We start from the raw sequence: 113,686 nt of genomic DNA, 5'->3' as shown, positions 1-113,686 counted from the left end.
GGTCGGTGACGACCCACGCATCATCCAGCTCTTCGGCCAGGAGATCGCGCCGGCGGTCCGGGAGATCGTCGCCCGAGAGCGCGGCGATCGCGGCACAGCCTCGGCACCGGTGCGGTCGGCCGCCGCGTTGGGTCGCCGCCGCACCGGCATCGACTACAGCGGGGTACCGGCCGGGGTGCACGCGATCGAGCCCGGCGACTTCGAGTATCCGGACGTGAGCTCGACCTACCTCCGCGGGGGCGCCCCCGGCATCGTGCTGCAGCCGAGCTCGGCGGAACAGGTGGCCGAAGCGGTGGCGTATGCGCGGCAGCACCCTCGTGTCCCGCTGGCCGTCCGCAGCGGCGGGCACGGCATCAGCGGTCGCAGCACCAACGACGGCGGCATCGTGATCGACCTGCGACGGATCAACGACATCGAGGTGATCGACCAGGAGCGCCGCCTGGTGCGAATCGGTCCCGGTGCGCGCTGGGCGGAAGTCGCGGCCGCGCTCGGCCAGCACGGCTGGGCCCTGTCGTCGGGCGACTACGGTGGCGTGGGGGTCGGTGGGCTGGCGACCGCCGGCGGGATCGGGTTCCTCGCGCGCGAACACGGCTTGACGATCGACCACCTTCGCGCAGCCGAGGTGGTGCTGGCCGACGGTTCCATCGTGCGGACGGATGCGGATACCCGCCCCGAGCTGTTCTGGGCGATCCGCGGGGCCGGCGCCAACGTCGGCATCGTCACCAGCTTCGAGTTCGAAGTCGACGAGGTCGGGGACGTGGGCTGGGCGCAACTCGCCTTCGACGCGTCCGAGGCCGAGGAGTTCCTTGTCGGCTACAGCCGCGTGATGCGCGACGCGCCGCGCGATCTGACGGCGTTCCTCATCCTCGGCGCCCGGCGTCCGGGACAGCCCCGCATCGCGCAGGTCATGGCGATGGTCGACTCCGCCGACCCCGACCAGATCATCCAGCGCCTCCAGCCCTTCGCCGAGCTGGCGCCGCTGCTGCAGCAGTCGGTTCAGGTGACGTCGTATCCGCAGGTGATGGCGAACGCCGACCTCGGACCCCAGCACGGGCGCGGGGAGCCGCACGCGCGGTCGCTGCTCCTGGGCGACATCACACCGGAGATCGCGGCGGCGACGACGCGGATGCTGGATGAGGGGGCCGCGTTCTTCCTCCAGTACCGCTCCGTGGGCGGCGCCGTCGCCGACGTGGGGGAGGACGACACCGCCTACTCGAACCGCGCCGCGCAGCTCTCCGTGGTGGCGTTCGGCTCGGACGCCGCCACGCTGGATGCCGCGTGGGAGACGTTCCGCCCGCTCGGGCGGGGGATGTACCTGAGTTTCGACTCGTCGGAACGGCCCGATCGCATCCTCGACGCCTTCCCCGTGCACAAGATCGAGCGTCTCCGCGCGGTCAAGCACGAGGTCGATCCCGATGCCGTGTTCGCCGACAACTTCCCGGTATCGCTCTGCGACGGGTTCGAGGCGCCGGCCGCCGCATCCTGACCCCGCCCGCCACCAGGGGACCGCGGATCGGTCAGGATCGAGGAAGCGGGATGTCCGCGATGTGCGGAACACTGGGGCCAGCACCGATCGAGGAGAAGCATGGCCGCCGCATCCGCCCCGTCCGACCGCGCCCCATCCCCAGCGCCCGGCACCGACCCCACGGCAGACGCCCACGACGTCATCCGCGTCGTCGGAGCGAGGGAGAACAACCTGCAGGATGTCACCGTGGACATCCCCAAGCGCCGCCTGACTGTCTTCACCGGCGTGAGCGGGTCGGGTAAATCCTCCCTCGTGTTCGGCACGATCGCGGCGGAGTCGCAGCGGCTCATCAACGAGACCTACCCCACGTTCGTGCAGGCGTTCATGTCGACGCCGCCGCGCCCCGAGGTCGACGCGCTGGAGAACATCAGCCCGGCGATCCTCGTCGACCAGGAGCGCATGGGCTCCAACGCCCGCTCGACCGTGGGCACCGCTACCGACGTGCACGCGATGCTGCGGATGCTGTTCAGCCGCCTGGGCGTGCCGCACGTCGGATCGCCGCAGGCCTTCTCGTTCAACGTGCCGTCCGTGCGGGGCGGGGGCGCCACGACGTCCGAGCGCGGCGGCAAGACGGTGAGGGAGCGCCGTTCGTTCGAGATCACCGGCGGGATGTGCCCGCAGTGCGAGGGCCTCGGCGAGGTGACCGACGTCGACCTCGACGAACTGTACGACCGCACGAAGTCCCTCGCCGACGGGGCGCTCACCATCCCCGGCTACAACGTCGACGGGTGGATGGTGCGGGCCTTCACCGAGTCGGGGTTCCTCGATCCCGACAAGGCCATCCAGGACTACAGCCAGCAGGAGCGCGAGGACTTCCTCTACAAGGAGCCCACGAAGGTCAAGATGCAGGGCATCAACGTGACCTACGAGGGTCTCGTGCCGAAGATCACCAAGAGCATGCTGCAGAAAGACCGCGATTCGCTGCAGCCCCACATCCGCGCGTTCGTGGAGCGGGCCGTGAAGTTCACCGCCTGCCCCGACTGCGGCGGCACCCGACTGAACGAGGGCGCGCGATCATCCAAGGTCGACGGGATCAGCATCGCGGATGCCGCGGGGATGCAGATCACCGACCTCGCGGCGTGGCTGCGGACCATCGACGACCCGGCCGTCGCACCGCTTATCCGGGGCCTCCGCGACACGGTCGATTCCTTCGTCGAGATCGGTCTCGGCTACCTCTCGCTGGACCGCGCGAGCGGCACACTGTCGGGCGGAGAGGCGCAGCGCACCAAGATGATCCGGCACCTGCGGTCGAGCCTCACCGATGTCACGTACGTCTTCGATGAACCGACCGCGGGGCTCCACCCGCACGACATCCAGCGCATGAACGCGCTGCTGCTGGCTCTTCGCAACAAGGGCAACACGGTGCTCGTGGTCGAGCACAAGCCGGAGGTGATCGCGATCGCGGATCATGTCGTCGACCTCGGTCCCGGCGCGGGGCGCCACGGTGGCCGCATCCAGTTCACCGGGGATGTCGCGGCCCTGCGGGCATCCGACACCCTCACCGGCCGGCACCTCGACCACCGAGCGCGGCTCAAGGACTCCACCCGCACACCGAAGGGCGCGATCGAGATCCGCGGGGCCACACGGCACAACCTGAAGAACGTGGACGTCGACATCCCGCTCGGAATCCTGACGGTCGTCACCGGAGTCGCGGGGTCGGGCAAGTCGTCCCTCATCCACGGGAGCCTTCCCGGCCGCGACGATGTCGTGGTGGTCGACCAGGCGCCGATCCGCGGTTCGCGTCGGAGCAGCCCTGCGACGTACACGGGGCTGCTCGACCCGATCCGCGCGGCGTTCGCGAAGGCGAATGGGGTCAAGCCGGCGCTGTTCAGCGCGAACTCGCAGGGCGCGTGCATCGCGTGCAAGGGGTTGGGCGTCATCATCACCGACCTCGGGTTCCAGTCGACGGTCGAGACGGTGTGCGAGGTCTGCGACGGCACCGGATTCTCCGATGAGGTGCTCGAGTATCGCCTGGACGGGAAGAACATCTCCGAGGTGCTGTCGATGCCGGCCGCCGAGGCGGCGGAGTTCTTCCCGACGGGCCCCGCGCACACGACGTTGGCCCGCATGGTCGACGTGGGCCTGGGATACCTCACGCTCGGGCAGGCGCTGAATACGCTGTCCGGCGGTGAGCGCCAGCGGCTGAAGCTCGCGATCTCGATGGCGAAGTCGGGCGCGGTCTACGTCCTGGACGAGCCGACCACGGGTTTGCACCTCGCCGATGTCGACAACCTCCTCGGTCTCCTCGACCGGCTTGTGGACGGGGGCAACAGTGTGATCGTCATCGAGCACCACCAGGCCGTGATGGCCCACGCCGACTGGATCATCGACATCGGCCCGGGGGCCGGCAACGACGGCGGCACGGTCGTCTTCGAAGGGACTCCCGCCGACCTCGTGGTCGGGGCATCCACTCTTACCGGCACGCACCTGGCGGCCTACGTCGCGTCCTGATCCGCGGCGCCGCGCCGGGCCCCTGACCCTCGGCCGTCGCCAGATCAGGTGATGCGGCGGAGACAGGACGATTCCGGCCAGGGCGTCCTGTGTCCGCGAAAGCTCCTGATGTGGGAACGTGCTCCGCGGACGCGCGGCGGGAGGCGCGGGCGGGTGAGTATCACACCGCGAATCGGCGGGGCAAGAGTGCCGCGCCCGGTCAAGCGAGCCTCTATGCTCCCGTTAAGCTGAGCTTGACATCCGCCCGCTCTGTCGGGATGACGGCTCGTTTCCGCCCCGGGGAGGCAGACGTCGCGTGAAGGCTTCTACGTGGCTGCGACGACGCCGCCGGACACTCGCGTCCGTCGGCGTGGTCACCGTGTCCGCGCTCGCCGTCACGACGATGGCGATCGCCTATCAGGGGTTCCCCACGACCGAGGTCGACCTGCACGACGGCGGGGTGTGGATCACCAAGCGCTCCAGCGTGCTGGTCGGGCACTTCAACCATGAGTCTCGCGTGCTCGACGGGGGCCTTCGCGCCGCGAGCGACGAGTACGACATCCTGCAGGACGGCTCCACGGTGCTCGTCCTCGACCAGACCGAGTCCACCGTCACCGCGGTCGACCCGGCCATGGTCATGCTCACCGACGCCGCCGACGTGCCCGCCGGTGCCGACGTCGCGTTGGGCGGTCCGACGATGGCGGTGCTCGACCCCGCATCCGGGTCGCTGTGGGTCGCACGGGCCGAGGCCGCGGCCGCGTTCACCGTCGAAGGCACCGACCCGGTGGTCGAGCTCGGTGGGGGCGCCGATGTCGCGGTGGGACGCGACGGCACCGTCTACGCCGTGTCACCGGAATCGCGCGAGATCGTCACCGTACCGCTCACCCCCGACGGCGAGACCGGGGATGCTGCGCACCGGGGACTCGACGGCGTCGATGAAGGTGCCGACCTCTCCATCACCGTCGTCGGCAGCACGGCGGCGGTGCTGGATGCCGACACCGGAACGGTGTTCACCTCCGGGGGCATGCGGACCGAAGTGAAGGGCGCCGACGGCGCCGTCCTGCAGCAGCCCTCGGCCGTGGGCGACGCGATCGTCCTCGCGACCGCATCCGCCGTGGTGGCCGTCCCGTTCGACGGTTCGGCCCCCACCGAGACCGCGTCCGGCGCGGGCGAAGGGGCACCGGCCGCACCGGTGGTGCTGGGCGGATGCACGTACGCGGCCTGGGGCGGCTCGGCCGCGTTCGTCCGCGACTGCTCCGGCGAGGCCAACGACCTCACCACCGAGATCGAGGGCCTCGAGCCCGACCCGCAGTTGCGCTTCCGCCAGAACCGCGACGTCGTCGTGCTCAACGACGTCGTCGGAGGCGCCGCGTGGATGGCGACCGACGCGATGCAGCGCGTCGACAACTGGGATGACATCATCCCCCCCGAGGGCGACGCCGAAGAGGACGAGCAGACCACCGAGGAGACCGTCGAGACGACGCTTCCCGAGCGGACCGACGTCAACACCCCGCCGATCGCGACCGATGACGACTTCGGGGTGCGGCCCGGTCGCACGACCGTTCTGCCGGTCCTCGACAACGACACCGATGCCGACGGCGACGTGCTCACCGTCACCCTCCCCGACGGCGAACCCGGCCTGGGCGACGTGCAGCCGATCCATGACGGCTCGGCGCTGCAGATCGCCGTTCCCGAGGAGGCCTCCGGTTCGGCGACCTTCCGGTACGAGATCGACGACGGCCGTGGCGGGACCGACTCCGCGGACGTGAGTCTCTCCGTGCGGGGATGGGACGTGAACGCCCCGCCCGCGCCCAAGCGCGTGACGACCGTCGTCGTCGAAGCCGGTGGTTCGATCACGTACAACGTCCTCCCCGACTGGATCGACCCCGACGGCGACGAGATCTACCTCGCCTCGGTCGTGCCCGCCGAGGGGGATGAGGCCGACTTCACCGCCGACGGCCGGATCACCTACCGCGCGATCGGCGGCACCCAGGGGCGCAAAGAAGTGCCGATCATCGTGTCGGACGGCTCGGACATCACCGAGGGCATCGTGCGGTTCGACGTGCGACCTCCCGGGTCGACGGTGCCCGTCACCAACGCCGACCACCTCGTGGTCCGGGCGGGGCAGAGCGCCACCGTCGCCCCCCTCGCGAACGACACCAGTTCGGGGCGCGAGGCGCTGCGTCTCACCCGCGTGGATCAGGTTCCCGGGGCCGAGATCGTGCCGGACTACCCCAACAAGACCTTCACGTTCCGCTCCTCCGCGCCGGGCACGTACTACGCGCAGTATCTCGTGGCTGCCGGCCCCAACGCCGTGCCGGGGCTCGTGCGCATCGATGTGCTGCCCGACGCCGAGACCGACCTTCCCCCCGTTGCCGTCCGCGACGTCGCGTTGCTCCGCAGCGGCGGCGATGTCCTCGTGAACGTCCTCGCCAACGACTCCGACCCCTCCGGGGGCATCCTCGTCGTCCAGTCGGTGACCGTCGATCCGGCCAGTGGCATTTCGGTGGCCGTCCTCGGCCATGAGACGCTGCGCATCACCGACCAGTCGGCGCTCGGCGAGCAGACCCGCATCGGCTACCGCATCTCCAACGGCCAGCAGACCGCCGAGGGTGAAGTCGTGGTCATCCCGGTGCCCGCCCCCGACCAGCTGCGTCCCCCGGTGGCCAACGACGATCAGGCCGTCGTACGGGCCGGCGACGTCGTCACCATCCCGGTGCTCGACAACGACTACCACCCCAACGACGACACGCTCCATCTCGCGCCCGACCTCGTCGAGCCGCTGCCGGAGCCGGAGGACGGCACGATCTTCGTGTCGCAGGACACCGTCCGCTTCCGCGCCAGCGACGAACCGGGCACGGTGTACGCGACCTACGAGGTCGAGGACTCCAGCGGCCAGAAGGATGCCGGGTACCTCACCATCCAGGTTCTTCCTGTCGCCGCCGACACGAACCAGGCGCCGCGTCCGCAGGACATCACTGCGCGCACGCTCGCCGGAGCCGACGTGCGCATCCCCATCCCGCTCGACGGTCTCGACCCCGACGGAGATTCGGTGGAGCTCCTGGGCATCGACTCCGCGCCCTCGAAGGGCCGCGTCAGCGAGGTGGGGGCGAACTTCCTCACCTACGAGGCGTTCGAGGGCGAGTCCGGACCGGACGCCTTCACCTATCGCGTCCGGGATCGCCAGGGCGCCGAGGCCACCGCGGCGATCCGGGTGGGCATCGCTCCCGCCGAGGCCGCGAACCAGGCCCCCTACGCGGTGAAGGATGCGGTCGTCATGCGTCCGGGGCGCGAAGTGGCCGTACCGGTCCTCGGCAACGACTCCGACCCCGAGGGCGATGCGCTCACCCTCGTCTCCGACGGGCTGATCCTCCCCGACGTCGCCGGACTCGAGGCCCGCGTGGTGGGTGACCGCGTGGTCGTGACCTCTCCGGGCGAACCGGTCGAGACGAGCCTGCAGTACACGATCCGCGATGCCCGGGGTGCCGAGGCGCGCGCCGTCCTGCAGGTCACCGTTGCCGAGGATGTGCCCCTGCAGCGGCCCATCGCGCGGGATGATCGCGTCCGCCCCGCCGACGTCGAGGACGACTCCTTCGCCGAGATCGACCTGCTCGTCAACGACGAAGACCCCGATGGCACGGTCGATGCGCTGGAGATAGCCCTGGATGCCGCGGGTGCGCGCGTGCTCGAGGACGGTGTCGTGCGCCTGCCGATCCTCGACGAGGCCCAGCTGATCACCTACACGATCACCGACCGCGACGACCTCACGGCGTCGGCGTTCATCCACGTCCCCGCCCTCCGCGACCTGCCGCCCGTGCTGCTCACCACCGAGGGCGTCGAGGTGCAAAGCGGTGAGACCATCGAGATCCCGCTGTCCGAGCACGTCCGTGCGGCAGGCGGACTCGATGTCGTGATCACCGAGGTGGGGAAGGTCAGCGCGGCGCACGCGAATGGCGCCTCGCTCGTGCAGGACCAGCGGACGCTCGTCTACACCTCCGCCGACGGATACTTCGGTCAGGACGCCATCACCTTCGAGGTGACCGACGGCTCGGGCCCCGACGACCCCGAAGGTCGCAAGTCGACGCTCACCCTGCCGGTCACGGTGCTCCCGCCCGACAACCAGAAGCCCACGTTCGTCAACGGGCAGATGGATGTCGCACCGGGGGAAGAGGCGACGGGTCTCGACCTCGCCGCCCTCACCACCGATCCCGACGAGGGCGACCTCGACGACATGCGGTACACGATCGTGGGCGGCTCCCCCCGCGGGATGAACGCGACCATCGACGGGCAGACGCTCAAGGTGAGTGCGGACGCCGACGTCCGCAAGGGCACCACCGCCGAAGTCGAGCTCCGCATCGACGACGGCGAGACCGACCCGATCGAGGGCACCGTGACGGTGCGGGTCACCGCATCCACGCGTCCCCTCCCGACGGCGAACGATGATGTGCTTCCCGAGGCCGATCAGGGCAAGACGATCTCGATCCCGGTGCTCGCCAACGACTTCAACCCGTTCCCCGAGACGCCGCTGAAGGTCGTCGCCGCTGCCACCGAAACCGGCGACGGGATCGCCGACGTGCGCGGTGACCAGGTGTCGGTGACGCCGTCGGCGAGCTTCTTCGGCACGATGGTCGTCCGCTACCGCATCCAGGATGCGACCGGGGATGTCGACCGCGAGGTCGAAGGCCGCATCCGCCTCACCGTGCAGGGAAAGCCGGACGCGCCAGGCGTGCCGACGGTGTCGAGCGTGCAGGACCGGACGGTGGTGCTGTCGTGGACGCCGCCGCCGAACAACGGCGCTCCGATCACGGGCTACACGGTGACCTCGACGGCCGGGACTTACACCAAGCAGTGCGGGTCGACGACGTGCACGCTGGACGGACTCACCAACAACGTCGAGTACAACTTCGTGGTCACCGCGACCAACCGCGTCGGCGAGTCCGATCCGTCCTCGCCGTCGGAGACCGCGCGGCCTGATGCCCGCCCCGACACACCGGCCCCACCGACCCTCCGGTTCGGCGACCGGTCGCTGAACGTGGCGTGGACGACGCCGACGACCCCCGGGTCACCTGTCGAGTCGTTCACGCTCGAGATCTCACCGGCACCCCCGTCGGGTGTCACGCAGAAGACGGCGACCGGCAACTCGATGGTGTGGGACGGGCTGGAGAACGGCACGGCCTACCAGGTGCGCGTGCAGGCCCACAACCGCGCGCCCGAGCCGTCGAGCTGGAGCGGCTACTCGGCGAGTGAGATCCCCGCAGGGCCACCGGCGGCCGCCGCCGCGCCGACCACGCAGCGCCTGGACCCCGTGGGGTCGCAAGCGCAGATGCAGGTGACGTGGCAGGCACCCGCGAACAACGGCGACCCGATCGCCGAGTACCGACTCAACGTGCAGGGCGGCGCGCAGTCGCGGACGATCGCCGGCATCAGCCCCGGAACCACGTCGCAGGCGGTGCAGGTTCCGGCCTCGGCCAACGATTACACCTTCACCGTCGAGGCGCGGAACAAGGCCGGCTGGGGTCCCGCGAGCGCCCCGTCGGCGCCGCGACGCGCATTCGTCCCGCCGGGCGCCCCGCAGGGCGTCAGCGCGTCCACCCCGGCACCCGACAACTCCATCCACGTCGCCTACCAGCAGGCGGAGCGCAACGGTGCTGACGCCGGCGCGATCCGCTACGAGTACTCGCTCAACGGCGGGGGGTGGGCGGCGTTGAGCGGCAACAACCGCATCACCAACGTCTCCAACGGCACCGCGTACAGCGTGACCCTTCGAGCCGTGACCACCCAGGACGGAACGACGTATTACGGACCGTCCTCCAACACGACGCCGCAGGTGATCCCGTACGGCCCGATCCAGCCCCCGGGAGCGACGGCGCGCGGGAGCGGGACGCAGATCGAGTTCAGCTGGTCGCCGCCCGCGACCAACGGACGGGCCATCACCAAGCTGGAGATCAACATCGCCGGGGCCGGCTGGGAGTCGGTCAGCGTCAACGGAGGTTCCCGGACGCGGGACTTCGGCTACGACGAGAAGCACACCATCCAGGTGCGCGCCACGGATGCGGCGGGTCAGACCTCGTCCGCGAGCGCGGAGGCCCGCACCGCGGATACGCCGAAGGCGCGGGCGTGGATCACCAAGGGGAGTCGGGTGAACACCGGTGAGTGTTCCTCGGCCTCGTGCGCGTACTTCCAGCTCAACACGGAGCACTTCCCGGCCGGCACCTACAACGTGGTGTGCATCAGCAGCCGCAACGGCGAATTCGCCGGCAACGGAACCCGGCGGGACATCCCCAGGAACGGGTCGATCCAGCTCGGTTGCTTCTACGGCTTCCCCGACACCGAGGTGTGGGTGCGCATCGACGGGTGGGGCCCCTCCGAGAAATTCACATGGCGATAGCGACGAGAACGAGGATGACCGCATGACCATGACCCCTGACCAGGCCGCCTGGTTCCACACCACCTTCACGCGCCTGGTCGACAACGTCGACCGCGCCCTCATCGGCAAGCCCGAGGTGGTGGGACTCGTGCTGTCGGCGATGCTGGCCGAAGGCCACGTGCTCCTGGAGGATGCCCCCGGAACCGGCAAGACGAGCCTTGCCAAGGCGCTCGCGGCTACCGTGCAGGGCACGAGCAGCCGCATCCAGTTCACCCCCGACCTGCTCCCCTCCGACGTCACCGGCGTGACGATCTACGACCAGGCGAGCCATCAGTTCGAGTTCCACCGGGGTCCGGTGTTCACCTCGATCCTCCTCGCCGACGAGATCAACCGCGCGTCCCCCAAGACCCAGTCCGCACTCCTGGAGGTCATGGAGGAGTCGCGCGTCACCGTCGACGGCGTACCTCACGAGGTGGGCCGGCCATTCCTGGTGATCGCGACGCAGAACCCCATCGAGCAGGCCGGGACGTACAAGCTCCCCGAGGCCCAGCTCGACCGCTTCCTCGTGAAGACCTCGATCGGCTACCCCGACCTGGCCGTCGCCGAGCGGATCCTCGCCGGCTCCGCCGATCGCAACCCATCGGCGAGCCTGTCGCCGCTGATCACGACCGCGGCCGTCGCCGACATGGCCGATCTGGGGGCGACTGTGCACGTCGAGCCGGCCGTGCTGCGGTACATCGCCGAACTGGCCGAAGCCACGCGCACCGACGCGGCCACGCGCCTGGGTGTCTCGGTGCGCGGATCCCTCGCCATGGTGCGCATCGCCAAGGTACGCGCGGCATCGCAGGGCCGCCACTACGTCGTCCCCGACGACGTGAAGGCTCTGGTTGCGCCCGTCTGGACGCACCGTCTTGTCATGGACCCCGAGGCCGAGTTCAGCGGCGTCACCGCCGAGACGGTGATCGCGCGCACCCTCGACGCCATCGCTGCGCCGCAGGCGAGGTCCGCGGCCTGATGACCGGCGAGACGCTCGGGACCACCGTTCCCGCCGGCACGACCCGCACGGCGCTGCGCGAGGTCGCAGCCCCGATTGCGGCGCGCGTGCTGCGCGGGGCGCGAGAGGTTCTGGGCGTCGTGCGACCCCTCGGGTGGGTGGTCGTGATCGGCGCGATCGTGCTGTGGATCGCCGGGCGGATGCTGGGCTGGCACGAACTCACCGTGGCAGCCACGGTCCTCGCCGCCCTCGCCGTCCTGTGTGCGCTCTTCCTCATCGGCCGCACCAACTACGACGTCGGCCTCGACCTCACGCGCACGCGGGTGGTCGTCGGCGAGCGCGCGGTCGGTGCCCTCACGCTCGCCAACAGTGGAACTCGCGCGATACTCCCCTCCCGCGTCGTCCTGCCGGTCGGCGCCGGCCGCGGAGAGTTCGCCGTGAAGCGCCTCGCGCCGGGGGAGGAGGCCGAAGAGCTCTTCGCCATCCCCACCCAGCGTCGCGCGATCCTCGCCGTCGGTCCGGTCAGCGTCGTCCGCGGCGACCCTCTAGGCGTCTTCGAACGGGTTCACCGTCGCGACGAACCGGTCGACCTCTACGTGCATCCGCGCACGGTGCTCTTCGACGGGCAGTCGCTCGGATTCCTCCGCGACCTCGAGGGTCTCCCCGCCACCGATCTCTCCCGGGACGACATCTCGTTCCACGCTCTTCGCGAGTACCAGCCGGGTGACGACCGGCGCAACGTCCACTGGCGTTCGACGGCGCGCACCGGAAAGCTCATGGTGCGCCAATACGAGGAGACGCGCCGCTCCCACTTCGTGATCGGCCTGTCGCGCAACGCCGGGGACTACTCCGACCCGGAGGAGTTCGAGCTGGCGATCTCGGCGGCCGGCTCGCTGGGACTTCGTGCTCTGCGCGACTCGCAACGGGTCGAGGTGCGGGTGCAGGGTGCCGAGTTGCCGGCAGGCACAGGGAAGCAGTTCCTCGACGCCCTCTCGGGGCTCGCCTACGCCCGTGGTCGCACGGGAGACATCGTCGACCTCGCCGGGCATGTCGCCGCCACGCTCGCCCTGGCGAGTGTGGTCGTGCTCGTGTGCGGAAGTTCCGTGGATGCCGCACGCCTGCGCATGGCGTGCGCGCGTCTGCCCTATGGCGCCCGCGTGCTCGCCGTGGTGGCCGACACGACTCTCGACTCCCCGAGCCTGCGGCGCATCGCCGATGCCGACGTCCTCTCCATCGGTGCGCTCGATCAGCTGCCCGGCGCCCTACGGCGGGTATTCGCATGACCGCTCCCGCTTTCCCCTTCCGTCTCGCGCGCCGGAACCCGGACGCGCCGCCCGTCACGATCGGCGGTCTGGAGTTGCGGCGGTGGGCGCTGGATCTCGGCGCGTCGGCCCTGCTGCTGTCCGTCGGCATCGCCGGCTTCGGGCCCACCTTCGGCGGACCGGCCTACCTGCTTCCCGCGGTCGGCGGCCTCGTCTTGGGCCTGGCCATCGCCGCCGTCGGCACCTGGCGGCGATGGGGCATCCTGGCGCTGGCCGCGACGACCCTCGGGGCGTACGTGGTCTTCGGAACCGCGCTCGCGATTCCGCACACCGGGTTCCTCGGGGTCATCCCGACGCTGGAGTCCCTGCAGCGCCTCGCGGTCGGAGTGGTCACGTCGTGGAAGGAGCTGCTGACGACGGTCGCCCCGGTCGGCACCGGCGACAGCCACGGCATCGTGCCCTACCTCCTGACCCTCGTGGCGGCGGTGCTCGTCGGCAGTCTCGCGCTTCGCGCCCGCCCCCCGATGTGGGCCCTGCTTCCGGCGGTCGTCTACCTCGCCGTGCAGATCGCACTCGGCACGGCGGAACCCGCCGCGCCTCTCCTCCAGGGCGTCGTCATGGCGATCGTGGCCGGCGGATGGCTCGCCGTCCGCCAGGCGTGGCAGCCCACGCGCGCGGCCGTGTCGGTGGGTGAAGGAGGCGAACCGAAGGGGATGACCGCTCGGCGCATCGTCGCCGGTGCCGCCGTGCTGGCGGTCGCAACGGGCATCGGGGTCTCCACGAGCGCCCTCGCCGCGCCGGACGGTCCTCGTTACATCCTCCGGGATGTCATCATCCCGCCCTTCGACGTGCGGCAGTACCCCAGCCCCCTGCAGGCCTTCCGCGGACTCGTCCGCGACTTCCCGGACGAGCCGCTGTTCACCGCATCCGGACTGCCCGAGGGTGCGCGCATCCGCCTCGCCACGATGGATGCGTACAACGGCACTGTCTTCAACGTGGCCGACGACGGCGCCGGCTCCTCCAGCGCCTTCACGCCGGTGCGGAGCATCATGTCGCCCGACGCCGAGGGCACACCGGCCACCCTCACGATCGAGATCGCCGGGCTCGGCGGGGTGTGGGTGCCGGATGCGGGAGCCGTGCGTTCGATCACCTTCGAGGGGGACCGGGCCGAAGAGCTCCGGCGCGCCACGTACTACAACGACGCCACCGGCACCGCCGTCGTGACCTCGCGGCTGTCGAAGGGCGACACGTACACCCTCGAGACGGTCCTTCCCGGCGACCCCAGCGACGAACGCCTGGCCGACGAGGCGTTCGCGCCGCTGCGCATGCCGAAGCAGAAGGGCGTGCCACCGGAGTTCGCTGAGATCGCCTCCGAGATCGTGGCCGACGCCTCCTCGCCCATCGAGCAGGCCAGGGCGCTGGAACAGACGCTGTCGCAGGACGGCTTCTTCAGCCACGGCCTCGAGGGCCAGGTGCTCTCGCGTGCCGGGCACGGTGCGGAGCGCATCTCCACCCTGCTGCGGGGTGACCAGTGGGTCGGCGACGACGAGCAATACGCCGTGACGATGGCTCTGCTGGCAGGCCAGCTCGGCATTCCGGCGCGGGTCGTGATGGGTTTCTACCCGGAGGAAGACGCCACCGAGCGCACGTTCACCGCCACCGGGGAGACGTTGCACGCGTGGGTGGAGGTGGCATTCGAGAAGTCGGGGTGGGTGCGCTTCGACCCCACCCCGCCCGAGGATCAGGTTCCCACCGACCAGACCACCAAGCCGCGCGCCGACCCGAAGCCGCAGGTGCTCCAGCCCCCGCCGCCCGAGCAGGAACCGGTGGACCTGCCGCCCACCGTGCCCGATGAGCGCGGCACCGAAGACGAGGAGAACCCGCTGCTGGGCATCCTCGGGCTCATCGCGCTCGTCCTCGCCAGCGTGCTGGGCGTGCTGATCGTGCTCCTCGCGCCGTTCGTGATCATCGGCGCCCTCAAGGCCGCCCGTCGCCGCAAGCGCCGCGAGGCCGAACGTCCGGCCGACCGCATCAGCGGCGGGTGGGACGAGCTCGTCGACCGCGCCAGCGATTACGGCACGCCGGTACGCCGCGGCGGCACGCGGACCGAGGATGCGGCGGTGGTGGATGCGGCGTTCGAGGAGCCGCAGGTGCGCACCCTCGCCCGCCGCGCCGACGCAGAGGTCTTCGGGCCTGCCGACCCGACCCCGGAGGACATCGACGAGTTCTGGCGCGAGGTGGATGACATCGTCGGCGGCATGAGCAAGCGGGTGGGGTTCTGGCGGCGGCTGAGAGCGCAGCTCGACGTCCGCGCCCTCCTCGCCGGCACCCGATTCGCCCTCCCCGACCGCCGGGTCGCTCGGCCGATCGCGCGCCGGTCGCCGATCGCGTCCCGGACGCCGGGCGAGCCGCGGGCGCCGCGCGAGCCGGGCGACTGGCGACGTCGGCTGGACCCGATCGTCACCCGCGGCGCGGCGCTGGTGCGCCGCATCCGCCCGCCTCGGAAGGCCGGTGACGAGTCGTGACCCCGGTCGCAGTGCTGACGTGGGACACGGGTGAGCAGGTGGCAGTGTACGGTCGGACCGTGTTCGGTCGTGACCCCTTCGGCGGTCCCTGTGCGACGGTCGTCGTACGCGACGAGACCCTCTCGCTGTCGAAGACCCACTTCGAGGTCGGCGGCGACGACACCGGCGCATGGCTGTCCGACCGATGGTCGCGCAACGGCACGGTGCTCATCCGGGGCGGTGCGCGCACCTCCCTCCAGCCAGGGGAACGGGTTCCCCTCCGTATGGGCGACCGGCTCGAGCTGGGCGATCGCCGCCTGACCGTGAGCGAGGCGCCGTGAACGACAAGACGCACGCGGGATCGCCGGATGCGCCGGTCGAGGTGGCGTGGGGCGCCGCAACCGACGTCGGTCGGCGACGCTCGCTCAACGAAGACGCGTTCCTCGCCGCACCGCCGTTGTTCCTCGTGGCCGACGGCATGGGCGGCCACCAGGCCGGTGAGATCGCCAGCGCGACGGTGATCGACCAGTTCACGACACTCGCCGGCCGCGCAAGTCTGACCGTCGCGGAGGTGCACACGGCGCTCCGGCAGGCGCGCGACCGGGTGGACACGCTCCCGGCAGGTGCCGGTGCCGGTGCGGGAACGACCCTGGCGGGGGTGGCGATCGCCGACATCGACGGTGAGGGGTACTGGCTGGCCGTCAACCTGGGAGACTCGCGTACCTATCGGCTCAGCGAAGGAGTGCTGGAGCAGGTGAGTGTCGACCACTCCGTGGTGCAGGAGCTGATCGACTCCGGGCAGCTCGACGCCGCCTCGGCGGCTCAGGACTCCCGACGGAATGTGATCACCCGCGCGATCGGGGCGGGTAGCGACAGCGAACCCGACTTCTGGCTGCTTCCGGCGGAGGAAGGCGATCGCATCCTGATCTGCTCCGATGGACTGCCCACCGAGATCGACTCCGCGCGGATCGACGACATTCTCCGCTCCGAGCGGTCACCGCAGTCCGCGGCTGAGCGGCTCGTGCGAGAGGCCGTCGCGGCCGGAGGACGTGACAACGTGACAGCCGTCGTCGTTGATGCGCTGTCGGTGCGCATCCGCGGTGTCCGCGATCGCCACGAGACCGTCCCGACCGCGCCGATCGGCGAGATCGAAGGCGACACCCTGCCGCGCGCGGGAGCGCGAGCCCGAGGAGGACTCTGATGACCGTCGTGCGCTACACCCCCGGAACCCTGCGCGCCGTCGTTGCGCCGTCCGCGGTCGCCCTGCTCGGTGAGGGGGCGACGGATGCCGTGGCCGAGGCCGTGTGGCAGGAGCTGACCCGCGGTGCGGGCCTGGCGGGCGTCGTCGACGCGCTGGCCGCGGGCGGACCGCTGTCTTCGGTTCCGCCCTTCGCCGTCGCGCTGGACGAGGACGGCACGTGGCGGGTGGCCGTGCGCGGCGACCTCTCCGTGTCCGTCGACGGGGATTCGGCCGCGGAACGGGTGGACGGCGCGGGAGCATCCACGTGGACCGAGCGCAGCATCCGGTCGGCCGACGCGCTCACCATCGGCCCGGATGACGCGTCCGACGCGACGGCACAGCTCCCGCTCCGGGACGGCGTTGTCGCTGCCGCGCGCGTCGTGATCTCCCGCGACGCCGGCGCCGGGGCGACCGGGTCGGGCTCAGGCGCGCGCGCCGGGGTGGCGGATGCCGCGTCCCGCGCCGCTGCGCCCATCGAGCCCGTTCAGCCGCACAGCGTCGCCGAGGTGCACGGCCCTGCGGCGGCCTCTCCTGCGGCCGAACCCGAGCCGTCTGCGCCGGGGGCGTCTGCGCCGGAGCCGTCTGTGCCGGTGGCGTCCGCCCCGGAGCCGTCTGTGCCGGAGCCGTCTGTGCCGGTGGCCGGTATCCCGGCGCCGGTGCCCGCCGAGCCGGTGCCCGCCCCGCCGGTGACCGGTATCCCCGCGCCGGTGCCCGCCCAGCCGGGTGGCGCTGCCGAGCCGCAGGAGCCCGCGGCGATGCCCGATCTCCCCACCCCCGCCGCAGGGACGCCCGTACCCGAACATCCCGACGACGTCGCGGACAGCGCCGTGCCGGAACTCGCAGACGACGTCGAGTCCACGATCATCCGCGGCGACGGGGACGAAGCATCCGACGACGCGACCATCACGCTCGCCGAAGCTCGCGCGCTGCGCGCCTCCGGGCAGCTGCCGCCGGTCGCCCCGCCGCTCTCCGCTCCGGCACCGCCCTCGGCCGCCGGACTGCTGCGCGCCTCGACGGGTCAGAGCGTGCTGCTCGATCGCACCGTGATCATCGGCCGGCGCCCCCGCTCCACCCGGATCAGCGGCGCCGACCTGCCGCACCTCCTGGCCGTCGACAGCCCGCAACAGGACATCTCGCGAAACCACCTGGAGGTCCGCGTCGAAGGTGACAGCATCCTCGCCACCGACCTCGACACGACCAACGGCACGACGCTGCTGCGCCGGGGGTCGGAGCCGGTGCGGCTGCACCCCGGCGAGCCGACGATCGTCGTGGCGGGCGACGTTCTCGACCTCGGTGACGGCGTGACCGTCGCGGTCGAGGACGCTCCGTGAGCGCGCGTCGCGCCCCACAGGCACCCCCAGAGCTTCCCGGATTCACCTACCTCGAACTGCTCGGCTCGGGCGGGTTCGCCGACGTCTTCCTTTACGAACAGCACCTTCCTCGCCGCCGCGTCGCCGTCAAGGTCCTCCTGACCGAGCGGATGACCAGCGGATCGATCGCGGCGTTCACCGCCGAGGCGAACGTCATGGCGATGCTCTCCACGCACCCCGCGATCGTCACCATCCACCAGGCGGCGATCGCCGACGACGGTCGTCCGTACCTCGTGATGGAGTACTGCCCGCGGCCCAACCTCCAGGCGAGGTACCGGCGTGAGCCGTTCTCCGTGGCGGAGGCGCTGCGCGTCGGCGTGCAGGTCGGCGCTGCTGTGGAGACCGCGCACCGCGCCGGTGTGCTGCACCGCGACATCAAACCGGCCAACATTCTCGTGACGGAATACAACCGGCCGGCCCTCACGGACTTCGGGATCGCGTCCACCACCGGCGGGGGTGACGCGGGCGGACTGTCGATCCCGTGGTCACCGCCGGAGGCGCTCGGTGAGGTGCCCGGCGGGGACGCGCGCGCGGACGTCTGGTCGCTCGGGGCCACGGTGTACAGCCTGCTCGCAGGACGTTCACCGTTCGAGCTCACGGGTCAGCGGAACGGCGGAGCCGACCTCATCTCACGCATCGAGACGCTGCCGCTCCCGCCGCTGAGCAGGCCGGATGCCCCACCATCGCTGTCGCGCGTCCTCGAACGGGCGATGGCCAAGTCCCCCGCCGACCGGTATGACACCGCGCTGGCCTTCGCTCGCGCCCTGCAGAAGGTGCAGATCGAGCTCGCGCACGGGGTGACGCCGATCGACATCCTCGACGACGGCTCGGCCGACGGCGTGGTCGACGACGAAGACGACGGGCTGACGCGCGTGCGCGGGGTCGTGAGCATCGATCCTGAGACGGCGACGGCGGCCGGTCCCACCCGGCCGCCGTCGCCGCGGCCCGACCTCTGGGCACCGGAGTCGGCTACCCGGCGCTCGGCGCGGGAGGACGACGCCACTCGCCTCCGCCCTCCCTCCGTGATCGCGCCCGAAGCCGGCACCGCAGCACGCGTGTCGGCGGCTCCGCGCATGCCGTCCGGGTCTCCCATCCTGCCGTCGGCGTCGACCGCGCTGCCTCCGCCGACTCCGCCCGCCGGGTCCGCCGCCGAGCCCGCGGACGCCGCATCCGGCCCGCCCGAGGCCCTGAGGTCACGGCGGGGCCTGTGGTTCGCCGTGGCCGCGGGGGCGTTCGTGCTGGTCGTCGTCGTGATCCTCGCGCTCGCGCTCCCCGCGGTACTCGGGGGTGGCGGCGATCCGACACCGACCGCGCAACCCACGGACGAGCCGATCGACGTGATCCCCGTCGCGGCGCCTCCTCCTGCCGACCTCGCCGGCACGGTCACCCCCGAGGGTGTGGTGTTCACGTGGGTCAACCCGGAGCCGGAAGAGGGCGACGCGTACCTCTGGGGCGTCGTGACGCGCGGTGGGGGCGACCCGGCGCTCGCGCAGGTGTCCGAGACGACCGTGGTCGTACCACCGGACCCCTCCGGGACCACCTGCATCGAAGTGCTCACCCGCCGCGCCAACGGAAAGGCGTCGGAGCCCGCCTCCGCCTGCGTCCCCTGACCCCCGCGCGGTCGGGTTGCCGGGCACTTCGTCTCGGTCGCTGCGCTCCCTCGCTCAGTGTCCGGGGGCGGGGTCCGGGATGCTCCGCGGCGGTCGCGTTGCCGGGCACTTCGTCTCGGTCGCTGCGCTCCCTCGCTCAGTGTCCGGGGCCAGGAGCGGCTCGCCCCGCGGGGGTCGGGTGCGGGACGCCCTGCGGCGGTCGGGTTTCCGGGCACTGAGCGAGCGCAGCGAGACGAAGTGTCGGTGCCAGGGGGCACTTCGTCTCGGTCGCTGCGCTCCCTCGCTCAGTGTCCGGGTCGGGCGCGGGACGCCCCGCGGCGGTCGCGTTGCCGGGCACTTCCGCCGGATGGGAGGGCGGGGCGTTCGGGATAACCCGAACGAGGGCTCCGGAGAACACGGGGGACACTGCCGAGCCGCGGTCCTACCGTGGGAGCATGACCTCGCAGACCGCTGCCTCCCCGGCAGCCGCACCATCCCCGGCGGCCCCCGTGGTGCCTCCCCCCTCCCGCCGCCGCCGCGAAGTGGCCTCTCCGCTGCCGATCCTCGCCGCGGTCGCGCAGCTGGCGGCCCTCGGCATCGTCGGACCGGTCGTCTTCACCGTGCTGTTCACCCTGCTCGGCACGGGGCTGGGTCTCGTCGTCGTCCTCGGTATCGGCCTGCTCTTCCTCGTCGCCCTCGTCTACCTGCTGTGGGCGGTGGCGTGGCTGGAGAGCGCCCGCATCGAGGGTCTGTACGGCTTCTCGATCCCGCCGCTGACCGTGCAGCGCCCTCCCCGCCCCGGGTTCGCCGGCGTTCTGTCGATGTTCTGGCGCCAGGCGATCGACCCCGGTGTGTGGCGCGGTGTGGCGAACTTCGCCGTCTCGACGGTGCTGGGCTTCGTGGTGGTTGCGCTGGCCGGTGTCGCCGCATCCGGCCTCGCCCTCACCTTCGCACCGTTGTACGCCGACGCCGGGATCGCGCGGCTGTGGAACACCGGCATCGACATCCCCGCCGGATGGGCGCCGGTGGTCGGGCCGATCCTCGCACTCCTCGCCTTGGCCGGCCTCGTCGCGCTGGCGATTCTGCACGGCGTGCTCTCGCGCCTGATCCTGGTGCCCTCCCGTGAGGCGCAGCTGACGGCCCAGGCGCGGCAGTCCGCACAGCAGCGGGCCGGGGCCGTGCGCGCTGCGGACGTCGAGCGCACGCGCATCGAACGCGACCTGCACGATGGCGTCCAGCCGCGGCTCGTCTCCGTCGGGATGACCCTCGGCCTGGCGCGGCAGAAGATCGACGACGACCCCGCCGCCGCCAAGGCGCTCATCGAAGAGGCGCACACCTCCACCAAGTCCGCGATCACCGAACTGCGGCAGTTGGCCCGTGGCATCCACGCGTCGGTCCTGGATGACCGAGGACTGGATGCGGCGCTCTCAGCGCTCGCCGCCCGCTCGCACGTGCCGGTGCACCTGGACGTCCGCATCGACGGTCGTTGCGAACGGAGCGCGGAAGCCGCGGTGTATTTCGCCATCGCCGAATCCCTGACGAACGCGGCCAAGCATTCCCGCGCCAGCAGCGTGCGGGTCGCCGTGCGCCGTCGCGAAGACGGCACGCTCTGGGCCCGCGTCGAGGACGACGGCATCGGGGGCGCGCGCATCCTCCCCGGCGGCGGCCTCGACGGCATCTCCAACCGCATCCTCGGCGCCGGTGGCACCTATCGCCTCGACAGCCCCATCGGCGGGCCCACTTCGCTGGAGGTGAGCGTTCCGTGCGCATCCTGATCTGCGAGGACAGCGTTCTCCTCCGCGAAGGCCTTATCCGCCTCCTCGTCGACGCCGGTCACGACGTCGTCGCGGCTCTCCCCGACGCTGCGGCGCTGGACGAGACGGTCACCCGGACCCAGCCCGACCTGTGCATCCTCGATGTGCGGCTTCCGCCCACCTACACCGACGAAGGCATCCGGGCCGCCGCGCGGCTGCGGGCGCAGCATCCGGATCTGCCGGTGCTGGTGCTGTCTCAGTACGTCGAGGAGCGCTACGCGAGCGACCTCATCTCCGCCGGCGGCGGCGCCCTCGGTTACCTCTTGAAGGATCGCGTCGCCGACGTGTCGGAGTTCCTCGACTCGGTGGTCCGCATCGGCGCCGGTGCCACGGTCCTCGACCCCGAGGTCGTCGCGCAGTTGCTCAGCCGTCGCAGCCGCGACGAGCGGATGCAGCGGCTCACCGAACGCGAACGCTCGGTGCTCGCCCTCATCGCCGAAGGAAAATCCAACCAGGCGATCGCGGCGACGCTGTTCGTCTCGGAGGCGAGCGTGGAGAAGCACATCACGGCGATCTTCCAGAAGCTCGGGCTCGAGCAGGACGAGTCGGGCAACCGCCGGGTGCAGGCCGCGCTCGTCCACATCGAACACGGCGGATCCGCGCCGCAGACAGGAGCAGCACGATGAGCACCACCACGACCCCGCCGCCTCTCCCCGCGGCCGGCCCCGACGCTCCTCAGCCGCAGCGTGCCGCGGCCCGCGTCATCACGATCCTCACGGCCCTCCTGGGTGTCGGCGTCCTCGTGGCCGTCGCATGGGGTGGCATCCGTTCGACCGCCGCGTCGGCGACCGCCTCCTCGGAGGCCCGGTCCCTCGCGACCGACGGTGTGACCGAGCTCAGCGTGGACGTCTCGGCGGCCTCATTCGACGTTCGCTTCGACGACGTGCGGAAGGCCACGCTGGAGGTCCGCGACTCGGGCGGGGGAGCGTGGACGTTCACCCGCGACGGCAACGCGTTGCGGGTCGAGACGCCCCGCGCCTTCTTCGTCTCGTGGTTCGGCGTGGGTAACGGCCGCGGGGTCCTCACGCTTCCGGCCGAGCTCGAGGGCACGGACGCCGAATTCGACCTGGGCGCCGGTTCGCTCACGGCCGAGGGGGCATTCGGTGAACTCGACCTGGGAATGGGAGCGGGCGAGATGAAGATCAGCGGCAGCGCCGAGAGCCTCAGTGCGGAAGTCGCCGCCGGCCGCGCCGACATCGAGGTGGACGGCGTCCGGGATGCTGATCTTCAGCTCAGTGCGGGTGACATGGTCGCGCGCCTGGGCGGCGATGCGCCCTCCGAGGTGCGCGTGTCCGTCAGCGCGGGATCGCTCGCCCTCACGCTGCCGGACGAGGACTACGACGTCCGCTCCGATGTCGCCGCGGGCGACCTGGACAATGGCTTGCGCACGGTCTCGGGCGCATCCGCCCGGGTCTTCGTCGAGGTCGCCGCAGGTTCTGCCCGCCTGATCGCGGACTGACCCGCCCTGCCGCCGCGGGTGCGGCGGAGGGGAAGGGATGCGGCTCAGCGGCCGGTGTCGTACAGATGCCGGCCGCCGTGGCCGAGCACCTTCACCACCACGCCGCGGTCGTGCAGCTCGGCGACGGCTCGCGTCTCCTCCTCGAGCGTCGTGCCCAGGGCATGCACGTTCGCGACCACGAGGACGTCGCCGCGGCCGAGGGTGCGGTAGAAGCGGGCCAGTCGCTCCGACCAGTCCTCGAGCGTCTCCGGCGCGGGATGACGGAAGTCGGCGATGGCCACCCCGAAGCGGGTGAGGTCGTCGCGCTGTTGCACCACCGATGGCATCCCCGGTCGCGACACGACGAGCCCGACCAGTCGCGCACCCGCCGGCCGGGCAAGCCACCAATCTCGGTCGCGCTGCAGCTCGGTGAAGCACTTGGGGCACTCCGCGGCCGGGTGCGGCAGGTGCAGCGGGCTCGTGTCGCTCGTCGGGGAGTGCGAGTGCGAGCGGGGGTGCACGGTGGACGCCCCGGGTGACTCCCGTATATCGCTCATCGCACCTCCCGCCTTCCCATTGTGCCCGCTTCCGCCGCCGGGCTCGACCTCACTCCTCGCCGTCGAGCCGCAGCTCCAGGCTGAGCTGGTCGGCATCCAGCTCGGCGAGGGTCTGGCGAAGCGCCGCCGTGCTGAACCGGCCGTCGCGGGACAGCTCGACGAGCCGGTCGCGCATGACCTCGATGATCGCCAGTCGCAGCTCCAGCCGGTCTCGGGCACTGGTGCCCGAGTCATCCTCCGGAGCCCGGGTCAGGCGGGCGGTCACCTGCGACACGACGTCGTCGGAGAACAGTTCACCGTCACGCCGGCGCAGCGTCTCGCCCGACACCGCCTCAGCGGCCGCCGCCTGCAATTCGGCCGCCAACGACCGCTGCTCCTCGTGCGGGGCACGGTCGGCGCCCTGGCGCTGCAGGCCGAGCTTGCGAACCAGCCACGGCAGAGTCAGGCCCTGGCCTGTGAGGCTGAACACCGCGACGAGGAAGGCGACGAAGATCAGCAGGGGGCGGCTGGACGCGTCGTGCGGCAGGGTCTGGGATGCAGCGAGCGTGACCACTCCCCGCATCCCCGCCCACACGATCACCGCGCCGTGGCGCCAGCCGAGCGGCGTAGCGCGGTAATAGTCCAGGTCGGCCATCATCGCGGCCAGGCGCGTCCGCAGCCCGCTCAGGCGACGTTGCACGCGCACCGGGTCGGCGTCCCGCACGCGGGGGCCGGAGGCGTCGGGATCGGCGGCGAGGCGTGCTTCGAAGGCGTCCGCCCGCGACCGAGCAGCGTCCAGGCGATCGCGCCGCCGCTGGTGGGATCGCTTGCCCTGCGCCCAGATCAGCGCCGTCACGTAGCCGGCGCGGATGACGAGCGCGATGGCGAGGGCGCTGAACGCCAGCCACGTGCCGTGCCACAGCCCCTGGTGCTCCTCGATGTTCGCCCGCACGATCTCCTTGAGCTCGAGGCCCATGATGAGGAAAACCGCACCTTCGAGGAGCAGTTCCACGGTGCGCCAGTTGAGGTGGTCGCTCATGCGCTGCTCGGGCGTGAACCTGCGTGTCGCGCCCTGACCGGTGGCGATCCCGGCGACGACGGCGGCGACGAGTCCCGATCCGCCCAGGGCCTCGGTGGGGAGGTAGGCGAGGAACGGAACCGTGAAGCTCAGGGCGGTGTTGGCGGCGGGATGGCTCACCCACTGCCGCACGCGCAGGTTCACCCAGCCCACGGCCGCGCCCACCACCAGAGCCAGCGCAACGCCCCAGGCGAAAGACCAGACGGTATCGCCGAACGCGAAACCCCCGGCGACGGCAGCGATCGCCGTGCGCAGCAGCACCAGCGCCGTGGCGTCGTTGAGGAGGCTCTCACCCTCGAGCATCGTGACAACCCGGGGGGAGATGCCCACGCGTCGTGCGATGGAGGTGGCCACCGCATCCGTCGGGCTCAGGATGGCGCCGAGGGCGATGCCGAGCGCGAGTCCCAGGCCCGGGATGGCCCAGGCGAAGAAGAACCCCAGGACGACGGAGGAGATGACGACCAGAAGTACGGACAGACCGGCGATCGGACCGAAGTCGCGCCGGAACTCCACCGCCGGGAGTTGCACGGCCGCGGAGTAGAGGAGCGGCGGGAGGATCCCGACGAGGATCACCTCGGGGTCGATCTCCCAGGCGGGAACGAAGGGCAGGAGGCTGACGCCGAGGCCGATCGCCATCAGGACGATGGGTCCCGCGACGTTGATCCGGGGGGCCAGGGCTGTCGCGAGCGAGATCACCACGACGGCCATCACGACGATCAGGAGCGTCTCCATCACCCCGCGAGCATAGCGGCAGGGCCGGTGCGGCAGGAGGCGGTGCCGGCGGACGGTACCGTGAACAGGTGACCTTCAACGACGATGCCAAAGTCGGCGGTAACCGCGCGCGCCGGCGGGGCCGCGGAGCGGCGGTCGCCGGTGGTGGCGTCGCGGGCGTGGGCCTGATCGTCGTGCTGTTGCTGAACGCCTTCACCGGAGGTGATTTCTCCAGCCTGCTGGGCGGCGGGAGCGGCCAGGCGGCGCCGCTGGACGAGGGCACCGAGATCGCGAACTGCGAGACGGGCGAAGACGCCAACGCCCGCGACGACTGCCGCCTCGCGGCCGGGTCTCTCGCGCTCGACGAGTACTGGGCAGGCGAGGTCGAGGGGTACCGCGAACCGCAGCTCGTCATCGTCGACGGATCCACCTCGACGCAGTGCGGCACAGCATCCAACGCCACCGGGCCGTTCTACTGCCCGACGGAGGAGACCGTGTACGTCGACCCGACGTTCTTCGCGCTGATGCGCGAGCAGTTCGACGCCTCGGCAGGCAGCCTCGGCCAGTTGTACGTGCTCGCCCACGAGTACGGTCACCACGTGCAGGCCCTCACCGGCATCTTCGACCAGTACCCGTCCAACGGCAGCGGCCCCGACAGCAACGGAGTGCGCACCGAGCTGCAGGCCGACTGCTTCGCCGGCGCCTGGGTGGGGGAAATGACCGTCGCCGACGACGAGAGCGGCACGCCGTTCCTCGAGGCTCCCACGGCGGCCCAGATCTCCGACGCGCTCAACGCCGCCGCATCCGTCGGCGACGACCACATCCAGCAGGAATCCGGCGGCGTGGTCAACTCCGACACGTGGACCCACGGTTCCAGCGAACAACGGCAGCGCTGGTTCGACAGCGGCTACGACAGCGGACCGTCCGCGTGTGACACCTTCTCGATTGCGGGGTCGCAACTATGAGCGCATCGGCACACCTCGACGACATCCTCTATCCGGCGATCGAGCCGTACGAGACGGGGATGCTGCTGGTCGGCGACGGCCAGCGCGTGTACTACGAGCAGAGCGGCAACCCTGAGGGCAAGCCGGTCGTATACCTCCACGGCGGGCCCGGCGGCGGGACGAGCCCGTGGCAGCGACGCTTCTTCGACCCTGAGAAGTACCGCATCATCCTCTTCGATCAGCGCGGATGCGGTCGCTCGACCCCGCACGCGGGCAATCCGAACACCGACCTGCGTCACAACACGACGTGGCACCTCGTCGCGGACATGGAGCTGCTGCGCCGGAATCTCGGCATCCGCCAGTGGCAGGTCTTCGGCGGTTCGTGGGGCAGCTCCCTGGCGCTCGCTTATGCGCAGGCCCATCCGGATTCGGTGAGCGAACTCGTGCTGCGCGGCATCTTCACCCTTCGCCGTCACGAGCTCGAGTGGTTTTACGAGGGCGGAACATCGGTCTTGTTCCCCGATCTGTGGGAGGAGTTCCTCGCCCCGATCCCGGTGCTCGAGCGCTCACGCCTCATCGAGGCGTACCACCGTCGGCTGACCGATCCCGATCCTGCGGTGCACGGTCCTGCGGCGCTGGCGTGGACCCGGTGGGAGGCCGCGACCGTCACGCTCGTCCCCGACGAGGGGTTCCTCGCTCAGATGAGCGACCCCGAGGCGGCGACCGCTTTCGCCCGTATCGAGAATCACTACTTCGTCCACGGCGGATGGTTCCGGGAGGGTCAGCTCATCGAAGACGCCGGGCGCCTGCGGGGCATCCCGACCGTGATCGTGCAGGGCCGCTATGACGTCTGCACGCCGATGATGACGGCGTGGGACCTGCACCGCGCGCTGCCCGAGGCGGAGCTCGTGGTCGTTCCGGACGCGGGTCACTCCGCGACCGAGCCGGGGATCGCCCGCGCCCTGCGCGCGGCTTCGGACCGCTTCGCCGCCTGAGCTGCGCCGAAGCCTTCGCGCTGAGCGCTCGGGTCAGGCCCGGAGCGCCCTCATCAGCGCGACCGCGAGTCGGCTGAGCTTGCCCTCGGCCCGGAAGCGGGTGAGTCCCTCGCTGACGCTAGCGCCCGTGCGCGCGGTGACGAACCACGGCGGCTTGGGAAGCACGGTGAACCGGCCGCGTCGCCGGCCGAACCCGCCGAGCATCCGGGGGAAGGGACGGAACGGGCCCCGCAGCACCGAGCGTTCGACCCGGTCGAGAAGCAGGCCGTTGTGGACGACGCCGATTCCGCTGCCGACCGACTGGAGCGTGCCGCCCGGGAAGGCGCCCCACGAAAGCGTCGGCACCGTGAACGAGACCCCCGTCCAGGCGTTGATCGCGATTGCGCCGTAGCGGAGGTCGGCGACGCCCTGTTCGAACCCGGCGCCCAGGTCGGCCTCGGTCGCCGGGTCGATGAGGATGTTCGCGCCGAGTGTGCCGGTGAGTCGATCGTTCGCGTGCGCCACCGCAGCGTCGAGGAACTCCTGCCCCGATCCGGGCAGCGCCAGCACCCCGAGCACGGGAGCGAAGTACTCGGTGGTTTCGACAGCGTCGGCCGCAGCATCCCGGTCGACCTCCACGATCGCGCGCGTCCCGTCGTCTCCGTACCAGGTCGCTCCGGGGTAGGCCGCCCCGACAGCGGCCAGCTGCTCCTCGCTGCGCGGGTACCACACCGGCCGCGCGGGGGCGGCGGCGTACGCGCGCCGCAGTGCCGCGAGGAAGGCGCCGCGCTGCGGCCAGTCGGCGCTGATCAGCACCACCTGACCGGCGATGCAGTTGTGCCCGCTGTTCTGGAGGCGCATCGTGACGATGTGCTCGGCCTGATAGGCCAGATCGGCGGCGGTCCACTTCCCCGGGACCACGATGATCGGCGACACGCCGCCCAGCTCGGCCGTGATGGGCACGTTCAGGACCGGGTGGTTCGCCTCCCGCCGGGCCGCGGCATCCGGGCCCGTGCCCCACACGATCGCGTCGAAGGTGGCGGCGGATCCGGTGATGTGCACGTGCGAGAACGCCGGGTGCTGCGTCAGGTAGGCGCCCATCTCGCCGCCCCCACGGACGATCCGAAGGAACCCGGGCTCGATCAGCGGTGCGAGTGCGCGCTCGAAGACGGGGATGAGCGCATCCTGCGTGGGATTCACCTTCAGCAGCGACACCCGGTTCGCCGAGAGGAGTTCGTACAGGACGTCGAGCACCGGGATCGACGAGACGTTCCCCGCGCCGAGGACCAGTCCGACGCCGCCGGCTTCGGTGGGCCGGCGCTGGGCGAGCCCGGCCGAGACGATCGCCTCCGCCCGTGTCACGCCGGGCTCGAACCACACCTCGCCGGTGAAACCGGAGAGCACCAGACGGTCAAGGGCAGCGGCGGGGAGGACGGAGGCGCGGATGCGGCCGCCCGGAGCGCGGTCGAAGCGCGTGCGGGCGAGGGGGCTGAGGCTGGCGGCCAGGGCCTGGAGGGTCTGGCGTGCCGCATCGAGCGCGGCCAGGATCGTGTACGGGCCGGCCAGCCATTCCTCACCGGCGATCGGCGAGTCGGGCGCGACGCCCTTGGCGGAGCCGGCGATCGTCGCCCACTCCTCGGCGGCAGCGCTCACGGTGTCGCGGACTCGTTCCAACAGGCGCACGCGCTGGTCGAGGGTGAGGGTCGACCACAGGCGCGAGCCGGCGGTGAGGATCTCGAGGTCAGCGTCGATCGCGGCCTGCGCCGCATCGGGGAGGACGGGTGCGGGCAGATCGACGGTCACGACACTCTCCTTCGTGCGAGTCTCCAGCTTAGAACGGTGCGGACCGCCGCGACGGCCCGCATGCCGGTCAGACGAGCGCGAGTTCGCGGAGCTTGGCCGTCAGATCGGCGTCGGAGGGCTCGACGTGGTGGGACGCGTCCGGGTAGACCACCACGGGGATACTCGTGCGTCCGGAGATCTCGCGGGCCACATCGGCCGCGGCGGGATCGGTCTCGAGGTCGACATACTCATAGGCGACGCCGAGCCGGTCGAGCTGGGCCTTGGTGCGGCGGCAGTCCTTGCACCACGCGGCGCCGAACAGGGTCACGGATGCTGAGGACGTCATCCGTCCAGATTACGGCCCGTCAGGGGGTGATCGGTGCACGCGGCGAGGCCGCGAGCTCGTCCTCGGCCGGGACGGGCACAACCCGTGTCGCGGCCGTCTTCGGGGCCTGTTGCTTCTGAGGGCCGTACACGATCAGCGCGTGGAAGACGAAGCGCACGACGAAGGCTGCCACGAGAGTCATCCCCGCCGCCACGACGCTCGGGATGTGAGTGGCCTCGACGATGATCCACAGCACGGGGATGCGGATGACCGCCTCGAGGTTGTTGAACGTGAACGACTTGAGGAAGCGGTGGCGCATGAGCCCCGAATCGGCGCGCATGTCCGCGAAGACCAAGTACTCCAGCAGCAGGAAGTTGCTGATGATCGTCACCTCGCTGGCGATGATCGCGGCCCACAGGTACTCCATGCCCAGCGCGATGAGCGCCCACATGATGGCGAGGTTGGCCACGGCGCCGACCCCGCCGACGAGCGCGAACGCCGACATCCGCCCGAAGCGCAGCATGCTCAGCTGCGTGAGGAAGCGCACGCCCTGTGTGAAGGAGGCCTTGGATGCCCCGGCGTAGCGTTCGGCGAAGTCGAACGGCACCTCTGCGACGCGTAACTGACGGCGCGCGAGGATCTCGAGGAGGATCTTGAACCCGCGCGGTCGGAGCGAGTCGAGATCCACGGCTGCACGGCGGAGGAGGAAGAACCCGGTCATCGGGTCGGAGCATCCATGGAGCTTCCGGGGGAACATGGCTTTGGTGAGAAGCGTCGACAGGCGGGAGACGGTGGTCCGGACCGTGCCGGCGAGGCCCTTCGACGTGCCGCCGGAGATGTACCGCGAGGCCACCACGACGTCCACGTCTCCGCGAGCCGCCCGCGCGAGCAGCTGCGGGATGACCTCGGGGGGATGCTGCAGGTCGCCGTCCATGACGAGGCACCAGTCGGCCTGCGCCACCTGAATCCCTTCGAGGACCGCGCCGCCGAGGCCCCCCGTCGCCGTCTCCCGATGGATGAGGCGCACCGGCGCCTCGCTTTCGGCGGCGGCCGCGAGGATGATGTCGGGCGTGTCATCGGTGGAGTCGTCGACGAAGACGACCTCGTACGCGGAACTGTCCAGCGTCAGGGCAAGCCGGCGCAGCAGCTCCCGGACGTTCGGACCTTCGTTGAAGGTCGGAACGATGAGGGAGAGGTCCATGGGCGGCTCGCGATTTCGTCGGGCTGAGGACTTTCAGCCTAATGTCCGCACCTTGGCGCGAACCGGGGGATCCCGCAAGCGGTACGCCGCAATTCACCCCGCGTTCATCGCGGTGACGGGGAGGGCGGGATAGCGCTATATCATCACCGAGTGATATAAAGAGCGCGTGAATGCCTTCGAGATCCTCGGTGACCCGGTGCGTCGTCGCCTGGTGGAGCTGCTCAGCGAAGGGGAGAGATCAGCCGGCGACCTGTCCGATAGCGCGCGCGAGATGTTCGGGATCTCTCAGCCGGCGGTGTCCAATCAACTGCGTATCCTCCGTGAGCACGGCTTCGCGGTGGCCGAACCCCGCGGTGCCCGCCGCATCTACACGCTCGTGCCAGGGGCCCTCGCAGAAGTCGACGAGTGGATGGCACGGTACGGGCGGTTCTGGATGCAGCGGCTGGATGCGTTGCAGACGGAGATCTCTCGTGGAACGAAGGAGAAGCGATGACCGAACAACCGAGCGTGCGTCGGTCGCGCACGGGCGCCGACGACCCCGACCTCACCCTCCAGCGCCGGTTCGCCGTCGAGCCGGCGGTGGTCTGGGCGGCTCTCACCGACCCTCAGCGGGCGAGCCGGTGGCTCGGACCTATCAGCGGAGCGCCCCGCGCCGTCGGCGACGAGTTCGACGTGCAGATTGCGCCGGCGCGGGTCGCGCATGCGCGGGTGGAGTCGTGCCGCGCGCCTCACGACGTCGCCTTCGCGTGGGTGGTGGCAGGCGAACCGCGTTCGCGGGTGGTCGCTACAGTGCGGGGGGAGGGGGAGGGGTCGATTCTCACCCTCCGCCACTTCCGTCTCGGCGCCGACGTCTTCGCCGAGGACGGCTCCGCGTGGGAGAACGCGATCGGGCAGCTGGCCGCCGCTCTCGGGGAGGCCGCCGAACCGCTGAACCCCGAAGTCTGGTCGCGGCTCAGCATCTCCGGTCTCCGGGTTGTGCGCGAGCTTTCGGCCGAGCCGTCGCGGGTGTGGAAGGCATTCACCACCGCGGAGGGGCTCAGGACGTGGTGGTGGACGCACTGGCAGGGCGTGGAGATCGTCGCCGACACCCACCCGGGCGGGGGCTACCGAATCCGGGCGCCGCACCAGGGCATCGTCGTGGAGGGGTCCTACCTCGACGTGGAACCGTACCGGCACCTGTCCTTTACCTGGTGTTGGACGGATGCGGACGGCTCGAGCGCGGATGAGGCATGCGACGTCACGTTCGAGCCGATCACCGGAGGCACCCGTCTCGTCGTCACGCACACCGGACCCTGGACCGGCGGAGAGGCGGAGTCGTATCGGCAGGGGTGGGACTTCACCTTGCAGGTGCTCGAGCGGGTGCTCGCACCGGCGGCTACCCGATGAGGCCGGCCAGCGCGTCCACACCCATGCCGTAGGTGATGCGGATGCAGGGCAGGGCGAGCTTGTCCGTTCCGACACGCACGTAACCCTGCTCGGTCGTGCGCGCCAGCTCGAAACCCGCCTGGGTGACACCGCGTCTGGCTTCGTCGCTGTCATGCCCGAAGGGGTAGGCGACCACTTCCTTGGCCCCGAGGATCATCGCGGACTGTGCGAGATCGGCGGCGATCACGTCAGCGGGGTCGTTGACCATGCGCCCCTGGCCGTTCACCCCCGCGCGGTGCATGTCGTGGGTGTGCGAGCGCTGCAGCACGAACGGGTTCGGCGCGGGGTCGGTGCGCGCCGACGTGATCACGAACGATGTCGTGAGCAGGCCGCGGCCGTGCACGAGAGGTGCGGCCAGCTCCAGCCAGGATGAGTCCGCATCATCGTCGGTGATGATCACAGAGCGCTTCGGAAGGAACAGCGCCCCGTCGATGAAGGCACTGAGCTCATCCCACGTCGGCAGGTAGAACTCGTTGCCCGCGATGTAGGCCATGTGCGCGTCGAAGTCGCCGATGTACGCGTAGTTCAGGCGCAGCCAGCCCGTCTCGCCTTCGGGCTTGGTGGTGAACTGGTGGTACATGAGGATCGGGACGCCGGCGTCCTCGGCGGCGTTGTCCTCCGGGGTCTTCCAGGCTCCGTGGAGGGTGACCTGCCGCTCCGTGCACGTCACCAGGTCGGCACCGTTGAGGCGTCCGGCCACGGCGAAGGTTGCCGCATCCGCCTCTCGGGAGTACCAGCCGGCGAACACGCGCCCGTCCTGCCGGGGGATGGGGAGCGCGGAGTAGAGGGCGCCCTGCGTCTGGAGTTGAGGCTGGACGGTTATCCCGTCGCCGAGGAACGTCACCACGCAGGCGGCGGGGTCGGTCGCGGTGGCCAGCAGCGCCGCCGCGGGAGTGAGCGGGGGAGGCGTCGGCGTCGGGGCGGGCGCGGGGGTGCGTGAGACGGAAGGGGACGGCAGGGTGCCCGCGGCATCGGGGCCCGTCACCGCGCGCGCGACAGCGAAGGTTGCTACCGCGCCGGCGACGGCCACCACCAGTAATCCGGCGAAGATGCCCAGCACGCGCCGCCCCGCGCCCGCCCGCCGCGGGCGTCTCCGTCGGACGCGTGGATCGCGCTGGGCTGACATTCTTCCCCCTGGCAGCGACGCGGCCCCTCGCAGGGCGCTACCAGGCCGCAGCCTAGCGGGACCGAATGACATCCGCGCCCAGGCGTGTGCGCGCCCTTCGCGAGCGCTGCCCTCACGGGCGGGCCATATCGAATACCTAGCGATATCTATCGATAAACGATAGATTAAGGCCGTCCGTCCCGATCGGAGGCGCCATGGGCACCATCACCATCGTCCTGCTGCGCATCGTCATCGCGCTCTCGCTGGCCGGTTCGCTGGTCGTGCAAACGGTGATCGTGCCGCTGGTGTGGGCCGACCTCGCGAGCGAGCCGCTGTGGGGACGCATCACGTTCGTGACCTTGGCCGTCCTCGGCATCCTCACGATGCAGGTCTTCGCGGTCTGCGTGTGGCGCCTGCTGACCCTGGTGCGGCGGGGGGCGGTCTTCTCGGATGCGGCGTTCCGCTACGTCGACGTCGTCATCGGTGCCATCGGCGCCGCGTCCGCGGTGACCTTCATCCTCGCGGTCGTGCTGGCCCCCGGAGGCACGGCCCCCGGCGTCGTGGGGCTGATCTGCGGTGCCGCGCTCGTGCTGGCCGGAATGGCGCTGCTGGTGGTGGTCATGCGCCGCCTTCTCGCGCAGGCGATCGAGCGGGAGAAGGAAGCCCGGGCGTTGCGCTCGGAGTTGGACGAGGTGATCTGAGTGCCGCTCATCGTCGACATCGACGTCATGATGGCGCGTCGCAAGATGAGCGTGGGGGCGCTCGCCGAGCGCGTCGGGATCACGCCCGCGAATCTGGCGGTGCTCAAGAACGGGCGCGCCAAAGCCGTGCGGTTCACCACGCTCGACGCGTTGTGCGAGGCCCTTCAGTGCCAGCCTGGTGACCTCCTGCGGTGGGAGCCGGCCGACGGCGAGTAGGCGCCCGCGCCCGGCGCCGCGTCCTTCGGCTGGTGAGTGCGGTCACCTGCCGGCGCTCCGGGTGTTGCGACAGGCGAGCTCTGCGAAAGCGTCGGTGAGCTCGGGCGGCCCGACGACGTCCACGTCGGTGTCGAAGCGGTTGAGGGAGGCGGCCAGGGCGACCCACGACCAGGAGCCGGCCTCGAGACTGCAGCGGTCTGGTCCGAGATCTTCGACGATGCCGTCACCGGCGAAGGGACGTACGTCGCGGGCGGGGCGATGGAGGATGACCTTCCCCGAGCAAGGCCACCGGTCGACGCCTTCGGAGCCCTTGAAGCGCGCCGACACGTAGGCGGCCGGGTCGCCCCCCGGCACCTCCCGTGGCGGAAAGCGGGGGCCGGTCGGAACCCGCGGGCTCACCCGGTCTGCGCGGAAGATGCGCCATTGCGCCCTGTCCAGGTCCCACGCGACGAGATACCACCGGCCGGCGGAGGTCAGGAGATGGTGCGGCTCGACCCTTCGTGGGGCACCCAGGTCTTCGCCGGCGGCGGGGAGCCGGGCCGTGTAATCGAACCGCAGGACCTCGTGCGCGCGAATCGCCGCCGAGATCGCGAGAAGCACGTCCGACGGCACCGTATCCGTCGCGGCGCGGGGGCCGCCGGCAGGCATCGTGGTGAATTCGAGCGCGTCCATGCGGTGGCGCAATCGGGAGGGCATGACCTGACGCACGGTGGTGAGGGCGCGCAGTGCGGCTTCCTCGATTCCCACTCCCGTGACGGTCGCGGCCTGCAGGGCGACGGCCAACGCGAGAACCTGGTCGTCATCGAAGAGGAGCGGAGGGAGTTCGCTGCCGGCGTCCAAGCGGTAACCGCCGTCGGGTCCCATCGTCGCGCGGATGCGGTAGCCCATGTCGCGGAGCCGGTCGACGTCCCGACGGACGGTCCGGTGACTGATGCCGAGCCGATCCGCCAGCACCGAGCCCGGCCAGTCACGCCGGGTCTGCAGGAGCGACAGGAGTTCCAGAAGGCGAGAGGTGGGGGTGGTCACGCCGTCGATGCTAATCCGGGTATAGGACCGAATCTGTCCTATACCGCTGGAAGGCTGAGAGATGTCGGGGGAGTCCCGGCGACCTTCACCTCAGGAGCAGATATGAGCATCCAGACCACCACCCACCTCAACTTCCGTGGCGACGCCCGGCCGGCTCTGGAGTTCTACCACTCCGTCTTCGGCGGCGACCTCACGATTGCGACGTACGGCGACTTCGGCATGCCCCAGGATGCTCCCGGCGCCGATCGCGTCGTGTTCGGCCAGGTGACGAGCGAGACCGGCTTCCGCGTGATGGCGTACGACATCCCCGGCGCTGCCGGGGGCGCGGCGACCGGCGCGGGCTCCACCCGCCGGGAGAACGGGGTCACCCTCACCGATCAGCCGTTCTTCGTCTCCGTACGCGGCGAGAGCCTCGATGAGGTGCAGCAAGCCTGGGACAAGCTGTCCGCCGGCTCCTCGGTCGTCGAGCCCCTGGCAGCCTCGGCCTGGAGCCCCGGCTTCGGCATGCTCACCGACCGCTTCGGGGTGACCTGGATCCTCGACGTGGCCGCGGCGTACGCCTCCGCCTAGCCGACCGTCGGGCCGCGGTGCGGGGCATCCGAAATCCCCGCACCCGCGGCATCCCGATCCTTCGTGGTTTTCGTCGCCGACGTCGATTTCGCTCGGCGCCGTTCGACGCGATAGTAGAGGGGCCGAATGGAGGCCCTGCGACGAAGGAGAATCTCATGGCCAAGTACATGCTCATCATGCGCAACAGCGGGTCGGTCCAGAACTACGAAGACATGGACTTCGAGGCGGTCCTCAACGCCATGGGCGCCTACAACGAGTCGATGATCAAAGCGGGCATCCTCCTCGGGGGCGAGGGGCTCTCGGATGCCGCGGAGGGCTCTGTCGTGGAGTTCACGGGCGAGGCTCCGGTCGTCTCCGACGGCCCCTACGGCGAGACTCACGAGCTGTTCAACGGCTTCTGGATCATCCAGACCGCCTCAAAGGAGGAGGCCGTCGAGTGGGCGAGCCGCGCACCCCTCGGCCCCGGTAACAAGATCGAGGTGCGCCGCGTCACCGACGAGTCGGACTTCGCGGACTACTCCGACAACGAGTACGTCCAGAAGGAGAAGGGGTGGCGCGCGCAGGAGGAGGCGGCCGCCCAGAAGTGACGAGCCGCTCGGAGGCGAAGATGGGCGACGACATCCGCCGCACGGTCGAGGGCGTCTGGCGCATCGAGAGCGCGCGCATCGTCGCGACGCTCGCGAAGGTCACCGGCGATATCGGCCTTGCGGAGGATCTCGCCCAGGAGGCGCTCGTCGAAGCTCTGGAGAAATGGCCGGAAACGGGCGTGCCGCGCAATGCCGGCGCCTGGTTGACGATGGTCGCGAAGCGGCGCGCCATCGATTTCTGGCGCCGCCGGACGGTACTCGACGAGCGTCACCGTGCCCTCGCCTTCGATCTCGAGGAGGTCGCGGATGAGGCGTGGGAGCCGATCGACGACGACGTGCTGCGCCTCGTGTTCATCGCGTGTCATCCCGTGCTCGCACGCGAGTCGCAGATCGCTCTGACTCTGCGCGTCGTCGGCGGTCTGTCGACGCAGGAGATCGCGCGGATGCTGCTCGTGCCGGTGCCGACCGTGCAGGCACGGATCACGCGAGCGAAGAAGACGCTGGCCGCTGCTCACGCACCGTTCGAGACGCCGGAGCCGAGTGAGTGGGCGGGGCGGCTCGCGGCGGTGCTCGGCGTCGTGTATCTGATGTTCACCGAGGGGTACGCCGCGACCGCCGGTGATCGATGGATCCGACCCGACCTGGCCTACGAAGCGCTGCGGCTCGGTCGGGTGCTGGCCGGGCTCGCACCGCGCGAGCCCGAGGTACACGGACTCGTCGCACTCATGGAGTTCCAAGCATCCCGGTTCGTCGCCCGCATCGCTCCCGACGGGGCGCCCATCCTTCTCGCGGATCAGGATCGCACGCGGTGGGATCGCGGGCAGATCGTGCGCGGAAGGGCGGCGCTCGACCGTGCGGATGCTGTCGGCCACGGGCGCGGGCCGTACGCTCTGCAGGCGGCGATCGCCCAGTGCCACGCGACCGCGCCGAGCGTGGAGGACACGGACTGGGAGCGCATCGTGCTGCTCTACGAGGCGCTCGGGCGTCTTGCTCCGAGTCCGGTCGTCGAGCTCAATCGTGCGGTGGCTGTCTCGATGGCCGCGGGTCCGGGCGCGGCGCTCGCGATCGTCGACGCAGTCGCGGAGTCGGCGGCGCTGCGCGGTTCGCACCTTCTCCCGAGCGTGCGGGGCGAGCTGCTCATCCGGCTGGGGCGCACCGACGAGGCGCGCTCCGAGTTCCTCACCGCGGCGCATCTGGCCGCCAACACCCCGCAGAGCGCCGTGCTGCGCGCCAAGGCCGCGGCCCTGTGACGTGCATTCGGCCGGAGCAGCGGCGCTTCCACGCTCGCCGCCCCGGCCGATGATGCGGTGAGGGGGGTGCCCGGTGCGGGCTACCGAGCCGCGTTCGCCTTGAAGAACGCGTTCGAGGCGGGGAGATACATCAGGATCGTCGCGACGACGACCGCGACCAGACCCGCCCACTGAGGCCAGGCGTTCGTGGCTGCCCCGCTGACAACACCGCCGATCTGGAGCACGGCGAGGACCGTGAGCACGATACGCGCCCAGTTCCGGCCGGCGCGCATCTTGAAGAGCACGATCAGCTCGGCCAGCGCGATCACGAGGGCGATGGCGGCCACGAAGATCGCCTCGATCCCGGCCGCATCGACGACGAGGAACAGGAGGACGGCACCGATGATGCCGAGCAGCACGGTGATAAGCCAGAGAACAAATGCCACGGTGACGGTGGTGGGCGGAGTCGTGGCGGAATTGGTGTTGGTCATGAGCAAGCATCCTTTGGTTTCATCTGGGGGGCAAAACCCTTAGAGGCTAGCGTGCGGGCGCTACTCGACGGGTCGAAAGTGCACCGTTCGCAACAGACGTGCTTCGCCTCGCCCACCGTGCGGGCAGGAGCCGCTGCCCGTGAGGGAGCCGGCCTGGCACGCGGCGATGCGGCGCCGTAGGCTGCGAAAACCGACGGAACAGGAGCCCCCGTGTCCTTCCAGGCGTACCTCGACAACATCGAAACCAAGACCGGCCTGACGCCGCGGCAGTTCATCGAGCTGGCCGAGCAGCGCGGCTTCGGCACCGACACGAAAGCCGGTCCGATTCTGCAGTGGCTCAAGGACGACTACGACCTCGGGCGTGGTCACGGTATGGCGCTCGTCCATGTCATCACCAAGGGCGACCGGATCGATGCGAAGCACGTCGGATCAGGTGGCACGCACAGCGACCCGAACGATCGGCTCTGGCTCGACGGTCAGGCGTCCCGGCCGAACGAATGACCGCCGCCTGCGGGTGACGTCAGAGGGTGTAGCTGATGCTGAAGAGCCACTTCCGCGCGGCGCCGCCGTAGAGGCACCCCTCGCCGCCGTAGATCTTGCCGCCCTTGCGGATGATGTGCGCGCGCCACGTGTTCTGGACGTACTGGCAATCCGCCTTCGTTGCCATTCCGTCGATCGCGACCCGATGAGAGGTGGCGGCCACCGCGGGCGTCGCGGTGACGACCGTCCCTGCCGTGAGGGTGGCGGCGGCGACGACGCCGGCAGCGAAACGGGTCTTCCAACGCATGACAACTCCCTTGTCCGAAACACGTACATGCTGAGCTTGGCATGAAGGACATCGGGGCTTCAAATTCCGTTCTCCCGCCGGCATAGCCCCCGCGAGGTCAGTACTGCTCGTCGAGGTCGACGGCGCCTGCCGGCGCGCGCCCGGCGATCATGTCGGCGAGGTTCTCCAGGCCGCGGTCGAGCATGCGGTCCCGTGCGAAGAAGACATTCGAGGCCTGGTCCCCCGACACGATGACGTCCTCCCGGAGGTGGAGCCCGAGTCGCGATGGCGAGCCGAAGTGCTGGTCGGGCGGCATCGCGTCTTCGTAGTCCCACCACACGTCCGAGGCGAAGGTACTCACGCGGGCCTCCTCGAGCGCGTCGAGCATCGCATCCTCCACCACGATGTCGCCGCGCGCGATGTTCACCACGATCGCTCCCGGCCGGAGAGCCCGCAGCGCGGCATCGTCGATGAGACCACGCGTGCGGGAGGTGGAGGGCACGGCGATCACGACGACATCCGCCTGGGCGAGCGCCTCATGCAGTTCGTGCTCCCCGTACATGCGGTCGATGTCCGGATGTGGAACCGTGCCGTTGCGACGCACGCCGACGACCGTCGCGTCGAAGGCCTTCGCGACGCGGGCGACCCGGGCGCCGATGCTGCCCACGCCCAGGACGACGATCGTAGAGCCCGACAGAGTGCGGCCCACCCCCTCGGGGCGCCAATAGGGGACGTGTCGTCCGGCGACATGCTGGCCGTGCTTCCACACGACCTTCTTCACCGCCGCGAGAACGAGCGCCCACGCGTGCTCGGCGATGGCCGCCTGATGGGCTTCCGGCACGTTCGCCAGCGTGATCCCCCGCGCGCGGAAATCGTCGAAGGGGAGGCGGTCGCATCCGGAGTGCAGCCAGGACACGTGGGCGAGCTGCGGTGCGGCGCGCACGACCTCGTGCGGGAGCACCCAGGTGATCACGGCGTCCGCGTCGCGCATCGCGTCGATGTACGCGGCGCGGTCCGCCCCGTAGGGGAACGCGACCACATCGTGACCCGGGAGGGTGACGACCTCGGTTCCGATCGGGAGGGCCTGCCGTACCCGATCGACTTCTGCGGGGCTCGCGTGCCAGCCGGCAACGACCTTCATGGTGATCTCCTCAGACGTGTCCGAAATACGGGGCGCGGGCGGTGGTGGTCAGCAGGGTCTCTGCGAGGGTGGCGAAGTCGTACACCGACACGGCGGGAAATCGCTCCTGAACGGCCGCGGCGTAGGCCGGGAGGGCTGCGCACTCGAGGAGGATCGCGGTGATGCCCGGATGCTCCCGCAGGAGGTCCTCCGCTGCGGTCACGACTTCGTCGCGGATGGCGTCGGCGTCCAGTTCGTCGTCCAGGTCGAACATCGTGCGGGCGAACGCCGGCGCCGACTCGAGCCCGCGGATGGCCACGCGCGCGCCGAGGCCGGGGAACACCCCTTCGACGAAGGATGCGTCCAGCACGCGCCCGTCGGCGGTGATGATGCCGATCGTCGTCCCCGGCGGAGCGATCGCGGCGACCATCGGCAGCTGGAGGAGGCTCGACATGCCGACCGGCAGGGGAGCGACCGCCGCGGCCACCCCCCGCTGATAACGGACCATGAAGCCGCAGTTGCTCGTGATCGCCCGCACCCCTTGGGACGCGAGCTCGCGCGCGGCCTCGACCACGCGGTCTTCGAAGACGCCGTCGGCGTCGGCGAGGATCGCGGGGACGGTCAGTCCTGGCACTGCTCGGAAGGTCGCAGGGCGTGAGTAGGTGGCCGCATTGCCCATGTCACCGGGAACGAACGGTGAGTCGAAGTCGAGCATGACGACTCCGATCTCCGCACCGTAGGCGAGAGTTCCGCGACGGCGGCGATGAACGCCGGTGTCGCCGCGGAGCATCAGGCCGCCACGGCGCCGAAGACGGCGAAGTAGTAGCAGAGGTACGCCGCGAGGTTCGAGGTGAGGTCGTTGTGGTCGGTCATCGGGTTGACCTCGGTGACCGCGAAGGCGTCGCAGTGCGGCGCGAGCACCTTGACGAGCTCGATGGCGTCACGGGACGTGATCCCGCCCGGTTCGTGGGCCCCGGCGCCGGGTGCGTGCGCCGGGTCGATCGTGTCGATGTCGAAGCTGAAGAACACGTGGTCGGCCCCCTCGATCCGCTCGAGGATCCGCTCCGAGGCCCAGCGCCAGCCCTTCTCGATGGTCTCGAGGGAGGAGATCTGGGGGAGGCCGGACTCCTGGATGAAGCGCAAGGACGTCGGGTAGTTGAAGTGGCGCGGGCCGAGCTGGATGCTGTGCTGGATGCTGACGCGGTCGAGTTCGATCGCGCGACGCATGCCGCTGGAGTGGCTGAACCGGCCCTGGCGTGCGCTTTCGTCCATGAGGTCGAGGTGGGCATCGAAGTGCACGATGGCCACCGTCCCCTCGACGGCGTCGTGCAGGCCCCGGGCACCGGCCAGGAGGAGCGAATCGTCGCCACCGAGCAGGATGGGAACGTTGCCGCGACGGACGACGTCCGAGACACCCTCGGCCGCCGCGTCGAGCGTCGCGTGCAGATCGTGCGGCACGACCGCCACGTCGCCGGCATCCCGCAGGAGGTCGGCACCCGCGGGGAGAAGCCCGCCGGTGTCGAGGCTGAACACCTGTCCGCCTTCTGAGCGCATCGTCATCCACGCGAGGGATTCGCGGATTCGGGCGGGGGCATGCCGCGAACCCGGCCAGCCGAGAGTAGCGGCGCCGTCGAAGGGTGCGCCGACGAGCTCGAAGGTGCGGGTCGTGGGGGTCATCGGGTCTCCTCTGAAGCGGGGGTTTCGGCGGGTTCGTCGGGGTCGGTGTCTTCGATGCGGGTGCGAAGAGCGCCCAGGTACAGCTCGATGACGCGCTCGTCGTGCAGCAGGTCGTGTCCCGTGCCGGTGAGGGCGACGCTTCCCTGCTCCAGCACGTAGCCGCGGTGGCTGATCGCGAGGCAGTCCCGCGCGTTCTGCTCCACGATGAGGATCGCGACACCCGACTCGGCGGTGGCGGCGATCGTCTCGAAGGCGCTGGCCTGTGCCATCGGCGACAGTCCGGCGGATGGCTCGTCGAGGAGCAAGAGGCGCGGCGCCGGCATGAGTGCCCGAGCCATCGCGACGGCCTGCCTCTGCCCTCCGGAGAGCGAACCCGCCCGGGCATCGAGACGGTTGCGGAGGTCGGGGAAGAGCGAAAGGACGCGCTCGACTGCCTCCTTGTCGCGCACGCGGCCATACTCGCCCATCCGCAGGTTCTCCGCCACTGTCAGGGAGGGGAAGACGTTGCGGGACTGCGGCACGTAACCGACTCCCGATCGCACGCGGCGGTGCACGGTGTCGCGTGTCACGTCGGCGCCGTCGACGGCGACGGTTCCGCTGCTGACGGGGACGATCCCGGCGACGGCCTTGAGCAGCGTGGACTTGCCCGCGCCGTTGGCGCCGATGATGGCGGCGATCTCGCCCCTGCGGACGCGCGCGTCGATGTCGCTCACGATCGGGCGACCCGGCTGATAGCCGGCCGTGAGCCCCGAGACCTCGAGAACGACGTCGGGGGCGCCGCCATCGGCGGCCGGCGCGGCGGTCCGCGGTGCCGTGGATGCCGGCTTGCCGACGCCGAGATAGGCGTCGACGACGGCCGGGTCAGCGGCGACCTCGGCGGGGGTGCCCTCGGAGATCCGCCGTCCGGTGGCCAGGCACACCACGTGATCGCTGAGGCTCATCACCGCATCCATGTCGTGTTCCACGAACAGGAGGGTGAGGCCCTCGTCGCGCAGCGAGATGAGGTGTTCCATCACCTTCTCGCGCAGCGCGGGGTTCACCCCGGCGAGCGGCTCGTCCAGGAGCAGGGCCCGCGGCCGGGCCATCAGTGAGCGGGCGACCTCGAGAAGGCGGCGCTGGCCACCGCTGAGGCTCTCCGCATCCTCGTGTGCCTTGTCGACGAGGCGGAAACGCTCGAGCAGAGCCATGGCCCGCTCGATCTCGTCGCGTTCACGGCGGCGCCACCCGGGGTGCCACGCGGCGCGGAGGAGGCTCTCGCCCGGCTGCGCGGGGGCGGCCAGCAACATGTTCTGCAGGATGGTCTCGCCGGACACGATGCGGGTGGCCTGGAAGGTGCGAAGCACGCCGAGACGTGCGATGGCATGCGCGGGGCGGCCGGTGAGCGTCTCGCCCTCGAACGACCACTCACCCGCGTCTGCGGCTTCGAAGCCGGTGAGGATGTTGAACAGCGTCGACTTGCCGGCGCCGTTCGGGCCGATGAGGGCGGTGAGGCGGCCGCGGGGCACCCGGATCTCGTCGACATCCACCGCGGCGACACCCCCGAAGGCGCGCCGGACGCCGCGGATGTGCAGAGCGGTGTCCTCCAGCGCGATCGGGCTGGACGCCGTCGATGTCGGCAGGCTCATGCGGTCACCTCCGTCCGGCGTCGGCGGGGAAGCCGGGGGAGGAGGCCCTGGGGGCGGAAGACGATCACGAGCACCAGGCCCAATCCGACGAGGATGTACCGGGCCGCTCCCGCCTGGTCTTGGCCGAACCATCCACCGCTCGCGGTGGAGGCGTCGGCGATCCCGCGCAGCACGCCGTCGGTGACCGACAGGAGCACCCAGAACAGCACCGCACCGACGATGGGCGCGACGATGCGGCCGGCGCCGCCGAGGATCACGATCGCGTAGAGCATGAAGGTGATCGATGTGCCGAAGTTGTCGGGGTTGACGTTCTGCTGGTCCACGACCAGGACGCTTCCGGCCAGTGCGGCGCAGATGCCGCCGATCACCATGACCTGCACCTTGATGGTGAACGTGTTCTTGCCCAGCGCCCGCGCGAGGTCTTCGTCCTGGCGGACGGCGACGACCGCGCGCCCCCAGGGGCTGCGGACGATCGCCGCGATGACGATGGCGACGACCGCGACGACGATCCAGGCGACGAGGATCAGCCACAGGGTCCGTCCCGGCACGATGACCGGACCGATGGCGAAGCTCTGCGTCCCGAAGGGGCTCGCGGCATAGAAGTCGTTCGCGAAGCGCTGCAACCCGTTCACACCGCCGGTCGTGGGGCGAGCCCAGGATGACCGGAGGAGCAGGCGCAGGATCTCTGCCGAGGCCAGCGTCGTCATCGCGAGGTAGTCCGCGCGGAGTCGGACGGTAGGGAGAGCCACGAGAAGGGAGAAGACCGCCGCGGCGCCCGCGCCCACGAGCAGCCCCGCCCACAGGGGACCCCCACTGACCACGACGATCGCGAGGCCGTACGCGCCGGCGGCCATGGTGCCGGCGAACCCGAGATTGACCAGGCCGGCGTAGCCGAACTGGAGGTTGAGGCCGATCGCCCCGAGCGCGTACGCCGCAGCGGTCGGACTGATCGCCGCGCGCATGGCGTCGATGAAGAGAGTCGATGCATCCATGGGGTCAGCCGATCCGTTCGCGACGGCCGAAGAGGCCGGACGGCCGTATCAGGAGGATGAGAATGAGCAGAGCCAGAGCCGTCACGTATTTGAGCTCTGCGGGCAGGACGAGCACGCTCAGCTGGGTCACGACGCCGACGATGATTCCGCCGACGGCCGCGCCGGCGACACTGCCGAGGCCGCCGAGGGTCACCCCGGCGATGACGAGCAGCAGCACCTGGTTGCCCATCTGCCAGCTCACTTGCTCGAACATCCCCATGAGCGCGCCGCCGAGCGTGGCGAGGGCTCCGCCGATCATCCAGACGGCGGCGAGGATGCGGTCCACCGCCACTCCGCTGGCCGCGGCCAGGTCGCGATCATCTGCGACGGCGCGGATGGCCTGCCCCAGCGGCGCGAAGCGGAGGAACACCGCGAGGGCGGCGAGAACGAGCCCCACGGCGAGGACGGCGATGATCTGCTTGGGCGCGATCGAGATGCCCAGGATGGACAGCGGTGCCTGCACGGCGAATTCGCTATAGGTGCGCGAGCCCCCGCCCATGACGAACAGGTAGGTGCTGCGCAGGGCGAGCCCCAGCCCGATCCCGACCACCAGCATGCCGGTCAGCGACACCCGCCGACGGCGGAGGGGACGCCAGACGGTCTTCTCACTGACGTATCCGGCGGCGACGCCGGCGGGGATGGCGATCATGATCGCGAGGACGAGCGGGACTCCGGCGGCGTTGAGCGCCCAGGTGGTCAACGCGCCCAGGGTGGCCAGCTCGCCATGGGCGAAGTTGAACACCCCCGTGGTGGCGAAGACGAGGGACAGGCCGATCCCCACGAGCGCGAGGGTCAGCCCGAGCCGGAGCCCGTCGCTGGCAGCCTGGAGAATGGCGACCGGCCCGGCCGGAGCGACCGCGATGAGCACCGCAATCAGTGCCAACCCGACCGCGGCGAACAGCATCGTGCGGCGTCGCCGCGCGCTCTGCCCGGGGCGGGTGGGGGCGTCCTGGACTGCGGTGCTCACGCGGGAACCTACTTCTCGATCGTGCGGCGGACCGTGTCGAGCGTCACGGTGGTGCCGTCGGCCTGCATCTGCAGCACGTCGTACAAGCCGGTGGTGGGCTCGCCCTCGGAGTCGAAGTTCAGCGGACCGGCCGCGCCGACGTAGGCGATGGACTCACCGTCGGCGATGAGGTCCTTGCACTCCTCGAAGCTGCCGCACTCGGTGTCGCCGTTGGTGAGATCGACGAGCGCGTCCGCGATGTCCTGCGGTTCCGCGCTTCCGGACTGCTCGACGGCCAGGGCGATGAGAATCGCGCAGTCGTAGAAGTACGGGGTGAACGCGGTGGTTGCCAGGTCGGAGCTGTCCTCGAGGAGGCGCGCGGTGAAGTCCGAGCCTTCGCCGGAGGACGCCTGCGTGAGCGTCATCCCCTCGAGCGCTGCGGGGTTGGACGGATCGACCGTGGCGGCCAGAGACGCGATGGGCAAGGCATCCGTGCCGTACACGCCGGCCGCGCCGGGGCCGTAACCGGCCTGGATCAGACCCTGGAGGATGGTGGCGCCCTCGTCGAAGCTCAGGATGACCACCGAGTCGGGGTCGCTGGCCGTCACCTGGCGCACCTCGGCGTCGAGGTTCGTGGCCGAGGGGTCGTAATCCACCCGCGTCGCCAGCGTCAGGCCGTTGTCGGCGAGGGCTTCCACCAGCGAGTCGGCGAGGCCCGTGGCGTAGGAGTCGCTGCGCGCGATGACGGCGACGTTGGATCCACCGTCCTGTGCGATGCGTTCGGCCAGCACCCCGCCCTGCAGGATGTCGGAGGGCACGGTGCGGAAGTACAGTCCGTTGTCCGGGTAGCCCGTCAGCGCCGGGGTCGTGTTCATGCCCGAGCACTGCACGACTCCTGAGCCGGTGATCCGGTCGATGACGCTGAGCGAGATGGACGAGCTGCCGGCGCCGATGATCGCGCTCACGCCATCGGCGAGGATGCGGTCGACCGCCTGACCCGCGGCGGCGGTGTCGCCGGCCTCGTCTCCTCCGACGTACTCGATGTCCATGCCGGCCGCGCCACCACCGGCGGCGACGTCTGCCGCGGCGAGCTCGAGGGCGGCGATCTGGGGGGCTCCGAGGCTCGAGATGGGGCCCGTCTGGGGCAGGAGCCAGCCGATCTTCAGCGACCCTCCGGCCTCGGCGGGCGTGGCGGCGCCGTCGACGGCGCACCCGGTGAGCGCGACGGCGGCCGTCGCGATGGTCGCCGCCGCGAGCAGGATGCGGTTTCTCATGTGTTCTCCGTAGAAGTGGGGTGGAGCGGAGTGAGGCTGTCAGGCCAGTCTTTCGAGCCGAAATGCCCGACACCATCGACAGCCTGATGATCGTCACTACCGCAGATCACCATAATGGTGATCACGCAGCCTCCTGGCTTCGGGAGAAGGGTGGGGGAAACGTGGCGGTAACACTGCGACAGCTACTCCAGGAATCCCACCTGCCCCTCGAGTGCGTCGCGGCGGACGATCAGCTCGATCGGGAGATCCGCTGGGTCCACGTCAGCGAGGTGGCGGATCCGACGCCCTGGCTGCGCGGCGGCGAGTTCCTCATCACGACCGGCCTGCAGCTGTCCACGGCGGCGTCCATGACCGAGTACATCGACCGCCTCGCCGATCACGGGGTCGCCGGGCTCGGGTTCGGGACGGGCGGGACCGTGCACGCTCCCTATGCCACCGTTCCGATGGCCCTCATCGAAGCCGGCGCTCGACGGTCGATGCCCATCCTGGAGGTGCCGATCGACGTCCCGTTCGTGGCGGTGTCGGAGTTCGTGACGAGCCGCCTCGCCTCCGAGCAGCATGCCGTCCTCCAGCGCGCCTACGACATCCAACGGCAGCTGACCTCTGCGGCGCTCGATCCCCGCGGACGGGCGGAGGTGGTGCGGCTCCTCGCGGCGGCCACAGCGAGCCAGGTGGCGGTGACCAGCGCGACGGGTGTCGTGCTGGACGCCTCCGGGGGAGTCGATGCGGAGAGGATGTCTGCGCTGCGCCCCGACATCGAGCGGGCCCGCCAGCAGGGGGCGGTCGCGCAGATCACGGATGAAGCGGGAACGGTGATCTCGGTGCACCCGCTCGGTTCCCGCCGCCGGACCAGGCAGCTTCTGGTCGTCACCTCCTCGCACACCCCGACCACCCTCGACCGGATGATCGTGGCCGGTGCCGTCACCCTCCTGTCGATCGACGCCGAGCGACGCCTCGGATTCTCGCCGGAGCGGCAGATGGCGTCCGATCGCCTGGGCGCTCTCGCCCTGCGTGAGGGCGCGTCGACGCGCGATCGCCTCGACGCGCTCACGGCTCTCGGCTTCCCGCCGGACGCCACCATCGCCGTCGCCGGTCTCCGCCTTCCCGGCGCCGTCGGCGCGGTGCTGGCCGAGGGGGTGAACGACATCCTCTTCGACCGTGCGGCGCCGAGCGCGTTCGTCGTGGATGCTGCGGCGGAGGGCCGCTTCGTTCTCATCGCAGAACTGCCCCCGGTCGAGTTGGAAGCCGTGGTCGCGGAGATCCTCCACGACCTCGCCCGGCGGGGCGGGCAAGCGGGGGTCAGCGGTCCGCACCCGATCAGCGAACTGATGACCGCTGCCCAGGAGTCGGCGGCGGCGCTTCGCCACGCCGAGCACGCGCGTGTGCCGGTGCAGCGCTACGAGCAGATGCTGCTGCACAGCGTCGTCCTCGACGCCATCCCGGAAAAGAGGCGCGCGGCGATCGCCGACACCGTGCTCGCGCGGCTGGACGAAGACGCCGACCCCGGGCTGCGTGCCGCGCTCAGGTCATTCCTTCAGCACAACGGTCACGTGATGCGGGCCTCCGCCGAACTCGGAGTGCATCGGCAGACCCTCGTCAAGCGTCTGTCCGCCGTGGAGAACATCCTGGGAGTCAGTCTGGATTCGCCGGATGACCGCAGCGCGCTGTGGGTCGCCCTCACCGCGCGTGCGATGCCCGTCGCGGGGGCGTGACGGTCGCGGATCGAGGTGCACTCCCGCGATCATGCAGCGCACCGACCCCCCGGCCAGCTCGATCGTGGGAACCGGCACGGCGACAATGCGGGCGCTCTTCTCGATGACGCGGCGCTGCTCGGTCGTCAGCGCCTCGCGCGCGCGCTCGGACATCGCGAGGATCCGTCCGCCGCGCCCGCGCAGTTCCATGGCGTTCCCGGCGAACTCCGCGAGCTGAGCGGAGGTGAGAGGGATGACCTCGCGGCGACTGGACAGTCGCTCATGGACGTGCGCACGGCGGACGGGGTCGAGGATGCGGTCAAGGCCCACCAGTGCGAACTCGGTGGCGATGCACATCAGGACGTTGGTGTGGTAGATCGGCAGGCCCGCCTCATCCGCCGCGTCGAAGGCGATGGGCTCGTACCCGAAGTGCGTGCAGAACCGCTCCAGCGCGACGGGGTCGGCGCGCCGTGAGCGGGCCACGTAGGCGATCCGGGCGTCGTGATCGAGCACCATCGCGCCGGTGCCCTCGAGGAAGATGTCATCGAGTTCGAGGCCCGAGTAATCGATGACATCCTGCACGCGGTACTGGGTCTTGAGCAGCTCGACCACGTCCGGGCGGCGCTCTCCCCGTCGACTCGGTGCGTACATCGGGTAGACGGCGACGTGCCCGCCCGCGTGCGTGGACACCCAGTTGTTCGGGAACACGCTGTCGGGGTGATCGCCGCCCTCGTCGTCGAAGAGATGGACGGTGACACCCTCGTCAGACAGCGCCTGCGCGAGGAGCCCGACCTCGTCGAACGCGCGCCGCGCGACCACGTCCGGGGGGTCGGTCGGCGCCGACTGGAAGGCATTGTCCTGCGCGGTCTGCGCGTTGGGCGAGAAGCGGTGCGGGCGGATCAGGATGACCGCGGAGGGAGCCTGCACGCCTCAGCCGACCGGGGCCAGTGCGGCCACCATGCCAAAGAGGTCTTTCGGATCGTCGGGCTCGGCCACCAGGTCGAGGATGGAGGTGTAGGAAGATCCGCCCACCTCGTCGCGGAGGAAGCGCAGGGCGGAGAAGTCCTCGATCGCGAAGCCCACGGAGTCGAAGACGGTGATTTGCGTTGCCGACGTGCGCCCGGGCGCGCGGCCCTGGACGACCTCCCAGAGCTCGGTGACGGCGAAGTCCGGGCCGACCTGCTGGATCTCCCCCTCGATCCGCGTCTGCGGCGTGAACTCCACGAAGACATCGGCGCGATGGAGGATCGCGGCATCGAGCTCGGTCTTGCCGGGGCAGTCGCCGCCGATCGCATTGATGTGCACACCGGGACCGACCCACTCCGCGTGCAGGACGGTGGCCTGGGTCTTGTCCGCTGTGCACGTGGTGATGACATCCGCACCGTCGACGGCGTCTCGACCCGACCTCGCGCGCCGGATACGGAATCCGAGCGGCGCGAGGTTGCGCTCGAGCTTGGCGACCGCGGCGGGGTCGGTGTCCCACACCGCCAGATCCTCGATCCCCAGCTCTGCGCGGAAGGCGAGGGCCTGGAATTCGGCCTGGCTGCCCGCCCCGATCAGTGCCATGACGCGAGAGTCGCGTCGAGCGAGATGGCGTGCCGCCATCGCCGAAGTGGCGGCCGTGCGCAGTGCGGTGAGGAGCGTCATCTCGGCCATGAAGACCGGGTAGCCGTTGTGGACGTCGGCCAGGACACCGAAAGCGGTGACGGTCTGGAAGCCGCGCCCGGGGTTGGAGGGGTGGCCGTTGACGTACTTGAAGGCGTACGTCTCCGAGTCGCTCGTCGGCATCAGTTCGATGACTCCGAAGGGCGTGTGGCTGGCCACGCGTGCCGTCTTGTCGAAACTCTGCCAGCGACGGTAGTCGTCTTCGACGTACCGGGACATCCGGCCGATCAGCTGCTCCGTGCCGGAGGCGGTCATCCACCGCACCATCTGCGCGACGTCCACGAACTCAGTCATCCAAAGCCTTTCGAAACCTATTCCCCACTTCGTCTCAGGCTAGGAGAATCCAGTTCGTACACACCATGTACTGCCAGCGCATCATTTCTCCCGCCTCTGATCGATGTGCTGCGGTCCGTTGTACGTTATGTCCATGGCGGCATTGGATGACCTCGACCGCGGCATGATTTCGCTCCTCCGGGAGGACGGGAGGATGCCGGTCGCGACGATCGCCCGGCGTCTCGGCGTCGCCCGCGCCACTGCAAATGCCCGGCTCACGCGCCTCGTCTCCTCCGGTGCGATCGTGGGCTTCAGCGTCCGGGTGCGCGACGAAGCGGCGGTCGACCAGATCCGCGCGATGTCGCTCATCGAGGTGGAGGGCCGCACCACGGACGCCGTCATCCGCCGGCTCCGTGGCTTCCCGGAGATCACGGCGCTGCACACCACCAACGGGGGATGGGACCTCGTGGCCGAACTCCAGGTCGACAGCCTCGCCCGCTTCGACCAGGTGCTCGGCCGCATCCGCTCCACGGATGGCGTCGTCAACAGCGAGACGAGTCTGCTCCTCAGCTCGGTCCTCCGCTGACCGCGCCGCGAAGGACGCTGGAGCGCCCGACCAGGCGTCCGCGCCTGGGCACTATTGCGACTACAGTCCGGGGTACCGGAGAGGAGCTCACCATGAGTGGCAAGATCTCGGCGTGGACGCGAATCAAGAGAGTCTTCCGCCCGAAGACGGAGACTTACGACACTCGTCAGAGTCGGTCAGCGGAGGGGGATAGCCCCCTGGCGACTCAGAAGTACGAGGCCACCGACCAGCGGCGCCATGGGGGATCCGCAGCCATCGGTTCGTAGAGTCGCTGGCGGGGTGGCGACGACAGCGGCGGAACAGACGCCGACCGCGACCCTGGCTGCGTGGGACGCCCGGAGTGCGCCTCCGGTGCCGCGCGCGGTGCAGTCCGGCGCGTTCACCCGGCCTCGCTGACCACGTGCGGTGCTGCGGGAGCGGTTAGCGTGAAAGGCATGCCCCCCACACCCTTCGGCTCCCTCGACGAGTACATCTCCCTTCCCCGCATCGAGGCGCTGGCACTGTCGCCCGACGGGCGACGGGTCGTCCTCACCGTCGCGACGCTCACCAAAGACCGGACGGCCTACGAGCGCTCGCTGTGGGAGGTGCCCTCCGACGGCACGGGCGCTCCGAGGCGCCTCACCCGCTCCGCGAAGGGGGAGTCCGGCGCCGCGTTCACGGCCGCCGGGGAGGTGCTCTTCGTCAGCGCGCGGCCCGACTCCGAGGCGGAAGAGGACGAGGAGTCCGGCCAGCTGTGGCTGCTTCCGGCAAGTGGCGGCGAGGCGCGACCGATCACGCGGCTCGCCGGGGGTGTCGGCGCCATCGCGGCCGTGGCCGAGGCCTCCCCACGCCTCGTCCTGTCGGCCGACCTGCTGCCCTCGGCCGACACGATCGAACACGACGCGCGGCTCCGCGCCGAGCGGAAGAAACGCAAGGTCTCGGCGATCCTGCATTCGAGCTACCCCGTACGGTTCTGGGACCACGATCTCGGCCCCGCCGAACCGCACATCCTCGCCCTCGACCTCGACGCGCTCGCCGACACTGTGGGGGCGGTCGCAGACGAGTCGGAGGCGGTCGAGGGGGAGGAAGAGGATGCGGCGAAGCCGTACCCGCGCACACTTCCGCGTCCGCGTGACCTGACCCCGAAGCCCGGGCGCACCGCCGATATCGCCGGCGCCGCGCTCACGCCGGACGGTGCGACGCTGGTCGCATCCCTGCAGGTTCCCGAGGGGCGCGACGCCCGCCACATCCTCGTCGCGATCGACACCGCTACCGGGAAGCGCACGACACTGTTCGACGAGCGCAGCACCTACTTCGAGTCGCCCGCGGTGAGCCACGACGGCCGCACCCTGGCGTATGTGCGGTCCGGCTTCGGCTCGCCCGAGGGCCCGGCCGACCAGGAGCTCTGGGTGTCGGGGCTGGACGGTTCGAACCCCCGCCGGCTCGCCGAGGGGTGGGATCGCTGGCCGGGCTCGGTGACCTTCGACGCGGATGACCGCGCGCTCATCGTCACCGCCGACCAGGACGGGCGCGGGCCGATCTTCCGGGTGTCGCTCGATGGTGGCACGGCGGAACAGGTCACGCGCGACGACTTCACGTACACGCACGTCGGGGTCGACCGGGGAACCGGCGACCTCATCGCGCTGCGGTCATCCTGGATGGCGCCGCCCCATCCGGTCCGCGTGACCCGCGACGGAGCCGTGACCGCCCTGGCCTCGCCGGCTCCGCTGCCCGATGTACCCGCGACGATCACGGAGGTCGACGCGACAGCTGACGACGGTGCTCGCGTCCGCGGCTGGCTGCTCCTGCCCGACGGCGCATCAGCGGCGGCGCCCGCCCCGCTCCTGCTGTGGATCCACGGCGGTCCGCTCAACAGCTGGAACGCGTGGAGCTGGCGGTGGAACCCGCAGCTCGCCGTCGCCCTCGGATACGCGGTGCTGCTCCCCGACCCCGCCCTGTCCACCGGATACGGTCTCGACTTCATCGCTCGCGGCTGGAACGACTGGGGTGGCAAGCCCTACACAGACCTCATGTCGATCACCGACGCCGTCGTGGCGCGCGACGACATCGATGAGGCCAAGACCGCCGCTCTGGGCGGCTCGTTCGGCGGGTACATGGCGAACTGGGTCGCCGGGCACACCGACCGCTTCCGGGCGATCGTCACGCACGCGAGCCTGTGGGCATTGGACCAGTTCGCCGGCACCACCGACTCGTCCGCGTATTGGCAGCGGATCTTCACGCCCGAAGCGATGGTCGAGAACTCTCCGCACCGGTTCGTCCGCGACATCCGCACACCCCTTCTCGTGATCCACGGCGACCGCGACTACCGCGTGCCGGTCGGGGAGGGCCTCCGGCTGTGGTCGGAGCTCAACGAGCACTTCGCCGCGGACGACGGCTCCATCGCGCACCGGTTCCTGTACTTCCCCGACGAGAACCACTGGGTGCTCAAGCCCCAGCACGCCGTGGTCTGGTACGAGACGCTGTTCGCCTTCCTTGCCGAACACGTGCACGGCGAAACTCCGACGATGCCCGATGTCCTCGGCTGACGTCACCGCGGTGCCGACCGAGGAGCGACCCCGCGACATCCGCCTGGTCGCCGTCGACATGGATGGCACCCTGCTCGACGGGAACGGACACGTTCCGCCCGGGCTCGGGGACATGCTCGAGCGGCTGACGAAGCGCGGGATCGTGTTCGCCCCCGCCAGCGGTCGCCAGTACGCCACCCTCCGTCGCGAATTCGGACCCGCGGGCGACGACATGGCCTTCGTCGCGGAGAACGGGAGCTACGTGGTCCGCCACGAAGAAGAGATCTTCAGCGACGCTCTGGAGCCGGCGTTCGTCCGCGACGTGGTGGAGCGACTGCGGGACACAGCCACCCGTCACGACATCGGAGTGGTCGTCTGCGGCAAGCACTCGGCCCACATCGAGCGCCCCGACCCGGCGTTCCTGGCCGAGGCACGGCGGTACTACGCCGAGCTGGCACTCGTGGGCGACCTCACCGCGGTGGAGGACGAGGTGCTGAAGATCGCGGTGTACTCCTTCGCCGAGGCCGAGCACTCCCTCTTCCCCGAACTGGAGGACCTCGCCGCCACGCACCAGGTCGTCGTGTCCGGGCGCCACTGGGTCGACGTCATGAACCGCGGGGTCGACAAGGGCGCGGCGCTCCGGCGTCTGCAGGAGACCCTCGGGGTCACGCGCGAGCAGACCGTGGCGTTCGGCGACTACCTCAACGATCTCGAACTCCTGGATGCTGCCGCCTGGTCGTATGCGATGGCCAACGCGCATCCCGATGTCATCGCCCGCGCCAAGTTCCTCGCGCCCGCGAACACGGAATACGGCGTCTTGTCCGTTCTCGAGGATCTCCTGGGGGATTGACCCCGTCGGCCTGGGGGTACCGGTCGCGTGGGGGGATATCCTCGGGCATGACCTTCGCCGACCTCGTCCGCGTCCTCGACAAGACCCGCGTGGTCGCCGTCATCACCCGTCGCGCCGACGGCACCCGAGTCGCCACCCCCATCTTGGCGATGGTGGTCGACGGTGTTCCGTACGTGCGGTCGGAATACGGCAGGTCGTCCTGGTGGTATCGGCGCGCGGTTTCCGGGCGCGAGGTCGAGTTCGTCCTCGGCGACGGGATGATCGCCGCCCGGGACCGCGACGCGGCCCTCGCTCTGCCGACCGAACGCGTCGCGCTGGAGCGGGTGGCGGCGGATGACCCGGTGCAGCGCGCCATCGACCGCGTGATCGACACGAAGTACGCCGAGGCGCCCGCCGCCATGAAGAGCCCCCCAGCGAGGCAGTGCACGCTGCGGGTCGTCGCGCCCTGACACACACACACCGCGCGGCGGGTCATCGGCTGGACCGTGACGCCGCCGCGCCTCGCCGCGCCTGGATCGATCAGGCGCGGGCGAGCCGCTCGACGATCTGGGCCAGGTGACCGGTTCCGTCGGCCAGTGACTCGAGGATGTCGAAGTGGTTGTTGTCCTTCACGACGACCTCGACCGGATGCCCCGCCTCCGTCACGGTGGCGGCGAAGTCGATCGACTGACGCTCGAACTCCGGCGTTTCGTCGTTGCCGTAGGCGACGACCATCGGCGGGACCACCGGGGGAGCGGCGAGCACGCTGAGCCTCTCGGCGGATGCCTCATCCAGGTGCAGGTCGGCGTTGAGGAACGTGTGCACGAGCGGGCGCAGGTCGAACACGCTACTGATGGGAAGCGCGCCGGCGCACGGCAGCGACGGAAGCCCGTAGTCGCCGGCCCAGTCCGCCTGCAGCAGAGTGCCGATCGCATGTCCGCCCGCGGAGTGACCCGACAGCACGATGCGCTCGACGTCGACGCCGTAGTCGCCGGCGTGCGTGTAGAAGTGCGCGTAGGCGGCGCGGTGCTGGCGGACGATCTCCGCGATGGTCACCCGCGGGCACAGCGCGTAGTTCTCCACAGCGACGACGAACCCTCGTGCGGCAAGGCCCTGTGCGACGTAGCTCCAGACCTTGCTCGTGGTCGCCTTCCAGTAGCCGCCGTGGATGAAGAACAGCGCAGGACGAGGGCCGGTGAAATCCTCCGGAGGAAGGAAGACGTCGTACGTCTCGTCCAGCGTCGGTCCGTAGCGCACGTCCAGCAGGCATCGGGCCTCGTCGCGGTACGCCGCGCTGCGGGCCACGAAGTCGTTGGCGTACGCGCCGAAGTCGGGGACCGTCGCTTCGATGTCGTACGCGCGGTTCAGCTCGTCGACGCTGGTGAAGTCTCGGTACAGCGGAGTCGTATCGGTCATCTTTTCCTCCTGGGGAGTCACGGACGGGTCAGCGGAGGAGCGGGAGTGCTCCGTGCGGACGACGGGAGGCGTCGTTCTCGCGGAGATTCAGTTCGGCGATCGAGTTGCCGCTCGGGGACAGCCAAGAACTGTGCCGCAGCGCGATCTCGGGATCGTGACCGGGGATGATCCGGCTGGTCTCTCCCTGCAGCTCCTTCTGGAGCGTCTGGTACAGGCTGATGAGGTTGAAGGTGTTGCCCTGCACGTAGCCGGGCGCCCACATCCCCTCGATGTTCGAGTACCAGTACACGGTGTCCCCGGCGGCGACGAACGGTCCGTTGCGGGTCTGGATCTTGAACCACTGCGATCCGAAGGTGTGCGAGTCCCGTGCGAGGCGCGCGGTCACACCGGGGAGGAGTTCCTGGTCACCGTGGACGAAGCGGATGCGTCCGTCGGCGATGCCCTGTGCGGCCTTGGCGAGGTCGGTCGGGTCGAAGGAGGAGAAGATCCACGCCTTCTGCTGCTCGGTCGACATGTTGTTCGCCATGTCGACGGCTGAGGACCATCCCGTGAATTCCTCGTACTGGACGTACAGCTGGGCGTTCGGGAAAGCTTCGAAGTTGCCCATGTGATCGAAGTGCATGTGCGACACCAGGATGACGTCGACATCCTCGGGGGTGATCCCTACCTGCGCCAGCACCTCCGTCGGGCTCTCCCAGTTGGAGAAGGCGTAGCGGTCGAGCCAGTAATCGTTGCGGAAACCGCAGTCCACGAGCGCGACATGCTGCTTGCCGCCGACCTCCCCACCGATGATGAGCGTGTACAGCATGGGGATGCGGACGATGCCCGCGTTGCTGAAGATCCCCGAGCCGCCGAAGAAGTCGTGCGGCATGTCCGCATGACAGAACTCGAGCGACCAGATCGAGTAATCCGTGTCGGCGGTGACCGGGAACTTCGTTGAACCTGTGATGCTCATGACACTCCTTTGTCGTCGTTTGGTGCCGTCCATGACGGCGTCGCGCGGGCGCGCTCGGTGGCGTGACGCCGCGGACATGTGGGTCGCGGCGTCACGCCTGCAGGTTCGGCGTCGTCAGACGGCGGCGATCGCGTCGATCTCGATGGTCGCCCCGTTGTAGAGCGAGTACACCCCGATGACGGTGCTGGCCGACGGCTCGGGGGCCTGGACGATCCGGTCGCGCGTGCGGCGCCAGGTCACGAGCTTCTCCTGGTCGAGCTGGGTGATGTAGACGTTCACGCGAACCACGTCTTCGTACGTCGCACCCGCCGCCGTCAGCGCACGCTCCAGCTCACCGTAGGTGAGCTCGATGGCCCGCTCGAAGCTCTCCGGAACGGAGCCGTCCTCCTCGAAGCCGACCTGGCCCGAGATGAACACGAGGTCGCCGCTCTTCACGCGCGTGCTGTCGGAGATTCCCGGCACGGTGGGGGATGCGGTGCGGGTGATGCGGTCGTTGGACATGGTTCTCCTCCTGGAGGTTTCGGTGGGGATGCGATGTGCCGCGGCGGGCGGATGCCGTCAGTCGTCGCCCCGCCCATAGACGGCGTAGAAAGGTACGACGTTCTGGGGGAGGACGGCGCTGTCGTTCAGGATGAACCACTTGCGGTCGTGATAGACGAGCGGCTGGGGCTCGCCGGCTGAGCCTTCCGCGCGCGGCTTCGCCTGGATGGCCTCCACGACGATGAGTGTCGAGCCGTGCACGTCGACGCGCTGCACGACCCGCCCGCGCAGCCACGAGTTCGCGTTCGGGTAGTACGGCTCGCCGGTGGGGAGTCGTCCCCATTCGACGTCGTCGCCGAATCGCTCGACTCCCCTGCGGGCGCCGAGTTTCGCCAGGGCGACCTGGTCCGACGCCAGGAGGTGCACCACGACGGTTTCCGCGCGACGGATCGTGGGTGTGCTGGATGACATCGCCGAGGCGGAGAAGACGAGCGTCGGTGGATCGATCGTGACCGAGGCCACCGAGCTCACCGTCATCGCGACCGGACCGTCTCCGGCATCCGCCGTGATGATGGCGACACCTGCCGGGTGATGCCGGAACGCGTGCTTGAAGTCATCCGCCGAGATCCGCGGCTCGAAGAGCGTGGTCGTCATGTCCTGCTCCGTGTTCGTCGCGGGTGGGTGGGATGGGTTACACGATGGGGAGGACGAATCGGGCCTCGTCTTCGCGGCCGAAGATCGTCTTGCCGTAGGCCTCGAAGCCGCTGGCGGCGAGGGTGTGGCCGTGGCGGCTGGCGGTGGCCTGGTCGCGCCAGACCCGCTGCAGGGACGCGGACTCGGCGAACCCGGCGGAGCCGTGCGCGGTCATCAGGTCGTTGATCATCGTGGTGATGGTCTCCACGACCCAGCCGGCCTTGGCGCGCATCTCGATGCGTTCCGCGTACGGGGCGTAGTAGCCGTCCTGGGCGCCCTGGTAGATGGTGTCGGCGACGTCGCGGGCGACGAGTTCTGCGGCGTTGAGCTGCACGGATGCTTTCGCGATCGCGCTTTGGAACACCGCGGAGTCGGACTGCTTGGCGTACCCGGTGTACGCGATCGCCTTGCTGTCGGCTTTGGAGATGACGTAGTCCAACGCGGCGCGTCCCATTCCCAGGTGCGGGCCGATGAGCTTCATGAACAGCGACGGCACGAACACCGTCTGGTACGTGAGGTCGTCGTAGTTGCTGAGGTAACCACCCTCGACCGCGGCGGTGAGGGGGAAGATGCGGTGCTCGGGAACGAACACGTCCTCAGCGATCTGCATCACACTCGCGGTGGATTTCATCCCCGCGACATACCAATTGTCCTCGACGCCGAGTTCGGAGGTGGGGATGAGGGCGAGACCGGCATCCACGACCTCACCGGCATCGTTTTTCAACGGCACACCCAGCAGCGACCAGTCCGCGTTCATGCTGCCGGTGCCGTAGCCCCACTTGCCCGTGACCCGGTAGCCGCCATCGGCCCGCTGCGTGTCCGAGGTCGTGGCCAGCACGATCGAGATGAACGAGTTCACGCCCTTGTCGGTGCCCCACACGTCCTGCTGCGCCTGCTCGCTCATCAGAGACACCACCCACGCACCGGAATCCAGGATGCCGTGCACCCACGCGATGCTGCCATCCCCCCGACCGATCGCACGCGCGACCGCGTGGCACTCGGCCGTGTTCGCGCCCAGACCCCCGAAAGCCGGCGGCGCGGAAATACCGAACGCACCCGTCGCGGCGACCGCATCAAACACCTCCGGCGAGATACGACGCTCCGCATCCGCCTCCCGCCCACTCGCGATCAAAGTCGGACGCAACTCATCAAGCTGCTCCACGATCGAAACGATCTCAGGACGAAGAGGGGTGGCTGCCATGGGGACTCCTGTGTCGGTGGGTGCGAGAGACGGTCGGGTTTCCGCGCGCCGGTGTTAACCAAAGCGTGACAGTGAGCGTTCAATATGTCAACGGATATTGAACACCCGTATACGTGAGCCGCTGCCGCGGGTGTCAGTCCATGTGGTCGAACCGTCGCAGCACATCCAGCGCGTTGGCCGTCATCGGGCGCCCCCGGCGGACGGCTTCGGCACCGGGCTCAGCATCCATGCTGGCGCTGCGGCGCCCCATGACGAACCACACGCCGCGGGCGGGGGACGAGCCGCGGTTGGTGTAGAGGTGCGGACGGGCGGATTCGAACTGCAGCGAATCCCCCGGGCCCAGGACGTACTCGTCGAACTCGAGTTGGAGCGTCAGCTCGCCCTCGAGGATGTAGGCGTGCTCGAAGCCGGAGTGTCGCGTGAGCTTCCCGGCCGCGGAGCTCGACGCGCCCGCCTCATACGTGACGAGGAGCGCGTCCGCACGCCCGTCAGGGCTGCTGGCCAAACGCTCCCACCGAACGCCGTCCTCCATCTCGATCGACGGGTTGTCGGCGCCGCGCTGTACCTCCGGGGTCGCGGCCCGGTACGCGGGGAACGCCGGCTCGGCGGCTGCTCGGTCTTGACCGGCGATGCCCAGCAGCTCGTCGGCAGAGACGCCGAAGAAGCCCGCGAGCGAGTACAGCGTCGCTACCGATGGCCGGCTCTTCCCGGTCTCCACCTGGGAGATGAGACTCGGGGAGACGCCGAGTTCCGAGGCGACTTTCCGCAGGCTGACTCCGCGCGATTGGCGAATCCGGCGGATGCGCTCGCCGATGTTTTCTGCAGTAGACATGCGAAGCTCCCGACTGCCCGTTGACCACACACCCTAGCAACGCAAGGCACCGAATGTACATAAATACTTAACGCTTGGGCGCGGTGTTCAATGGGTCGGGTCAGCCGTGTCGGGTCAAGCGTGTCGGGTCGACCACGTCGCCTCATCCGATTCCTCGCCCTGGGGAAGCGCTTCTGTTTTAGTGGACGACATGGAGAGACCGCCGTTCGTTCCCGACCGGGTGGACGCGCTCGTCTTCGACGTGATCGGGACGCTCGTCGACGAGGATGCGACGTGGCGGAGCGTCGCCGAGCGAATGGCCGCCGAGGCCGGTCTCGGCGGGCCAGCGGACCTTCACCGACGTTGGGCGGAGCTCCTCGCTGCACGGATGACCGCCGTCATCGCCGGCGAGGCCGCGTGGCAGCCCCACCGCCGACTCGTCGCCGACTCCGCACGCGAAGCGATCGTGAGCATGGGCGGGCGCCCGTCATCCGCGACCGCGGCGCAGGCGTTGTCCGTAGATCGGGAGTACCGGGCGTGGCCCGATGTGGCTGACGCGACGGCGACCCTCCGGCGGGGTCGACTCGTCGCCGGCGTGAGCAACGCCGACCTCGACTCGCTCGCGCGGCTGTCCAACGCCAACGCGATCAGCTGGGACATCGCGTTGTCCGCGGGCGCCGTGCAGACCTTCAAGCCCGCGCCGGCCGCCTACCGATACGCGATCGACACGCTCGGCATCGATCCGGCGCGGACGCTCTTCGTCGCCGCACATCCGTGGGACCTGCGAGCCGCCGCGGGCCACGGATTCCGCACCGCCTACGTCGCGCGCCCCGGCGCCGAGCGACCGTCGGCGGACGACCACTTCGACCTCGACGTCGACGACCTGTCGGCCCTGGCGACGCTCCTTTCGTGACCACCGGGGGCGCCCCCCGGACCGCCATGGGTCGTTGGTCCCGAGTATCGAAAGGACGGTTGTAGACCGCAAGGCCGGGGGTTACTGTCGGGCCCTGGCGGCGCGTGAACCAACGCGCCGCTCAACCCGGTCCCGCGCGAGCGCATCAGCGCCTGGGTAGGCCGAGACGAACGGGGTGTGTCGTGGCTGATTTGATTGTGATCGCGTTCGACTCGGAGACCGATGCCGAGGCCGCCTACAACAAGGTGCAGGAGCTCCAGAACGACCTCATCGTCGAGCTCGCGGGGTTGGCGTTGGTCAAGGTCGACGGGGAAGGTAAGACCCGTGTGGAGTACCCCGGGTCTGCGGGCAAGATCGGGGTCGGCGCGGCAGGGGGAGCGCTGTTCGGTGCACTGATCGGCATTCTCTTCTTCATCCCCTTCGCGGGACTCGTCTTCGGCGGGTTGCTCGGGGCCCTGTTCGCCGGCTTGGACAAGACAGGGCTGGATGCGGAGTTCCGCAACCGTGTGCAGTCCACCGTCACGGCCGGCAAATCGGCGATCGTGATGTACGCGGTGAAGCTCACGGCCGATAAGTTCGCCACCGCCCTGGCCCCGTACAACGGCCAGGTCGTGCAGACCTCGCTGTCCGACGCGGACGAGAAGGCCCTTATTGAGGACCTGGGCGCCGCAGCCAGGATCAGCTGAGGCCCTCCGGGCGGCCCCGCCGGCGTTCATCGCCGGGCGGCCGGCCAGCGATCAACGGTCACCCTGGGCCGGCTCGGCATCCGGCAACCAGTTCGGTTAACCTCGGGGCATGCCCCTCGCACTGGTCACCGGAGCCGCGCGAGCCAACAGCATCGCGGCCGCCATCGTCCCCCGCCTTGCCGCAGACGGGTGGGAAGTGGTCACCAGCGACCTCAGCACCGGGGATTACCCCTGCGACCTCGCGAGCGCCACGGAGCCCACGGCTCTCATCGAACGGATCAGTCGCGAACGCGGCATCCTGTCGGGCCTCGTCCTCAGCCATGCGCACGACGTCGAGTCCAGCATCCTGGACACGACAGCCGACAGCTTCGATCAGCACGTGGCGGTCAATGCGCGCGCATCCCTGCTGCTCATCGCCGCGTTCGCGCGGCAGGTGGATGCCACGGGCGGAGCCGTCGTGGCGTTCACGAGCGACCACACGACCGGCAACCTTCCCTACGGAGCCTCCAAGGGCGCGCTCGATCGGATCGTGATCTCCGCAGCGCGCGAGCTCGGGCCGCAGGGCATCTCCGCCAACGTCGTCAACCCTGGTCCGGTCGACACCGGCTGGATGAACGATGACACGCGCGAACGCCTCGCGGGGCACTTCCCGCTGGGCCGAGCGGGAACACCGAAGGACATCGCCGGGGTGACCTCGTTCCTGCTTTCGGCCGAGGGGCGGTGGATCAGCGGTCAACTCCTTCACGCCGACGGCGGGTTCTCCGCTCGGTTCTGATGCGGGCGCCATTGGTTCGCATGCCGGCGCGTCTGGCAAGCTGGTGCTCGTTCAGCGCTACGTGACAGTGGGCCCATCGCGCGCCCGCGGCGACAACTGAGGAAGGTGCATGGCCGTTCCTCGTGCCCTGGGGGTGCTTTCCCGCGTACAACCGGCCCAGGCGATCGCGATCGCCTTCGGCGGGGTCCTCGCCATCGGCACGGCATTCCTCATGCTCCCCGCGTCCGTCGAGTCACGTCCGGCGACGTTCATCGAGGCGCTCTTCACCGCGACGAGCGCTCTCTGTGTCACGGGCCACATCGTGGTCGACACGCCCGTTTTCTGGTCGCCGTTCGGTCACGTCGTCATCCTGGCTCTCATCCAGATCGGCGGCTTCGGCGTCATGTCGCTGGCGACGCTGCTCGGCCTCCTCGTCGCCCGTCGCCTCGGTCTGCGCACCCGACTCACAGCCGTGAGCGAAACGCACACAGTGGCGGTCGGCGATGTACGTCGCGTGCTCACGGGCGTCGCGCTCATCACGCTGAGCGTCGAGGCGGTCGTGGCCTTCCTCCTCATGCTGCGGTGGTGGATCGGCTACGGCGAGGACCTCGGCCGGGCGGTGTGGCTCGGGACGTTCCATGCCGTGTCGGCCTTCAACAACGCGGGCTTCGCGCTCTTCAGCGACAACCTCATGAGCTTCGTCGCGGACCCGTGGATCTGCCTCCCGATCTGCGCGGCGGTCATCATCGGCGGACTCGGGTTCCCCGTCATCATGGAGCTGCGCAAGCGGCTCGTCATCCCGCGGCGCTGGACCCTCAACACGATCACGGTGGTGGTCGGAACGCTCGTCCTGCTCCTCTTTGGTGCCGTCGTGCTGACCATTCTCGAGTGGTCGAACCCGGCGACGCTCGGCGCACTGGATCCCGCGGGGCGAATTCTCGCGGGTTTCACCGCATCGGTCATGCCGCGCACGGCCGGCTTCAACTCCATCGACGTCTCGCAGATGCACGAGGAGAGCTGGTTTGTCACCGACATCCTGATGTTCATCGGCGGTGGCCCAGCCGGCACGGCGGGCGGACTCAAGATCACGACGTTCGCGGTCTTGTTCTTCATCATCGTCGCCGAGGTGCGCGGGGACACGGCCGTGAACATGTTCGGGAAACGCCTCCCGCGCTCCACCCATCGCGAGGCCCTCACCGTTGCGCTCCTCTCGGTCGCCCTGGTCGTCGCCTCGACGCTCGCGATCATGCTGATGAGCCCCTTCAGCCTCGACCGTGTCGTCTTCGAGGTGATCTCCGCATTCGCTACTGTCGGACTCTCCACGGGCATCACCGCGAGCCTCCCGCCTGCCGCACAGGGGATCCTCATCCTCCTGATGTTCATCGGCCGGCTCGGCCCCGTGGCGCTCGGGTCCGCGCTCGCGTTGTCCACCCAGAAGCGTCAGTACGAACTGCCAAAGGAGCGTCCGATCATTGGATAACCCCACCCACTTCTGGGCCCGCCGCCGGCGCGACGGCTCCGCCAACTCGGTTGTCGTCATCGGCCTCGGGCGCTTCGGCGGGTCGCTCGCGACCGAGCTCGCCCGCTCGGGCACCGAGGTCCTCGGCGTTGACGCGGACGAAGACACCGTGCAGTCGCTCAACGGCATCCTCACCCACGTGGTCCGCGCGGACTCGACGCGGCAGGTCGCGCTCGATCAGCTCGGGGTCGCCGACTTCGACCGGGTCGTTGTCGGCATCGGCTCGGACATCCAGGCCAGCATCCTCACTGCGTCACTCCTCATGCGTATGGGCGTGCGCTCGATCTGGGCCAAGGCCATCAGTGAGCAACATGGCCTCATTCTCGAGCAGCTCGGCATCGAGCACGTGATCTACCCGGAAGCCGACATGGGTCGCCGGGTGGCCCACCTCGTGCGCGGCTCGATGCTCGACTATGTGGAATTCGACCGCGACCTCGTCGTCGCGAAGACGATCGCGCCCCGGGAGATGGTGGGCCGCTCACTCGAGGAATCTGCCGTCCGTCGCCGGCACGGCGTCACCGTCGTGAAGATCAAGGGAGGGGACGGCGAATGGCAGGCAGCGGGTGCCGCCTCTGTGGTTGCCGAGGGCGACACTCTCATCATCATCGGATCGGTGGAACGCACCGAGAGATTCGCTGCACTGATGTGAAGCCCCATCGCCACCCCCACACCGCTCCGCTTGGATGCGGGCGGTTGCGTGAGCGGCGAGAAGATCGCGTGAGGTTTTACCGGAGAAGCTACCGATTGAGTTCGTTGACTTCTGCGATGTGCTCCAGGCGCGCGATCAGGAGGTCGCCGGCGGACGCCATGCCGCCGATGGCCCAGGTGATGATCACCAGGGCGACAAGCGCGATCCCCACGTGCGCCGTCCACGTGTACCGGCGCCGGACGGTGAGGACAACGGCGGTGATCGCGCTCAGGATGGCGATGGTCTGTCCTGCCACGGTGGCGAATGCCATCCGGAGGGCGGTGTCCGTGGTAAGTGGCCCGTAGCTGTTCAGCGCGGCGTTGAGAGCGAAGGGGATCGCGACGACTCCGAGAAGCAGAACCGACCCGCGGCTGATGCGGCGGGGTCGCTTCACCACCGGATCTTGGTCAACTGCGGGGGACGTCGTCACGGCCGAGACACTACCAATCGTGCGGCCTCCACGCACCCGGAAGGCTCGAGGTTATCGCTCAGGCGCACGTCCAGCGCTATGGATCAGCTCGAGGATCGGGAAGTCGAATCCGGGGGCTCCACGCAATTCGCGCAGACGGAGGCCCCGCCAGTTCTTCGCGCCCACATCCCGGGGGTCGAAGCCGAAGATCGAACCGCGGCAAGAGGCGGGAGCTGACCTCTGTGCGCCGTCCGCTGCGACGAGTCTCTGCCTGGATTCCGGCGAAGATTTCGTCGACAGCACCCGACTCGCCCGCGAGGGCTTGCCTGCCGATCCCACCAGGGCAAGTGAAGAAACCCCCGCGCGTAGAAGCCGCACGAGGGTTTCAGTGGCTCCGACGGGCGTCGATCCCGTGACCTCACGATTTTCAGTCGTGCGCTCTACCAACTGAGCTACAGAGCCGCACGGCTCCGAAAAGCCGTGTCCGAGACGAAAGGCCCTCTGAAATCAAAGGGCCCGTCGCTGTGGAGCGACCCTGACGGGACTTGAACCCGCGACCTCCGCCGTGACAGGGCGGCACGCTAACCAACTGCGCTACAGGGCCATGCTTATTCAGTTGTATCGGCGAAACCGTGACCCCAACGGGATTCGAACCCGTGCTACCGCCGTGAAAGGGCGGCGTCCTAGGCCGCTAAACGATGGGGCCGAAATGAACCCCTTCGCCACGCGGGCTCAGCGCTCACTTGCCGACGCCCAAGCATACGCAATCCCCCACTGATCCGCCAATCGGGGGCGAGTCCAACCGGGGATTCGGTCCCGCCCGGGTAAGCATGGATGTCGCGACCCCTGCGACGCGGACCTGTTGCGATTGTTACTCATGTTGCTACTGTGGTCCGAGTTGCCATCGGAGAGGGAAGGTGCCGTCGTGACTCTCGACCGGCTCGATCGCCTCGACACCGAGGAGTGCGACTGCGCACCCAGCCCCCGCGAGCGACGGATGCTGTGGCCCAACGTCGATCGGCGGGGTGCCCTGACCCTCGGCGCTCTGGGTGCCGTCGGCCTCGGCCTCTTCGGCGCTACGGCCGGCCCCGGTCTCCCGGGCGCCTTCGGCATCGCCGGGTACCCATCGTGGGCAGACGTCGAGCGCGCTCGCGCCAATGAGGGTGCGAAAGCCGCCGAGGTCACCCGCATCCAGGGCCTGATCCAGGCTCTCAATGCGGAAGTGCAGCGCACGCAGGCGGAGGTCGTCGCGCGCTCGAACGAGTATTACGAGGCGCAGCAGGCCTACCTGGAAGCGGCGTACGAGGCGGATCAGCTGCAGGCACAGGCCGACGCGCAGGCCGCCAAGGCCGCAGATGCGGCGAACAAAGCCGGTCGCGTCGCCGCTCAGCTTTATCGGAGCGGCGGGGATGACGCCTCGCTCGACCTGTTCTTCGCCGGCTCCGCCGCATCCGCCGACGACCTCCTCTCGCGCCTGGGCACGATGGACAAGCTCATCGAGCGCAACCAGTCGGTCTACGCACAGGCGGTCACAGCCCGCGACAGCGCGCAGAGCCTCAGCGACCAGGCCGAGGTCATGCGTGTCGAGCGCGACCGGCTGCAGAAGATCGCCGAGGAGAAGATGGTCGCCGCTCAGCAAGCGGCTGCCGCCGCTGAGGCGGCGCTCGCCGAGCAGCAAGCGAACCAGGTGACGCTCGAGGCGCAGCTGGCCGCACTCAAAGACGCCACGGCGAAGACGGTCGCCGACTACCAGGCCGGCGTCGAAGCAGAACGTAAGGCCCGCGAGGAGCGGGAGCGGAAGGCTCGCGAAGAAGCGGAGCGCCGTGCGCGCGAGGAGCGGGAGCGCCGGGAACGCGAGCAAGCCGCGAACAACGGCGGCGGCGGCGGCGGCGGCGGTGGCGGTGGCGGTGGCGGCGGCGGTGGTGGCGGCGGTGGCGGTGGCGTGGTCTCCTCCGGTTGGACTCGTCCCTCCAGTGCCGGCGTGAGCTCGTGGTACGGGCCGCGATCGGTGCAGTGCACCCCGTCGTATTGCTCCACCGGGTACCACCTGGGGCTCGACTTCGGCGCGGGTTGCGGTGCCGGCAACTACGCCGCTGCGGCTGGGACCGTGACCTATGCGGGCTGGAACGGCGGCTACGGCAACTTCGTCCGGATCGACCATGGCGGCGGCATCTCCACCGGTTACGCCCACAACAGCAGCCTCCGCGTGTCCTACGGACAGCGGGTCGGCGCCGGTCAGCTGGTCGGCGTTGTGGGACTCACGGGTAACGTCTTCGGTTGCCACCTCCACTTCGAGGTGTACTCCGGAGGCGGCACGATCAACCCCGCCACGTTCCTGCGCGACCGCGGCGTGTGGGTCTGATCCTCACCTGACGCGAAGAAGCCCGGTCGCTTGCGACCGGGCTTCTTGCATGCCTGCTCCGTCAGAGCGAGTTCGGGGCCTCGCCGGCACCCTGCGTGCGGGTCTCGCCCTCGTGCTCCTCGAAGCGCGTGAACGCCTCGCCGACGAGCCGTTCGGCTTCCGCCGCATCCGCCCAGTCGTCGACCTTGACCCACTTGTTGGGCTCGAGGTCCTTGTAGTGCTCGAAGAAGTGCGCGATCTCCTTCTTCGTCCACTCGTCGATGTCGCCGACATCCTGGATGTGGTCCCACCGCGGGTCCTTGGACAGCACGGCGACCACCTTGTCGTCACCGCCTGCCTCGTCGCTCATCTTCAGCACGCCGACGGGGCGCACCTTCGCGAGGATGCCGGGGTACAGGTCGCGGTCCAGGAGCACCAGGACGTCGAGCGGGTCGCCGTCTTCGCCGAGCGTATTCTCGAAGAACCCGTAGTTCGCCGGGTAGCCGAAGACCGTGTAGAGGATGCGGTCGAGGAAGACCCGGCCGGTGCCGTGGTCGACCTCATACTTCACGCGGCTGCCGCGTGGGATCTCGATGACGGCGTCGTACGCGCCCATGCGTGTGCTCCTTCGATGGTGGGGAGACTTCGTTCGCCGACGCTCGGCCAGCAGAAGTGCCGCGCACCAGCCTAATGCGGGGCGGCTCCCAGCCATGCGCTCCGGCTGCCGCCTCGTCGGCGTCGTCTCGTCGAGCACAACTCCTCGCAACTGCGCCGGGAGGCCGCGGTTGCGGCCCGGAACGGCGGCCTTTGAGGAGTAGTGCGCACGCGCGGCGCCGGTAGCGTGGGGCCGTGGACCGCCGACCCGCCCTCGCCCCCGCCGTCGCTGAGGTGCGTCGCGCCGTCCGCGCAGCGCTCGAGCCGCTTCCCGCAGACGGCGCCCCGGTCGTGGTGGTTGCGTTGTCGGGAGGTGCGGACTCGCTCGCCCTTGCCGCGGCCACCGCGTTCGAGGCCCCCAAGATCGGCCTCCGACCTGTCGCGATCGTCATCGATCATCGGCTGCAGCCCGGGTCGGCCGAGGTGGCGGCGCGAGCGGCGGAGGCGGCGCGCGGCATCGGCCTCGAGGCGCATGTCGTCGACGTGACGGTGGACGGGGCGGGGGGACCCGAGGCCGCGGCCCGCGCGGCCCGCTACCGCGCCCTAGCCGACGCGGCCCGCGCACACCGCGCCACCGCCGTGCTCGTCGGTCACACCCTCGACGACCAGGCCGAGACCGTGCTGCTGGGCCTGGCCCGCGGCTCCGGCGCGGCAAGCCTCCAGGGGATGGCCGCGGTCGCAGACCTCGACGGCGTCGCGCTCCTCCGTCCGCTGCTGAGCGTGCGGCGCGAGACCACGCGTGCGGCGTGCGCCGCCGAGCGACTCGAGCCATGGGATGACCCGCACAACGCCGACCGTCGCTTCGCGCGGGTCCGCGTGCGGGAGCGGGTGCTTCCCGTCCTCGAGGAGGAGCTCGGCCCCGGCGTGGCTGAAGCGCTCGCCCGCACGGCCGAGCAGCTCCGCGAGGACGCCGACGCCTTCGCCGAGATGATCGACGAGGTGATCGAAGACATCGTCGAGCACGCCGAAGCCGGCATCTCCGTCTCCGCCCCCGCGCTCGCCGCCAATCCGGCCGCGCTCCGACACCGCATCATCCGCCACGTCGTGACGAGCGAGTTCGGTCAGAGTCTCACCCGCGCTCAGACGCGGGAAGTGGCCCGGTTGGCGACCGAGTGGAAGGGCCAGGGGCCCATCGACCTGCCGGGATGCCGCGCCCGCCGGGTGGGCGGGCGCATCCAGTTCACCGCCGGTGGGCTCCCAGGAGCATCCACCTAGGATCGAACCATGCGCGCGGCCGACATTCCCGATGACATCACCGACATCCTGCTCACCGAGGAGCAGATCCAAGAGAAGCTGACGGAGCTCGCGACGCAGGTTGCAGCCGATTACGAGGGCAAGAACCTTCTCCTCGTCGGCGTTCTCAAGGGCGCGGTCATGGTGATGGCCGACTTCGCCCGGCAGCTTCCCGGGCACATCGAGATGGACTGGATGGCGGTCTCTTCCTACGGCACGGGGACGCGCTCGAGCGGTGTCGTCCAGATCCGCAAAGACCTCGACACCGACCTGCACGGCCGGCACGTGCTGATCGTCGAGGACATCATCGACTCCGGGCTGACGCTGAGCTGGCTGCTGGAGAACTTCGCCTCGCGCGGCGCGGAATCGGTCGAGGTTCTGGCGCTGCTGCGGAAGCCCGACGCGATGAAGGTGCACGTCGACTGCCGGTACGTCGGGTTCGACATCCCGAATGAGTTCGTCATCGGCTATGGCCTGGACTACGCCGAGCGCTACCGCAACCTGCGGGATGTCGCGGTCCTGGCCCCCCACGTCTACAGCTGACGCTTCTGCCCGGGCGCTTCGTCTCGCTGCGCTCGCTCAGCGACCGGGTGCGGGTCAGGTGCGCTCGGCCCGCGTACGCCGTGGGCGAATGCACAGGCCCGGCATAGAGAGGCCGCGATACCCTGAAGCCACCGCCTCATCGGCGGATCCCCAGATGGAAGGGTCATGGGCGCCGCCCCAACCATGAACTTCAAGAAGCTGACGCGCAACCCGATCCTCTATGTGGTGCTGATCGGGATTTTCCTGATCGTCGGGTTCTCGCTGATCACCAACCTCAACGGTGCCCGGCAGATCACCACGCAGCAGGGCCTCGAGCTCCTCCGTGGCGACACCGTCACCGAGGTGACGAACACCGACGGCGACCAGCGCGTCGACATGGTCCTGTCCGAGCCGTTCGAAGACGCTACGGACGTGCAGTTCTACTACGTCACCGCCCGCGCCGACGAGGTCGTGCGCGCTATCGACGCCGCCGAGCCGACCGACGGGTTCAACGACCTGGTGCCGCGCGCCACCTGGTTCGACGGGTTCATCTCGCTCCTCCTGCCGCTCCTGCTACTCGGCCTGCTGTTCTGGTTCATGCTCTCCAGCGCCCAGGGCGGCGGAAGCCGCGTCATGCAGTTCGGCAAGTCCCGCGCGAAGCTCGTCAGCAAGGAGAGCCCCACCGTCACGTTCCAGGATGTGGCCGGTGCGGAAGAGGCGATCGAGGAACTCCAGGAGATCAAGGACTTCCTGAAAGACCCGGTCAAGTTCCAGAACGTCGGCGCCCGCATCCCGAAGGGCGTGCTGCTGTACGGCCCTCCCGGAACCGGTAAGACCCTCCTCGCGCGCGCCGTCGCCGGCGAGGCCGGTGTGCCGTTCTACGCCATCTCCGGTTCGGACTTCGTCGAGATGTTCGTCGGCGTCGGCGCCAGCCGCGTGCGTGACCTGTTCAACCAGGCCAAGGAGAATGCCCCGGCGATCATCTTCATCGACGAGATCGACGCTGTCGGCCGTCACCGCGGTGCCGGCATGGGGGGCGGGCACGATGAGCGCGAGCAGACGCTGAACCAGATGCTCGTGGAGATGGACGGGTTCGACCCGAAGGTCAACGTCATCGTCATCGCCGCGACCAACCGGCCCGACATCCTCGACCCGGCGCTGCTGCGCCCCGGCCGCTTCGACCGGCAGATCGGGGTGGATGCTCCGGACCTGCAGGGTCGCAAGAAGATCCTCGAAGTGCACGGCCGCGGCAAGCCGCTGGCCGACAGTGTCGACCTCGAGGTCGTCGCCCGCAAGACGCCGGGGTTCACCGGTGCCGATCTCGCGAACGTGCTGAACGAGGCGGCTCTGTTGACGGCGCGCTCGAACGCGCAGCTGATCGACAACCGCGCCCTGGATGAGGCGATCGACCGCGTGCTCGCCGGCCCGCAGCGGCGCACCCGCGTGATGAAGGACAAGGAAAAGCTCATCACCGCGTACCACGAGGGCGGCCACGCCCTCACCGCGGCGGCGATGAACCACACCGACCCGGTCACGAAGGTCACGATTCTTCCCCGCGGCAAGGCGCTCGGCTACACGATGGTGCTGCCCCTGGACGACAAGTACTCCGTCACCCGGAACGAGCTGCAGGACCAGCTCGCCTACGCGATGGGCGGCCGGGTCGCGGAGGAGATCGTCTTCCACGACCCGACCACCGGCGCATCCAACGACATCGAGAAGGCGACCGGCATCGCCCGCAAGATGGTGACCGAATACGGGATGACCACCGACGTCGGACCGGTCAAGCTCGGGTCGTCCTCGGGCGAGGTCTTCATGGGCCGCGACATGGGCCACGGCCGCGACTTCAGCGAGCGCGTCGCCGAGCGTATCGACGGCCAGGTGCGCGCGCTGATCGAGCAGGCGCACAACGAGGCGTACGAGGTGCTCAACGCCAACCGCGACATCCTCGACCGCCTCGCGCTCGAGCTCCTGGAGAAGGAGACGCTCGACCACATCGAGCTGGCCGAGATCTTCAGCGACATCAAGCGTCTGCCTCCGCGCCCGCAGTGGCTGTCCAGCAGCGACCGGCCCGTTTCGGCGCTCCCGCCGGTGGACGTGCCCCGTCGCGAGCAGCCTGCCGGGGTCGCCGCCTCGGTCGAGGCGGAGCCGAAGGCCGAGAAGGCTCCGCGCCGCCGCCCGAGCGGACAGGCGCGGCCGGCTACCGCCTAGCCCGTGGCCGTCGACCGCGACCGCGTCGCCGCGCTGATCCACGAGCTGCTGGAGGCGATCGGGGAGGATCCCGATCGCCCCGGCCTGCGGCAGACGCCACACCGTGTCGCCGACGCGTACGTGGAGTTCTTCTCCGGAGTGGGTGAGGATGCGGCGGGCCCGCTCGCGCACACCATCTCGGTGACGCACGGGCCGGCGCCGGAAACCGTGCCGTCGGGGGCTGTGCTCCTTCGGGATGTCGCGTTCCGCTCGATCTGCGAGCATCACCTGCTGCCCTTCCGCGGGCGTGCGCACCTGGCATACCTGCCGGGGGAGCAGGTCGTGGGGCTGAGTGCGCTGCCGAAGGTCGTCGACATCCTCTCCTCGCGTCCACAGGTCCAGGAGCGGCTGGGGGAGCAGATCGCCGACGTCATCGCGTCGTCGCTCGACGCGCGGGGAGTGCTCGTCGTCCTCGACGCCGTGCACGAGTGCGTCACGATGCGCGGGCCGCGCCAGTCGGAATCGTCGACGGTGACGATCGCCGCCCGCGGCGAGCTGGCCGAGCCGGCGGCGCGGGCGGAGCTCATCGCCTTGCTGGCCCTTCGTCTCGCGCCTGCGGCGCTCGCTCAGGGACCGGGCGGGGATGCGCCTGCGGCGCTCGCTCAGGGACCGGGCGGGGAGGCGCCTGCGGCGCTCGCTCAGGGACCGGGCGGGGAGGTGTCATGACGCTCGTGATGGGCATCGTCAACGTCACGCCGGACTCCTTCAGCGACGGCGGCCGTTACCTCGACCCTGACACGGCGGTCGCGCGCGGCATCCAGCTGCGCGACCAGGGGGCGGCGATCATCGACGTCGGCGGAGAGTCCACCCGGCCCGGCGCCGAACGCGTGGATCCTCGGGTCGAGCGGGAGCGCGCCGTGCCGGTCGTCGCGGCATTGGCGGCGGCCGGAGTGGCCGTGAGCATCGACACGATGAATGCCTCGACCGCCCTCGCCGCTGCAGAAGCGGGCGCCCGCATCGTGAACGATGTCTCGGGTGGCCTCGCCGACCCGGAGCTTCTCGACGCCATCGCGCCGACCGGCGTCGACGTCGTGCTCGGCCACTGGCGAGGACCCTCGGACGATATGTACGCCGGCGCGAGCTACCGCGACATCGCCCGCGAGGTGCGGGAGGAGCTGCTCGCCCGGGTCGAAGCGGCCGCCGCCGCGGGCATCGCCCCCGCGCGGATGATCGTCGACCCCGGCATCGGGTTCGGCAAGCGCGGTGAGCAGAACTGGGACACGCTGCGCGCTCTGCCGCAGCTGGTGGGCATCGGGCCCCGTGTCCTCGTCGGTACGAGCCGCAAGAGGTTTCTCGCCGACGCGCTCGGGCCCGACGCATCCGTGGATCGACGCGACCTCGCCACCGCCGTGACGAGCGTGCTCGCCGCCCAGGCCGGGGCGTGGGCCGTGCGCGTGCACGACGTACCCACCACCCGGGATGCGTTGCGCGTGGCGGAGAAGTGGGAAGGTGCAGCATGAACACGGGAGAACCGCTCGACGAGATCACCCTGACGGGGGTGCGTGCGTTCGGCTACCACGGGGTATATCCCGAGGAACGGCGCGAAGGTCAGGAGTTCGTCGTCGACCTGACGTTGCATATCCCGACGGCCCCCGCTGCGGCATCCGATGACGTCGCCGACACCGTGCACTACGGCGAGCTCGCCGAGCGGGTGGTCACCGCTGTCCAGGGCGAGCCGGTGAACCTCCTCGAGCGGTTGGCGCAGCGCATCGCCGACGTCGTCCTCGCCGATGACCGGGTGCAGATCGCGACCGTCACCGTGCACAAACCGTCCGCGCCCATCGCCGTGCCCTTCGGCGATGTCTCCGTCACCATCCGCCGCTCGCGTTCCGCCACCCGCCCGGCGGGATTCGCCACGGAGTCGCGATGAGTGCGTCCTCGGCCTCTGCGGGCGGCGGGACCGTCGCCGTCGTCGCACTGGGCTCCAACCTGGGCGATCGCGCCGAGACCCTCGGTGCCGCCCTGACGGAGCTGGCGGCACTGCCGCTCACCACCGAGGTGCGCGCGTCGGGAGCGATGGAGAGCGTGGCGGTGACCGAAACCGGCGAGGACGAGGATGCTCCGCGGTATCTCAACGCCATCGCCCTGGTGCGGACGCGCCTGGCGCCTTCCCTGCTCCTTCGTGCTCTTCACGAGATCGAGACCGCACACGGCCGCGAGCGCCGCGAGCGGTGGGGCGACCGGACGCTCGACCTCGACCTTGTCGCCTACGGGAACATCACCTCGGACGACCCCCGCCTGACGCTGCCGCATCCGCGCGCCGCCGAGCGCGACTTCGTCCTGATCCCGTGGCTCGACGTCGACCCGGACGCTTACCTTCCCGGCGCCGGCTCGGTGCGCGAGCTGCACGACCAGCTTCGGAGCCGATCGTGAGGCGCACGAGCCCCGGCATCCTCGCGCTGGCGGCGGTCATCGGCGCGGGAGTGGGGTTCCTCCTCGACAACATCCTCAGCGCCGCCGGCCGGCCCACCTTCACGCCCGCGGTGAGCCTGCCCATCCTGCTGCTTCTGCTCGGAGCGATCGTGATCGTCCTGGCGATTCCGGTGTTCCGGGCCACCCGCGGGCGTGCGGTCGTTCCGCTCAACCCGTTCCGCGCGCTGCGCATCGCGATGCTCGCGAAGGCGTCGAGCATCGTCGGTGCGGCCGTCGGCGGCTTCGGCCTAGGCCTCGTGGTCTTCCTTCTGACACGACCGGTCGTGCCGTCGGTAGGCTCGATGGGCACGATCATCGGGACGGCGGTGTGCGGAGCGGTCCTCGTGGTCGCCGGACTCGTCGCCGAACAGCTCTGCACCATCCGGAAGGACGACGATGACGATCAGCCCGGGAACACCCCCGGACTCGAATCCTCCGGCCGCTGAGGATGCCGGCGAGGGCGACCTCGACCGGGGGACCTTCCCGCACATCCAGGAGCCGCGGGGAGCAGCCCGCCTGCCGCTCGGCGACGGCGTATGGCATCAGCTCGCCCGCGCGTACGTGTGGGTGCGGATGATCTCCACGGGCGGATTCCTTCTCCTGGTGGTCGCGGTCGCCCTCGTCTTCCAGCTGTGGCTGAACCAGACGTGGGTGTGGATTCCCGTCGGGGTGATCGCCGTCATGTCCGTCTGGACCCTCGGGATCACCCCGCGGCAGGCACGCTCGTACGGTTATCAGCTGCGCCGCGACGATCTCGTCTTCCGCCGCGGCATCCTGTGGCAGCGGATGGTCGCCGTCCCCTACGGGCGGATGCAGCTGGTCGACATCACCCACGGGCCGCTGGATCGCGGTTTCGGGATCGCGCAGCTGAAGCTTGTGACTGCCGCCGCCTCGACGGGTGTCACCATCCCCGGACTCCCCCAGGATGCCGCGGAGCGCCTGCGTGACACCCTCGTGGATGTCGCGGAAACCCGTCGGACGGGCCTGTGAGCGAGGCCACCGCGCCCGCCCCTCCGGTCCGGGAGGTGCGCTCGCCGCTCAGTGACGGCGAGTGGCACCGCATGCACCCGCTCACCCCGCTTCTACGGGGAGGCCTGTTCCTCCTCGTGGTCGCCGGCATCGTGATCGCCAACCTGCGGGAGCGCCTGATCGAGGTGTTCCTTCCGGGGTTCCCCGTCGGCGACGACGCGCCCGCCGACCCCGTCGACTACCTGCTCCGCAACAACCTCCTGCTCCTGGCGGGCGGGCTCCTGCTGGCGACGCTCGTCGTGCTACTGGTCGTGTTCTGGCTGTCGTGGCGCTTCCACACGTTCCGGATCACCGGCGACGACGTCGAAGTGCGCACCGGCGTGCTCTTCCGCACGCACCGCCGCGCTCCCCTGGACCGTGTGCAGGGGGTGAACCTCACCCGCCCGCTCGTCGCCCGCCTGTTCGGCATGGCCAAGCTCGAAGTCGTCGGCGCGGGGCTGGACTCGAACGTCAAGCTCGAGTACCTCTCGACCTCGAACGCCGAGACCATCCGGACCGACATCCTCCGCCTCGCCTCGGGGCGGCAGCTCGCCGCAGCCGGCGCGACGGCGCGGGCGGATGCTGCGGCCCCGGGTTCACGCATCCACCAGGCTGCGACCCTGGTCGGCGCGGGGATCTCGGGCCTCATCGAGGGCGAAGACACCGACGCGACCGAGGTCGAGTCGGTCGTGCACATCCCGCCGGGCCGGCTCGCCGCATCCCGCGCCCTCAGCGCGTCGACGCTCGGCCTCCTTGCCGCCATCGCGGCCGTGATCGTCGGCGTGGTGGCCGGCATCCCCTGGATCCTCTTCGGTTTCGTCCCCGCGATGATCGGCTACGTCGCCTATTGGGTCCGGTCGTTCGTCCGCGCGTTGCGCTATTCGATCGCGCCGACACCCAGCGGCGTGCGGGTCACCTTCGGGCTGTTCACCACGGTGAGTGAGATCCTGCCGCCCGGGCGGATCCACGCGCTCGAGGTGCGGCAGTCGCTGCTGTGGCGCCCGTTCGGATGGTGGTCGATCACCGTGACCCGCATCTCCGGCCGCGCGATGACCGACGCCTCGACCGACCAGCTGACCAGCGTGTTGCCGGTGGGAACGCGTACCGACGTCGAGCGGGTCGTCCGGCTGCTGCTGCCGGCTCTGCCCGAGGAGCAGATGGCGCATGTCTTCGAACAGGGGATCCTCGGTCCCGGAGCCGACGACCCGTACGTCACGACTCCGCGGCGGGCGCGTCTGCTGAGGCCCCTCTCGTGGCGCCGCAACGGATTCCTCCTCACCCCTGACGCGCTGTTCTTCCGCCGCGGCTACATCTGGCGGGCGCTGGGCGTCTTCCCTCTCGCGCGGATGCAGAGCGTCGGCATCGGCCAGGGACCGCTCGATCGGGCGCTGAGCCTCGCCGAACTGACGGCGCACGTCGTGCCCGGTCAGGTCACCACCACCGTCGGGGTCCTCGACCGTGATGACGCGCTCCGCGTGTTCGGGCAGACCGCCGAGGGGATCGTCGCCGCCTCCGCCGGTGACCGCAGCCACAGGTGGGCACAGTGAGTCCGTCACGCGACGGGAGACTCGGCGTCGGCGTGCTCGGCGCCGGGCGCGTCGGCCCGGTGATCGGCGCCGCGCTGCGCAACGCCGGGCACGCCGTGGTGGGGATCACCGTCGGCTCGGATCCCGACCGCGTGGACGCGCTCCTTCCGGGAGTTCCTGTCCTGGACGCCGAGGAGGTGGTCCGCCGTGCGGAGCTGATCGTCGTCGCGGTGCCGCACGATCAGCTGCCCGGACTCGTCACGGGCTTGGCGGAGCTCGGTGCCTGGCAGATCGGGCAGCTCGTGCTGCACGTCGATCCGGGGTACGGCGTCGGGGTCCTGGCCCCGGCGCTCCGTGCGGGGGCGATCCCGCTCGCGATCCACCCGGCGATCTCCTTCACCGGGACATCCATCGACCTGCGCCAGCTCACGGAGAGCTACGCCGCGGTGACCGCCCCCGCTCCGGTGCTGCCGATCGCGCAGGCGCTCGCCGTCGAACTCGGCTGCGAGCCGGTCGTGATCGCCGAAGCCGACAGGCCGGCGTACGCCGAAGCGATCGCGACCGCGACCCAGTTCTCCCGCTCCATCGTCCGCCAGGCCTCGGGCCTGCTCTCGGGCGTAGGAATCGACAACCCGGGCGGGTACCTTTCCGCGCTCGTCCGCTCCACGGTCGATCAAGCACTCGCCGAGGGGGCACCGGCCGGTCCGGAGGGGCTCCCGCCGGCGGCTACGCTCGACGGATGATCAGCACCACCGACGGGCTGCGCACCCGACTGGCCGAGGCCAGAGCAGCAGCCCGCCCCGACGGGTCTTCGCCGACCGTCGCCCTCCTGTCCACCCTGGGCGCGCTTCACGACGGGCACATCGACCTCGTTCGACTCGCGCGAGAGCGCGCGGACATCGTGGTCGTGTCGACGTTCGTGAACCCTTTGCGTTTTCGCACGTCCGAAGACGCGGCCGCCTATCCGCGCAGCCCCCGGGAGGACGTGGCGCTTCTGGAATCGCTCGGCGTCGACGTGGTCTTCGCCCCGACCGCCGCGGAGTTGTTGCCCGCGGGCCTGGCGACCACCAGGATCAGCGCCGGCGACCTGGGGCTCCGCTACGAGGGCCGATCGCGCCCGTTCTACTTCGACGGACTGCTCACCGTCGAGGCGCTACTGTTCCACCTCGTCCGCCCCGACGTCGCGATGTACGGCGAACGGGACCTGCAGCGGGTCTTCCTCGTGCGGCGCATGATCCGCGACCTGCGGTTCGACATCGACGTGGCCACGGTACCGACCGTCCGCGCCGACGACGGCCTCCCCATCTCCAGTCGCGTCGGTCTGCTGGACGACGACGACCGCCGAGCAGCCGCACGGCTGACGGAGGCGCTGGATGCGGCGGCATCCAACGCCGATCGCGGAGTGGATGCCTGCATCGCCGCGGCCCAGGCCACGCTCATGGGTGATTCCCGCGTGCACCTGGACTACCTCAGCGTCGTCGACCCCGACTCCTTCCAGCCGGTGGACGAAGGCCATGCCGGACGTGCGACGGTACTGATCGCCGCCACGGTCGGAGGCCACCGGTTCGTCGACAACACCGACATCTACCTGCCCTGACGCTGCGCGCGGCCCGGGGGACACCCGCACGGCGGGAAGCCCGGAAACCCGCGCGCCTAGACTGGGAGCGAATCCCGAGGAGCCCCCGCCGATGACCGACGCGCCCGCATCCGCAGCCACCGACAGCCCGAACGACGACGCTCGGGACGCCGAATCGAACGACGCCTTCGAGCAGAAGGCCGTGCGTCTGGCCAAGCGGGAACGGCTGCTGGCCGAACGCGCGGATGCCGCCGGAGGGCCCTACCCGGTGACCGTTCCGGTGACCGACACCATCGCCGACGTGCGAGCGCGCTTCGCGGAGCTCGAGGCCGGTGACGAGACCGGCGTCACTGTCGGCGTCGCCGGACGCGTCGTGTTCAGCCGCAACACCGGGAAGTTGTGCTTCGCCTCCCTCCAGTCGGGCGATGGCAGCCGCATCCAGGCAATGGTCTCCCTCGCCGTCGTGGGCGAGGACTCCCTCCAGGCGTGGAAGGAGCTGGTCGACCTCGGCGATCACGTGTTCGTCTCGGGCCAGGTCATCTCCAGCCGCCGCGGCGAACTGTCGATCATGGTCAGCGAGTGGCAGATCGCCTCGAAGGCGGTGCTGCCTCTCCCCAACATGTACACCGAGCTCAGCGAAGAGAGCCGCGTGCGCAGCCGCTACCTCGACCTCATCGTGCGCGACCGCGCCCGGGAGACCGTCGTCGCCCGCGCCAAGGTCAACGCGAGCCTTCGTGCCACCTTCGCCGAGCGCGGCTTTCTCGAGGTGGAGACGCCGATGCTGCAGGTGCAGCACGGCGGGGCGAGCGCCCGTCCCTTCGTGACGCACTCGAACGCGTTCGACACCGACCTGTACCTGCGCATCGCCCCCGAGCTGTTCCTCAAGCGTGCCGTCGTCGGCGGGATCGACCGAGTCTTCGAGATCAACCGGAACTTCCGCAACGAAGGCGCCGACTCCACGCACAGCCCCGAGTTCGCGATGCTCGAGGCGTACCAGTCGTACACCGACTACTCCGGCATCGCCGACCTGACGCAGACGCTGGTGCAGAACGCCGCCGTCGCCGTTGCCGGATCGACCACCGTGACCTGGGCGGACGGCACCGTCTACGACCTCGGTGGGGAGTGGGACCGGATCTCGATGTACGGCTCGCTGTCCGAGGCTGCCGGCCGCGAAATCACCCCCGAAACCCCGCTCGAGGAGTTGCGCGCGCTCGCCGAAGAGGCGGGCGTCGACGAGCCGCCGCATCCCACGCACGGTAAGTGGGTCGAGGAGTTGTGGGAACACTTCGTCAAGGGCGGGCTGACCCGCCCCACGTTCGTCATGGACTTTCCCGTGGACACCAGTCCGCTCGTCCGCGAGCACCGCTCGATCCCGGGGGTCGTGGAGAAGTGGGACCTGTACGTGCGCGGGTTCGAACTGGCAACCGGATACTCCGAGCTCGTCGACCCGGTCATCCAGCGCGAGCGCTTCACAGAGCAGGCGCTGCTGGCCGCCCGCGGCGACGATGAGGCGATGCGCATCGATGAGGAATTCCTCCGGGCGCTGGAGCACGGCATGCCGCCCACCGGCGGGATGGGCATGGGGATCGACCGCCTGCTGATGGCCATCACGGGGCTGGGCATCCGCGAGACGATCCTCTTCCCGCTCGTGAAGTAGCCCCTGCGCCGACCCTGCTCACGACTCCACCCCGCCCGAATCGATGAGGCGGGTCACGGGGTCCGACGGAACCGAGCGCCGGTAGACCCACTCGGGAAGGTGGGCGTTCGCGGCGAAGGTCAGCACGATCCCGGCCATGACGTGATCCGGGTCGATCTCTCGCGCAAGCTCGGCATAGCGGCCGGCGTGCGTCGAGTGCCCGAGCGCCCACGACAGCCACGCCGCGGCCGCCAGGATGCCCGGCCGCGCGTCCCGCGGGGCGGCGGCGGCCAACCGCCGGGTCAGCGTGAGCGCCGCCTGCAGGCGGTCGGGGTCGGGCGAATCCCCCTCGCCCCAGATCGGAGCGGCCAGGTGCTCTGGGTACGCCTCGCCGTCCTCGAAACGCAGCTGCGCCTCGAACGCCTCGTCTCCGGCGGGGAGGTCGCGTACCCACTGCACGAGCGCGACGTCTCGAAGGCCCGGGCGCATGAGGCACCATGTCACCGCCGCGGCCTCGAAGGGGTCGAGCGCCGCGGCGTCGCGCATGATCGCCTCCTCGAACAGGAGCGGTACGTCGTCCATGCGGCACACCGTCGCCAGCGCCGCCGGCGCGATGCGTCGATCGTCCTTGCCTCCCCCGTCCCCGAACAGCGAGCCCATAGCGCTCTCGATCTCGGCCAGTGCGCGGGCCATCCGTTCCTTCTCGGCGAAATCGACCGGGGGGAGGTCGGCGCCGGATGCCTGGTCGTGCACCGGCATCGGCGCACCGGCGAACGCCTCGTGATCGTACGGGATCTCCGTCAGCGGGCGCCCGGAGTCGGGGCATCCCGGGTCGAGATACGAGCCCCATCCGTCTGCGGCGACGCACAGCGCCTCGCTCACGCGCAGCCCGCACATGTCTGCGTGCGAGAGCAACGCGCGCGCCACCTCGTCGTGCGGGAGTCCCGGCGCGTCGGCGAACGACGCGTCGGAGTAGGCGACCACGGCCACGGCATCCGCGTGGCTGACCTTGCAGACCATGCCCATGATCGTCGAGCCCGCGCGGTCGAGGTCGGGACGATCGAGGTCGGTGGGCAGATCCAGTCGGAGAGCACCGAGGGTGCGGTTGCCGTCGAAGGGGATGAGCACGAGACTCCGCGTCGGCCGGTAGCCGAGCAGGCGGGGCACGAGGGCCAGGAAGTCGGCGGCGCTGGCCGCCCGGAAGATGGTCGTCATGCCGACCACGATCGTCGGAGCGACGTCGGTGGGACCCAGGCGGCGGCCGGATGGTGGAGAGATGCTCCACGGGCCGGCCTGGGGACGAAGAGTGGCCGACCCGGCGGGGGCCGGCCGCGGGAAGCGACGGAGGAGGGCACGGCGTATCCTGGAGAGGTGGATGCCTACTGGATTGCCGTCGTCTGGTCGCTGCTGCCGACCGTGGTGGTGTCGGTGGTGTTCTTCTTCCTGATCCGCGGCATCGTCCGCATCGACCGCACGGAGCGGAAAGTGTACGCGCGGATGGAAGCTCAGGAACGCGCCCGGCGCGGGTTGCCGCCCGCCGCGACTTCCGAGCGCTGACGCGCCTCCGGGACGCGCCCCCGGCATTCGATACGCTGAGGGGATTTCCGGTAGGGGGTTCCGTGGTCGAGGTGAACTTCGATGCCACGTGGTGGGTGGTCGTCGCCTTGATCGTGGACGTGACGATTCGCATCGCCGCCATCATCATCGTCCCCCGTAACCGCCGCCCGACCGCTGCCATGGCGTGGTTGCTCGCCATCTACTTCATCCCGTTCATCGGGGTGCTGCTCTTCCTGCTGATCGGCAACCCGCGCCTCCCACGCAAGTTCCGCCGTAAGCAGTCGGCGCTCAACGACTACATCCGCGAGACCAGCGCGTCTCTGGATTTCGGAACCCTGCGCCCTCACGCCCCGGAATGGTTCCGCGCCCTCGTCCGGCTCAATCGCAATCTGGGCGCCATGCCGATCGCCGGCGACAACGGCGCGACCCTCATCTCCGACTATCAGGAGAGCCTGGATGCGATGGCCGACGCCATCCGGCAGGCCGAGAAGTACGTGCACGTCGAGTTCTACATCTTCCAATCGGATGCGGCGACCGACAACTTCTTCCGCGCGCTCGAGGAGGCCACCGCGCGCGGGGTGGTCGTTCGAGTCCTGCTCGACCACTGGGCCAACCGTGGCAAGCCGAACTACCGCCGCACCCTGCGCCGCCTGACGGCGATGGGTGCGCTATGGCACCTGCTGCTGCCCGTGCAGCCATTGCGAGGGCGCACTCAGCGCCCCGATCTGCGCAATCACCGCAAGCTTCTCGTCGTGGACGGCCGGGTCGCCTACATGGGATCGCAGAACGTGACCGACTCCAGCTACAACCTGCGCAAGAACATCCGTCGCGGCCTGCACTGGGTCGACCTCATGGTGCGGGTCGAAGGCCCGGTGGTCGCCAGCATCAACGCCGTGTTCCTCTCGGATTGGTACGGCGAGACGGATGAGGTCCTCACGGACGAGATCAACCTGTTCGAGGTGGCCCCGGGTCCGGGTGACCTCGACTGTCAGGTCGTCCCCTCCGGTCCGGGATTCGACTTCGAGAACAATCTCAAGCTCTTCCTCGGGCTCCTTTACGCCGCGAAGGAACGCATCGTCGTCGTCAGCCCCTACTTCGTCCCCGACGAGGCGCTTCTCCTCGCGATCACCACCGCGTGTCAGCGCGGAGTGATCGTCGAGTTGTTCGTATCGGAGGAGGGCGACCAGGCCCTGGTGTACCACGCGCAGCGCAGCTACTACGAGGGGCTGTTGCGGGCCGGTGTGAAGATCTGGATGTACCGGAAGCCCTACATCCTCCACGCCAAGGGCATCACCATCGACCACGAAGTCGCGGTGGTCGGCTCGAGCAACATGGATATGCGGTCCTTCGGCCTGAACCTCGAGATCACCCTCCTCGTGCGCGGGGAGGAGTTCGTCCGCGACCTGGAGGCCGTGGCCGAGACGTACCGCGACCTCAGCCGCGAGCTCACACTGGGGGAGTGGATGAACCAGCCGCTGCGCTCGACGCTGCTGGACAACCTCGCCCGCCTCACCTCCGCCCTGCAGTAGGCGGTCGATCGGCGGATCGTGATGCGGGTGTTACCGGATCCGGCGGGTTCGTCCAGCGAGGTTCGAAAGGATGGGGAAGTGCCTCCGCTGGTGGGGTGCTCCCCCCATCCGGAGGTCTCCATGTCCCGTCTCGCCCGCTCCCTCCTCGCCGCTCTCGGCGGCGCAGTGCTGGTCGTCGGCGGGTTGGCGGGATGCGCGACGGGCCCGACCGGCTCGACGCCGGCATCGTCGTCGCCCACCGGCACCGACCAGGCGACGGAGATCGCCGCGGCGTGGCTGGACGGCGGCGCCATGGTGGGCGTGCTGCTGGAAGGCAGCTCGTCCTGCCGGCCCTTCGCCGATGACGTGGCGTACGACGACGGCGTGCTGCGCATTTCGCTGATGGAGCCCGAGCAAGCCTGCACGCACGACCTCGTCTCGCAGGGGCTCGCCGTCGCCCTGCCCGCCGGCGTGGATCCCGCCCAGGACCTGAGCGTCGAGGTCGACGGGGCCGGCTTCCGCGGGGCGGTCGACGTTCCGGGGGTCGCCGGCCTCACACCGGGCACAGGCCTGGAGGGCGGCCTGCCCAGTGCCGGGTGGGCGGGTCCCGACGTCTTCGCGCTGCTGACGTGGGGATCATCGAGCTGCGTGCCGCAGGTGGACACGGCGGCGGTGTCGGCGCCCGGGCAGATCGCGGTCACCTTCGTCACTCCGCCCGCCGACCAGGTGTGCACCGCCGACATGGCACCGCGCGTGACAGCGGTCGAGGTGCCCGGTGTGCCTGCTGGTGTCGCCTACGAGGCCGTGCTCTCCGGTGCGACGTACGACGGCTCCCGCGTCCCCATCGCCGGTCAGCCCTGACCCCCTCTGCCCGCTGTGGCGTGGGGCCGCTCGACAATGAGCGCACCGCCGAGCACCGCGGATACGCCACGATGAAAGCATGGATGCTGCCATTCGCGCGCTGACCGAGATGCCGCCGGCGCAGTTCGTCATCACCGATGACGGCGTGCGCGTCGCGACGTACTCGTGGGGCGACCCTGATGCTCCGACGGTGTTCGCCGTGCATGGATTCGGATCGAGCACCCGCGACAACTGGGCGAACACCGGCTGGGTGCGCGAGCTCCTCAGTCGCGGATTGCACGTCCTCGCGGTGGACCAGCGCGGGCACGGCGCGAGCGACAAGCCGCACGATGCGGCGAGTTATGCGATGCCGGTCCTCGTCCGAGACCTCACAACGGTCCTCGACACCTACCTGCAGCTCGGCGTCCGCTACCTCGGATACTCCCTCGGCGGGCGCGTCGGCTGGCAGCTCGCCGTGGATGCCCCGGAGCACGTCGAGCGAGCGGTGCTCGGCGGCATCCCCGACGGGCGCCCGCTCTCCCGGTTGCGAGTGGATGAGGCGCGCGCGTATGCCGACCACGGGGAGCCCGTGACGGACGAGGTGACGCAGCGCTACGTCTGGCTGGCCGAGCGCGTTCCGGGCAACGACCTGCGCGCGTTGATCGCGGTGGCGGAGGGGATGCGGATCGGGCAGAACGATCCCGATCCGGCGACCCCGCCGCATCAGCGGGTGCTCTTCGCGACCGGGAGTGACGACGGCATCCTCGAGCAGTCGCGTCACCTGGCCGGTGTGACCCCGAACGGGACATTCTTCGAGATCCCCGGGCGTCACCACACGAACGCGCCCGGCGCGCGCACGTTCCGGCTGGCGGGCGCCGACTTCCTCGCGGCGCCCTGAGTCAGTCCCGAGCCAGCACGAGCAGGTCGCCGATCTCGCAGTCCAACGCGCGGCAGATCGCCGACAGCGTCGAGTAGCGGATGGCGCGGGCGCGGTCGTTCTTGAGCACCGAGAGGTTCACGATCGAGACGCCGACCAGTTCGGAGAGCCGGGTCAGGGTCATCCCGCGCTCCGCGAGCAGCTCGTCCAGCCGGCAGTGGACGCCGCTGGGCCCCTCGTCTTCTGCGGGGCTCACACCAGACCCTCCGAGTCGCGCTGCAGGCGGATGCCGCGACGGAATGCGAGCGAGAGCAGCCCGAGCACAGTCGCAGCGATCCAGACGGCGAAGAACGGCCACGCCAGAGCCCACGAGTCCGGATCGAAGTCGGCGAGGCCCGCGGCCGCGAGGACCCCGTTGCGTCCGAGCGTGTCGAGGAAGTACACCGCGACCGCGCCCCCGAACATGGTCCATCCCGCCGCGTCGAGCAGGCGCGGGTTCGTCGCGTCGAAGAAGCGACCCCGCAGGAACCGCAGCGCGAGGACGGCGAGCAGGGCGATCACGGTGAGGGCCGCCGCCGCGCCCACGACGATCGACGCAGCCAGCGACATCACCGAGAGCGTGTTGGTCCCCGGGGCGATCACGTCCGCCCACGTCACCTCGACCATGGTCGTGGGGAGCCCGTTCCCGGGCGCGAGCTGCGCGGGAACGTGCCCGAACGGCACCGGCACCGACGTGCCCTCGGGGGTGAACGTCTCGAGCCAGCGGATCACGGAGGCGACCATCACGGCGACCGCCAGGGTGCCGCTGACGCCGAGCGTCGACAGGATCTCGTTACGTTCCTTCTTGGTGGTCTGCTCCATCACACCCGTCCCTTCGTGTCGTGCTGCAGCTCTGCTGTCGGAGTACCGATGCCGCAGGCTTCGTTCGGAAACGCACTCCATAACGATATTCGTTGTTATCGAATATCGTTAATCCAGGCGCGTGCAAAGTCAATCGGCAGGGGGCGAGGCAGCGCCATCTCGCCCGCGCAATCGCGGAATCGGCGCCCGCGCAAGGGGCAGTGCCCGCGCTATGCCGACGGCGAACACGGCCGCCCGGTATCAAGGCGCTGGTTAGTCTCGATATACGGCGCGCGGAGCGTGCCGATCGACCCATTCTGGAGGGTTTGAGGATGTTCGAAAGATTCACCGACCGTGCCCGTCGAGTTGTGGTGCTCGCCCAAGAAGAGGCGAAGATGCTCAACCACAACTACATCGGCACCGAGCACATCCTGCTCGGCCTGATCCACGAGGGCGAGGGTGTGGCCGCCAAGGCCCTGGAGTCCCTCGGTATCTCGCTGGACGCTGTGCGTGAGCAGGTACAGGACATCATCGGGCAGGGGCAGCAGCAGCCGACCGGCCACATTCCGTTCACCCCCCGCGCGAAGAAGGTCCTGGAGCTGTCGCTGCGCGAAGCGCTGCAGCTCGGACACAACTACATCGGCACCGAGCACATCCTGCTCGGTCTCATCCGCGAGGGTGAGGGCGTCGCCGCGCAGGTGCTCGTCAAGCTCGGCGCCGACCTGAACAAGGTCCGCCAGCAGGTCATCCAGCTCCTGTCCGGTTATCAGGGCAAGGAGCCCGCGGGCGTCGCATCCGGCGCCGGCGAGCAGACATCGGCGACCGCCCAGGGCGGCTCGGCGGTGCTCGACCAGTTCGGCCGCAACCTCACGCAGGCCGCGCGCGACAACAAGCTCGACCCGGTCATCGGGCGCGAGAAGGAAATCGAGCGCGTGATGCAGATCCTGTCGCGCCGCTCGAAGAACAACCCCGTCCTCATCGGGGAGCCCGGCGTCGGCAAGACCGCCGTCGTGGAGGGCCTCGCGCAGGCGATCGTCAAGGGCGATGTGCCCGAGACGCTCAAGGACAAGCAGGTCTACTCGCTCGACCTCGGCTCGCTCATCGCCGGGTCCCGCTACCGCGGTGACTTCGAAGAGCGCCTCAAGAAGGTCACCAAGGAGATCCGCACGCGCGGCGACATCATCGTCTTCATCGACGAGATCCACACGCTCGTGGGTGCCGGTGCTGCCGAGGGCGCCATCGACGCCGCGTCGATCCTGAAGCCGCTGCTCGCCCGCGGCGAGCTGCAGACGATCGGTGCCACGACGCTCGACGAGTACCGCAAGCACTTCGAGAAGGATGCTGCGCTGGAGCGCCGCTTCCAGCCGATTCAGGTGGCTGAGCCGAGCCTGCCGCACGCGATCAACATTCTGAAGGGCCTGCGCGACCGCTACGAGGCGCACCACAAGGTGCAGATCACCGACGGTGCGATCGTCGCCGCCGCGAACCTCGCCGACCGTTACGTCAGCGACCGGTTCCTGCCCGACAAGGCCATCGACCTGATCGACGAGGCCGGCGCACGCCTGCGTCTGTCGATCCTGTCCAGCCCGCCGGAGCTGCGCGAGTTCGACGAGAAGATCGCCAAGGTCCGCGAGCAGAAGGAAGTCGCCTCCGAGGAGCAGGACTTCGAGAAGGCCGCGTCGCTGCGCGACGAGGAGAAGTCGCTCCTGGCTGAGCGTCTCCGTCTCGAGAAGCAGTGGCGCAGCGGCGACGTCGCGAGCCACGCGGTCGTTGACGAAGGTCTCATCGCCGAGGTGCTCGCTCAGGCCACCGGCATCCCCGTGTTCAAGCTCACGGAGGAGGAGTCCAGCCGCCTCGTCTTCATGGAGAAGGCGCTGCACCAGCGCGTCATCGGCCAGGAAGAGGCCATCTCGGCCCTTGCCAAGACCATCCGCCGCCAGCGTGCGGGTCTGAAAGACCCCAAGCGCCCGTCCGGATCGTTCATCTTCGCCGGCCCCACGGGCGTCGGAAAGACCGAACTGGCCAAGGCGCTCGCCGAGTTCCTCTTCGACGACGAGGGTGCGCTGATCTCCCTCGACATGTCGGAGTTCGGCGAGAAGCACACCGTCTCGCGGCTGTTCGGTGCCCCTCCCGGGTTCGTCGGCTTCGAAGAGGGCGGGCAGCTCACCGAGAAGGTGCGCCGCAAGCCGTTCTCGGTCGTGCTCTTCGACGAGATCGAGAAGGCGCACCCCGACATCTTCAACTCGCTGTTGCAGATCCTCGAGGAAGGCCGTCTCACCGACGGTCAGGGCCGCGTGATCGACTTCAAGAACACCGTCATCATCATGACGACCAACCTGGGCGCGCGCGACATCGCGGGCGGCCCGGTCGGGTTCCAGGTCGAGGGCGACACCGCCACCTCGTACGACCGCATGAGGGGGAAGGTGCAGGAGGAGCTGAAGCGGCACTTCAAGCCCGAGTTCCTCAACCGTGTCGACGACATCATCGTCTTCCCGCAGCTGTCCAAGCCCGAGCTGGTGCAGATCGTCGATCTGTTCACCAAGCGTCTGGCCGACCGGCTGCTCGACCGTGACATGACGATCGAGCTGTCGCAGGCGGCGAAGGAGCGTCTCATCGAGATCGGGTTCGACCCCGCCCTCGGTGCGCGTCCTCTCCGCCGGGCGATGCAGCGCGAGGTGGAAGACCGACTGAGCGAGAAGATCCTCCACGGCGAGCTCACATCGGGCGACCACGTGAAGGTCGACTCGGCGAACGGCGAGTTCGTGTTCGAGACGACCGCGCGGGGCGACAAGGTCGCCGTCGGTGTCACCACCGGTGGCGAGATCACCGCGACCCCCGACATCGTCGCCGGCGCCTGAGCTGACACACACGAACGGCGGATGCTCCGGCATCCGCCGTTCGTCGTATCCGGGCATCGCCCGCGGCGGCGCCGTCAGTGCGCCGCGAGATGCGCGTGGACGGCCGAGATCACGACCGAGCCCTCGCCCACCGCGGATGCCACCCGCTTGAGGGAACTCCGCCGAGTGTCACCCACCGCGAAGAGCCCGGGCACCGACGTCTCGAACTGGCCTGGCCGCTCGCCGCCGCGCCACGGATCCGGGAGGTCTTCGTCGGCCTCGGACGAACCCGTGACGACATACCCCCAGCGGTCGCGGAGCACCGCGTCAGGAAGCCATCCGGTGTGCGGGCGCGCCCCGATCGTGACGAAAAGTCCTTGGCAATCCACCCAGGCGCGGGTGGCGGTGCTCGCGTTCTCGACCTCGACCGCCGCCAGACGGCCCGACTCGTCGGCCCGCGCGTCCACGATGCGGGACTCGCGGATGATCGTCACCCCGAGCGCCTCGAGTTGCGCGATGAGGTAGCTCGACATGCTCGCGGCGAGGGAGGAGCCGCGGATGAGGAGCGTGACGGTGGCGGCGTACCGGGCCAGGTGCAGTGCCGCCTGGCCCGCGGAGTTCCCCCCGCCCACGACGCACACCGCGCGGCCCTGCTGCGCGCGCGCCTCCACGGACGAAGCGCCGTAGAAGACCGAAGTCCCGACGAACGGCTTCAGCCCGGGAACCGCCAGCCGCCGGTAGGAGATGCCGGTGGCCAGCACGACGCTGCGCGCCACGACCTGTTCGTCACCCGGGCCGACCGTGATCGTGAACGCACCATCCTTCTCCAGCGCCGTCGCCTCTCGCGCGTGGGCGAAGCGCGCCCCGAACGCCCACGCCTGCTGATACGCCCCACGGGCGAGTTCGGCTCCTGCCACTCCCCGGGGAAAGCCGAGGTAGTTCCGGATCAGCGAGCTCGACCCTGCCTGCCCGCCGATGGAACTCCGCTCGATCACCAGCGTGGACAGGCCCTCCGACGCCGCGTACACCGCCGCGGCCAACCCGCCCGGCCCGGCTCCGATGATGGCAAGGTCGACGGGCGCGGTCGGCACGGACGTGGTGAGCCCGGAGGCGCGCGCCACCGCCTGGTCATCGGGGTCGTCGAGGATGCTGCCGTCGGCGGCCAGGACGACGGGTGCACCGGTGTAGCGGCGCCCCGCCGCATCGAGGATGGTGGCGGCTTCCGCTGACTCGGGGGCGAGGTGCTTCACCGCGAGACCGCTCCGGGCGAGCAGCGCACCGAGCACGTGGGTGCGGGGGGCCGTGTCCGATCCGATCACCGTGAATCCGCTCCGGTCGCGGGTCGTCGACCGCCAGTCGCGGAGGAACTCCGTCACGGCGCGATGGAAGTCCTCATCGCCGGGCTCGAAGGGACGGATGAGATAGAAGTCGATCAGCAGCTCGGACATGAGGCTGAGAACACGCTCGGCCGTCTCGGATCGGACGCCGGCGCCCCACTCGATCAGCAGCGCGCGTCGGGCATCCGGGAACGCGAGCGCGGCACGCGAGAACAGGTCGCCGACGGAGATTCCCGACGGTGGGTCGGCGGCGAGCAGAAGCGCCAGCTGTCGCCCGTCCGCGGCGAGCGTATCGAGCGCGGCGCCGGCGTCCTCGCCGGCGGACACGATCTCGTAGTCGGCGGCGTATCGCCGCTGCAGCGCGCGGACGACCCGTTCCGAGGGGTCTGCGTCTGCGACGACGACGACCGGTGCGGGTGCAGTGCGATCAGGCATGGATGCTCCGAGGATTCGGCAGACGGCTGCGGCGGTGTGCCGACCGGGTTGAGGTCGCCGCCATGTTCGCATCCTAGGCTGGGACCATGAGCGACTTCACCGTCCGTCCGGCCCGCACCGCGGACATCCCCGGCATCCACGGTCTGTTGGAGCCGTACGTGCAGCGCCGCATCCTGCTCGGCAAGGATCTCGTCGTCCTCTACGAGTCCGTGCAGCAGTTCCAGGTCGCGGAGGCGGATGGTCGCCTCATCGGATGCGGCGCGTTGCACGTGATCTGGGAAGACCTCGGCGAAGTGCGCACCCTGATCGTCGTCGACGACTGGCTGCACCGCGGGGTGGGGCGCGCCGTGGTCGAGGGACTGGAGGACGCCGCTCGCCAACTGGGGCTGTCGCGATTGTTCTGCCTCACCTTCGAGGTCGACTTCTTCCAGAGCCGCGGGTTCGAACCGATCGGGGAGCAGGTCGTCGATCCCGACGTGTACTCGCAGCTGGTCCGCAGTCCCGACGAAGGTGTGGCCGAGTTCCTGGACCTCGCCCACGTCAAACCCAACACCCTCGGCAATACCCGGATGCTGAAGACGCTGTAGCCCGTCGCGACGGGCGTGCCGCCCGGGGCTTCGCGCTTCTCGCGCCTACCCTGGGGAGCATGAGCGGCACTCCTCCGCGTCGGCGGCACTCTCCGGCGGTCTACCGTCGCCGCCGACTCGTCCTGCTTCTCGTCGTCATCATCGTGGTCGGCGCACTCGTGTGGCTGTTCGTCGCGCAGCCGTGGCGGAGCGCCGCGGAATCGATCGCGGCTCCCACCCCCTCGGCGACGGCTCCCGTGTCCTCCACGCCCACGGCGATACCGACCGAGACGCCGCCCACGGATGCGGAGACCCAACCGGAGGGGGAGGCCGAAGCGGAGGGGGACGCCGAAGTGCCGAACCCCGAGCTCACCCCCATGGCGGACGCGTGTCTTCCCGGCGACCTCTCGATCGAGGCCGTGACGGATCAGCAGGCGTACGCCACCGGCCAGAACCCCCAGCTGTCGATCCGGCTCACCAACCAAAGTGAGACCGACTGCACGCTGAACGTCGGAACCAGCGCGCAGGCGTTCACGATTTCGAGCGGCTCCGATGTGTGGTGGCGCTCGACGGACTGCCAGACCGAGCCGAGCGACATGATCGTGCTCCTCGCCGCCGGACAGCAGACGACGAGTTCCGCCCCGCTGACGTGGGACCGGACGCGCTCGTCGGTGGACACGTGCGGGAGTGAGCGTCCCAGTGCACCCGGGGGCGGGGCCACGTACCATCTGAGTGTGGCGATCGGCGGGATCGCGTCGAACAATACCGCCGCTTTCCTGCTCCACTGAGGCCGTCGTTTTGTCCCCCAAATGGTGGACAGACGTGAACCGTTCGGTGAAGCTATGGTAGATACGTTCCTGCATCGAGGATCGTAAAGCTGTCCCCAGCAGCCGGCCGAGCGTTCCCCAAACGCACATAGCCCACGGTCCGCAGGAACCTCGAGGCCCTCTCGAATCCGCCAGCCCCCAACTGGAGGATCCGAGAGGGCCTCTCTCCTTGCCTCCGCGCCGGCGATGCCGTCACGCGCGGATGCCGCGGTCGGCAGTCGACCGCGGCATCGAAGTGCTGTTCTCAGGCGCGCGTCTCCGGATCCGAGGCGCCGAACACCTCGCGCTCCATGGCGTCGTATCCCTCCGCCTGCGGGTCGCGGTGCGTCCCGCCGGACAGGGCGTACTCCTCTTCGGGCGAGAGGATGAGGCGGTGCCGGAAGAACGCCCCGAATCCGACCAGCAGCACCACGTACACGACGGCGATCGCGATGATGGCCGGAAGGAACGTCGGGTTGAGAAGGAACCCGACGAAGATCAGCGCTGCCACGACGATCGCGATGACGGCGCCGGGGATACCCCACGGGCTGCGGTACGGGCGGTCGGCGTTCGGGTACTTCCGCCGCAGGATGATGAACGAGATCATCTGCAGCAGGTAGGCGACCACGGCGCCCCACACGGCGATGTTGAGGACGATCGCGCCGGCCACCGCCCCGGCATCCTCGTTGAGCTGCGTGAGGACGTCGAGAACGAGAAGCGCCACGAACCCGATGGCGGCACCCACGACGAGCGCGACCCAGGGGGTTTGACGCTTACCGGTGAGGGAGAGGAAGCGCGGGTAATAGCCGGCGCGCGAGAGCGAATACATGTTGCGCCCGTACGCGAACATGATCCCCTGCAGTGATGCCAGCAGCCCGACCAGCGCGAAGAGCGCCAGCACCGCCGCCGCACCGTCGCCCACGATCGCCCGGAACCCGTCGAGGAGGGGCTCGCCGGCGACCCCCGTCGCCTCTGCGCCGAGAACGCCGGTGTTGAGGAAGAGCACGAGCAGGCCCGTGACGATGAGGGTGCCGCGGGCCCAGAATCCGGCGCGCGGGATGTCGCGCACGGGGTTGTGCGATTCCTCGGCTGCAAGAGGCAGCTCTTCGATGCCGAGGAAGAACCACATCGCGAACGGCAGCGCGAACAGGATCGGCAGCACCCCGTGCGGGAGGAATGCCGTCTGGCCCGGGTCGGGCGCGATGTCCCACAGGGCATCCCATGAGAACGCACCGGAGAAGACCGCCATCGCCGAGTAAACGAGGATGATGCCGATCGAGATGATGGAAACGACGATCGCGAACCGGAACGAGATGGCGGCGCCGGCGGCGTTGAGCACGATGAAGACGGCGTACAGGATGATCCACCACACCCAGGCGGGGATGGACACTCCGAGCAGTTCCGCGGTGATGGCGTCGGCGTAGGACGCGGAGAAGAAGACGATCACGGCGGTGGTGGCCACGTACTCGATCGTCTCCGCGGCGCCGGTGACCAGACCGCCCCAGGGGCCCATGGCCGACCGGGCGAAGGAGTACGCGCCGCCGGTGTGCGGCATCGCCGCGGCCATCTCGCCGATCGAGAAGATCATGCCGTAGTACATGGCGACCAGGATGACGAAGGCGATCAGCATCCCGCCGAAGCCGGCGAAGTCGATGCCGAAGTTCCACCCGGAGAAGTCGCCGGAGATGACGGCGGCGACCGCAAGTCCCCAGAGGCCCCAGATCCCCGCCGACCGCTTCAGCGTGCGCTTTTCGAAGTAGCCGTCGCCGGCCCGGGTATAGGTGGCGCCGGCGACCTTTCGCGCGGCTCCGCTGGACTGAGACATACGACCTCCGCTGGAATCGGGTGGGCGCACGCCCGCGCCTTGCGGATGATTGTGACGGTCTATTGGTCTGGCTGTCTACCTTTGCATGTAAGTTCCTTCTTACAGTTGGAGCGGCGGAGCCACGACGGAAGGACCACCCATGGCGGGCAATCTCACGACGACGCAGCTGGATGCCGCGATCGAGGCGGGCGAGATCGACACGGTGATCGTGGCCTTCCCCGATGCGCAGGGTCGGTTGGTGGGCAAGCGCGTCGCCGGGCGGTTCTGGCGCGATGAAGTGCTGCCGCACGGGGCCGAGGCCTGCAACTACCTCCTCTCCGTCGATGTCGACCTCAATACCGTTGCCGGCTACGCCATGTCGGGCTGGGAACAGGGCTATGGCGACATGGTGCTGCGCCCGGACGTCGCCACCCTCCGCAGGCTCCCGTGGCAACCGGGCACGGCGCTCGTGATGGCCGACCTCGGGTGGGTGGGCGGCGGCGCCGATGTGGGGCCATCGCCCCGCGGCATCCTGAACGCGCAGCGCCAGCGGCTCGCTCGCGAGAACCTCGTCGCCTTCGCGGGCACCGAGCTCGAGTTCATCGTGTTCGACGACTCCTTCCGCGCCGCATGGGCGAAGGGATACGACGGGCTCACCCCGTCCACGGACTACAACGTCGACTACAACCTCCTCGCCACAACGCGGATGGAGCCTCTGCTGCGCGACATCCGCCGGGGGATGGAAGGCGCCGGCATGTACTGCGAAGGCGTCAAGGGAGAGTGCAATCTCGGGCAGCAGGAGATCGCGTTCCGCTTTGCCGAGGCCCTCGAGACCGCCGACAACCACACGATCTACAAGAACGGCGCCAAGGAGATCGCGGACGCGCACGGGAAGTCGCTGACCTTCATGGCGAAGTTCAATGAGCGCGAGGGCAACAGCTGCCACATCCACCTGTCGGTTCGTGGTGAGGACGGAGCATCCGTGATGGCCGGCGACGGCGACCACGGGTTCAGTCCGTTCATGGAGCACTGGATCGCAGGCATCCTCGCGACGCTCCGTGAGTTCACCCTCCTGTACGCCCCCACGATCAACTCGTACAAGCGCTACGCGAAGGGATCCTTCGCGCCCACGGGGGTCGCGTGGGGGGTCGACAACCGCACGTGCGCGCTGCGTATCGTGGGGCACGGGGCGTCACTGCGCGTGGAGAACCGCGTGCCCGGCGGAGACGTCAATCCCTACCTGGCGATCTCCGCGATCATCGCCGGCGGGCTGCACGGCGTGCAGAATTCCCTGCCGCTGCCCGCCCCGCTCACCGGCAATGCGTACGACTCCGACATCGATCACCTGCCGACGACGCTGCGCGAGGCGGCACGCCTCTTCTCCGAGTCGCAGGTGGCACGTGCGGCGTTCGGCGACGAGGTCGTCGAGCACTACCTGAATCAGGCGCGCATCGAGGTCGAGGCCTTCGATGCCGCCGTGACCGACTGGGAGCGGATCCGTGGCTTCGAGCGGCTCTGACGCGTCGCCCGTCGTCGGGCTGACCACCTATCTCGAGCAGGCCAAGCAGGGCGTCTGGGATGTGCGGGCGTCCTTCCTTCCGCAGCAGTACTTCGAGGCCGTGACCGCGTCCGGCGCCGCGGCCGTGCTGCTCCCGCCCCAGCCGAGGCCGGATGCCGCGGCCGACGCCGTGCTGGATGGCCTCGACGGGCTCATCCTCACCGGCGGGCGGGATGTGGACCCGGAGCTCTACGGGGCCGAGCGCCACCCGCTCACCGACATCGCGCGGCCCGACCGCGATGCGTGGGAACTGGCGCTTCTCCGCGGAGCCCGGGAACGGGGCATCCCGGTCTTCGGAATCTGCCGCGGCCTGCAGCTGATCAACGTGGCCTTCGGCGGAACGCTGCACCAGCACCTGCCCGAGGTACTCGGCACCGAGCGGTACCGCGTGGGTGGGGGAGTGTTCGCACCCAACACCGTGACCGTGAGAGACGGCACGCGCCTGGCCGGGATGGTCGGCGCCGACGAGCTCGACGTGCACAGCTACCACCACCAGGGAGTGGATGAACTGGGAGGCGGTCTTGTCGTCACCGCCCGCACCGATGACGGGCTCGTGCAGGCGGTGGAGCTTCCGGGCGACGACTACCTCGTGGCCGTGCAGTGGCATCCCGAGCAGGATTCCGCCGACCGGCGGCTTTTTCTCGGCCTCGTCGCGGCTGCCGCCGCGTACGCCGAACATCGAAAGGAAACAGTGGTTTCGTGAGCTTCACCGTGATCGACCCGTCCACCGGCGTGCCCTTCCGCGACGTGCCACGCGCCTCGCTGGCGGACGTGGAAGCGGCCGTGGCCCGCGCCGTCGCGGCGCAGCGGGTGTGGGCGGCGCTGGCTCCGGCGGCCCGCGCCGACGCGCTGCGCGCATTCGCTCGTGTCGTCGAGGCGCACGTCGAAGAACTCGCCACCCTCGAGGTGCGCAACTCCGGGCACCCGATCGGGTCGGCGCGGTGGGAAGCCGCGCACGTCGCCCAGGTGCTGAACTTCTCCGCGGGGGCGCCCGAGCGGCTCTCCGGGCGGCAGATTCCCGTCGCGGGCGGGCTCGACGTCACCTTCCACGAACCGTACGGGGTGGTGGGGGTCATCGTGCCGTGGAACTTCCCCATGACGATCGCCTCGTGGGGATTCGCGCCCGCGCTCGCCGCCGGCAACGCCGTCGTGCTGAAGCCGGCCGAGCTCACGCCGCTCACGGCGCTGCGGCTGGGCGAGCTCGCGCTCGAGGCCGGACTGCCGGAGGGGCTGTTCGAAGTCATCTCGGGTTCGGGCTCGGTCGTCGGGCAGCGGTTCGTCTCGCACCCCGACGTGCGGAAGGTGGTGTTCACCGGCTCCACCGAGGTCGGCATTGACGTCGCCGCCGGATGCGCGCGGATGCTGAAGCCCGTCACGCTCGAACTCGGCGGCAAGAGCGCCAACATCGTGTTCGCCGATGCCGACCTCGAAAAGGCCGCCGCGGCCGCGCCCGCGTCGGTGTTCGACAACGCCGGTCAGGACTGCTGCGCCCGAAGCCGCCTCCTGGTGCAGCGGAGCGTCTACGACCGGTTCCTCGAGCTGCTCGAGCCCTCAGTACGGGCATGGCGCGTCGGGAACCCCGCCGAGGAGTCGACCGACATGGGGCCGCTCATCTCCGCCGCTCACCGCGACAGGGTCGCGTCCTACCTCGACGGCGCCCGGATCGCCTTCCGCGGCTCCGCGCCGGAGGGGGACGGGTTCTGGTTCGCGCCGGCCGTCGTGCTGGCCGACCCGGGCGACCGGATCGCCCGCGAGGAGGTGTTCGGGCCGGTCGTCGCGGTCCTGCCGTTCGAGGACGAGGCCGATGCCATCCGCCTGGCGAACGACACGATCTACGGCCTGGCCGGATCCATCTGGACCGAGAACCTCGGCCGCGCGGTACGCGTTTCCCGCGCTGTCCGCAGCGGCGTCCTGTCGGTGAACTCGCACGCATCGGTGCGGTATTCCACTCCGTTCGGCGGGATGAAGGCCTCCGGCCTGGGCCGCGAGCTCGGACCCGACGCCGCCGAGCACTTCACCGAGACCAAGAACGTCTTCTATGCCACGGATGCTTCGTGACTCCCGCATCCCGCACTCCCCAGGAGGAAGCCCGCATGACCGTCGACCTCACGCAGCGCCTTCAGGACCGGGTCGCCATCATCACCGGCGGGGCCGGCGGAATCGGCCTAGCGACTGCCCGGCGCTTCGCCGCCGAAGGGGCGCGCGTGGTGATCGCCGACGTCGATCCCGGCGCCGGTGAGGCCGCAGCATCCGAAGTGGGCGGTGTCTTCCGACCGGTCGACGTGGCGGACGAGGCCCGGGTGAACGCGCTGTTCGACGGCGTCGCGGAGGAGTTCGGTCGCGTCGACATCGCGTTCAACAACGCGGGCATCTCCCCCGCCGATGACGACTCGATCGAGACCACCGAGATGCCGTCATGGGACCGCGTGCAGGATGTGAACCTCAAGAGTGTGTATCTGTGCTCTCGAGCGGCGCTGCGTCACATGGTCCCGGCGCGGTCAGGATCGATCATCAACACCGCCTCCTTCGTGGCGCTCCTCGGCTCGGCGACCTCGCAGATCAGTTACACCGCGTCGAAAGGCGGCGTGCTCGCGATGACCCGCGAACTCGGGGTGCAGTTCGCCCGGCAAGGCGTCCGGGTCAACGCCCTGTGCCCGGGACCGGTCAACACGCCGCTGCTGCAGGAGCTGTTCTCGAAAGACCCCGAGCGCGCGCAGCGCCGTCTCGTGCATGTGCCGATGGGGCGCTTCGCCGAGCCGGAGGAGCTCGCCGGCGCCGTGGCGTTTCTCGCCTCGGATGACGCGTCCTTCATCACCGCCACCGCCTTCGTCGTCGACGGAGGCATCACCAACGCCTACGTGACACCGCTGTAGACGATGATGGCCGCACGCTGATGACCGACGTTTCGCTCGACGATGTGCGCCGTGCCGTGTACCGGCCGGTGCGCCAGGGGAATGCGCTGGAAGACACCGTCGCCCGGCTCGTGCAGACGGTGCGGCTCGGGGTCCTCGGACCCGGGGAGTCGCTTCCTCCCGAGCGTGAACTCGCCGCCCTGTACGGCGTCAGCCGCGACACCGTGCGCGAAGCCATCCGCGAACTGGCCGACGCCGGCTTCCTCGAGTCGCGCCGCGGTCGCTACGGGGGGACGTTCATCGCCGACCCGCTGCCGCGGCCGACCGAGCCGCCCGCCGTGGAACCTGCCGAGCTCGACGAGGTGCTGGGGATGCGGCGCGTGCTGGAGGCGGGCGCGGTGCGAGCCGCGGCCACGCGTGCGCTGGAACCCGCCGACCGGGAGGCGTTGTGGGCCCGTCACGAGGAGGCCACCGCGGCCGGCCCGGACGGCTACCGTCGCGCCGACACCCTGCTTCACCTCACGATCGCCGAGCTGGCGGGGATTCCCGCACTCGTGCCCCTGGTGGTGGAGAACCGGGCGCGGATCAACGCGTGGCTCGACACCTTTCCCCTCCTGCTCCGCAACATCGAGCACTCCAACGCCCAGCACGAGAGCATGGTCACCGCGATCCTCGCGGGGCGTGCGGATGCCGCATCCGCCGCCGCGCTCGACCACCTCGCCGGTTCGGAGGCGCTGCTGCGCGGCTTCCTCGGCTGATCCGGCCGATGACGGACGATCTTCGTCGCTCTGGCGCGGTTCCCGGCGACGAAAACCGTCCGTGATCGGGCGGATAGGGTGGGGGGATGGCGGCGAAGAAGAAGGGGAAGGGGCGCGCTGAGCTCGAGTTCCGCAACACGGCGCTCACCGACGCCCTCCAGACGCAGGACATGGCCGCCGTCGCGTTCGCGCTGCGTAATGGACCCACCGTCGCTCCGCTCCTCCGCGCCGGTGATCGCGACAACCCGCTGGACGCGGGCGAGGTGTGGACCTACCGAGACCCCGACAACGGCGACATCGCGCTCCTGCTGTTCAGTGACGCCGCGCACAAGCCCGAGACGCTCCCGCCGCACATCGCTCTGCAGTCACCGGCCTGGCTGCGGGCCTTTCTGCAGGCCCATCGCGAGGACATCAAGACCGTGTTCCTCGACATCGCCGGGCCGCACCCGATGCAGGCGTCGCCCGACGACCTGCTCGCCGCGCTCGAGGTCTGAGCGGCGACACCCCGCCTCGAATCGCGTCGCCGCGGCTGCGGTGGCAGACTCGGTGCATGGAGTACCTGATCGCGGGCGCTGTGTGCGCCGCAGGCCTCGCCATCCCCGTCGTCCTCGGCTTCGCCCAGCAACGCCGTCGCCGCCCAGGCCCGCCCGGCCGCTGATCGACCGGGGGCGAGGTCAGAACTCGGGAAGGTCTTTCGGGTCGACAGGGTGTCGCACCGGGAGGTCGCGCAGCGCCCGATCGATCGACCGGGAGCCCGCGTAGAGCACCAGCTGGTAGCCGAGACGGGATGCTTCGTTCGCACGCTGAGCGGATTGGGTGACCGGCCGGATCTCGCCCGTCAGCGTCAGCTCGCCGATCGCGACGGTCCGGTGAGAGATGGTGCGGTCGCGGACCGCGTTGGCGACGGCGATCGCGATCGCCAAGTCGGCGGCGGGTTCGCTGAGCCGCACCCCGCCCACGGTCGACACGTAGACGTCCTTGTCTGACACCTTGATGCCGGCACGCCGCTCCAGCACGGCGAGCACCATCGCCACGCGGGCAGAGTCCACGCCGTTGACGATCCGGCGCGGGTTGGGCGCCGTCGAGTCGATCGTCAGCGCCTGCACCTCCACGGGAAGCGCCCGGCGGCCCTCGAGGGCGATGGTCACGCACGTGCCCGGGACAGGATCGCCGTGGCCGAGGAAGAGCGCGCTGGGGTCGGGAACCTCGGCGATCCCCGCGCCGGTCATGTCGAAGCATCCCACTTCGTCGGTCGGGCCGAACCGGTTCTTCAGCGCGCGCACGAACCGCAGCGACGTCTGACGATCGCCCTCGAAGTGGCAGACCACATCGACGAGGTGCTCGAGGATACGGGGGCCGGCGATGGAGCCGTCTTTGGTGACGTGACCGACGATGATGACCGGAAGCGACCGCTCCTTCGCGACACGGATGAGAGTCGAGGCCACTTCGCGCACCTGACTGGGCTGGCCCGCGGCCCCGTCGCTGAGCGCTGAGGACACCGTCTGGACCGAGTCGACGATCAGCAGCTCGGGCTGAACAGCGTCGATGTGCCCCAGGATGGTCGCGAGATCGGTCTCGGCCGCCAGATAGAGCTCATCGTGGAGCGCGCCGGTGCGCTCGGCCCGGAGGCGGACTTGCGCGGTGGACTCTTCCGCGCTCGCGTACAAGACGCGTCGCCCGGCCCGGGCGCTCTGCGCGGCGACTTCGAGCAGCAGGGTGGACTTGCCGACGCCGGGTTCGCCGCTGAGGAGGATCGCCGCCCCCGGCACCACACCGCCGCCGAGGACGCGGTCGAACTCGCCGACGCCGCTGGTGCGCCGCGGCGCATCCTGCGTGTCGATCGCGGTGATCGGGCGCGCCGCGCGAGCGGCGCCGGGCGCGATCGGGGTCAGGCTGCGGCTGATGCCGGTCTGCTCGGCGGCTTCGACCACGGTGCCCCACTGCTGGCATTCGCCGCAGCGGCCGGCCCACTTCAGGGTCGTCCACCCGCACTCCGTGCACCGGTAGGAGGCGGCGGTCACGGTCTTTCGGGCGGGCATGGGTTCAGGCTACGCGTGCCCGCCGACATCGCCGGTTCCGCGGCGTAGCGTGTCGCCATGCGCGCCGACCGGGCCACCCGCCACATCACCGCCGACCCCGACCGCGTGTTCCGTGCGTTCACCGATCCCGACCTCTTCGTCGCGTGGATCCCGCCGGAGGGCATGAGCGGCCGGCTCGAGGAATTCGATGCCGAGCGCGGGTACCGGATGGTGCTCACGTACGACCGTCCGCCCGAGGGAGGGGGCAAGTCGTCGCCCGACACCGACCTCGCCGTCGTCCGCCGGGTGGCGGTCGAGACGCCCCGGCGTCTGGTGGAGGAGGTGGATTTCCCCTCCGCTGATCAGGGCTTCGCCGGCACGATGCGGATGACCTGGATCTTCCAGCCGGAGGCGACCGGCACCCTGGTGTCCGTGGAGGCTACCGAGGTGCCGGACGGAATCGACCAGGACGTGCACGTGGGGGCGATGATCTCGTCGCTGGCGCAGCTGGCCCGGGCCGTGGAGCACCGGCCCGCCGGATAGGCGGCGGTCTCAGAGCCGCGCGAGGAGTTCGCTGTAGAAGGTCAGGCCTTCGGTGAAGGACGACAATCGCAGCCGCTCATCGACGGCGTGGATGCTGCGCCGTTCCGCCAACGTCATCGCGTACGGGTTGAATCGGTAGACGTGGTCGCTGATGGCGCTGTAGTTGCGGCTGTCCGTCCCGCCGTTGTTCACATAGGGCACCACGAGGACCTCGCCGTACACGGCCGTGATCGCCGCTTCCAGTCGTTCCCAGACCGGGCCGTCCGCTCGCGCGGGAGGGACCGGATCGAGGCACTGCACGACCTCGAAGAGCGCGCCGGTGTCGGCGACGGCGGCTCTCACCCTGTCCACCATGTCCGTTGCGCGGTGGCCGACGGCGACACGGACGTTCACCACGGCGCTCGCGCGCTCGGGCACCGCGTTGGGCGCTTCTCCTGCGCTGAGCATCGTCGCGAGGGATGCCGAGTGGACCATCGCATGGGCGTCGCGGCTGACGGAGGCGAACTCGGCGATGGCGGCATCTTCGTCCGTATCCAGCATCTCCGCGGCGCGGCGCACCGGGCCGGTCGCGACCGGGCCGATGGTGGCGATCATCCGTCGTGTGACGTCATTGAGCACCGGAACGCTGCCGGCGTCGTCGATCGCGGTGAGCGCATGCGCCAGTCGCGTGGTGGATGTCACCTCCGGTGGCACGGAGGCGTGGCCACCCGGCGCCGTGAAGGTCAGCCGGATCGTCGCGGTCCCCTTCTCGCTCACGCCGACGTAGACGACATCGTCCGGGACGCCCGGAAAGATGCTCTCGCCCACGATGCCGCCTTCGTCCAGGACGAATCCCGGCCGAATGCCCCGCGCCTGCAGCAGGGCGACGATCGCGGGCGTGGCGTCGCCGAGGATCTCTTCGTTGTGGCTGAGGGCGACGTAGATGTCGTTACTCGGGGTATGACCGCTGCGGAGCGCGGCTTCGACGGCTTCGAGGATCCCCACGAGTGACGCCTTGTCGTCGATGACGCCCCGGCCGACGACGGTCGCTTCGTCGCCGCTCCCGACCACGTCGGCCGCGAACGGCGGCGTGCTCCAGCCCTCGTCGCTCGCACCGACGACGTCGTAGTGCGCCATCAGAACCGAGGGCGCCCCCTCCTCGGTCCCCCGCCAGCGGAAGAGCAGGGAATGCCCCTTCACGACCTCCCGCTCGAGGGTGGCGTGCAGGGTGGGGTAGAGCTCGGGGAGGACACGCAGGAACTCGTCGAACGGAGCCCAGTCCACGTCGGCAGAGTCCAGACGAGACATCGTGGGGATCCGCACGAGCTTTCGGTAGTTCACGATGGCGCTCGCGGGCTCGGGAGAGGCATGATCCATGGCGCCAGTTTACGCATCGGCCGGATGTTATTGCGCAACGATTTGTCCGGTTCGGACGGGCCTGCTTCCGGCCCGGAAGAGCCGACGGCGCGGCGGAGCGGTCAGCGGTGGATGCGACGCATTTCGGCTGCCAGCGCCGGGTTCGCGTACGGTCCGGTTCCTTCGAGTCCGGAGAGGACTCCCTGAATGTCGTCGCTCGACTTGTTCTGACTGAGCTTGAGGCGGGCGTCGAAGCGCGTGATCGGAATGCGGACGCCGATGGTTCCCCGCGCCATCCCCTGAGCGAAGTCGAGATCCTGCGAGAGACCGCGGGGGTCGGCCACCGGCTCCTCGAAGTGATCCACGAGCCGGTTCAGAGATCGGAAGTTGTCTTCCGGCGACAGGATCTCGGGCCTGCCGTACAGGTGCGCCGTCACGTGATTCCACGTGGGGATGAATCCGCCGGACGGGTACCAGCTCGGAGAGATGTAGCCGTGGGGGCCCTGCACGATGATCAGCACCTCTTGGCGCCCGAGCTCGTGGAGCTCCTCGTCCGGCCTGCCCACATGACTGAGGAGGGTGATGGAGTCGTCCCCGCTCTCCTCGAGGAGGGCGGGGTAGTGGGAAGCGACGACCGAGCCGCCGACGGGCGAGACGATCGTCACCCACGGGTTCTCCTGGACGAGGCGCTTGACCTCCGCGACGTCCTCGAGCATGAAGTGCGGTGTGTGCTTCATCAGGTCCCCTTTTTCGCCGATCCACGGCGCTGCGATCATTCTCGCACGCAACAACATTAGGCGCATTGTGTAAAGTTGTGCGTTGTAATGCGTTCCACGAGGGCGGATCGGAGGGTCACGATTGCCAGCACTCGGCGTGGGCATCGTGGGATCCGGCTCGGTCGTCAGAGGAATTCACCTTCCGACGCTGGCAAGGATCCCGGAGCTGTTCGAGGTGCGCCACATCACGGATGTGGATTCTCGTGCTGTCCGCTCCGTGGCGGAATCCGCGGCGGCGCGCTGGTCGACCTCGATCGACGACCTCCTCTCTGACGACGACGTGGATGTCGTGGCCGTCTGCAGCCCGCACCGCTTCCACGCCGAGCACGTCATCGCGGCGTGCGAAGCGGGGAAGGCGGCGGTGCTCTGCGAGAAGCCGTTCGCCACGAGCGCCGACGAAGCCGAGCGCATCGCCGAGAGTTCGCGACGGACGGGCGTCCCCGTGGTGGTGGGAGCAATGCACACCTACGACCCGGCATGGACCTGGGCCAGAGCCGAGTGGGAGAACCTCCCCGACGATGTCCGGCTGGTGCGATCGAGCATCGTGCTGCCCACGAATGACAGGTTCGAGGGGTGGAGCACGGAAGTGCCCCACCCGACCGAGATCCCGAGCCGGGACGTCGGCTCGCCCGAGGCGCGGGCCGCCGCGATCTCGGCGCGACTGCTGGGGCTGGCGATCCACGACCTCCCGCTTGTACGCACATTCCTCCCGCAGTGGCGCGACCTGGAGGTCATCTCGGCGCAGCTGCTGCATCCAGTGGGATATGCGGTGCTGCTACGCGCAGGCGACCGCCTCGCGCAGATCGTGGGCTCGTTCCGCTCGCATTGGGCGCCCGAGTGGGAGTTCGAGGCGGTCGGTTCGGACGCCGCACTCGCCATCACCTTTCCGCCGTCGTACGTCCACGCCGGATCAGCCACGGCATGCCTCCGTCGGGCCGGCGAGCGGCGGGTGTCGGGCGATGACGAGGCGAACGGATATGAGCGCGAGTGGAGCCGTGTCCACGACCTGGCGACCGGTTCGATCTTCGACCCGGCCGAGCTGGACGTGCTTGTGGATGACTTGTGCTTCGCGGTGATGGTGGCCGACCGGGCCGGCGCGTACGTGGAGGCCGCCGCGTGAGTGGTGACGCCCCCGTCTTCGTGCGGATCGACGGGGCCGCCGAGATCCGCGAGCGCATCGCGGCGACCCTGGCGAGCCTGCCCCTGTCGTTTTGTGTGCGACCGGATGGCGACGTGGTGGCTCTGGACGGAGCGGCCGACTGGCCTCGCCGAGCGATCGCGGCGATCACGGCCGGCGCCGCCGCGGTGTTCGTCTCGGACCCGGCCCCGGCGTCGGACGTCGAAGGCCTATGCGTGGCGGCCGAGCGGGCAGGCACCGCGTTGCGTCTGGGGCGCGGATGGAGGGACGACCCCGCCGTCGACGGCTTCGCCACGACGGTGGCGGGCCTGACCGACGCGGTCGTTCTCGCCGATGCCCACGCCGTGGTGCCGCGCGCGTCATCGCTGCGCGACACGCTTGCCGCACAGCTCGATGTCGCGGCCCGAGCCCTCGGGCGCCACGTCCGAATCACCCGGATCAGTGCGACCGCGGACGCCTACAGCGCTTCGGGGTACATCGGTCGACCGGAGACGCCCGCGCCCCTGGTCCTGTCGGCGGTGCGCTCGCAGGTTTCCGACGCGAGCATCCGGATCCGCCGCTTGTCGCACCGCGGTCGCGCGGCGCTGCACCTGTACGGCGGACGGTCGGCGCGACCCGCGCTCGCCGTGATCGGTGACGAGGGCGCTGAGCGCCTCCTCCCCACCATCTACGAGACCGGCCACCGCGCCGCGTGGCGAGCGCTGCGCGCCGACCTCCGGCTCGGGCGCGTGGACACCGGCGCGGTCCGAGAATTCGGCGTCGCGTCGGAACACGCCGACGACCTGCTGAACCACACCGGGCGCACGCCCGAGACGAACGAGGGCGAGAACCCGAAATGACGGAGGACACGATGACAGAAGACGTACTGGGCTGGGGAATCATCGGACCGGGCACGATCGCGCGGAGCTTCGCGCGCGAGCTGCCCCTGAGCCGCCGCGGGAGGCTGGTCGCCGTGGCCAGCCGTGACGGTGACCGCGCGAAGCAGTTCGCCGACGAATTCGGCGCGGACCGCAGCTACGCCGACTACGAGGAGTTGCTCCGCGACCCCGACGTGGATGCCGTCTACATCGCGACGGTCCACACGTCGCATCCCCAGTGGGCCATCAAGGCTGCGGAGGCGGGCAAGCACGTGCTGTGCGAGAAGCCCCTCTCCCCGAACGCGCCGTTCACGATGGCGATCATCGAAGCAGCCCGCCGCAACGGTGTGGCCCTGCTCGAGGGCTTCATGTACCGCTTCCACCCGCAGACCGCGCGCCTGCTCGACCTGGTGCGCGAGGGAGCGATCGGTCAGATCACGCACGTCGAGGCATCCTTCTCCTTCCACACTCCGGCCATGACCGGCCGCCTTCTCGACGCCGACCTCGCCGGCGGCGGCATTCTCGACGTGGGCGGGTACCCCTTGTCGCTGGCCCGTGCGATCGCGATTGCAGCGGGCGAGTCGCCCGAACCCACGGCGTTTGCCGCGGCGGGCACCGTCGGATCGACCGGAGTGGACGAGTGGGCCACCGCCACCGTCGGTTTCGGTGCCATCTCCGCACACCTGACGACCGGCGTGAAGCTGCGCGAGCCGCACCGTGTGCGGGTGGTCGGCAGCGGCGGCACGATCACTGTGCCCGCGCCGTGGGTCCCGAGCCCCGAAGAGGGCTCGGTGATCGTGGTGTCCCGGACGGGCGCACCGGTCGAGGAGGTCCACATCCCACCCGCGGCCGCATACGCGTGGGAGGCGGACGCGCTCGCAGAGGCGGCGTCGAACGGATCCGGTCAGGCTCCGGAGATGCCGTGGAGCGAATCGCAGGGCGTCGCCGATCTGCAGCAGCGCTGGCGGGATGCCCTCGGCCTGCAGTACCCCTTCGAGCGCAGCGATGCGCCCATGCCCCCGGTGAGCGGCCGGGTGCGGCCCGCCCGCCGGGGTGTGATGTCGTACGGCCGGGTGCCCGGGGTGGACAAAGACATCTCCCGCCTGGTCATGGGCGTGGACAACCAGCGGACCCTCGCGCAGGCCACCGTGATGTTCGACGACTATGTCGAGCAGGGCGGCAACACCTTCGACACCGCCTACGAGTATGGCCGGGGCATCATGGAGACCCTGCTGGGTCAGTGGATGCGCAATCGCGGCAACCGGGACGAGCTGGTGGTGATTGCGAAGGGTGCGCACACGCCGAACTGCAACCCCGCGGCGGTCACGACCGAGCTGATGACGAGCCTCGACCGGCTCCAGACTGATCACGCCGATCTCTACTTCCTGCACCGGGACAACCTCGAGGTGCCCGTGGGGGAGTTCGTCGACGTGCTGGATGAGCACTATCGGGCGGGGCGGATCCGGGCCTTCGGCGGATCGAACTGGAGCATCGAGCGCATCGATGAGGCCAACGCGTACGCCGCCGCGCACGGCAAGCAGGGGTTCACCCTGCTCAGCAATCACTTCGGACTCGCCGAGGCGTACGACCTGCCCTGGGCGGGGTGCCGTCACGCGACCGACCCCGCGTCGAAGCAGTGGCTGGAGCGGACGCAGACCGCGCTCTTCCCGTGGTCTTCGCAGGCACGTGGGTTCTTCAGCCGCGGGAACAAGGCCGACCTCTCGGATCCCCAGCTCGTGCGGTGCTACTACGGTGACGGCAACTTCGAGCGTCAGCGGCGTGCCCGCGAACTCGGCGACACCCGCGGAGTGCAGGCGACGGCGATCGCGCTGGCGTACGTGCTCCAGCAGCCGTTCCCCACGTTCCCGCTGTTCGGTCCGCGCACGCTCACCGAAACGCGCACCTCGATGGATGCGCTCGGTATCGAGCTGACGCCCGAAGAGGTGCGCTGGCTGGATCTGCGCGAGTGATGCGCGCCGCCCCCGCGCGCCGGACGGCGCGCGGGGGCGGGGGCGTCATACAGGCCAGGTCGCGCTCTCGCCCGCGCGGCTGATCCGCTGCGGGACCCCCCACGGGTTCGCGCTCTGAATCGGTGCGGGCAGGAGCTCTTCTGGAGCGTCCTGCCAGGTCGAGGGGCGCATGAAGCGACGTACCGCAAGCGGGCCGACCGAGGTCGACACGGAGGAGTCGTTGGTGGAGGCCGGCCAGGGGCCACCGTGCTGCTGCGCCCACGTGATGTGCACATCCATCGGCCAGGCGTCGAAGACCACGCGCCCCGCCCGTGACTGCATCGTGACGGCGAGCGCGCGCAATTGCTCGAGGTCGTCGGAGGTGGCGCGCATGATCGTCGAGGTGAGGTTGCCGGTGAAGACCTGCGCGAGGGCGCCGGCGATCTGCGCGAGTTCGTCGTACTCGACGACGAGACCGAGTGGACCGAATGCCTCTTCGCCGAGCGCGGGCTCCCGCACGAGCGTGTCGATGTCGGTGGCGATCACCGTCGGCTTCGCCCAGCCGTTGGCGTCTTCATCAGCCCGGTAGCCGCCCGGAGCGATGACACGGATGCCGTCGATCCCGGAGATATCGGCGCGTCGCTCCGCGAAGGCGGTCCCGATACCGGGGTGAAGGAGGCGGTGTTCGTCCGTGACCTCGGCCGCCGCCACGAATTCGGCGTCGAAGTCGAAGCCGCGCGGAACCAGGAGCACGCCGGGCTTCGTGCACACCTGTCCGGCCGACCAGCTGAACGCCTCCACGAAGCCGCGAGCGATGTCCGCTCCGCGCTCCGCGGCTGCGGCGGGGGTGACGACGACGGGGTTCACGCTTCCGAGCTCACCGAAGAACGGGATCGGACGCGGACGATCGGCCGCGATGCGCGCGAGATACGTCCCGGCCCGGACGGATCCCGTGAAGCTCGCCGCCTGAACGCTCTCATGCCGCAGGAGGAACAGCCCCGCCTCCTGACCGAAGACGACCTGCACCGAATGTTCCGGCAGCCCTGCTCCGGTGAGGGCCGCGGTGAGGAGCTGGAACGTGCGCAGCGACGTCTCCGGGTGGCCCGGGTGCGCCTTGACGATCACGGGGCATCCCGCGGCCAGCGCCGAGACGGTGTCGACGCCGGCGACGGAGAAGGCGAAGGGGAAGTTGCTCGCGGCGAAATTCAGCACCGGCCCCACCGGTGCCAGGTAGCGACGCAGGTCCGGCCGGGGGCCGAGGCCGTAATCCTCATCGGCCTCATCGATCCGGGCGTCGAAGAACTCGCCACCCTGAACGGCGGCGGCGTGGATCTTCAACTGGACGGCGGCCTGCGTGACCTCGCCGGAGAGCCGCTCCAGCCCGAGGCCGGTCTCCACCGCAGCGATCGCGGCGAGCTCGTCCCGGTGCGACTCGAGCGCGTGGGCGGCCGCGGTCAGCGCTGCGGCGCGGAGGGAGGGCGCGGTGAGGGCCAGCGGTGCGGCCGCCGCCTCGGCGCGCGCGACGATCCGCTCCAGCTCGGTCTGCTCGGTGTCCGTGATCATCGTTGCCTGCTTCCGGATGGGGTCGAGAAGGTCAAATGTCGATGAGATGCCAGGGGCTCGGGAACTCGCCCACAGCGACCTCGATGAGCTGCGGGCGCCCCGACCGCGTCGCTCCGGCGATCGCCTCGCCGAGGTCGGCTGCCCCGTGCACGCGCGTCGCCTCGATGCCGAAAGCACGGGCGAGCTCGACATAGTCCGGGTTCACCAGGTCGGTCGCGATGTGGTGTGCGTCGAAGTTCTCACGCTGCATGCGGTGCACGTTGAAGAAGTAGCCGTCGTTGAAGACGACGATGGTGAGGGGGATGCCGTACTTCTTCGCGGTGGACAGTTCCGAGAGCGTCCAGGAGAAGCCGCCGTCGCCGTTGATCGACACCACGGGCGACGAGCCGGCGGCGACCTGGGCGCCGAGCGCGGTGGCGAAGCCGTAGCCCAGCGTGCCCTGATACCCCGGGGAGATGAAACCCCGCTGGCGATGGGTCGGAAAGGCGATGCTCGCCACGTACCCCACCTGGGTGTACTCGCTGACGAGCACACCGTCGTCGGGCAGCGCGGCCCGGATGGCGGCGAGGTACTCCATCTGCGGTGCGATGCTCTGGAACTGCTGCCTCGTCCAGTCGGCGATCTGCGCGGGAATGTCGCCCCACTCGAAGTCGGGACGTACGTCGGAGGCGTCGAGCTCCGCGAGGAGGGATTCGGCGGCGAGCGCCGCGTCGGAATACAGGCCGACGTCCACGGGGCGAGGAAACCGGAACGTTCCTTGATCGACGTTGATCATGACCAGGGGTGCGTCCCCCATCTCGGATGCGCCGCCATCCCCGCTGCCCAGGCGCGTGCCGAACGCGATCACGAGATCGGCCTCCGCACTGAAGCGGCGGAGCGCGAGGGGATCGAAGACGAGCGGATGCCGCGAATCCAGGACGCCTCGCCCGTTGCGGGTGGTCACGATCGGGATGCCCAGGGCTTCGGCCAGAGCGAGGAGGGGGGTTCCGGCGTCGGATGCCAGGGCTCCGCCGCCGGCGTACAGGAAGGGGCGGCGGGACTGGGTGATCAGCTCCGCGATGTGGCGGATCGTGCCGGGGTCGGGGGAGATGCGGTGCGGAGTGCGAGGAGAGCCGGCCGACACCGTGGTCGTCGCGCGCATGACGTCCGGCGGCACCTCCAGGGCGACCGGGCGCGGATGCCCGGAACGCAGCTGGAAGAAGGCCTCGTGCACCAGCTCCGGCACCTCGTCCGGGTGGCGGGCGATTGCCGACCACTTGGTCAAGGAGGACAGCAGCTCGCTCTGCCCGGGGATCTCGTGCAGGGCGCCCAGCCCCCGGCCCCGCATCGAGGACTCGATGGACCCGGCGATCAGGAGCACCGGAGAGGAGCACGCGTACGCGGTCGCTAAACCTGCCCCGGCATTGAGCACGCCGGGACCGGGAACCACCATGGCCACGCCCGGCTTGCCGGAGACCCGCGCGTAGCCGTCGGCCATGTAGGTTGCCGACTGCTCGTGGCGGACGGCCAGGAAGCCGATGTCCTCGCGCTGTTGGTACATCGCCTCCATGACCGGGTCAAGCTGAATGCCCGGGAGGCCGAAGACGGTGGACACGCCCTCACTGCGGAGGGCGGAGACGAGCAGATCGCCGCCGGTGAAGGGGGGCATACGTGACCTTTCGCGACGCGGCGGCGCGAGGACGTGCCACTCTCGGACGGAACACAAGCCTAGCGCAACACATTGCTTAGCGTTGCGCTGCGGCTCCACAAAAGGTAGCGTGCTCGACGGCGGGTGGAAGTTCCGAATCTGTCGGGACTAACCGCGCGTTTATCGCCTCAGAGACGAAACGTGTCTGAAACTTGAATGCGATGGAATAGCGCAACGTAGCGCAACGGCGCTCGCGCCGAAGAACTTGGGAGAGTCAGTGGTAGGGATCATCCTCAGACGGATCGCGCTCGCGATTCCGGTCCTCTTCGTGATGACCGCGCTCACCTTCGTGCTGGCCTCTATGGTGCCCGGAGACGCGGCCACCACGATCCTCGGTGAGAACGCGACGCCGGAGCGTATCGAGGCGTTGAATGAGGAGTTGGGGCTCAATCGTCCCATCTGGGAGCAGTACTTCGACTGGCTGGCCGGCATCTTCCGCGGAGACCTCGGGGTCTCGCTGTACACGGGCGAGTCGATCGTGCGGACGCTCGACCAGCGCATCTGGCCGACCCTCGCACTGGCGGTACTCTCGACCTTCGTCGCCGCCGTTGTGGGCATCGCGTTCGGCGCCTACGCCGCGGTCCGCAAGGGGTGGGCCGCACGCGTGCTGGATTCCATCGGCATGCTGGGCATCTCACTGCCCAACTTCTGGGTCGCTCTCGTCCTCATCGTGTTCTTCGCGGGGACGCTGAAGATCCTCCCCTCGGTGGGGTATGTGGACCCGACGGTCTCGGTGAGCGAGTGGCTCCTGCACCTCGTGATGCCGGTGATGGCCCTCTCCTTCGCGGGCCTCGCGCTCATCGCCAAGCAGGCCCGCGAATCGATGGCGGAGGCGCTGAGCCGCGACTTCATGCGCTTCATGCAGGCCAACGGCATGCCGCCGCGCACGCTGATCCTCAAGTACGGGCTCCGCTATGCCGCGATCCCCATCCTGTCGGCCGTCTCGGCGACGTTCGTGACCCAGATCGGCGGCACCGTCGTCCTCGAGTCCGTATTCGCTATCCCCGGCATGGGGTCCCTGGTGGCCAGGGCCACGCTCAACCACGACCTCGCCGTGCTGCAGGGGGCCGTGCTCGCATTCACCGTGATCATCCTGATCGCCAACGTCCTCACCGACGTTCTGTACTCGTTGCTCAACCCCAAAGTGAGGGCACTCGCATGAGTCTTGCCAAGCCTTCCACCACGGTCGCCGTCGCCATCGCGACCCGTCGTCGACCGCGGACGCGCCGGCCGTCGGTCGGGCTCATCCTGGCGGTGGCCTGGCTGGTGCTCGTTGTCGCCGCAGCCGTGCTGGCGCCCGTCATCGCCCCCTACTCCCCGCTGGAGAACGACCTGGCCAACGGGTCGCAGGGTCCGACAGCGGCCCACTGGCTGGGAACGGACCAGCTCGGCCGGGACGTGCTGTCGCGCCTGATGTTCGGCGCGGGACCGACCCTGATCGCCGTGGCCGCGTCCGTCGTGGTCTACGTCGTGCTGGGCCTCATCTTCGGTCTCCTCGCCGGGTACTTCAGCAACTGGACCGATCGCGTGGTCATGGCAGTCGTCAGCATCGTCATCGCACTGCCGAACATCATCGTGCTCTTCGTGGTGCTCTCGGTGTACCGCGGCAACACGTTCCTGGCGATGATCGTGTTCGGGGCACTCGCCTCGCCCGTGCTGGTGCTCATGGTCCGGGCGAGCGCGATCGCGGTGCGCAATGAGCTGTTCGTCGACGCCGCACGGGTCTCGGGGCTGTCGCCGCTGTACATCATCTTCTCCCACGTCCTTCCGCGCTCGCGCGGCGTGATCATCGTCCAGGCCGGAGTCTTCGCCGCGCAGGCCCTGATCGTGGAGAGTGCGCTCAGCTTCCTCGGCTTCGGCGTGCAGATCCCCGACCCGAGCTGGGGAAACATGATCGCCCAGGCAGCCCAGGTGATCGCTTCCACCCCGTGGATGCTGTTCCCCTCCGGGCTGGTCATCGCGCTGACCGCTCTGGCGTTCGGGGTGATCGGCGACTCGGTGCGCGACGCCAGCTCCCTGGGCTGGGGGCAGTCGAAGCTGACAAAGGCGCCGTCCCGCGCCCGCAGCGTCCCCCAGCCGGAGGGTGCTTCGGCCCCCGCGGACGATGTGCTCCTCTCCGTGCGCGGGCTGGATGTGGGCTACCGCTCGGGAGACGAGATCCTGCCGATCGTGCGGGAAGCGTCCTTCGACATCCGCCGCGGCGAGACACTCGGCGTCGCCGGCGAGTCCGGCTCGGGCAAGACGACGGTGGCCTTCGGCATCCTCGGCGTCGTCGGTGAGGGCGCGGTCGTTACCGCCGGATCGGTGCGATTCGACGGCACCGAGCTCGTCGGGCAGACCGAGAGCGTGCTGTCGAAGTACCGCGGCAAGCGCATCGCCTACGTCGCGCAGGAGCCCATGGTCGCGCTCGGGCCGAACCACCGCGTCGGCGACCAGCTGCGCGAGGCCGTCCGGCTCAACGACGGGGTGGACAAGGCCCAGGCGGGCGAGCGAGTGATCGAGCTTCTCCGCCTCACCGAGCTTCCCGACCCGGAGTCGGTGGCGAGGAGGTATCTGCACGAACTCTCGGGTGGCATGGCGCAGCGCGTGTCGATCGCCTTCGCCCTCGCCGGCCGTCCCGAACTGCTCGTGGCGGACGAGCCGACGACGGCGCTGGATGTCACCGTGCAGGCGGGCATCCTCGGTCTCCTGCGTCGTCTGCAGCAGCAGACCGGCATGTCCCTTCTGCTGATCACCCATGACTGGGGCGTGATCGCCGACCTCTGCGATCGCGTGATGGTCATGTACAAGGGCGAGATCGTCGAGACGGGTGACACCGCCGACATCTTCGCCAGGCCTCAGCATCCGTACACCGAGGCTCTGCTCAAGTCGAACCCGCACGGGGCCGTGCCCGGTAAGGAACTGCCCGTCATCGAGGGGTCCTTCCTCACCCCGATCATGGAGCGCGAGCAAGCCAGGGCCGCCGAGCAGGAAAAGGTGACGACGTGACCACGCCACTGTTGACCGTTGAGAACCTGGATGTGACCTACGGATCGGGCCGGAAGGCATTCCGGGCGGTGGAAGACGTCAGCTTCTCCGTCGGGGTGGGCGAGACGCTCGGGATCGTCGGGGAATCAGGGTCGGGTAAATCCTCCGTGGGCCGAGCGATCCTCGGACTCGCGCGGCCATCGAGCGGACGCATCCTCTTCGAGGGCAAGGACATCACGCACATCGGCAGGCGCGAGCGTCGCGCGATCAGCACCGACTTGCAGGTGGTGTTCCAGGATCCCCGGAGCTCGCTCAACGAGGCCAAGAAAGTCGGTCAGATCCTCATCGAGCCGCTGGTGGCGAATCGCATCATGAAGCGCTCCGTCGCGATCGACCGAGCGGAGGAACTCCTCACCCGCGTCGGGCTGGCCGCCTCCGCCATGGACCGGATGCCGGGGAGCTTCTCCGGCGGGCAGAAGCAGCGGATCGCCATCGCTCGCGCGCTGATGGCAAGCCCAAAACTCGTGATCTGCGACGAGCCGGTCTCAGCGCTGGATCTGTCGGTGCAGGCGCAGATCACCAACCTGTTCCGCGCCATCCAGGCCGAGACCGGAATCTCCTACCTGTTCATCGCCCACGATCTGTCCATCGTGCGCCTCCTGTCCCAGCGGGTCGCCGTCATGAGTCGCGGTCGGGTCGTGGAGCAGGGAGTGACCGAGGACGTCTACACCCGCCCGAAAGAGCTGTACACGCAGCGGCTGCTCGCCGCTGAGCCGTACCCGGATCCCGAAGTACAGCGGGAACGGCGCCGCGTCTGGGAGACGCTGGCCCCTCCTGTCCCCGCGACCTGACAGCACCACGAGCACCGAAGGGAGGTTCGGTACCTCGTTCTCACACCCCCGTCGCCCGCCGGGCGCCGATCACAATCACATGGAGCAACCACCTATGTTCGCATCTCCGAAATTCCGCCAACCGAGCCGGCGCAGGCGCGGCCTCGCCGTCGTCGGCGCCGCCAGTGCCGTCGCTCTTCTTCTCACCGCGTGCGGGGGTGGGGGAGATGCGGGCAGCACCGAAGGTGAAGAAGACGACAGCCCGAAGGTCCTGACCGTCGCCTCCACCGTTCCGCCGGTGAGCCTCGACCCGTACCTGCAGAACGTCGACCCGCAGAACAACTGGT

At 69.8% G+C, this 113,686-nt stretch carries 102 protein-coding genes, 3 tRNA genes and 2 pseudogenes (2 of these 107 cut by a window edge); 68 read left to right on the top strand and 39 right to left on the bottom strand.

What is annotated here, in order from left to right; translation table 11 throughout:
- From AC4FS1_RS11125 to AC4FS1_RS11065, 13 genes are all read left to right on the top strand, one after another.
- A protein-coding gene (locus AC4FS1_RS11125; RefSeq protein ID WP_491155006.1) for an LLM class flavin-dependent oxidoreductase crosses the window boundary here: on the top strand, positions 1 to 1,486 show its 3' portion. The gene continues 773 nt to the left of window position 1, outside the view; 1,486 of the gene's 2,259 nt are visible here — the last part of the coding sequence; its start codon lies beyond the left edge, outside the window; the stop codon is at positions 1,484 to 1,486.
- A gap of 99 nt (positions 1,487 to 1,585) precedes the next feature.
- Positions 1,586 to 3,976 (top strand): ATP-binding cassette domain-containing protein, encoded by a 2,391-nt coding sequence (locus AC4FS1_RS11120; protein ID WP_491155004.1) that lies wholly within the window; start codon positions 1,586 to 1,588, stop codon positions 3,974 to 3,976.
- A gap of 295 nt (positions 3,977 to 4,271) precedes the next feature.
- Positions 4,272 to 10,343, top strand: a complete 6,072-nt coding sequence (locus AC4FS1_RS11115; protein ID WP_491155002.1) for an Ig-like domain-containing protein — start codon at positions 4,272 to 4,274, stop codon at positions 10,341 to 10,343.
- A 22-nt stretch (positions 10,344 to 10,365) separates the two neighbouring features.
- The gene (locus AC4FS1_RS11110) at positions 10,366 to 11,337 is read left to right on the top strand and encodes an AAA family ATPase (protein WP_491155000.1); all 972 of its coding nucleotides are present in this window, start codon (positions 10,366 to 10,368) and stop codon (positions 11,335 to 11,337) included.
- Positions 11,337 to 12,599 carry a DUF58 domain-containing protein gene (locus tag AC4FS1_RS11105; protein WP_491154998.1) on the top strand — a complete coding sequence of 421 codons (1,263 nt, stop codon included), beginning with the start codon at positions 11,337 to 11,339 and terminating at the stop codon, positions 12,597 to 12,599. Before AC4FS1_RS11110 ends, AC4FS1_RS11105 begins: the two co-directional genes overlap by 1 nt.
- Positions 12,596 to 15,103 (top strand): transglutaminase TgpA family protein, encoded by a 2,508-nt coding sequence (locus AC4FS1_RS11100; protein ID WP_491154996.1) that lies wholly within the window; start codon positions 12,596 to 12,598, stop codon positions 15,101 to 15,103. The genes AC4FS1_RS11105 and AC4FS1_RS11100 overlap by 4 nt, the downstream gene beginning before the upstream one ends.
- Positions 15,100 to 15,423 (top strand): FHA domain-containing protein, encoded by a 324-nt coding sequence (locus tag AC4FS1_RS11095; RefSeq protein ID WP_491154995.1) that lies wholly within the window; start codon positions 15,100 to 15,102, stop codon positions 15,421 to 15,423. The genes AC4FS1_RS11100 and AC4FS1_RS11095 overlap by 4 nt, the downstream gene beginning before the upstream one ends.
- Positions 15,420 to 16,283, top strand: coding sequence for a PP2C family protein-serine/threonine phosphatase (locus AC4FS1_RS11090; protein ID WP_491154994.1), 864 nt, complete (start codon positions 15,420 to 15,422; stop codon positions 16,281 to 16,283). The genes AC4FS1_RS11095 and AC4FS1_RS11090 overlap by 4 nt, the downstream gene beginning before the upstream one ends.
- Complete coding sequence (locus AC4FS1_RS11085; protein ID WP_491154993.1) at positions 16,283 to 17,653, top strand: FHA domain-containing protein; 1,371 nt, start codon at positions 16,283 to 16,285, stop codon at positions 17,651 to 17,653. Before AC4FS1_RS11090 ends, AC4FS1_RS11085 begins: the two co-directional genes overlap by 1 nt.
- Positions 17,650 to 19,302 (top strand): serine/threonine-protein kinase, encoded by a 1,653-nt coding sequence (locus AC4FS1_RS11080; protein WP_491154992.1) that lies wholly within the window; start codon positions 17,650 to 17,652, stop codon positions 19,300 to 19,302. Before AC4FS1_RS11085 ends, AC4FS1_RS11080 begins: the two co-directional genes overlap by 4 nt.
- 434 nt (positions 19,303 to 19,736) lie before the next feature.
- The gene (locus AC4FS1_RS11075; protein ID WP_491154990.1) at positions 19,737 to 21,056 is read left to right on the top strand and encodes a sensor histidine kinase; all 1,320 of its coding nucleotides are present in this window, start codon (positions 19,737 to 19,739) and stop codon (positions 21,054 to 21,056) included.
- The gene (locus AC4FS1_RS11070; protein ID WP_491154989.1) at positions 21,044 to 21,721 is read left to right on the top strand and encodes a response regulator; all 678 of its coding nucleotides are present in this window, start codon (positions 21,044 to 21,046) and stop codon (positions 21,719 to 21,721) included. Before AC4FS1_RS11075 ends, AC4FS1_RS11070 begins: the two co-directional genes overlap by 13 nt.
- Positions 21,718 to 22,554, top strand: a complete 837-nt coding sequence (locus AC4FS1_RS11065) for a DUF4097 family beta strand repeat-containing protein (RefSeq protein ID WP_491154987.1) — start codon at positions 21,718 to 21,720, stop codon at positions 22,552 to 22,554. Before AC4FS1_RS11070 ends, AC4FS1_RS11065 begins: the two co-directional genes overlap by 4 nt.
- 44 nt (positions 22,555 to 22,598) lie before the next feature.
- Here AC4FS1_RS11065 and AC4FS1_RS11060 read toward each other — a convergent pair whose 3' ends face one another.
- Both AC4FS1_RS11060 and AC4FS1_RS11055 read right to left on the bottom strand, forming a co-directional pair.
- Complete coding sequence (locus tag AC4FS1_RS11060; RefSeq protein ID WP_491154985.1) at positions 22,599 to 23,090, bottom strand: dehydrogenase; 492 nt, start codon at positions 23,088 to 23,090, stop codon at positions 22,599 to 22,601.
- Between the two features lie 49 nt (positions 23,091 to 23,139).
- A complete protein-coding gene (locus tag AC4FS1_RS11055; RefSeq protein ID WP_491155708.1) occupies positions 23,140 to 24,879 on the bottom strand; it encodes a cation:proton antiporter in 1,740 nt (579 codons plus the stop codon).
- A 68-nt stretch (positions 24,880 to 24,947) separates the two neighbouring features.
- On the opposite strand from AC4FS1_RS11055, the gene ypfJ reads away from it, so the two are divergent.
- Positions 24,948 to 25,823 (top strand): KPN_02809 family neutral zinc metallopeptidase, encoded by an 876-nt coding sequence (gene ypfJ / locus AC4FS1_RS11050; RefSeq protein WP_491154983.1) that lies wholly within the window; start codon positions 24,948 to 24,950, stop codon positions 25,821 to 25,823.
- Complete coding sequence (pip, locus tag AC4FS1_RS11045; RefSeq protein WP_491154981.1) at positions 25,820 to 26,797, top strand: prolyl aminopeptidase; 978 nt, start codon at positions 25,820 to 25,822, stop codon at positions 26,795 to 26,797. Before ypfJ ends, pip begins: the two co-directional genes overlap by 4 nt.
- A gap of 33 nt (positions 26,798 to 26,830) precedes the next feature.
- On the opposite strand, the gene AC4FS1_RS11040 is transcribed toward pip, so the two are convergent.
- From AC4FS1_RS11040 to AC4FS1_RS11030, 3 genes are all read right to left on the bottom strand, one after another.
- Positions 26,831 to 28,579, bottom strand: a complete 1,749-nt coding sequence (locus AC4FS1_RS11040; protein ID WP_491154979.1) for an aldehyde dehydrogenase family protein — start codon at positions 28,577 to 28,579, stop codon at positions 26,831 to 26,833.
- Positions 28,580 to 28,646: 67 nt separating this feature from the next.
- Positions 28,647 to 28,904: a glutaredoxin family protein gene (locus tag AC4FS1_RS11035; RefSeq protein WP_491154977.1), complete on the bottom strand. Its 258-nt coding sequence runs from the start codon at positions 28,902 to 28,904 to the stop codon at positions 28,647 to 28,649.
- 19 nt (positions 28,905 to 28,923) lie between these two features.
- Entirely contained in the window at positions 28,924 to 30,084 is a 1,161-nt protein-coding gene (locus tag AC4FS1_RS11030) for a glycosyltransferase (protein WP_491154976.1), read from the bottom strand.
- A gap of 166 nt (positions 30,085 to 30,250) precedes the next feature.
- Here AC4FS1_RS11030 and AC4FS1_RS11025 point away from each other — a divergent pair, with 166 nt between their 5' ends.
- Together AC4FS1_RS11025 and AC4FS1_RS11020 are read left to right on the top strand one after the other, a co-directional pair.
- Positions 30,251 to 30,577, top strand: a complete 327-nt coding sequence (locus AC4FS1_RS11025) for an ArsR/SmtB family transcription factor (protein WP_491154974.1) — start codon at positions 30,251 to 30,253, stop codon at positions 30,575 to 30,577.
- Positions 30,574 to 31,470 carry an SRPBCC family protein gene (locus tag AC4FS1_RS11020; RefSeq protein WP_491154972.1) on the top strand — a complete coding sequence of 299 codons (897 nt, stop codon included), beginning with the start codon at positions 30,574 to 30,576 and terminating at the stop codon, positions 31,468 to 31,470. Before AC4FS1_RS11025 ends, AC4FS1_RS11020 begins: the two co-directional genes overlap by 4 nt.
- On the opposite strand, the gene AC4FS1_RS11015 is transcribed toward AC4FS1_RS11020, so the two are convergent.
- Positions 31,460 to 32,569, bottom strand: coding sequence for a polysaccharide deacetylase family protein (locus tag AC4FS1_RS11015; protein ID WP_491154971.1), 1,110 nt, complete (start codon positions 32,567 to 32,569; stop codon positions 31,460 to 31,462). The genes AC4FS1_RS11020 and AC4FS1_RS11015 overlap by 11 nt on opposite strands.
- Positions 32,570 to 32,829: 260 nt before the next feature.
- Between AC4FS1_RS11015 and AC4FS1_RS11010 the strand changes: the two genes are divergently transcribed.
- Positions 32,830 to 33,315 carry a DUF2975 domain-containing protein gene (locus AC4FS1_RS11010; protein ID WP_491154970.1) on the top strand — a complete coding sequence of 162 codons (486 nt, stop codon included), beginning with the start codon at positions 32,830 to 32,832 and terminating at the stop codon, positions 33,313 to 33,315.
- On the top strand, positions 33,316 to 33,531 hold the full coding sequence (locus AC4FS1_RS11005; RefSeq protein WP_491154968.1) for a helix-turn-helix domain-containing protein: 216 nt from the start codon (positions 33,316 to 33,318) through the stop codon (positions 33,529 to 33,531). It begins immediately after the preceding gene.
- Positions 33,532 to 33,573: 42 nt separating this feature from the next.
- Here the strand turns inward: AC4FS1_RS11005 and AC4FS1_RS11000 are convergent, their stop codons facing one another.
- Positions 33,574 to 34,557 carry a helix-turn-helix transcriptional regulator gene (locus AC4FS1_RS11000; protein WP_491154966.1) on the bottom strand — a complete coding sequence of 328 codons (984 nt, stop codon included), beginning with the start codon at positions 34,555 to 34,557 and terminating at the stop codon, positions 33,574 to 33,576.
- A 102-nt stretch (positions 34,558 to 34,659) separates the two neighbouring features.
- Here AC4FS1_RS11000 and AC4FS1_RS10995 point away from each other — a divergent pair, with 102 nt between their 5' ends.
- From AC4FS1_RS10995 to AC4FS1_RS10985, 3 genes are all read left to right on the top strand, one after another.
- Positions 34,660 to 35,127 carry a VOC family protein gene (locus AC4FS1_RS10995; RefSeq protein ID WP_491154964.1) on the top strand — a complete coding sequence of 156 codons (468 nt, stop codon included), beginning with the start codon at positions 34,660 to 34,662 and terminating at the stop codon, positions 35,125 to 35,127.
- Between the two features lie 155 nt (positions 35,128 to 35,282).
- Positions 35,283 to 35,714 carry a YciI family protein gene (locus tag AC4FS1_RS10990; RefSeq protein ID WP_491154961.1) on the top strand — a complete coding sequence of 144 codons (432 nt, stop codon included), beginning with the start codon at positions 35,283 to 35,285 and terminating at the stop codon, positions 35,712 to 35,714.
- Between the two features lie 20 nt (positions 35,715 to 35,734).
- On the top strand, positions 35,735 to 36,964 hold the full coding sequence (locus AC4FS1_RS10985) for an RNA polymerase sigma factor (protein ID WP_491155706.1): 1,230 nt from the start codon (positions 35,735 to 35,737) through the stop codon (positions 36,962 to 36,964).
- Positions 36,965 to 37,044: 80 nt separating this feature from the next.
- On the opposite strand, the gene AC4FS1_RS10980 is transcribed toward AC4FS1_RS10985, so the two are convergent.
- Positions 37,045 to 37,434: a hypothetical protein gene (locus AC4FS1_RS10980; RefSeq protein WP_491154959.1), complete on the bottom strand. Its 390-nt coding sequence runs from the start codon at positions 37,432 to 37,434 to the stop codon at positions 37,045 to 37,047.
- 210 nt (positions 37,435 to 37,644) lie between these two features.
- On the opposite strand from AC4FS1_RS10980, the gene AC4FS1_RS10975 reads away from it, so the two are divergent.
- Positions 37,645 to 37,935 carry a DUF4287 domain-containing protein gene (locus tag AC4FS1_RS10975; protein WP_491154957.1) on the top strand — a complete coding sequence of 97 codons (291 nt, stop codon included), beginning with the start codon at positions 37,645 to 37,647 and terminating at the stop codon, positions 37,933 to 37,935.
- Positions 37,936 to 37,954: 19 nt separating this feature from the next.
- Here AC4FS1_RS10975 and AC4FS1_RS10970 read toward each other — a convergent pair whose 3' ends face one another.
- The 8 genes from AC4FS1_RS10970 to AC4FS1_RS10935 all read right to left on the bottom strand — a co-directional run bounded on the left by AC4FS1_RS10970 (position 37,955) and on the right by AC4FS1_RS10935 (position 45,873).
- Positions 37,955 to 38,221: a hypothetical protein gene (locus AC4FS1_RS10970; RefSeq protein ID WP_491154956.1), complete on the bottom strand. Its 267-nt coding sequence runs from the start codon at positions 38,219 to 38,221 to the stop codon at positions 37,955 to 37,957.
- A 97-nt stretch (positions 38,222 to 38,318) separates the two neighbouring features.
- Positions 38,319 to 39,341: an NAD(P)-dependent oxidoreductase gene (locus AC4FS1_RS10965; protein ID WP_491154954.1), complete on the bottom strand. Its 1,023-nt coding sequence runs from the start codon at positions 39,339 to 39,341 to the stop codon at positions 38,319 to 38,321.
- Between the two features lie 10 nt (positions 39,342 to 39,351).
- The gene (locus AC4FS1_RS10960; protein ID WP_491154952.1) at positions 39,352 to 40,110 is read right to left on the bottom strand and encodes an aspartate/glutamate racemase family protein; all 759 of its coding nucleotides are present in this window, start codon (positions 40,108 to 40,110) and stop codon (positions 39,352 to 39,354) included.
- Positions 40,110 to 40,997, bottom strand: a complete 888-nt coding sequence (locus AC4FS1_RS10955) for an arginase family protein (RefSeq protein ID WP_491154950.1) — start codon at positions 40,995 to 40,997, stop codon at positions 40,110 to 40,112. Before AC4FS1_RS10955 ends, AC4FS1_RS10960 begins: the two co-directional genes overlap by 1 nt.
- Positions 40,994 to 42,622: an ATP-binding cassette domain-containing protein gene (locus tag AC4FS1_RS10950; RefSeq protein ID WP_491154948.1), complete on the bottom strand. Its 1,629-nt coding sequence runs from the start codon at positions 42,620 to 42,622 to the stop codon at positions 40,994 to 40,996. Before AC4FS1_RS10950 ends, AC4FS1_RS10955 begins: the two co-directional genes overlap by 4 nt.
- A complete protein-coding gene (locus AC4FS1_RS10945; RefSeq protein ID WP_491154946.1) occupies positions 42,619 to 43,614 on the bottom strand; it encodes a branched-chain amino acid ABC transporter permease in 996 nt (331 codons plus the stop codon). Before AC4FS1_RS10945 ends, AC4FS1_RS10950 begins: the two co-directional genes overlap by 4 nt.
- A gap of 4 nt (positions 43,615 to 43,618) precedes the next feature.
- A complete protein-coding gene (locus tag AC4FS1_RS10940) occupies positions 43,619 to 44,620 on the bottom strand; it encodes a branched-chain amino acid ABC transporter permease (protein WP_491154944.1) in 1,002 nt (333 codons plus the stop codon).
- A gap of 8 nt (positions 44,621 to 44,628) precedes the next feature.
- On the bottom strand, positions 44,629 to 45,873 hold the full coding sequence (locus AC4FS1_RS10935) for an ABC transporter substrate-binding protein (RefSeq protein ID WP_491154942.1): 1,245 nt from the start codon (positions 45,871 to 45,873) through the stop codon (positions 44,629 to 44,631).
- Between the two features lie 62 nt (positions 45,874 to 45,935).
- On the opposite strand from AC4FS1_RS10935, the pseudogene AC4FS1_RS10930 reads away from it, so the two are divergent.
- A pseudogene (locus AC4FS1_RS10930) lies at positions 45,936 to 47,498 on the top strand (PucR family transcriptional regulator); the annotation flags it as partial.
- Here the strand turns inward: AC4FS1_RS10930 and ctlX are convergent.
- Positions 47,400 to 48,491 (bottom strand): citrulline utilization hydrolase CtlX, encoded by a 1,092-nt coding sequence (ctlX, locus tag AC4FS1_RS10925; RefSeq protein ID WP_491154941.1) that lies wholly within the window; start codon positions 48,489 to 48,491, stop codon positions 47,400 to 47,402. The pseudogene AC4FS1_RS10930 and the gene ctlX sit on opposite strands and share 99 nt — an antisense overlap.
- Before the next feature lie 3 nt (positions 48,492 to 48,494).
- Positions 48,495 to 49,523 carry an ornithine cyclodeaminase gene (ocd, locus tag AC4FS1_RS10920; RefSeq protein WP_491154939.1) on the bottom strand — a complete coding sequence of 343 codons (1,029 nt, stop codon included), beginning with the start codon at positions 49,521 to 49,523 and terminating at the stop codon, positions 48,495 to 48,497.
- Positions 49,524 to 49,656: 133 nt separating this feature from the next.
- On the opposite strand from ocd, the gene AC4FS1_RS10915 reads away from it, so the two are divergent.
- The 4 genes from AC4FS1_RS10915 (at position 49,657) to AC4FS1_RS10900 (ending at position 53,891) form a co-directional block, all read left to right on the top strand.
- Positions 49,657 to 50,088 (top strand): Lrp/AsnC family transcriptional regulator, encoded by a 432-nt coding sequence (locus AC4FS1_RS10915; protein WP_491154937.1) that lies wholly within the window; start codon positions 49,657 to 49,659, stop codon positions 50,086 to 50,088.
- Positions 50,089 to 50,522: 434 nt separating this feature from the next.
- Entirely contained in the window at positions 50,523 to 52,613 is a 2,091-nt protein-coding gene (locus AC4FS1_RS10910; RefSeq protein ID WP_491154936.1) for a S9 family peptidase, read from the top strand.
- Positions 52,600 to 53,442, top strand: coding sequence for a Cof-type HAD-IIB family hydrolase (locus tag AC4FS1_RS10905; RefSeq protein ID WP_491154935.1), 843 nt, complete (start codon positions 52,600 to 52,602; stop codon positions 53,440 to 53,442). The genes AC4FS1_RS10910 and AC4FS1_RS10905 overlap by 14 nt, the downstream gene beginning before the upstream one ends.
- 47 nt (positions 53,443 to 53,489) lie before the next feature.
- Positions 53,490 to 53,891, top strand: coding sequence for a DUF2255 family protein (locus AC4FS1_RS10900; protein WP_491154933.1), 402 nt, complete (start codon positions 53,490 to 53,492; stop codon positions 53,889 to 53,891).
- Positions 53,892 to 53,961: 70 nt separating this feature from the next.
- On the opposite strand, the gene AC4FS1_RS10895 is transcribed toward AC4FS1_RS10900, so the two are convergent.
- The 6 genes from AC4FS1_RS10895 to AC4FS1_RS10870 form a co-directional block, all read right to left on the bottom strand.
- Entirely contained in the window at positions 53,962 to 54,837 is an 876-nt protein-coding gene (locus AC4FS1_RS10895; RefSeq protein ID WP_491154932.1) for an alpha/beta hydrolase, read from the bottom strand.
- Positions 54,838 to 54,865: 28 nt separating this feature from the next.
- Positions 54,866 to 55,792 carry an N-acyl homoserine lactonase family protein gene (locus AC4FS1_RS10890; RefSeq protein WP_491154931.1) on the bottom strand — a complete coding sequence of 309 codons (927 nt, stop codon included), beginning with the start codon at positions 55,790 to 55,792 and terminating at the stop codon, positions 54,866 to 54,868.
- A 114-nt stretch (positions 55,793 to 55,906) separates the two neighbouring features.
- Positions 55,907 to 56,293, bottom strand: coding sequence for a RidA family protein (locus AC4FS1_RS10885; protein WP_491154929.1), 387 nt, complete (start codon positions 56,291 to 56,293; stop codon positions 55,907 to 55,909).
- Between the two features lie 57 nt (positions 56,294 to 56,350).
- On the bottom strand, positions 56,351 to 56,926 hold the full coding sequence (locus AC4FS1_RS10880; protein WP_491154928.1) for a flavin reductase family protein: 576 nt from the start codon (positions 56,924 to 56,926) through the stop codon (positions 56,351 to 56,353).
- A 37-nt stretch (positions 56,927 to 56,963) separates the two neighbouring features.
- The gene (locus AC4FS1_RS10875) at positions 56,964 to 58,166 is read right to left on the bottom strand and encodes an acyl-CoA dehydrogenase family protein (protein ID WP_491154623.1); all 1,203 of its coding nucleotides are present in this window, start codon (positions 58,164 to 58,166) and stop codon (positions 56,964 to 56,966) included.
- A gap of 133 nt (positions 58,167 to 58,299) precedes the next feature.
- On the bottom strand, positions 58,300 to 58,998 hold the full coding sequence (locus AC4FS1_RS10870) for a helix-turn-helix domain-containing protein (RefSeq protein WP_491154926.1): 699 nt from the start codon (positions 58,996 to 58,998) through the stop codon (positions 58,300 to 58,302).
- Between the two features lie 190 nt (positions 58,999 to 59,188).
- On the opposite strand from AC4FS1_RS10870, the gene AC4FS1_RS10865 reads away from it, so the two are divergent.
- The 5 genes from AC4FS1_RS10865 (at position 59,189) to AC4FS1_RS10845 (ending at position 63,498) form a co-directional block, all read left to right on the top strand.
- Entirely contained in the window at positions 59,189 to 59,890 is a 702-nt protein-coding gene (locus AC4FS1_RS10865) for a haloacid dehalogenase type II (protein WP_491154925.1), read from the top strand.
- Between the two features lie 182 nt (positions 59,891 to 60,072).
- Positions 60,073 to 60,576, top strand: coding sequence for a DUF1269 domain-containing protein (locus tag AC4FS1_RS10860; RefSeq protein ID WP_491154924.1), 504 nt, complete (start codon positions 60,073 to 60,075; stop codon positions 60,574 to 60,576).
- Between the two features lie 109 nt (positions 60,577 to 60,685).
- Positions 60,686 to 61,351 carry an SDR family oxidoreductase gene (locus AC4FS1_RS10855; protein ID WP_491154922.1) on the top strand — a complete coding sequence of 222 codons (666 nt, stop codon included), beginning with the start codon at positions 60,686 to 60,688 and terminating at the stop codon, positions 61,349 to 61,351.
- Positions 61,352 to 61,460: 109 nt separating this feature from the next.
- A complete protein-coding gene (locus AC4FS1_RS10850) occupies positions 61,461 to 62,810 on the top strand; it encodes a TrkH family potassium uptake protein (RefSeq protein ID WP_491154920.1) in 1,350 nt (449 codons plus the stop codon).
- A complete protein-coding gene (locus AC4FS1_RS10845; protein ID WP_491154918.1) occupies positions 62,803 to 63,498 on the top strand; it encodes a potassium channel family protein in 696 nt (231 codons plus the stop codon). Before AC4FS1_RS10850 ends, AC4FS1_RS10845 begins: the two co-directional genes overlap by 8 nt.
- A gap of 88 nt (positions 63,499 to 63,586) precedes the next feature.
- Here the strand turns inward: AC4FS1_RS10845 and AC4FS1_RS10840 are convergent, their stop codons facing one another.
- From AC4FS1_RS10840 to AC4FS1_RS10825, 4 genes are all read right to left on the bottom strand, one after another.
- Entirely contained in the window at positions 63,587 to 63,931 is a 345-nt protein-coding gene (locus tag AC4FS1_RS10840) for a hypothetical protein (RefSeq protein WP_491154916.1), read from the bottom strand.
- A gap of 404 nt (positions 63,932 to 64,335) precedes the next feature.
- Positions 64,336 to 64,408 (bottom strand) — tRNA-Phe (locus tag AC4FS1_RS10835).
- A 68-nt stretch (positions 64,409 to 64,476) separates the two neighbouring features.
- A tRNA-Asp gene (locus AC4FS1_RS10830) sits at positions 64,477 to 64,550 on the bottom strand.
- Positions 64,551 to 64,579: 29 nt separating this feature from the next.
- Positions 64,580 to 64,652: transfer RNA gene (locus AC4FS1_RS10825), tRNA-Glu, on the bottom strand.
- Between the two features lie 219 nt (positions 64,653 to 64,871).
- On the opposite strand from AC4FS1_RS10825, the gene AC4FS1_RS10820 reads away from it, so the two are divergent.
- Positions 64,872 to 66,308 (top strand): peptidoglycan DD-metalloendopeptidase family protein, encoded by a 1,437-nt coding sequence (locus AC4FS1_RS10820; protein WP_491154914.1) that lies wholly within the window; start codon positions 64,872 to 64,874, stop codon positions 66,306 to 66,308.
- Positions 66,309 to 66,369: 61 nt separating this feature from the next.
- Here AC4FS1_RS10820 and AC4FS1_RS10815 read toward each other — a convergent pair whose 3' ends face one another.
- A complete protein-coding gene (locus tag AC4FS1_RS10815) occupies positions 66,370 to 66,903 on the bottom strand; it encodes an inorganic diphosphatase (RefSeq protein ID WP_491154912.1) in 534 nt (177 codons plus the stop codon).
- A gap of 233 nt (positions 66,904 to 67,136) precedes the next feature.
- On the opposite strand from AC4FS1_RS10815, the gene tilS reads away from it, so the two are divergent.
- The 13 genes and pseudogenes from tilS to lysS all read left to right on the top strand — a co-directional run bounded on the left by tilS (position 67,137) and on the right by lysS (position 79,122).
- Complete coding sequence (gene tilS / locus AC4FS1_RS10810; RefSeq protein ID WP_491154910.1) at positions 67,137 to 68,156, top strand: tRNA lysidine(34) synthetase TilS; 1,020 nt, start codon at positions 67,137 to 67,139, stop codon at positions 68,154 to 68,156.
- Positions 68,157 to 68,165: 9 nt separating this feature from the next.
- Positions 68,166 to 68,717, top strand: coding sequence for a hypoxanthine phosphoribosyltransferase (gene hpt, locus AC4FS1_RS10805; RefSeq protein WP_491154907.1), 552 nt, complete (start codon positions 68,166 to 68,168; stop codon positions 68,715 to 68,717).
- A 183-nt stretch (positions 68,718 to 68,900) separates the two neighbouring features.
- Positions 68,901 to 70,904 carry an ATP-dependent zinc metalloprotease FtsH gene (ftsH, locus tag AC4FS1_RS10800; RefSeq protein ID WP_491155705.1) on the top strand — a complete coding sequence of 668 codons (2,004 nt, stop codon included), beginning with the start codon at positions 68,901 to 68,903 and terminating at the stop codon, positions 70,902 to 70,904.
- A gap of 3 nt (positions 70,905 to 70,907) precedes the next feature.
- Positions 70,908 to 71,480: pseudogene (folE, locus tag AC4FS1_RS10795) on the top strand (GTP cyclohydrolase I); the annotation flags it as partial.
- A gap of 125 nt (positions 71,481 to 71,605) precedes the next feature.
- Positions 71,606 to 72,403 carry a dihydropteroate synthase gene (gene folP / locus AC4FS1_RS10790; RefSeq protein WP_491154905.1) on the top strand — a complete coding sequence of 266 codons (798 nt, stop codon included), beginning with the start codon at positions 71,606 to 71,608 and terminating at the stop codon, positions 72,401 to 72,403.
- Positions 72,400 to 72,813, top strand: a complete 414-nt coding sequence (gene folB, locus AC4FS1_RS10785) for a dihydroneopterin aldolase (RefSeq protein ID WP_491154904.1) — start codon at positions 72,400 to 72,402, stop codon at positions 72,811 to 72,813. Before folP ends, folB begins: the two co-directional genes overlap by 4 nt.
- On the top strand, positions 72,810 to 73,316 hold the full coding sequence (gene folK / locus AC4FS1_RS10780) for a 2-amino-4-hydroxy-6-hydroxymethyldihydropteridine diphosphokinase (RefSeq protein ID WP_491154902.1): 507 nt from the start codon (positions 72,810 to 72,812) through the stop codon (positions 73,314 to 73,316). Before folB ends, folK begins: the two co-directional genes overlap by 4 nt.
- Positions 73,313 to 73,801: a DUF3180 domain-containing protein gene (locus AC4FS1_RS10775; RefSeq protein WP_491154900.1), complete on the top strand. Its 489-nt coding sequence runs from the start codon at positions 73,313 to 73,315 to the stop codon at positions 73,799 to 73,801. Before folK ends, AC4FS1_RS10775 begins: the two co-directional genes overlap by 4 nt.
- On the top strand, positions 73,752 to 74,345 hold the full coding sequence (locus AC4FS1_RS10770) for a PH domain-containing protein (protein ID WP_491154898.1): 594 nt from the start codon (positions 73,752 to 73,754) through the stop codon (positions 74,343 to 74,345). The genes AC4FS1_RS10775 and AC4FS1_RS10770 overlap by 50 nt, the downstream gene beginning before the upstream one ends.
- Positions 74,342 to 75,910 carry a PH domain-containing protein gene (locus AC4FS1_RS10765; RefSeq protein WP_491154896.1) on the top strand — a complete coding sequence of 523 codons (1,569 nt, stop codon included), beginning with the start codon at positions 74,342 to 74,344 and terminating at the stop codon, positions 75,908 to 75,910. The genes AC4FS1_RS10770 and AC4FS1_RS10765 overlap by 4 nt, the downstream gene beginning before the upstream one ends.
- Positions 75,907 to 76,632 carry a Rossmann-like and DUF2520 domain-containing protein gene (locus AC4FS1_RS10760; protein WP_491154894.1) on the top strand — a complete coding sequence of 242 codons (726 nt, stop codon included), beginning with the start codon at positions 75,907 to 75,909 and terminating at the stop codon, positions 76,630 to 76,632. Before AC4FS1_RS10765 ends, AC4FS1_RS10760 begins: the two co-directional genes overlap by 4 nt.
- Positions 76,629 to 77,486 carry a pantoate--beta-alanine ligase gene (gene panC, locus AC4FS1_RS10755; protein ID WP_491154892.1) on the top strand — a complete coding sequence of 286 codons (858 nt, stop codon included), beginning with the start codon at positions 76,629 to 76,631 and terminating at the stop codon, positions 77,484 to 77,486. The genes AC4FS1_RS10760 and panC overlap by 4 nt, the downstream gene beginning before the upstream one ends.
- A 91-nt stretch (positions 77,487 to 77,577) precedes the next feature.
- Positions 77,578 to 79,122, top strand: a complete 1,545-nt coding sequence (gene lysS, locus AC4FS1_RS10750; protein ID WP_491154891.1) for a lysine--tRNA ligase — start codon at positions 77,578 to 77,580, stop codon at positions 79,120 to 79,122.
- An 18-nt stretch (positions 79,123 to 79,140) separates the two neighbouring features.
- Here lysS and AC4FS1_RS10745 read toward each other — a convergent pair whose 3' ends face one another.
- Complete coding sequence (locus AC4FS1_RS10745; RefSeq protein WP_491154889.1) at positions 79,141 to 80,316, bottom strand: DUF4192 family protein; 1,176 nt, start codon at positions 80,314 to 80,316, stop codon at positions 79,141 to 79,143.
- Positions 80,317 to 80,472: 156 nt separating this feature from the next.
- Here AC4FS1_RS10745 and AC4FS1_RS10740 point away from each other — a divergent pair, with 156 nt between their 5' ends.
- From AC4FS1_RS10740 to AC4FS1_RS10725, 4 genes are all read left to right on the top strand, one after another.
- Positions 80,473 to 80,658 carry a hypothetical protein gene (locus AC4FS1_RS10740; RefSeq protein ID WP_491154887.1) on the top strand — a complete coding sequence of 62 codons (186 nt, stop codon included), beginning with the start codon at positions 80,473 to 80,475 and terminating at the stop codon, positions 80,656 to 80,658.
- A 62-nt stretch (positions 80,659 to 80,720) separates the two neighbouring features.
- Entirely contained in the window at positions 80,721 to 82,187 is a 1,467-nt protein-coding gene (gene cls / locus AC4FS1_RS10735) for a cardiolipin synthase (RefSeq protein WP_491154886.1), read from the top strand.
- Between the two features lie 120 nt (positions 82,188 to 82,307).
- Positions 82,308 to 83,027, top strand: a complete 720-nt coding sequence (locus AC4FS1_RS10730; protein ID WP_491154884.1) for a hypothetical protein — start codon at positions 82,308 to 82,310, stop codon at positions 83,025 to 83,027.
- Positions 83,028 to 83,106: 79 nt separating this feature from the next.
- Complete coding sequence (locus tag AC4FS1_RS10725) at positions 83,107 to 83,904, top strand: alpha/beta fold hydrolase (RefSeq protein WP_491154882.1); 798 nt, start codon at positions 83,107 to 83,109, stop codon at positions 83,902 to 83,904.
- A gap of 1 nt (position 83,905) precedes the next feature.
- On the opposite strand, the gene AC4FS1_RS10720 is transcribed toward AC4FS1_RS10725, so the two are convergent.
- Entirely contained in the window at positions 83,906 to 84,139 is a 234-nt protein-coding gene (locus AC4FS1_RS10720) for a helix-turn-helix domain-containing protein (RefSeq protein WP_491154880.1), read from the bottom strand.
- Entirely contained in the window at positions 84,136 to 84,744 is a 609-nt protein-coding gene (locus AC4FS1_RS10715; RefSeq protein WP_491154878.1) for a hypothetical protein, read from the bottom strand. The genes AC4FS1_RS10720 and AC4FS1_RS10715 overlap by 4 nt, the downstream gene beginning before the upstream one ends.
- 311 nt (positions 84,745 to 85,055) lie before the next feature.
- On the opposite strand from AC4FS1_RS10715, the gene AC4FS1_RS10710 reads away from it, so the two are divergent.
- Positions 85,056 to 87,581 (top strand): ATP-dependent Clp protease ATP-binding subunit, encoded by a 2,526-nt coding sequence (locus AC4FS1_RS10710; RefSeq protein WP_491154876.1) that lies wholly within the window; start codon positions 85,056 to 85,058, stop codon positions 87,579 to 87,581.
- A gap of 74 nt (positions 87,582 to 87,655) precedes the next feature.
- Here AC4FS1_RS10710 and AC4FS1_RS10705 read toward each other — a convergent pair whose 3' ends face one another.
- Positions 87,656 to 89,332, bottom strand: coding sequence for an NAD(P)/FAD-dependent oxidoreductase (locus AC4FS1_RS10705; protein ID WP_491154874.1), 1,677 nt, complete (start codon positions 89,330 to 89,332; stop codon positions 87,656 to 87,658).
- 86 nt (positions 89,333 to 89,418) lie between these two features.
- Here AC4FS1_RS10705 and AC4FS1_RS10700 point away from each other — a divergent pair, with 86 nt between their 5' ends.
- A complete protein-coding gene (locus AC4FS1_RS10700; protein ID WP_491154873.1) occupies positions 89,419 to 89,919 on the top strand; it encodes an amino-acid N-acetyltransferase in 501 nt (166 codons plus the stop codon).
- A gap of 59 nt (positions 89,920 to 89,978) precedes the next feature.
- A complete protein-coding gene (locus AC4FS1_RS10695; RefSeq protein ID WP_491154871.1) occupies positions 89,979 to 90,686 on the top strand; it encodes a hypothetical protein in 708 nt (235 codons plus the stop codon).
- Between the two features lie 283 nt (positions 90,687 to 90,969).
- On the opposite strand, the gene AC4FS1_RS10690 is transcribed toward AC4FS1_RS10695, so the two are convergent.
- Entirely contained in the window at positions 90,970 to 92,529 is a 1,560-nt protein-coding gene (locus tag AC4FS1_RS10690; RefSeq protein WP_491154869.1) for an amino acid permease, read from the bottom strand.
- Positions 92,530 to 92,668: 139 nt separating this feature from the next.
- Here AC4FS1_RS10690 and AC4FS1_RS10685 point away from each other — a divergent pair, with 139 nt between their 5' ends.
- The 6 genes from AC4FS1_RS10685 (at position 92,669) to AC4FS1_RS10660 (ending at position 98,170) form a co-directional block, all read left to right on the top strand.
- Positions 92,669 to 94,027, top strand: coding sequence for a glutamine synthetase family protein (locus tag AC4FS1_RS10685; protein ID WP_491154867.1), 1,359 nt, complete (start codon positions 92,669 to 92,671; stop codon positions 94,025 to 94,027).
- A complete protein-coding gene (locus tag AC4FS1_RS10680; protein ID WP_491154865.1) occupies positions 94,008 to 94,769 on the top strand; it encodes a gamma-glutamyl-gamma-aminobutyrate hydrolase family protein in 762 nt (253 codons plus the stop codon). Before AC4FS1_RS10685 ends, AC4FS1_RS10680 begins: the two co-directional genes overlap by 20 nt.
- A complete protein-coding gene (locus AC4FS1_RS10675; RefSeq protein ID WP_491154863.1) occupies positions 94,766 to 96,124 on the top strand; it encodes an aldehyde dehydrogenase family protein in 1,359 nt (452 codons plus the stop codon). The genes AC4FS1_RS10680 and AC4FS1_RS10675 overlap by 4 nt, the downstream gene beginning before the upstream one ends.
- Positions 96,125 to 96,159: 35 nt before the next feature.
- Entirely contained in the window at positions 96,160 to 96,939 is a 780-nt protein-coding gene (locus tag AC4FS1_RS10670) for a 3-oxoacyl-ACP reductase (protein WP_491154862.1), read from the top strand.
- Between the two features lie 20 nt (positions 96,940 to 96,959).
- On the top strand, positions 96,960 to 97,676 hold the full coding sequence (locus AC4FS1_RS10665) for a FadR/GntR family transcriptional regulator (protein ID WP_491154860.1): 717 nt from the start codon (positions 96,960 to 96,962) through the stop codon (positions 97,674 to 97,676).
- A gap of 86 nt (positions 97,677 to 97,762) precedes the next feature.
- Positions 97,763 to 98,170 carry a dehydrogenase gene (locus AC4FS1_RS10660; protein WP_491154858.1) on the top strand — a complete coding sequence of 136 codons (408 nt, stop codon included), beginning with the start codon at positions 97,763 to 97,765 and terminating at the stop codon, positions 98,168 to 98,170.
- A 180-nt stretch (positions 98,171 to 98,350) separates the two neighbouring features.
- Here the strand turns inward: AC4FS1_RS10660 and radA are convergent, their stop codons facing one another.
- On the bottom strand, positions 98,351 to 99,715 hold the full coding sequence (radA, locus tag AC4FS1_RS10655) for a DNA repair protein RadA (RefSeq protein WP_491154856.1): 1,365 nt from the start codon (positions 99,713 to 99,715) through the stop codon (positions 98,351 to 98,353).
- Positions 99,716 to 99,772: 57 nt separating this feature from the next.
- Here radA and AC4FS1_RS10650 point away from each other — a divergent pair, with 57 nt between their 5' ends.
- On the top strand, positions 99,773 to 100,237 hold the full coding sequence (locus AC4FS1_RS10650) for an SRPBCC domain-containing protein (RefSeq protein WP_491154855.1): 465 nt from the start codon (positions 99,773 to 99,775) through the stop codon (positions 100,235 to 100,237).
- Positions 100,238 to 100,246: 9 nt separating this feature from the next.
- Here the strand turns inward: AC4FS1_RS10650 and AC4FS1_RS10645 are convergent, their stop codons facing one another.
- Both AC4FS1_RS10645 and AC4FS1_RS10640 read right to left on the bottom strand, forming a co-directional pair.
- Positions 100,247 to 101,593, bottom strand: a complete 1,347-nt coding sequence (locus tag AC4FS1_RS10645; protein WP_491154853.1) for a M20/M25/M40 family metallo-hydrolase — start codon at positions 101,591 to 101,593, stop codon at positions 100,247 to 100,249.
- A 101-nt stretch (positions 101,594 to 101,694) separates the two neighbouring features.
- Positions 101,695 to 102,309 carry an FMN-binding negative transcriptional regulator gene (locus AC4FS1_RS10640; protein WP_491154851.1) on the bottom strand — a complete coding sequence of 205 codons (615 nt, stop codon included), beginning with the start codon at positions 102,307 to 102,309 and terminating at the stop codon, positions 101,695 to 101,697.
- Positions 102,310 to 102,430: 121 nt separating this feature from the next.
- Between AC4FS1_RS10640 and AC4FS1_RS10635 the strand changes: the two genes are divergently transcribed.
- From AC4FS1_RS10635 to AC4FS1_RS10625, 3 genes are read left to right on the top strand one after another with little or no spacing between them, the layout of a single operon-like run.
- Entirely contained in the window at positions 102,431 to 103,468 is a 1,038-nt protein-coding gene (locus AC4FS1_RS10635) for a Gfo/Idh/MocA family protein (protein WP_491154850.1), read from the top strand.
- Positions 103,465 to 104,325, top strand: a complete 861-nt coding sequence (locus tag AC4FS1_RS10630; protein ID WP_491154848.1) for a hypothetical protein — start codon at positions 103,465 to 103,467, stop codon at positions 104,323 to 104,325. The genes AC4FS1_RS10635 and AC4FS1_RS10630 overlap by 4 nt, the downstream gene beginning before the upstream one ends.
- A gap of 11 nt (positions 104,326 to 104,336) precedes the next feature.
- Complete coding sequence (locus AC4FS1_RS10625) at positions 104,337 to 106,313, top strand: aldo/keto reductase (protein WP_491154847.1); 1,977 nt, start codon at positions 104,337 to 104,339, stop codon at positions 106,311 to 106,313.
- A 45-nt stretch (positions 106,314 to 106,358) separates the two neighbouring features.
- On the opposite strand, the gene AC4FS1_RS10620 is transcribed toward AC4FS1_RS10625, so the two are convergent.
- Together AC4FS1_RS10620 and AC4FS1_RS10615 are read right to left on the bottom strand one after the other, a co-directional pair.
- The gene (locus AC4FS1_RS10620) at positions 106,359 to 107,855 is read right to left on the bottom strand and encodes an aldehyde dehydrogenase family protein (RefSeq protein ID WP_491154845.1); all 1,497 of its coding nucleotides are present in this window, start codon (positions 107,853 to 107,855) and stop codon (positions 106,359 to 106,361) included.
- 31 nt (positions 107,856 to 107,886) lie between these two features.
- Entirely contained in the window at positions 107,887 to 109,503 is a 1,617-nt protein-coding gene (locus AC4FS1_RS10615; protein ID WP_491154843.1) for a thiamine pyrophosphate-binding protein, read from the bottom strand.
- A 256-nt stretch (positions 109,504 to 109,759) separates the two neighbouring features.
- Here AC4FS1_RS10615 and AC4FS1_RS10610 point away from each other — a divergent pair, with 256 nt between their 5' ends.
- The 4 genes from AC4FS1_RS10610 to AC4FS1_RS10595 form a co-directional block, all read left to right on the top strand.
- A complete protein-coding gene (locus AC4FS1_RS10610) occupies positions 109,760 to 110,704 on the top strand; it encodes an ABC transporter permease (RefSeq protein ID WP_491154842.1) in 945 nt (314 codons plus the stop codon).
- A complete protein-coding gene (locus AC4FS1_RS10605; RefSeq protein WP_491154841.1) occupies positions 110,701 to 112,530 on the top strand; it encodes a dipeptide/oligopeptide/nickel ABC transporter permease/ATP-binding protein in 1,830 nt (609 codons plus the stop codon). The genes AC4FS1_RS10610 and AC4FS1_RS10605 overlap by 4 nt, the downstream gene beginning before the upstream one ends.
- Positions 112,527 to 113,360, top strand: a complete 834-nt coding sequence (locus AC4FS1_RS10600) for an ATP-binding cassette domain-containing protein (RefSeq protein ID WP_491154840.1) — start codon at positions 112,527 to 112,529, stop codon at positions 113,358 to 113,360. The genes AC4FS1_RS10605 and AC4FS1_RS10600 overlap by 4 nt, the downstream gene beginning before the upstream one ends.
- A gap of 94 nt (positions 113,361 to 113,454) precedes the next feature.
- Positions 113,455 to 113,686, top strand: partial view of an ABC transporter substrate-binding protein gene (locus tag AC4FS1_RS10595; protein WP_491154838.1) — the beginning only. It continues 1,373 nt past the right edge of the window; only the first 232 of its 1,605 coding nucleotides appear in the window; its start codon is at positions 113,455 to 113,457; its stop codon lies off the right edge, out of view.

This window comes from Microbacterium sp. Z12_35 (genome assembly GCF_058310475.1).
The sequence above is the reverse complement of the archived record's forward strand: the minus strand, read 5'-3'. Positions and strand labels throughout refer to the sequence as shown.

What these genes read in the sequence shown, in the direction of transcription:
- AC4FS1_RS11120 (WP_491155004.1), top strand. Translation starts at nt 1,586, where the DNA reads ATGGCCGCCGCATCCGCCCCGTCCGACCGCGCCCCATCCCCAGCGCCC.
- AC4FS1_RS11110 (WP_491155000.1), top strand. Translation starts at nt 10,366, where the DNA reads ATGACCATGACCCCTGACCAGGCCGCCTGGTTCCACACCACCTTCACG.
- AC4FS1_RS11105 (WP_491154998.1), top strand. Translation starts at nt 11,337, where the DNA reads ATGACCGGCGAGACGCTCGGGACCACCGTTCCCGCCGGCACGACCCGC.
- AC4FS1_RS11100 (WP_491154996.1), top strand. Translation starts at nt 12,596, where the DNA reads ATGACCGCTCCCGCTTTCCCCTTCCGTCTCGCGCGCCGGAACCCGGAC.
- AC4FS1_RS11085 (WP_491154993.1), top strand. Translation starts at nt 16,283, where the DNA reads ATGACCGTCGTGCGCTACACCCCCGGAACCCTGCGCGCCGTCGTTGCG.
- AC4FS1_RS11075 (WP_491154990.1), top strand. Translation starts at nt 19,737, where the DNA reads ATGACCTCGCAGACCGCTGCCTCCCCGGCAGCCGCACCATCCCCGGCG.
- AC4FS1_RS11065 (WP_491154987.1), top strand. Translation starts at nt 21,718, where the DNA reads ATGAGCACCACCACGACCCCGCCGCCTCTCCCCGCGGCCGGCCCCGAC.
- AC4FS1_RS11060 (WP_491154985.1), bottom strand. Translation starts at nt 23,090, where the DNA reads ATGAGCGATATACGGGAGTCACCCGGGGCGTCCACCGTGCACCCCCGC.
- AC4FS1_RS11055 (WP_491155708.1), bottom strand. Translation starts at nt 24,879, where the DNA reads ATGGAGACGCTCCTGATCGTCGTGATGGCCGTCGTGGTGATCTCGCTC.
- pip (WP_491154981.1), top strand. Translation starts at nt 25,820, where the DNA reads ATGAGCGCATCGGCACACCTCGACGACATCCTCTATCCGGCGATCGAG.
- AC4FS1_RS11035 (WP_491154977.1), bottom strand. Translation starts at nt 28,904, where the DNA reads ATGACGTCCTCAGCATCCGTGACCCTGTTCGGCGCCGCGTGGTGCAAG.
- AC4FS1_RS11030 (WP_491154976.1), bottom strand. Translation starts at nt 30,084, where the DNA reads ATGGACCTCTCCCTCATCGTTCCGACCTTCAACGAAGGTCCGAACGTC.
- AC4FS1_RS11020 (WP_491154972.1), top strand. Translation starts at nt 30,574, where the DNA reads ATGACCGAACAACCGAGCGTGCGTCGGTCGCGCACGGGCGCCGACGAC.
- AC4FS1_RS11010 (WP_491154970.1), top strand. Translation starts at nt 32,830, where the DNA reads ATGGGCACCATCACCATCGTCCTGCTGCGCATCGTCATCGCGCTCTCG.
- AC4FS1_RS10995 (WP_491154964.1), top strand. Translation starts at nt 34,660, where the DNA reads ATGAGCATCCAGACCACCACCCACCTCAACTTCCGTGGCGACGCCCGG.
- AC4FS1_RS10990 (WP_491154961.1), top strand. Translation starts at nt 35,283, where the DNA reads ATGGCCAAGTACATGCTCATCATGCGCAACAGCGGGTCGGTCCAGAAC.
- AC4FS1_RS10985 (WP_491155706.1), top strand. Translation starts at nt 35,735, where the DNA reads ATGGGCGACGACATCCGCCGCACGGTCGAGGGCGTCTGGCGCATCGAG.
- AC4FS1_RS10980 (WP_491154959.1), bottom strand. Translation starts at nt 37,434, where the DNA reads ATGACCAACACCAATTCCGCCACGACTCCGCCCACCACCGTCACCGTG.
- AC4FS1_RS10970 (WP_491154956.1), bottom strand. Translation starts at nt 38,221, where the DNA reads ATGCGTTGGAAGACCCGTTTCGCTGCCGGCGTCGTCGCCGCCGCCACC.
- AC4FS1_RS10965 (WP_491154954.1), bottom strand. Translation starts at nt 39,341, where the DNA reads ATGAAGGTCGTTGCCGGCTGGCACGCGAGCCCCGCAGAAGTCGATCGG.
- AC4FS1_RS10960 (WP_491154952.1), bottom strand. Translation starts at nt 40,110, where the DNA reads ATGCTCCGCGGCGACACCGGCGTTCATCGCCGCCGTCGCGGAACTCTC.
- AC4FS1_RS10955 (WP_491154950.1), bottom strand. Translation starts at nt 40,997, where the DNA reads ATGACCCCCACGACCCGCACCTTCGAGCTCGTCGGCGCACCCTTCGAC.
- AC4FS1_RS10950 (WP_491154948.1), bottom strand. Translation starts at nt 42,622, where the DNA reads ATGAGCCTGCCGACATCGACGGCGTCCAGCCCGATCGCGCTGGAGGAC.
- AC4FS1_RS10945 (WP_491154946.1), bottom strand. Translation starts at nt 43,614, where the DNA reads ATGGATGCATCGACTCTCTTCATCGACGCCATGCGCGCGGCGATCAGT.
- AC4FS1_RS10935 (WP_491154942.1), bottom strand. Translation starts at nt 45,873, where the DNA reads ATGAGAAACCGCATCCTGCTCGCGGCGGCGACCATCGCGACGGCCGCC.
- ocd (WP_491154939.1), bottom strand. Translation starts at nt 49,523, where the DNA reads ATGACTGAGTTCGTGGACGTCGCGCAGATGGTGCGGTGGATGACCGCC.
- AC4FS1_RS10915 (WP_491154937.1), top strand. Translation starts at nt 49,657, where the DNA reads ATGGCGGCATTGGATGACCTCGACCGCGGCATGATTTCGCTCCTCCGG.
- AC4FS1_RS10910 (WP_491154936.1), top strand. Translation starts at nt 50,523, where the DNA reads ATGCCCCCCACACCCTTCGGCTCCCTCGACGAGTACATCTCCCTTCCC.
- AC4FS1_RS10905 (WP_491154935.1), top strand. Translation starts at nt 52,600, where the DNA reads ATGTCCTCGGCTGACGTCACCGCGGTGCCGACCGAGGAGCGACCCCGC.
- AC4FS1_RS10900 (WP_491154933.1), top strand. Translation starts at nt 53,490, where the DNA reads ATGACCTTCGCCGACCTCGTCCGCGTCCTCGACAAGACCCGCGTGGTC.
- AC4FS1_RS10895 (WP_491154932.1), bottom strand. Translation starts at nt 54,837, where the DNA reads ATGACCGATACGACTCCGCTGTACCGAGACTTCACCAGCGTCGACGAG.
- AC4FS1_RS10890 (WP_491154931.1), bottom strand. Translation starts at nt 55,792, where the DNA reads ATGAGCATCACAGGTTCAACGAAGTTCCCGGTCACCGCCGACACGGAT.
- AC4FS1_RS10885 (WP_491154929.1), bottom strand. Translation starts at nt 56,293, where the DNA reads ATGTCCAACGACCGCATCACCCGCACCGCATCCCCCACCGTGCCGGGA.
- AC4FS1_RS10880 (WP_491154928.1), bottom strand. Translation starts at nt 56,926, where the DNA reads ATGACGACCACGCTCTTCGAGCCGCGGATCTCGGCGGATGACTTCAAG.
- AC4FS1_RS10875 (WP_491154623.1), bottom strand. Translation starts at nt 58,166, where the DNA reads ATGGCAGCCACCCCTCTTCGTCCTGAGATCGTTTCGATCGTGGAGCAG.
- AC4FS1_RS10870 (WP_491154926.1), bottom strand. Translation starts at nt 58,998, where the DNA reads ATGTCTACTGCAGAAAACATCGGCGAGCGCATCCGCCGGATTCGCCAA.
- AC4FS1_RS10865 (WP_491154925.1), top strand. Translation starts at nt 59,189, where the DNA reads ATGGAGAGACCGCCGTTCGTTCCCGACCGGGTGGACGCGCTCGTCTTC.
- AC4FS1_RS10855 (WP_491154922.1), top strand. Translation starts at nt 60,686, where the DNA reads ATGCCCCTCGCACTGGTCACCGGAGCCGCGCGAGCCAACAGCATCGCG.
- AC4FS1_RS10850 (WP_491154920.1), top strand. Translation starts at nt 61,461, where the DNA reads ATGGCCGTTCCTCGTGCCCTGGGGGTGCTTTCCCGCGTACAACCGGCC.
- AC4FS1_RS10815 (WP_491154912.1), bottom strand. Translation starts at nt 66,903, where the DNA reads ATGGGCGCGTACGACGCCGTCATCGAGATCCCACGCGGCAGCCGCGTG.
- hpt (WP_491154907.1), top strand. Translation starts at nt 68,166, where the DNA reads ATGCGCGCGGCCGACATTCCCGATGACATCACCGACATCCTGCTCACC.
- ftsH (WP_491155705.1), top strand. Translation starts at nt 68,901, where the DNA reads ATGAACTTCAAGAAGCTGACGCGCAACCCGATCCTCTATGTGGTGCTG.
- folP (WP_491154905.1), top strand. Translation starts at nt 71,606, where the DNA reads ATGACGCTCGTGATGGGCATCGTCAACGTCACGCCGGACTCCTTCAGC.
- folB (WP_491154904.1), top strand. Translation starts at nt 72,400, where the DNA reads ATGAACACGGGAGAACCGCTCGACGAGATCACCCTGACGGGGGTGCGT.
- folK (WP_491154902.1), top strand. Translation starts at nt 72,810, where the DNA reads ATGAGTGCGTCCTCGGCCTCTGCGGGCGGCGGGACCGTCGCCGTCGTC.
- AC4FS1_RS10770 (WP_491154898.1), top strand. Translation starts at nt 73,752, where the DNA reads ATGACGATCAGCCCGGGAACACCCCCGGACTCGAATCCTCCGGCCGCT.
- panC (WP_491154892.1), top strand. Translation starts at nt 76,629, where the DNA reads ATGATCAGCACCACCGACGGGCTGCGCACCCGACTGGCCGAGGCCAGA.
- lysS (WP_491154891.1), top strand. Translation starts at nt 77,578, where the DNA reads ATGACCGACGCGCCCGCATCCGCAGCCACCGACAGCCCGAACGACGAC.
- AC4FS1_RS10745 (WP_491154889.1), bottom strand. Translation starts at nt 80,316, where the DNA reads ATGACGACCATCTTCCGGGCGGCCAGCGCCGCCGACTTCCTGGCCCTC.
- AC4FS1_RS10730 (WP_491154884.1), top strand. Translation starts at nt 82,308, where the DNA reads ATGTCCCGTCTCGCCCGCTCCCTCCTCGCCGCTCTCGGCGGCGCAGTG.
- AC4FS1_RS10725 (WP_491154882.1), top strand. Translation starts at nt 83,107, where the DNA reads ATGGATGCTGCCATTCGCGCGCTGACCGAGATGCCGCCGGCGCAGTTC.
- AC4FS1_RS10715 (WP_491154878.1), bottom strand. Translation starts at nt 84,744, where the DNA reads ATGGAGCAGACCACCAAGAAGGAACGTAACGAGATCCTGTCGACGCTC.
- AC4FS1_RS10710 (WP_491154876.1), top strand. Translation starts at nt 85,056, where the DNA reads ATGTTCGAAAGATTCACCGACCGTGCCCGTCGAGTTGTGGTGCTCGCC.
- AC4FS1_RS10705 (WP_491154874.1), bottom strand. Translation starts at nt 89,332, where the DNA reads ATGCCTGATCGCACTGCACCCGCACCGGTCGTCGTCGTCGCAGACGCA.
- AC4FS1_RS10700 (WP_491154873.1), top strand. Translation starts at nt 89,419, where the DNA reads ATGAGCGACTTCACCGTCCGTCCGGCCCGCACCGCGGACATCCCCGGC.
- AC4FS1_RS10695 (WP_491154871.1), top strand. Translation starts at nt 89,979, where the DNA reads ATGAGCGGCACTCCTCCGCGTCGGCGGCACTCTCCGGCGGTCTACCGT.
- AC4FS1_RS10690 (WP_491154869.1), bottom strand. Translation starts at nt 92,529, where the DNA reads ATGTCTCAGTCCAGCGGAGCCGCGCGAAAGGTCGCCGGCGCCACCTAT.
- AC4FS1_RS10685 (WP_491154867.1), top strand. Translation starts at nt 92,669, where the DNA reads ATGGCGGGCAATCTCACGACGACGCAGCTGGATGCCGCGATCGAGGCG.
- AC4FS1_RS10670 (WP_491154862.1), top strand. Translation starts at nt 96,160, where the DNA reads ATGACCGTCGACCTCACGCAGCGCCTTCAGGACCGGGTCGCCATCATC.
- AC4FS1_RS10665 (WP_491154860.1), top strand. Translation starts at nt 96,960, where the DNA reads ATGACCGACGTTTCGCTCGACGATGTGCGCCGTGCCGTGTACCGGCCG.
- AC4FS1_RS10660 (WP_491154858.1), top strand. Translation starts at nt 97,763, where the DNA reads ATGGCGGCGAAGAAGAAGGGGAAGGGGCGCGCTGAGCTCGAGTTCCGC.
- radA (WP_491154856.1), bottom strand. Translation starts at nt 99,715, where the DNA reads ATGCCCGCCCGAAAGACCGTGACCGCCGCCTCCTACCGGTGCACGGAG.
- AC4FS1_RS10650 (WP_491154855.1), top strand. Translation starts at nt 99,773, where the DNA reads ATGCGCGCCGACCGGGCCACCCGCCACATCACCGCCGACCCCGACCGC.
- AC4FS1_RS10645 (WP_491154853.1), bottom strand. Translation starts at nt 101,593, where the DNA reads ATGGATCATGCCTCTCCCGAGCCCGCGAGCGCCATCGTGAACTACCGA.
- AC4FS1_RS10640 (WP_491154851.1), bottom strand. Translation starts at nt 102,309, where the DNA reads ATGAAGCACACACCGCACTTCATGCTCGAGGACGTCGCGGAGGTCAAG.
- AC4FS1_RS10625 (WP_491154847.1), top strand. Translation starts at nt 104,337, where the DNA reads ATGACAGAAGACGTACTGGGCTGGGGAATCATCGGACCGGGCACGATC.
- AC4FS1_RS10620 (WP_491154845.1), bottom strand. Translation starts at nt 107,855, where the DNA reads ATGATCACGGACACCGAGCAGACCGAGCTGGAGCGGATCGTCGCGCGC.
- AC4FS1_RS10615 (WP_491154843.1), bottom strand. Translation starts at nt 109,503, where the DNA reads ATGCCCCCCTTCACCGGCGGCGATCTGCTCGTCTCCGCCCTCCGCAGT.
- AC4FS1_RS10605 (WP_491154841.1), top strand. Translation starts at nt 110,701, where the DNA reads ATGAGTCTTGCCAAGCCTTCCACCACGGTCGCCGTCGCCATCGCGACC.